This is a genomic window from Rhizobium sp. RCC_161_2, from assembly GCF_041355235.1.
Taxonomy (GTDB): Bacteria; Pseudomonadota; Alphaproteobacteria; order Rhizobiales; family Rhizobiaceae; genus Rhizobium.
In genome coordinates, this window is record NZ_JBFUPL010000004.1 from 55528 (window position 1) to 166764 (window position 111237).

At 61.0% G+C, this 111237-nt stretch carries 115 protein-coding genes (2 of these 115 cut by a window edge); 61 read left to right on the forward strand and 54 right to left on the reverse strand.

Features of this window, described 5'->3' with window-relative positions:
• Both scpA and AB6803_RS11825 read right to left on the reverse strand, forming a co-directional pair.
• Positions 1–1640: the 5' portion of a methylmalonyl-CoA mutase gene (gene scpA, locus AB6803_RS11820; RefSeq protein ID WP_371109067.1), read on the reverse strand. It extends 493 nt beyond the left edge of the window; only the first 1640 of its 2133 coding nucleotides appear in the window; its start codon is at positions 1638–1640; the stop codon falls past the left edge of the window.
• Entirely contained in the window at positions 1637–2980 is a 1344-nt protein-coding gene (locus tag AB6803_RS11825) for a methylmalonyl-CoA mutase family protein (protein ID WP_371109068.1), read from the reverse strand. Before AB6803_RS11825 ends, scpA begins: the two co-directional genes overlap by 4 nt.
• Positions 2981–3138: 158 nt before the next feature.
• Between AB6803_RS11825 and AB6803_RS11830 the strand changes: the two genes are divergently transcribed.
• Both AB6803_RS11830 and AB6803_RS11835 read left to right on the forward strand, forming a co-directional pair.
• Positions 3139–3942, forward strand: coding sequence for a L,D-transpeptidase (locus AB6803_RS11830; RefSeq protein WP_371109516.1), 804 nt, complete (start codon positions 3139–3141; stop codon positions 3940–3942).
• Between the two features lie 162 nt (positions 3943–4104).
• Positions 4105–4845, forward strand: coding sequence for a L,D-transpeptidase (locus tag AB6803_RS11835; protein WP_371109069.1), 741 nt, complete (start codon positions 4105–4107; stop codon positions 4843–4845).
• A 43-nt stretch (positions 4846–4888) separates the two neighbouring features.
• Here AB6803_RS11835 and AB6803_RS11840 read toward each other — a convergent pair whose 3' ends face one another.
• Entirely contained in the window at positions 4889–5350 is a 462-nt protein-coding gene (locus AB6803_RS11840) for a MarR family winged helix-turn-helix transcriptional regulator (protein WP_371109070.1), read from the reverse strand.
• A 132-nt stretch (positions 5351–5482) separates the two neighbouring features.
• On the opposite strand from AB6803_RS11840, the gene AB6803_RS11845 reads away from it, so the two are divergent.
• From AB6803_RS11845 to AB6803_RS11855, 3 genes are all read left to right on the forward strand, one after another.
• On the forward strand, positions 5483–5905 hold the full coding sequence (locus AB6803_RS11845; protein WP_371109071.1) for an organic hydroperoxide resistance protein: 423 nt from the start codon (positions 5483–5485) through the stop codon (positions 5903–5905).
• 132 nt (positions 5906–6037) lie between these two features.
• Positions 6038–6421 carry an antitoxin Xre/MbcA/ParS toxin-binding domain-containing protein gene (locus AB6803_RS11850; RefSeq protein WP_371109072.1) on the forward strand — a complete coding sequence of 128 codons (384 nt, stop codon included), beginning with the start codon at positions 6038–6040 and terminating at the stop codon, positions 6419–6421.
• Positions 6381–7133, forward strand: coding sequence for an RES family NAD+ phosphorylase (locus AB6803_RS11855; protein ID WP_371109073.1), 753 nt, complete (start codon positions 6381–6383; stop codon positions 7131–7133). The genes AB6803_RS11850 and AB6803_RS11855 overlap by 41 nt, the downstream gene beginning before the upstream one ends.
• A gap of 3 nt (positions 7134–7136) precedes the next feature.
• On the opposite strand, the gene AB6803_RS11860 is transcribed toward AB6803_RS11855, so the two are convergent.
• The gene (locus AB6803_RS11860) at positions 7137–7583 is read right to left on the reverse strand and encodes a MarR family transcriptional regulator (RefSeq protein WP_371109074.1); all 447 of its coding nucleotides are present in this window, start codon (positions 7581–7583) and stop codon (positions 7137–7139) included.
• Positions 7584–7653: 70 nt separating this feature from the next.
• Between AB6803_RS11860 and AB6803_RS11865 the strand changes: the two genes are divergently transcribed.
• Positions 7654–8379, forward strand: coding sequence for a DUF899 domain-containing protein (locus AB6803_RS11865; protein ID WP_371109075.1), 726 nt, complete (start codon positions 7654–7656; stop codon positions 8377–8379).
• 154 nt (positions 8380–8533) lie between these two features.
• A complete protein-coding gene (locus AB6803_RS11870; protein ID WP_371109076.1) occupies positions 8534–9313 on the forward strand; it encodes a VOC family protein in 780 nt (259 codons plus the stop codon).
• A 138-nt stretch (positions 9314–9451) separates the two neighbouring features.
• Here the strand turns inward: AB6803_RS11870 and AB6803_RS11875 are convergent, their stop codons facing one another.
• Positions 9452–10975 (reverse strand): helicase HerA-like C-terminal domain-containing protein, encoded by a 1524-nt coding sequence (locus AB6803_RS11875; RefSeq protein WP_371109077.1) that lies wholly within the window; start codon positions 10973–10975, stop codon positions 9452–9454.
• Positions 10976–11201: 226 nt separating this feature from the next.
• On the opposite strand from AB6803_RS11875, the gene AB6803_RS11880 reads away from it, so the two are divergent.
• From AB6803_RS11880 to AB6803_RS11890, 3 genes are all read left to right on the forward strand, one after another.
• On the forward strand, positions 11202–11597 hold the full coding sequence (locus AB6803_RS11880; RefSeq protein WP_371109078.1) for a hypothetical protein: 396 nt from the start codon (positions 11202–11204) through the stop codon (positions 11595–11597).
• A gap of 79 nt (positions 11598–11676) precedes the next feature.
• Positions 11677–13038: a metallophosphoesterase gene (locus AB6803_RS11885; RefSeq protein ID WP_371109079.1), complete on the forward strand. Its 1362-nt coding sequence runs from the start codon at positions 11677–11679 to the stop codon at positions 13036–13038.
• 126 nt (positions 13039–13164) lie between these two features.
• Positions 13165–14028 (forward strand): carbon-nitrogen hydrolase family protein, encoded by an 864-nt coding sequence (locus AB6803_RS11890; RefSeq protein WP_371109080.1) that lies wholly within the window; start codon positions 13165–13167, stop codon positions 14026–14028.
• A 43-nt stretch (positions 14029–14071) separates the two neighbouring features.
• On the opposite strand, the gene zwf is transcribed toward AB6803_RS11890, so the two are convergent.
• The 3 genes from zwf to AB6803_RS11905 form a co-directional block, all read right to left on the reverse strand.
• Positions 14072–15592, reverse strand: coding sequence for a glucose-6-phosphate dehydrogenase (zwf, locus tag AB6803_RS11895; RefSeq protein WP_371109081.1), 1521 nt, complete (start codon positions 15590–15592; stop codon positions 14072–14074).
• Positions 15593–15819: 227 nt separating this feature from the next.
• Complete coding sequence (gene tam, locus AB6803_RS11900) at positions 15820–16590, reverse strand: trans-aconitate 2-methyltransferase (protein WP_371109082.1); 771 nt, start codon at positions 16588–16590, stop codon at positions 15820–15822.
• A 57-nt stretch (positions 16591–16647) separates the two neighbouring features.
• Positions 16648–17688: a zinc-dependent alcohol dehydrogenase family protein gene (locus AB6803_RS11905; protein WP_371109083.1), complete on the reverse strand. Its 1041-nt coding sequence runs from the start codon at positions 17686–17688 to the stop codon at positions 16648–16650.
• Between the two features lie 207 nt (positions 17689–17895).
• Here AB6803_RS11905 and AB6803_RS11910 point away from each other — a divergent pair, with 207 nt between their 5' ends.
• Positions 17896–18783, forward strand: coding sequence for a branched-chain amino acid aminotransferase (locus tag AB6803_RS11910; protein WP_371109084.1), 888 nt, complete (start codon positions 17896–17898; stop codon positions 18781–18783).
• A gap of 25 nt (positions 18784–18808) precedes the next feature.
• On the opposite strand, the gene AB6803_RS11915 is transcribed toward AB6803_RS11910, so the two are convergent.
• Positions 18809–19345 carry a GNAT family N-acetyltransferase gene (locus tag AB6803_RS11915; RefSeq protein ID WP_371109085.1) on the reverse strand — a complete coding sequence of 179 codons (537 nt, stop codon included), beginning with the start codon at positions 19343–19345 and terminating at the stop codon, positions 18809–18811.
• A 158-nt stretch (positions 19346–19503) separates the two neighbouring features.
• Here AB6803_RS11915 and AB6803_RS11920 point away from each other — a divergent pair, with 158 nt between their 5' ends.
• Positions 19504–19626, forward strand: coding sequence for a hypothetical protein (locus tag AB6803_RS11920; protein WP_371109086.1), 123 nt, complete (start codon positions 19504–19506; stop codon positions 19624–19626).
• A 71-nt stretch (positions 19627–19697) separates the two neighbouring features.
• Positions 19698–19949, forward strand: coding sequence for a DUF1488 domain-containing protein (locus AB6803_RS11925; protein ID WP_007699480.1), 252 nt, complete (start codon positions 19698–19700; stop codon positions 19947–19949).
• A 5-nt stretch (positions 19950–19954) separates the two neighbouring features.
• Here the strand turns inward: AB6803_RS11925 and AB6803_RS11930 are convergent, their stop codons facing one another.
• The 8 genes from AB6803_RS11930 to AB6803_RS11965 form a co-directional block, all read right to left on the reverse strand.
• On the reverse strand, positions 19955–21184 hold the full coding sequence (locus AB6803_RS11930; RefSeq protein ID WP_371109087.1) for an MFS transporter: 1230 nt from the start codon (positions 21182–21184) through the stop codon (positions 19955–19957).
• Positions 21181–21873, reverse strand: a complete 693-nt coding sequence (locus AB6803_RS11935; protein ID WP_371109088.1) for a YbhB/YbcL family Raf kinase inhibitor-like protein — start codon at positions 21871–21873, stop codon at positions 21181–21183. The genes AB6803_RS11930 and AB6803_RS11935 overlap by 4 nt, the downstream gene beginning before the upstream one ends.
• Positions 21874–21982: 109 nt before the next feature.
• Positions 21983–22795, reverse strand: coding sequence for a helix-turn-helix domain-containing protein (locus tag AB6803_RS11940; RefSeq protein ID WP_371109089.1), 813 nt, complete (start codon positions 22793–22795; stop codon positions 21983–21985).
• A gap of 104 nt (positions 22796–22899) precedes the next feature.
• Positions 22900–23550, reverse strand: a complete 651-nt coding sequence (locus tag AB6803_RS11945) for an aspartate/glutamate racemase family protein (protein WP_371109090.1) — start codon at positions 23548–23550, stop codon at positions 22900–22902.
• Between the two features lie 48 nt (positions 23551–23598).
• Positions 23599–23850, reverse strand: a complete 252-nt coding sequence (locus tag AB6803_RS11950; protein ID WP_371109091.1) for a BON domain-containing protein — start codon at positions 23848–23850, stop codon at positions 23599–23601.
• Positions 23851–23864: 14 nt separating this feature from the next.
• Positions 23865–24305, reverse strand: coding sequence for a hypothetical protein (locus AB6803_RS11955; protein WP_371109092.1), 441 nt, complete (start codon positions 24303–24305; stop codon positions 23865–23867).
• Between the two features lie 146 nt (positions 24306–24451).
• On the reverse strand, positions 24452–24667 hold the full coding sequence (locus AB6803_RS11960) for a hypothetical protein (RefSeq protein ID WP_371109093.1): 216 nt from the start codon (positions 24665–24667) through the stop codon (positions 24452–24454).
• A gap of 197 nt (positions 24668–24864) precedes the next feature.
• Positions 24865–25071 (reverse strand): cold-shock protein, encoded by a 207-nt coding sequence (locus tag AB6803_RS11965; RefSeq protein ID WP_371109094.1) that lies wholly within the window; start codon positions 25069–25071, stop codon positions 24865–24867.
• A gap of 389 nt (positions 25072–25460) precedes the next feature.
• Here AB6803_RS11965 and AB6803_RS11970 point away from each other — a divergent pair, with 389 nt between their 5' ends.
• The gene (locus tag AB6803_RS11970; protein WP_371109095.1) at positions 25461–26063 is read left to right on the forward strand and encodes a superoxide dismutase; all 603 of its coding nucleotides are present in this window, start codon (positions 25461–25463) and stop codon (positions 26061–26063) included.
• A 101-nt stretch (positions 26064–26164) separates the two neighbouring features.
• Positions 26165–27022 (forward strand): metallophosphoesterase, encoded by an 858-nt coding sequence (locus AB6803_RS11975; protein ID WP_371109096.1) that lies wholly within the window; start codon positions 26165–26167, stop codon positions 27020–27022.
• 69 nt (positions 27023–27091) lie between these two features.
• Here the strand turns inward: AB6803_RS11975 and AB6803_RS11980 are convergent, their stop codons facing one another.
• Positions 27092–27793: a helix-turn-helix transcriptional regulator gene (locus AB6803_RS11980; RefSeq protein WP_371109097.1), complete on the reverse strand. Its 702-nt coding sequence runs from the start codon at positions 27791–27793 to the stop codon at positions 27092–27094.
• 128 nt (positions 27794–27921) lie between these two features.
• On the opposite strand from AB6803_RS11980, the gene AB6803_RS11985 reads away from it, so the two are divergent.
• The 3 genes from AB6803_RS11985 to AB6803_RS11995 all read left to right on the forward strand — a co-directional run bounded on the left by AB6803_RS11985 (position 27922) and on the right by AB6803_RS11995 (position 30179).
• Complete coding sequence (locus AB6803_RS11985; protein WP_371109098.1) at positions 27922–28557, forward strand: LysE family translocator; 636 nt, start codon at positions 27922–27924, stop codon at positions 28555–28557.
• A gap of 155 nt (positions 28558–28712) precedes the next feature.
• Positions 28713–29159 (forward strand): cytochrome c, encoded by a 447-nt coding sequence (locus AB6803_RS11990; protein WP_007701999.1) that lies wholly within the window; start codon positions 28713–28715, stop codon positions 29157–29159.
• Between the two features lie 105 nt (positions 29160–29264).
• Positions 29265–30179, forward strand: coding sequence for a c-type cytochrome (locus AB6803_RS11995; protein WP_371109099.1), 915 nt, complete (start codon positions 29265–29267; stop codon positions 30177–30179).
• A gap of 16 nt (positions 30180–30195) precedes the next feature.
• Here AB6803_RS11995 and AB6803_RS12000 read toward each other — a convergent pair whose 3' ends face one another.
• Positions 30196–30966: a class I SAM-dependent methyltransferase gene (locus AB6803_RS12000; protein ID WP_371109100.1), complete on the reverse strand. Its 771-nt coding sequence runs from the start codon at positions 30964–30966 to the stop codon at positions 30196–30198.
• Positions 30967–31052: 86 nt separating this feature from the next.
• On the opposite strand from AB6803_RS12000, the gene AB6803_RS12005 reads away from it, so the two are divergent.
• Positions 31053–31703: a C39 family peptidase gene (locus AB6803_RS12005; protein WP_371109101.1), complete on the forward strand. Its 651-nt coding sequence runs from the start codon at positions 31053–31055 to the stop codon at positions 31701–31703.
• Between the two features lie 39 nt (positions 31704–31742).
• Here AB6803_RS12005 and AB6803_RS12010 read toward each other — a convergent pair whose 3' ends face one another.
• Positions 31743–32231: a GNAT family N-acetyltransferase gene (locus AB6803_RS12010; RefSeq protein ID WP_007701990.1), complete on the reverse strand. Its 489-nt coding sequence runs from the start codon at positions 32229–32231 to the stop codon at positions 31743–31745.
• 351 nt (positions 32232–32582) lie between these two features.
• Here AB6803_RS12010 and dmeR point away from each other — a divergent pair, with 351 nt between their 5' ends.
• The 3 genes from dmeR (at position 32583) to bla (ending at position 34966) form a co-directional block, all read left to right on the forward strand.
• Positions 32583–32855, forward strand: coding sequence for a Ni(II)/Co(II)-sensing transcriptional repressor DmeR (gene dmeR, locus AB6803_RS12015; protein ID WP_007701985.1), 273 nt, complete (start codon positions 32583–32585; stop codon positions 32853–32855).
• 37 nt (positions 32856–32892) lie between these two features.
• Positions 32893–33861, forward strand: a complete 969-nt coding sequence (gene dmeF / locus AB6803_RS12020; RefSeq protein WP_371109102.1) for a CDF family Co(II)/Ni(II) efflux transporter DmeF — start codon at positions 32893–32895, stop codon at positions 33859–33861.
• Between the two features lie 85 nt (positions 33862–33946).
• Positions 33947–34966, forward strand: a complete 1020-nt coding sequence (bla, locus tag AB6803_RS12025; RefSeq protein ID WP_371109103.1) for a class A beta-lactamase — start codon at positions 33947–33949, stop codon at positions 34964–34966.
• Positions 34967–35106: 140 nt separating this feature from the next.
• On the opposite strand, the gene AB6803_RS12030 is transcribed toward bla, so the two are convergent.
• Positions 35107–36615 (reverse strand): YdiU family protein, encoded by a 1509-nt coding sequence (locus AB6803_RS12030; RefSeq protein WP_371109104.1) that lies wholly within the window; start codon positions 36613–36615, stop codon positions 35107–35109.
• Positions 36616–36709: 94 nt separating this feature from the next.
• Here AB6803_RS12030 and AB6803_RS12035 point away from each other — a divergent pair, with 94 nt between their 5' ends.
• Positions 36710–36970 carry a type II toxin-antitoxin system ParD family antitoxin gene (locus AB6803_RS12035; RefSeq protein WP_371109105.1) on the forward strand — a complete coding sequence of 87 codons (261 nt, stop codon included), beginning with the start codon at positions 36710–36712 and terminating at the stop codon, positions 36968–36970.
• A gap of 3 nt (positions 36971–36973) precedes the next feature.
• Positions 36974–37285 (forward strand): type II toxin-antitoxin system RelE/ParE family toxin, encoded by a 312-nt coding sequence (locus tag AB6803_RS12040; protein ID WP_371109106.1) that lies wholly within the window; start codon positions 36974–36976, stop codon positions 37283–37285.
• Here AB6803_RS12040 and AB6803_RS12045 read toward each other — a convergent pair.
• Together AB6803_RS12045 and AB6803_RS12050 are read right to left on the reverse strand one after the other, a co-directional pair.
• Positions 37282–37803, reverse strand: a complete 522-nt coding sequence (locus AB6803_RS12045; protein ID WP_371109107.1) for a DUF1697 domain-containing protein — start codon at positions 37801–37803, stop codon at positions 37282–37284. The two genes, AB6803_RS12040 and AB6803_RS12045, sit on opposite strands and share 4 nt — an antisense overlap.
• A gap of 21 nt (positions 37804–37824) precedes the next feature.
• On the reverse strand, positions 37825–39918 hold the full coding sequence (locus AB6803_RS12050; protein ID WP_371109108.1) for a S9 family peptidase: 2094 nt from the start codon (positions 39916–39918) through the stop codon (positions 37825–37827).
• Positions 39919–40211: 293 nt separating this feature from the next.
• Here AB6803_RS12050 and AB6803_RS12055 point away from each other — a divergent pair, with 293 nt between their 5' ends.
• Positions 40212–40601 (forward strand): DUF930 domain-containing protein, encoded by a 390-nt coding sequence (locus AB6803_RS12055; protein ID WP_371109109.1) that lies wholly within the window; start codon positions 40212–40214, stop codon positions 40599–40601.
• Positions 40602–40606: 5 nt separating this feature from the next.
• Here the strand turns inward: AB6803_RS12055 and AB6803_RS12060 are convergent, their stop codons facing one another.
• Positions 40607–40939 carry a chaperone modulator CbpM gene (locus AB6803_RS12060; protein ID WP_371109110.1) on the reverse strand — a complete coding sequence of 111 codons (333 nt, stop codon included), beginning with the start codon at positions 40937–40939 and terminating at the stop codon, positions 40607–40609.
• A gap of 3 nt (positions 40940–40942) precedes the next feature.
• Positions 40943–41854, reverse strand: a complete 912-nt coding sequence (locus AB6803_RS12065; protein ID WP_371109111.1) for a DnaJ C-terminal domain-containing protein — start codon at positions 41852–41854, stop codon at positions 40943–40945.
• 269 nt (positions 41855–42123) lie between these two features.
• Here AB6803_RS12065 and AB6803_RS12070 point away from each other — a divergent pair, with 269 nt between their 5' ends.
• Entirely contained in the window at positions 42124–42918 is a 795-nt protein-coding gene (locus AB6803_RS12070; RefSeq protein ID WP_371109112.1) for a polysaccharide deacetylase family protein, read from the forward strand.
• 42 nt (positions 42919–42960) lie between these two features.
• On the opposite strand, the gene AB6803_RS12075 is transcribed toward AB6803_RS12070, so the two are convergent.
• Both AB6803_RS12075 and AB6803_RS12080 read right to left on the reverse strand, forming a co-directional pair.
• Positions 42961–44133 (reverse strand): AI-2E family transporter, encoded by a 1173-nt coding sequence (locus AB6803_RS12075; RefSeq protein ID WP_371109113.1) that lies wholly within the window; start codon positions 44131–44133, stop codon positions 42961–42963.
• A 99-nt stretch (positions 44134–44232) separates the two neighbouring features.
• Positions 44233–45099 carry a VOC family protein gene (locus AB6803_RS12080; RefSeq protein WP_371109114.1) on the reverse strand — a complete coding sequence of 289 codons (867 nt, stop codon included), beginning with the start codon at positions 45097–45099 and terminating at the stop codon, positions 44233–44235.
• Between the two features lie 331 nt (positions 45100–45430).
• On the opposite strand from AB6803_RS12080, the gene AB6803_RS12085 reads away from it, so the two are divergent.
• The gene (locus AB6803_RS12085) at positions 45431–46099 is read left to right on the forward strand and encodes a hemolysin III family protein (RefSeq protein ID WP_371109115.1); all 669 of its coding nucleotides are present in this window, start codon (positions 45431–45433) and stop codon (positions 46097–46099) included.
• Here AB6803_RS12085 and AB6803_RS12090 read toward each other — a convergent pair.
• Positions 46074–46589, reverse strand: a complete 516-nt coding sequence (locus AB6803_RS12090) for a hypothetical protein (RefSeq protein WP_371109116.1) — start codon at positions 46587–46589, stop codon at positions 46074–46076. The two genes, AB6803_RS12085 and AB6803_RS12090, sit on opposite strands and share 26 nt — an antisense overlap.
• A gap of 206 nt (positions 46590–46795) precedes the next feature.
• On the opposite strand from AB6803_RS12090, the gene AB6803_RS12095 reads away from it, so the two are divergent.
• From AB6803_RS12095 to AB6803_RS12135, 9 genes are all read left to right on the forward strand, one after another.
• The gene (locus AB6803_RS12095) at positions 46796–47302 is read left to right on the forward strand and encodes an N-acetyltransferase family protein (protein ID WP_371109117.1); all 507 of its coding nucleotides are present in this window, start codon (positions 46796–46798) and stop codon (positions 47300–47302) included.
• Positions 47303–47450: 148 nt separating this feature from the next.
• Positions 47451–49826: a putative monovalent cation/H+ antiporter subunit A gene (locus AB6803_RS12100; RefSeq protein ID WP_371109118.1), complete on the forward strand. Its 2376-nt coding sequence runs from the start codon at positions 47451–47453 to the stop codon at positions 49824–49826.
• A complete protein-coding gene (locus AB6803_RS12105) occupies positions 49823–50242 on the forward strand; it encodes a Na+/H+ antiporter subunit B (protein ID WP_371109119.1) in 420 nt (139 codons plus the stop codon). The genes AB6803_RS12100 and AB6803_RS12105 overlap by 4 nt, the downstream gene beginning before the upstream one ends.
• Positions 50242–50619 (forward strand): Na+/H+ antiporter subunit C, encoded by a 378-nt coding sequence (locus tag AB6803_RS12110; protein WP_371109120.1) that lies wholly within the window; start codon positions 50242–50244, stop codon positions 50617–50619. The genes AB6803_RS12105 and AB6803_RS12110 overlap by 1 nt, the downstream gene beginning before the upstream one ends.
• 4 nt (positions 50620–50623) lie before the next feature.
• Positions 50624–52189: a Na+/H+ antiporter subunit D gene (locus AB6803_RS12115; RefSeq protein WP_371109121.1), complete on the forward strand. Its 1566-nt coding sequence runs from the start codon at positions 50624–50626 to the stop codon at positions 52187–52189.
• Positions 52186–52659 carry a Na+/H+ antiporter subunit E gene (locus tag AB6803_RS12120; RefSeq protein ID WP_371109122.1) on the forward strand — a complete coding sequence of 158 codons (474 nt, stop codon included), beginning with the start codon at positions 52186–52188 and terminating at the stop codon, positions 52657–52659. Before AB6803_RS12115 ends, AB6803_RS12120 begins: the two co-directional genes overlap by 4 nt.
• On the forward strand, positions 52656–53045 hold the full coding sequence (locus tag AB6803_RS12125) for a cation:proton antiporter (protein WP_371109123.1): 390 nt from the start codon (positions 52656–52658) through the stop codon (positions 53043–53045). The genes AB6803_RS12120 and AB6803_RS12125 overlap by 4 nt, the downstream gene beginning before the upstream one ends.
• Entirely contained in the window at positions 53045–53407 is a 363-nt protein-coding gene (gene mnhG, locus AB6803_RS12130; protein WP_371109124.1) for a monovalent cation/H(+) antiporter subunit G, read from the forward strand. The genes AB6803_RS12125 and mnhG overlap by 1 nt, the downstream gene beginning before the upstream one ends.
• Positions 53408–53946: 539 nt before the next feature.
• Positions 53947–54375: a MucR family transcriptional regulator gene (locus AB6803_RS12135; protein WP_371109125.1), complete on the forward strand. Its 429-nt coding sequence runs from the start codon at positions 53947–53949 to the stop codon at positions 54373–54375.
• 73 nt (positions 54376–54448) lie between these two features.
• Here the strand turns inward: AB6803_RS12135 and AB6803_RS12140 are convergent, their stop codons facing one another.
• Positions 54449–54871 carry a SufE family protein gene (locus tag AB6803_RS12140; protein WP_371109126.1) on the reverse strand — a complete coding sequence of 141 codons (423 nt, stop codon included), beginning with the start codon at positions 54869–54871 and terminating at the stop codon, positions 54449–54451.
• A gap of 120 nt (positions 54872–54991) precedes the next feature.
• Positions 54992–55453 (reverse strand): DUF5330 domain-containing protein, encoded by a 462-nt coding sequence (locus AB6803_RS12145; protein WP_371109127.1) that lies wholly within the window; start codon positions 55451–55453, stop codon positions 54992–54994.
• A 470-nt stretch (positions 55454–55923) separates the two neighbouring features.
• Here AB6803_RS12145 and AB6803_RS12150 point away from each other — a divergent pair, with 470 nt between their 5' ends.
• The 3 genes from AB6803_RS12150 to AB6803_RS12160 are packed head-to-tail and all read left to right on the forward strand — an operon-like array spanning position 55924 to position 58675.
• The gene (locus AB6803_RS12150; protein ID WP_371109517.1) at positions 55924–57456 is read left to right on the forward strand and encodes a sensor histidine kinase; all 1533 of its coding nucleotides are present in this window, start codon (positions 55924–55926) and stop codon (positions 57454–57456) included.
• Entirely contained in the window at positions 57428–58267 is an 840-nt protein-coding gene (locus tag AB6803_RS12155; RefSeq protein ID WP_371109128.1) for a peptidoglycan-binding domain-containing protein, read from the forward strand. The genes AB6803_RS12150 and AB6803_RS12155 overlap by 29 nt, the downstream gene beginning before the upstream one ends.
• Positions 58268–58315: 48 nt before the next feature.
• Entirely contained in the window at positions 58316–58675 is a 360-nt protein-coding gene (locus AB6803_RS12160; protein WP_371109129.1) for a DUF1491 family protein, read from the forward strand.
• Between the two features lie 10 nt (positions 58676–58685).
• Here the strand turns inward: AB6803_RS12160 and AB6803_RS12165 are convergent, their stop codons facing one another.
• Positions 58686–59726 (reverse strand): DUF2336 domain-containing protein, encoded by a 1041-nt coding sequence (locus tag AB6803_RS12165; protein ID WP_371109130.1) that lies wholly within the window; start codon positions 59724–59726, stop codon positions 58686–58688.
• A gap of 400 nt (positions 59727–60126) precedes the next feature.
• Positions 60127–60333, reverse strand: coding sequence for a hypothetical protein (locus AB6803_RS12170; RefSeq protein WP_371109131.1), 207 nt, complete (start codon positions 60331–60333; stop codon positions 60127–60129).
• Between the two features lie 525 nt (positions 60334–60858).
• Between AB6803_RS12170 and AB6803_RS12175 the strand changes: the two genes are divergently transcribed.
• Positions 60859–61026, forward strand: coding sequence for a hypothetical protein (locus tag AB6803_RS12175; protein ID WP_371109132.1), 168 nt, complete (start codon positions 60859–60861; stop codon positions 61024–61026).
• Between the two features lie 111 nt (positions 61027–61137).
• Here the strand turns inward: AB6803_RS12175 and AB6803_RS12180 are convergent, their stop codons facing one another.
• The 3 genes from AB6803_RS12180 to AB6803_RS12190 all read right to left on the reverse strand — a co-directional run bounded on the left by AB6803_RS12180 (position 61138) and on the right by AB6803_RS12190 (position 64602).
• Positions 61138–61686, reverse strand: coding sequence for a DUF1254 domain-containing protein (locus tag AB6803_RS12180; protein WP_371109133.1), 549 nt, complete (start codon positions 61684–61686; stop codon positions 61138–61140).
• Positions 61679–62266 (reverse strand): DUF1214 domain-containing protein, encoded by a 588-nt coding sequence (locus AB6803_RS12185; protein ID WP_371109134.1) that lies wholly within the window; start codon positions 62264–62266, stop codon positions 61679–61681. The genes AB6803_RS12180 and AB6803_RS12185 overlap by 8 nt, the downstream gene beginning before the upstream one ends.
• Before the next feature lie 140 nt (positions 62267–62406).
• The gene (locus tag AB6803_RS12190; RefSeq protein WP_371109135.1) at positions 62407–64602 is read right to left on the reverse strand and encodes a transglycosylase domain-containing protein; all 2196 of its coding nucleotides are present in this window, start codon (positions 64600–64602) and stop codon (positions 62407–62409) included.
• Between the two features lie 165 nt (positions 64603–64767).
• On the opposite strand from AB6803_RS12190, the gene AB6803_RS12195 reads away from it, so the two are divergent.
• Positions 64768–65253, forward strand: a complete 486-nt coding sequence (locus AB6803_RS12195; RefSeq protein ID WP_371109136.1) for a YcgN family cysteine cluster protein — start codon at positions 64768–64770, stop codon at positions 65251–65253.
• Here the strand turns inward: AB6803_RS12195 and AB6803_RS12200 are convergent.
• Positions 65231–65578, reverse strand: coding sequence for an MmcQ/YjbR family DNA-binding protein (locus AB6803_RS12200; protein WP_371109137.1), 348 nt, complete (start codon positions 65576–65578; stop codon positions 65231–65233). The two genes, AB6803_RS12195 and AB6803_RS12200, sit on opposite strands and share 23 nt — an antisense overlap.
• Before the next feature lie 141 nt (positions 65579–65719).
• Between AB6803_RS12200 and AB6803_RS12205 the strand changes: the two genes are divergently transcribed.
• The 13 genes from AB6803_RS12205 (at position 65720) to AB6803_RS12265 (ending at position 80967) form a co-directional block, all read left to right on the forward strand.
• Complete coding sequence (locus AB6803_RS12205) at positions 65720–66028, forward strand: Dabb family protein (RefSeq protein ID WP_371109138.1); 309 nt, start codon at positions 65720–65722, stop codon at positions 66026–66028.
• Positions 66029–66600: 572 nt separating this feature from the next.
• Positions 66601–66852 (forward strand): hypothetical protein, encoded by a 252-nt coding sequence (locus tag AB6803_RS12210; RefSeq protein ID WP_371109139.1) that lies wholly within the window; start codon positions 66601–66603, stop codon positions 66850–66852.
• Between the two features lie 135 nt (positions 66853–66987).
• Positions 66988–67659: a response regulator transcription factor gene (locus AB6803_RS12215; protein ID WP_007693256.1), complete on the forward strand. Its 672-nt coding sequence runs from the start codon at positions 66988–66990 to the stop codon at positions 67657–67659.
• Positions 67649–69046, forward strand: a complete 1398-nt coding sequence (locus AB6803_RS12220; protein ID WP_371109140.1) for a sensor histidine kinase — start codon at positions 67649–67651, stop codon at positions 69044–69046. The genes AB6803_RS12215 and AB6803_RS12220 overlap by 11 nt, the downstream gene beginning before the upstream one ends.
• A 90-nt stretch (positions 69047–69136) precedes the next feature.
• Entirely contained in the window at positions 69137–69568 is a 432-nt protein-coding gene (locus AB6803_RS12225; RefSeq protein WP_007693260.1) for a hypothetical protein, read from the forward strand.
• Positions 69569–69820: 252 nt separating this feature from the next.
• Positions 69821–70978 carry a c-type cytochrome biogenesis protein CcmI gene (gene ccmI, locus AB6803_RS12230; protein WP_371109141.1) on the forward strand — a complete coding sequence of 386 codons (1158 nt, stop codon included), beginning with the start codon at positions 69821–69823 and terminating at the stop codon, positions 70976–70978.
• Positions 70975–71424, forward strand: coding sequence for a cytochrome c maturation protein CcmE (ccmE, locus tag AB6803_RS12235; RefSeq protein ID WP_371109142.1), 450 nt, complete (start codon positions 70975–70977; stop codon positions 71422–71424). Before ccmI ends, ccmE begins: the two co-directional genes overlap by 4 nt.
• Complete coding sequence (locus AB6803_RS12240; protein ID WP_371109143.1) at positions 71421–73412, forward strand: heme lyase CcmF/NrfE family subunit; 1992 nt, start codon at positions 71421–71423, stop codon at positions 73410–73412. Before ccmE ends, AB6803_RS12240 begins: the two co-directional genes overlap by 4 nt.
• Complete coding sequence (locus tag AB6803_RS12245; RefSeq protein WP_371109144.1) at positions 73409–73864, forward strand: cytochrome c-type biogenesis protein CcmH; 456 nt, start codon at positions 73409–73411, stop codon at positions 73862–73864. The genes AB6803_RS12240 and AB6803_RS12245 overlap by 4 nt, the downstream gene beginning before the upstream one ends.
• Before the next feature lie 174 nt (positions 73865–74038).
• Positions 74039–75592, forward strand: coding sequence for a Do family serine endopeptidase (locus AB6803_RS12250; RefSeq protein ID WP_371109145.1), 1554 nt, complete (start codon positions 74039–74041; stop codon positions 75590–75592).
• Positions 75593–75697: 105 nt separating this feature from the next.
• Positions 75698–76456, forward strand: coding sequence for a response regulator transcription factor (locus tag AB6803_RS12255; RefSeq protein WP_153366283.1), 759 nt, complete (start codon positions 75698–75700; stop codon positions 76454–76456).
• The gene (locus AB6803_RS12260; RefSeq protein ID WP_371109146.1) at positions 76453–77868 is read left to right on the forward strand and encodes a sensor histidine kinase; all 1416 of its coding nucleotides are present in this window, start codon (positions 76453–76455) and stop codon (positions 77866–77868) included. Before AB6803_RS12255 ends, AB6803_RS12260 begins: the two co-directional genes overlap by 4 nt.
• A 138-nt stretch (positions 77869–78006) precedes the next feature.
• Complete coding sequence (locus AB6803_RS12265) at positions 78007–80967, forward strand: bifunctional [glutamine synthetase] adenylyltransferase/[glutamine synthetase]-adenylyl-L-tyrosine phosphorylase (RefSeq protein ID WP_371109147.1); 2961 nt, start codon at positions 78007–78009, stop codon at positions 80965–80967.
• A 1-nt stretch (position 80968) separates the two neighbouring features.
• On the opposite strand, the gene AB6803_RS12270 is transcribed toward AB6803_RS12265, so the two are convergent.
• From AB6803_RS12270 to AB6803_RS12285, 4 genes are all read right to left on the reverse strand, one after another.
• Entirely contained in the window at positions 80969–83284 is a 2316-nt protein-coding gene (locus AB6803_RS12270; RefSeq protein ID WP_371109148.1) for a PAS domain-containing sensor histidine kinase, read from the reverse strand.
• Between the two features lie 229 nt (positions 83285–83513).
• Complete coding sequence (gene pepN, locus AB6803_RS12275; protein WP_371109149.1) at positions 83514–86162, reverse strand: aminopeptidase N; 2649 nt, start codon at positions 86160–86162, stop codon at positions 83514–83516.
• A 168-nt stretch (positions 86163–86330) separates the two neighbouring features.
• Positions 86331–87425 carry a methyl-accepting chemotaxis protein gene (locus AB6803_RS12280; protein ID WP_371109150.1) on the reverse strand — a complete coding sequence of 365 codons (1095 nt, stop codon included), beginning with the start codon at positions 87423–87425 and terminating at the stop codon, positions 86331–86333.
• A 188-nt stretch (positions 87426–87613) separates the two neighbouring features.
• Positions 87614–88852, reverse strand: a complete 1239-nt coding sequence (locus AB6803_RS12285) for an MFS transporter (RefSeq protein ID WP_371109151.1) — start codon at positions 88850–88852, stop codon at positions 87614–87616.
• Positions 88853–89174: 322 nt separating this feature from the next.
• Between AB6803_RS12285 and AB6803_RS12290 the strand changes: the two genes are divergently transcribed.
• Complete coding sequence (locus AB6803_RS12290) at positions 89175–90050, forward strand: hypothetical protein (RefSeq protein ID WP_371109152.1); 876 nt, start codon at positions 89175–89177, stop codon at positions 90048–90050.
• Positions 90051–90156: 106 nt separating this feature from the next.
• Here AB6803_RS12290 and AB6803_RS12295 read toward each other — a convergent pair whose 3' ends face one another.
• The 7 genes from AB6803_RS12295 to AB6803_RS12325 form a co-directional block, all read right to left on the reverse strand.
• Positions 90157–90321: a hypothetical protein gene (locus AB6803_RS12295; RefSeq protein WP_371109153.1), complete on the reverse strand. Its 165-nt coding sequence runs from the start codon at positions 90319–90321 to the stop codon at positions 90157–90159.
• Between the two features lie 14 nt (positions 90322–90335).
• Positions 90336–90527, reverse strand: coding sequence for a hypothetical protein (locus AB6803_RS12300; RefSeq protein WP_371109154.1), 192 nt, complete (start codon positions 90525–90527; stop codon positions 90336–90338).
• A gap of 148 nt (positions 90528–90675) precedes the next feature.
• Positions 90676–91566, reverse strand: coding sequence for a uracil-DNA glycosylase family protein (locus tag AB6803_RS12305; RefSeq protein ID WP_371109155.1), 891 nt, complete (start codon positions 91564–91566; stop codon positions 90676–90678).
• Positions 91567–91621: 55 nt separating this feature from the next.
• Positions 91622–92911: an Hsp70 family protein gene (locus tag AB6803_RS12310; protein WP_371109156.1), complete on the reverse strand. Its 1290-nt coding sequence runs from the start codon at positions 92909–92911 to the stop codon at positions 91622–91624.
• Positions 92912–93153: 242 nt separating this feature from the next.
• Positions 93154–96273 carry an efflux RND transporter permease subunit gene (locus AB6803_RS12315; protein WP_371109157.1) on the reverse strand — a complete coding sequence of 1040 codons (3120 nt, stop codon included), beginning with the start codon at positions 96271–96273 and terminating at the stop codon, positions 93154–93156.
• On the reverse strand, positions 96270–97514 hold the full coding sequence (locus tag AB6803_RS12320; RefSeq protein ID WP_371109158.1) for an efflux RND transporter periplasmic adaptor subunit: 1245 nt from the start codon (positions 97512–97514) through the stop codon (positions 96270–96272). Before AB6803_RS12320 ends, AB6803_RS12315 begins: the two co-directional genes overlap by 4 nt.
• Before the next feature lie 425 nt (positions 97515–97939).
• A complete protein-coding gene (locus AB6803_RS12325) occupies positions 97940–98728 on the reverse strand; it encodes an SDR family oxidoreductase (RefSeq protein ID WP_371109159.1) in 789 nt (262 codons plus the stop codon).
• Between the two features lie 298 nt (positions 98729–99026).
• Between AB6803_RS12325 and AB6803_RS12330 the strand changes: the two genes are divergently transcribed.
• Together AB6803_RS12330 and AB6803_RS12335 are read left to right on the forward strand one after the other, a co-directional pair.
• On the forward strand, positions 99027–100691 hold the full coding sequence (locus AB6803_RS12330) for an electron transfer flavoprotein-ubiquinone oxidoreductase (protein WP_371109160.1): 1665 nt from the start codon (positions 99027–99029) through the stop codon (positions 100689–100691).
• Between the two features lie 5 nt (positions 100692–100696).
• Complete coding sequence (locus AB6803_RS12335; protein WP_371109518.1) at positions 100697–101224, forward strand: GNAT family N-acetyltransferase; 528 nt, start codon at positions 100697–100699, stop codon at positions 101222–101224.
• Position 101225: 1 nt separating this feature from the next.
• On the opposite strand, the gene AB6803_RS12340 is transcribed toward AB6803_RS12335, so the two are convergent.
• The 3 genes from AB6803_RS12340 to AB6803_RS12350 form a co-directional block, all read right to left on the reverse strand.
• Positions 101226–101591, reverse strand: a complete 366-nt coding sequence (locus AB6803_RS12340) for a type II toxin-antitoxin system VapC family toxin (RefSeq protein ID WP_371109161.1) — start codon at positions 101589–101591, stop codon at positions 101226–101228.
• Positions 101588–101785 (reverse strand): type II toxin-antitoxin system VapB family antitoxin, encoded by a 198-nt coding sequence (locus tag AB6803_RS12345; protein ID WP_371109162.1) that lies wholly within the window; start codon positions 101783–101785, stop codon positions 101588–101590. Before AB6803_RS12345 ends, AB6803_RS12340 begins: the two co-directional genes overlap by 4 nt.
• A 100-nt stretch (positions 101786–101885) precedes the next feature.
• Complete coding sequence (locus AB6803_RS12350) at positions 101886–102788, reverse strand: DMT family transporter (protein WP_371109163.1); 903 nt, start codon at positions 102786–102788, stop codon at positions 101886–101888.
• Positions 102789–102885: 97 nt separating this feature from the next.
• On the opposite strand from AB6803_RS12350, the gene AB6803_RS12355 reads away from it, so the two are divergent.
• The gene (locus tag AB6803_RS12355) at positions 102886–103407 is read left to right on the forward strand and encodes an Lrp/AsnC family transcriptional regulator (protein WP_371109164.1); all 522 of its coding nucleotides are present in this window, start codon (positions 102886–102888) and stop codon (positions 103405–103407) included.
• A gap of 52 nt (positions 103408–103459) precedes the next feature.
• Here the strand turns inward: AB6803_RS12355 and mgtE are convergent, their stop codons facing one another.
• Positions 103460–104833, reverse strand: coding sequence for a magnesium transporter (gene mgtE / locus AB6803_RS12360; RefSeq protein ID WP_371109165.1), 1374 nt, complete (start codon positions 104831–104833; stop codon positions 103460–103462).
• A gap of 353 nt (positions 104834–105186) precedes the next feature.
• Positions 105187–106200 (reverse strand): zinc-binding alcohol dehydrogenase family protein, encoded by a 1014-nt coding sequence (locus tag AB6803_RS12365; protein ID WP_371109166.1) that lies wholly within the window; start codon positions 106198–106200, stop codon positions 105187–105189.
• A 103-nt stretch (positions 106201–106303) separates the two neighbouring features.
• On the opposite strand from AB6803_RS12365, the gene AB6803_RS12370 reads away from it, so the two are divergent.
• Complete coding sequence (locus AB6803_RS12370; protein ID WP_371109167.1) at positions 106304–106699, forward strand: winged helix-turn-helix transcriptional regulator; 396 nt, start codon at positions 106304–106306, stop codon at positions 106697–106699.
• Here AB6803_RS12370 and AB6803_RS12375 read toward each other — a convergent pair.
• Positions 106673–107890 carry an MFS transporter gene (locus AB6803_RS12375; RefSeq protein WP_371109168.1) on the reverse strand — a complete coding sequence of 406 codons (1218 nt, stop codon included), beginning with the start codon at positions 107888–107890 and terminating at the stop codon, positions 106673–106675. The genes AB6803_RS12370 and AB6803_RS12375 overlap by 27 nt on opposite strands.
• A gap of 347 nt (positions 107891–108237) precedes the next feature.
• On the opposite strand from AB6803_RS12375, the gene AB6803_RS12380 reads away from it, so the two are divergent.
• On the forward strand, positions 108238–109185 hold the full coding sequence (locus tag AB6803_RS12380) for a diacylglycerol kinase family protein (RefSeq protein ID WP_371109169.1): 948 nt from the start codon (positions 108238–108240) through the stop codon (positions 109183–109185).
• Positions 109186–109191: 6 nt separating this feature from the next.
• On the opposite strand, the gene AB6803_RS12385 is transcribed toward AB6803_RS12380, so the two are convergent.
• Entirely contained in the window at positions 109192–110532 is a 1341-nt protein-coding gene (locus AB6803_RS12385; protein ID WP_371109170.1) for a glutamine synthetase family protein, read from the reverse strand.
• An 82-nt stretch (positions 110533–110614) separates the two neighbouring features.
• On the opposite strand from AB6803_RS12385, the gene AB6803_RS12390 reads away from it, so the two are divergent.
• On the forward strand, positions 110615–111237 hold the start of the coding sequence (locus AB6803_RS12390; RefSeq protein ID WP_371109171.1) for an aspartate aminotransferase family protein. 745 nt of this gene lie beyond the right edge of the window; 623 of the gene's 1368 nt are visible here — the first part of the coding sequence; it begins with the start codon at positions 110615–110617; the stop codon falls past the right edge of the window.

Sequence of the window (111237 nt, forward strand, 5' to 3'; positions counted from 1 at the left end):
TCGGCGACATGCCTTCCATAGGCCTTTTCCAGCGCCAGCGAGATCTCGCCGACCGTTGCCCTTGCGCGCGCCGCCTTGACTGCGAAATCGAGCAGGTTGCCGGTGCCGTTACGGGCGGCATCCGTCAGCGTATCCAAAGCGCTCTCCACTGCCGCCGTTTCGCGGGTGCCCTTCAATTGCTGCAGTTTCGAAAGCTGCCGGGCGCGGACTTCGGAATTGTCCACCTTCAGCACGTCGACTTCGATGTCCTGTTCCGGCCGTGAGAAATTGATGCCGACGAGGGTCTGGTGGCCACTGTCGATGCGCGCCTGCGTGCGGGCGGCCGCCTCTTCGATGCGGAGCTTCGGAATGCCCTTTTCGATCGCCTTCGCCATGCCACCGAGCGCCTCGACCTCTTCGATATGGGTGAGGGCACGTGCGGCCAGGTCATGCGTCAACCGCTCGACATAGGCCGAGCCGCCCCAGGGGTCGATGATATCGGTCGTGCCGGATTCTTTTTGCAGCATGATCTGCGTGTTGCGGGCGATGCGGGCCGAGTGGTCGGTCGGCAGTGCCAGCGCCTCGTCGAAGGAGTTGGTGTGCAGGGATTGCGTATGGCCCTGCGTCGCCGCCATGGCCTCGACCATGGTGCGGATGATGTTATTCATCGGGTCCTGCGCCGTTAGCGACCAACCTGAGGTCTGGCTATGGGTGCGCAGCGCCAACGATTTCTGGTCCTTCGGCGCAAAATTCTTCTGCATCAGTGCCGCCCAGATCAGCCGCGCCGCGCGCATCTTGGCCACTTCCATGAAGAAGTTCATGCCGACTGCCCAGAAGAAGGAGAGGCGTGGCGCGAAACTGTCGATATCAAGGCCGGCGGCAACGCCGGCGCGGGCATATTCGATGCCGTCGGCGATCGTATAGGCTAGCTCCAGATCGGCGGTCGCGCCGGCCTCCTGCATATGGTAGCCGGAAATCGAGATCGAATTGAATTTCGGCATACGCTGGCTGGTATAGCTGAAGATGTCGGAGACGATCCGCATCGAGGGCTGCGGCGGATAGATATAGGTGTTGCGAACCATGAACTCCTTGAGGATGTCGTTCTGGATCGTGCCCGACAACTTGTCCTCGGAAACGCCCTGTTCCTCCGCCGCGACGATATAGAGCGCCATGACCGGCAGTACCGCGCCGTTCATGGTCATCGACACACTCATCTCATCAAGCGGGATGGCATCGAAGAGCTGGCGCATATCGAGGATGGAATCGATCGCCACGCCCGCCATGCCGACATCGCCCGCCACGCGCGGATGATCGCTGTCATAGCCGCGATGGGTGGCGAGATCGAAGGCGACGGAGAGGCCTTTCTGGCCGGCCGCGAGATTGCGGCGGTAGAAGGCGTTCGATTCCTCGGCGGTGGAGAAACCGGCATATTGCCGGATGGTCCAGGGCTGCTGGACATACATGGTCGGGTATGGGCCGCGCAGGAAGGGGGCGGCACCGGGATAGGTGTCGAGAAAGTTCAGGCCGGCAAGATCGGCGGTGCCGTAGACGCGCTTGACGGCGATGCCTTCCGGGGTTTGCCACGAGGGGGCGTCGGTTTTCGACGTCTTGGTCTTGGGCTTCGTCCAGGGGATAGTGGTGAAGTCGGGGACGGTGGTCATAGGGGCGCCTCTTCATCCAGCCGCACCGGCCTCAATCCCATGCCGGCCGTAACAGTCCCAAGCGCTCCCAAAACCACAACCGGCCGCTCCGTCTTCATCGCAAACAATGTCGTCCCCACGATCGGCTTTGCCACGCGGCTTGCACGCGCCTCCGTCACCATCGCCGCCAACCGGCCGCTGGCTATATTCTTCGCTAACCCGCCGTCACGTTCGATGCCGACAAAGATCTCCCAGGCTTTTTCCGCCAGTGCCTCCGTCAGCGCTTCGATGCCGCCCGCACCCGCTGCCGGATCGATAACGTGATCGAGGTGGCTTTCGGCGATCAGGACGGTCTGGGTGTTGCGCGCCAGCCGCCGCGCCAGCGGGTCCGGAATGCCGTGGGTGAGCGTATGCGGCAGCACCGAAATCTCATCGACTCCGCCCGTGCCTGCAGCGAAGACGGCGATGGTGTTGCGCAGGATGTTGGTTTCCGGATCGAGCCGGGTCAGCATGCGGTAGCTCGTTTCCATGAAGAGATGAGCCGTCGGCGGATTGGAAACGCCGCAGGCTTCAGCGATCCGCGCAAACAGCATCCGCGCGGCGCGAGCCTTCGCCATGGTGACGAACTGGTTTTGATCGGCCGAAAGACAAAGACTTGTGGCATTCAGGATCGCTTCCGGTGCCAAGCCTGCCTGTTCCAGCAGTCGCAAATGCGCGACGAGAGAGGCGGCAACAACGGCCAGTTCCTGCGCTTCCGTGCCGCCGGCATTGTCGATGGCGCGGCCGTCGGCATTGAGGATCGTGCCGGAGCCTCCGGCATCAGACAGGCGCTTGAAGCTGTCTGTCAGCTCGCTGGTTGCCTGGCTCGGCGTGAACATGTCGAGACCCGCATGAAGGCCTGCAAGCTTGGAGGAACCGGCAAGCGCCTCGGCAAGGGCCGGGGAAAAGCCATCAAGGCGCAGCGAGATATCCTTGCCCGAAAGCGCGGCTGCCAGTTTCGCTGCGAGCCTGTCCGCCTCTGCGTCTATGCCGATACCAAAGGCCGATGGGCTGGTTTTCGACAGGAGGTGGATACCGTCGGCGCCGTTGGCGAGATCCGCGTCGAGTTGCGTGAAAGCGCGATCGATGTCCGGGTCGTCCATGCGCTGGCTGATCGTCCAGGGCGTATCGATCCGGCGGCGCGGCAGTGGAGTGGCGTCGAGGCGGCGGGCGTAGAGCGGTTGGATTGCGATGCCGTCATCGGTGCGCGATAGCAGCGCTTCCTCAAAATCCGCTCCCTTCAGCGCCCGGTTCACCAATTTGAGCCAGGCGTCTCGGCTTGCCGGTGCAAAAAGGTTCGGGTCGAGACTGTCGATATTCATGCCATCCTCCGTCAGGCTCAGGTCTAACCCAAGCTAAGGCTAGGGAAAACAGGAGTTTGATCTCCTGGCGCAATATCTTTGCGTCCGACGCCAGCTTCGCGCCAGCCGGGCCGGTCATCATGGGGCTCACTGATCCGTATTCCAACTGGTTCCCGATGATGGCCGATCTTTTGCCCGTTTCCCGCTTCCTGCCTGCCGTTGCAGCCCTTGCCATGCTGTCCGCCTGCAGCATCGTTCCCGATACGGGTGCGACCGATCCCGACCGGTTCGTGCAGGAAACCTCGCCCGTCTTCTATCGGCCGGAAGGTATCGATCCGCAGAAAGTGAAGCGCCTGCCGGTGCAGCCGGTGCCGCAATCGCGTGATCTCTTCCGCACGCAGTTCCACCAGACCTATGGCCTGCCGACCTTCAATCCCGTGCATCAGGCGATGTATGCGCAGAGGAGCGAGGATGATTTCACGCTGCCGGCCATCCCCTACAAGCGCATAGATCCGCAGTTCTTGCGTCAGGAGGTGGACTATCAGACCAATGAACGCCCCGGAACGATCGTCGTCGATACCCGGAGCCACTATCTCTATTTCGTCGAGCCGGGTGGCCGCGCCATGCGCTATGGCGTCGGTCTGGGTGCCGCCGGCTATGCCTGGCATGGCAGGGGCGTCATCCAGTGGAAGACGAAATGGCCGCGCTGGACGCCGCCGGCTGAAATGGTGGCGCGCGAACCGCAGATCCGGCCGATTTCGGCCGAACGCGGCGGCATGAATCCGGGGCCGACCAATCCGCTCGGCGCGCGGGCGCTCTATATTTTCAAGGATGGCAAGGACACGCTTTATCGTGTCCACGGGACGCCGGATTGGCAGTCGATCGGCAGGGCGGCTTCGTCCGGTTGTGTGCGTATGCTCAACCAGGATGTGATCGATCTCTACAACCGGGTGCCTGATAAGGCGGAAATTGTCGTTTTATAACGGCAATTTATAACAAATTTTCGTGATGTTGCATAAGTGCGATAGCCGGACCGGTTTGCGCTCTTTAGTTTTGCTCCTGTCTCTGCGAATCTCGTGGGAAGCCGAATCAGCTTTGTTGTCATCGGTTCTCGCTTCCCGTCCAACAGGAATGATGCTGTCGACATGAGCCTGCCCTCTTCTTTTTCCCGACGAAATTTTCTCGCTTTCGCTGGTATCGGCGCCGTTTCGACGCTCGCCGGCTGCGCTTCCACGGTCGAAAGCGGCCCTGTCGTCAGCCCGGTTCAGTACACCGGCACGCCAGGCTATCGGCCTTTCCGTAGCTGGTTCTCCAGTTATGACGGCGAGCAGCCGGATCCGGCCGTGATCTACGCGGCCGTGGAGGATGGTGGGTTTCTCATTCCACCCGTGCCCTACCAGCAGATCGATCCGCAATTTTATCGCCAGCGCGTTCAGGACCCGACCGGAGAAGCACCGGGCTCGGTCGTCGTCAATACGCGCGAGCGCCACCTCTACGTTACCGAAGCAGGCGGCACGGCGATGCGCTACGGCATCGGCGTCGGCCGCGAGGGCTTTGCCTGGCAGGGCCGCGGCGTCATCCAGTGGCGCAAGAAGTGGCCGCGCTGGAACCCGCCGGACGAAATGGTCGCCCGCCAGCCGGAACTCGTCAAATATTCGATTGCCAATGGCGGCATGGATCCTGGCCTGAAGAACCCGCTTGGCGCGCGTGCGCTTTACATCTTCGAGGACAATCAGGATTCGCTCTACCGTCTGCACGGCAATCCGGACTGGCGCTCCATCGGCAAGGCCGTTTCCTCCGGCTGCGTCCGTCTGCTGAACCAGGATGTCATCGATCTCTACGATCGCGTGCCGGAACGCGCGCCGATCCTGGTAACGCAGGCCTAGGCTTACATAGTTTTACGATAGGATAGGGCGGGTTTGGCGGCTTTCACTCAGCTGTCAAATTCGCCCTTAGCCGTTGCAGCCGGTCGCGTAGGCTGGCCACTTCATCCATGTCGCAGCCGGTGGCTTCGCCGATGGCGGACATGATGGTGCTGACCTGGCATTGCATGCCGGCGCCCTTTTCCGTCAATGAAACGATCACTTGCCGTTCGTCCTTCGGGTCGCGCGCACGACCGATGAGGCCGGCCTGTTCCAGGCGCTTCAACAGCGGCGACAGAGTGCCGGAATCGAGATCGAGCTGTTCGCCGATGGTTTTGACCGGCAGGCAGCCTTTTTCCCAGAGCACCAGCATCACCAGATATTGTGGATAGGTCAGGCCGACACGGTCGAGGATCGGCTTGTAGGCGCGATTGAAAGCATGCGCAGTGGCGTAGACCGCAAAACAAAGCTGCCGCTCCAGCCGCTTTTCCTCATCCGGGATTATTTGCCCGCTCACCTTGTCCGTCATCGCTGCTCCGCCATTTTCTTGTTGGTCGCATTGTCACAGGTTCACTTTTCAAAATCAAATCGCAAAAATATGTTGTACGCGATTAAATCGTGCTATATATAAAATCCGTCCAACCCGCAAAGGAGATCCGACATGCCTATTCTCTACACCACCAAAGCTTCCGCCACCGGCGGCCGTGCTGGCCACGCCGTTTCTGAAAATGGCGTTCTCGACGTCACGCTGACCGTGCCGAAGGAACTGGGCGGCGATGGCGCCACCGGCACCAATCCTGAACAGCTCTTCGCTGCCGGCTATTCCGCCTGCTTCCTCGGTGCCCTGAAATTTGTCGCGGGCCAGCAGAAGGTCAAGATTCCGGAAGACGCCAAGGTGACCGCAACGGTCGGCGTCGGTCCGCGCGAAGATGGCGGCGGTTTCGGTATCGAAGTGGCCCTGTCGGTACATATTCCCGGCCTGGACAAGGCTGAAGCTGAAAAGCTCGTTGCCGCAGCCCACATCGTTTGCCCTTACAGCCATGCGCTCCGCACCTCGACGGAAGTGCCGGTCACGGTGGCCTGAGAATAGGCTTTACCGTCGCACCGGACTGACCGAGCGGACGGTACATAAAAGGGGCGACACGCTTTTTGGTGTGTTGCCCCTTTTTCTTTTGCAAGAAAATTGCTATATATTTTCTTGAGAAAGGATGTGGCTATGGCAAATGCTCAAGCGATACCTCATGCAATCCCCGGCGAGGCCTTGGTCATCACCAAGGCGGCCGTCAATGCCGCGGAGCGGTTGGGATTGAATGCGCGCATACTCGCTGACGTCATCGGCGTATCGGAAGCGACGGTATCGCGCATGAAGCGGCGGGACCATCTGCTGGAACGTCACAGCAAGCCGTTCGAGCTCGCGGTCCTCTTCGTGCGCCTCTTCCGCTCTCTCGATGCGATCGTCGGCGGCGACGAGGCCGTGGCGCGGCAATGGCTGCGCAATCCCAATCTCGCCTTCAGCGCAACGCCGCTTGAAAAGATCACTTCCATTTCCGGATTGACCGATGTCCTTGCCTATCTGGACGCCCGACGCGCTCTCGTCTGAGGCCCGGCCGATGTCCGGCCGCTATTGGCGGCTGGTGGAAGCACAGCATCAGGTCTCGACCTTGAAGCTGGTCGACACGCTGGAGGAGCAGGCTCTTCTCGAGACACTTCTGGAAGAGAGCAAACCGGCCTTGCCGCCGGAATGCGCCGGCCTGGACTATCTGCTGGCCACGCCCTTTCGCTATGGCGCGATCTATCCCTATGGTTCGCGTTTCCGACGAGCGGGGCGCACGCTGGGCGTTTTCTATGCATCGGAACAGATCGAAACGGCACTGGCGGAAATGAGCTTTTACCGGCTGCTTTTCTTCAGCGATTCTCCGGCAACGCCGCTGCCCGCCAATGCGGCGGAGTACACCGCCTTTGCGGCCACGATTGCGACAAGACAGGCGGTCGATCTGACGCTTCCGCCATTGGAGCGCGATCGCGAAGCCTGGGCAGATCCTGTCCATTATGAAGCTTGCCAGTCGCTCGCCGATGCGGCCCGGGCAGGGGGCGTTGACGCGATCCTCTATCAGTCCGTCCGCGATCCCAAGGGCGGCAAGAATATCGCGCTTCTGACCGCCCGTGCCTTTGCTGCGCGCGAGCCTGTCGAGCGCCAGACCTGGCGCATTCGGTTGTCGCCAACCGGCGTACAGGCATTGTGCGACTTTCCGAAAAGCCGCATCGGCTTCGCGCGCAGCGATTTCGGCGACGATCCGCGTATGCGGGGATAGCCGTCAGGCCAGCGCCAACAGGTCTCGCCGCAATCTATCGCCGTTGCCGCCGGGCAGTCGCTGGTCCACCTCGGCATGCGTCATTTCCCAGATCGGCACCGCGGCGGCTAATACCGCCTTGCCTGACGGTGTCAGGCTGAGCAGTCGCGCCCGGCGATCCCTGGGATTGGGGAGAACGGTCACCCAGCCCCGGCGCTCCAGCGGCTTTAAGGCCGCTGTCAGTGTCGTCTGGTCTATTGCGAGCAGGGTCGCGACCGGCCCCATGGCTGCGGGCTCCGGCCTGTTCAGGGACATCATCAGGGAAAACTGGCCGTTGGTAAGCCCGAGCGGCCTTAGCGCCTCGTCGAAGCGGCGCGCGAGCGCCCGAGCGGCGCGCTGCACATGCAGGCAAAGGCAGGTATCGCGCACCAGAAGCGTTGTTGCGAAGGGAATCTCGATCACATTTGACATGATAAAATAATATTGATATCAATGTATTTGTCAAGATTTGGGATAAACGCACGCCGGAGGAGGGCGGACAATGAACCAGATCGTTTCCCGCGAAGTTTGGCTGGAGGCCCGCCGCAAATTGCTGGCCCGGGAGAAGGAGGCGACGCATCTGCGCGATAGCGTCAATGCCGAGCGCCTGGCTTTGCCCTGGGTTAAGGTCGACAAGACCTATGTCTTCGACACGCCGACGGGCAAGAAAACGCTTGCCGATCTCTTCGATGGCCGCAGCCAATTGATCGTCTATCACTTCATGCTTGGCCCGGATTGGGAAGCGGGGTGTCCCGGCTGTTCTTTCCTTGCGGATCATCTCGATGGAGCCCTGCCGCATCTCAATCATCACGACGTCAGCCTGGTCGCCGTTTCCCGTGCTCCGCTCGAGAAGGTGGAAGCCTATAAGAGGCGCATGGGCTGGAAATTCCCGTGGGTCTCGTCCTTCGCCGACGATTTCAATTTCGACTATCACGTCTCCTTCTCGAAGGAGCAGCTCGCCGGCGAGACGATATTCTACAATTTCACGGCCATAGATCCGTCTGAAGGCCATGATGAGCTGCCGGGCCTCAGCGCTTTCTACAAGGACGAGGCCGGCAATATCTTCCATACCTATTCCAGCTATGCCCGCGGCCCGGAAGAGCTGGTCGGCACGCTGATGATCCTCGACCGCGCCCCCAAGGGTCGCAACGAGGCCGGCACCATGTCTTTCGTTCGCCGTCACGACGAATATGAAGAGAGCCTCAAGGCGCAATCCTGCTGTCACTGAAGCGTGAGAGGCTAGCCGCACTAGGTCGCGGCCAAAAGCCCAAGGGAACAAAGATCCGGAGCGCCGTGTTTACGCGTCATGGATAGGGCCGGCCGGATGAAGCCGGAAGCCCCATGTTCGCCAATCACCGCCGCAAGCAATAGGGAGAGAGACAATGGCTGCTGCGAAGGGATATTTTGTCTGGTACGAACTGATGACCACCGACATGGCGGCGGCCGAAGCCTTCTACCGTAAGGTCGTCGGCTGGGACGCACAGGATGCCGGCATGCCGGAAATCGAAATGGCCTACACCTTGTTCAGCGCCGGCGCGGGTCCAATCGCCGGCCTGATGATCCTGCCGGATGAGGCCAAGGCCATGGGAACACCACCCTGCTGGACTGGCTACATCAGCGTTCCCAATGTCGATGAAGCCGCAAAAACGATCACGACCAAGGGCGGCAAGGTCTATCGCGAACCGGGGGACATCCCCAGTGTCGGCCGTTTCGCTGTGGTCGGTGACCCCGACGGAGCCGCCTTTTGCGTCTTCACGCCATTGCCGGGGCAGGATTGGGAGCCGGCAGCGCCCAACACGCTCGGCTATGTCGGCTGGCATGAACTCTATGCCGGTGACGGCCCGAAGGCCTTCGATTTCTATTGCGACATGTTCGGCTGGGAATGGAGCTCCGATTTCGATATGGGACCGATGGGCCAATACAAGATCTTCAAGATCGACGGTCGCGACTTCGGCGGCATCATGACGAAGCCGGCGGAGATGCCCGTGCCGGCCTGGAATTTCTACTTCAATGTGCCGGCAATCGATGCCGCTATCGGCCGGATCAACGAAGCCGGAGGCAAGATCGTCAACGGCCCGATGGAAGTCCCCGGCGGGAGCTGGATCGTCCAGGCCACTGACCCGCAAGGGGCATTCTTCTCGCTGGTCGCGCCGGGTCGGTAATATAAAACCTCCCCCTTGAAGGGGGAGGTCGCCGCGAAGCGGCGGGTGGGGGTGATATTCGGACCGGCAGAGCTTGCCGCAGATCACCCCAGCCCGGACCTGCGGTCCGACCCTCCCCCTCAAGGGGAGGGTAATGTTTTACCGCTTCAAGCTTCCCAGAATCCCCCGCACCAGAGCCCGGCCGACCTGCGTCGCGACTGTACGCGCCATGCTTTTCATCGTCGCTTCCAGGATCGTCTCGCGCTGATAGCCGGAGCGGCCGCGGCCCGCTGGTTTGCTGTCGCCGCCGAAGCCGGGAAGTGTCCAACCGCCGGTGCTGCCTCCGTCTTCCTTGGCCGCTGCCTGATCGGCTGCCTTGCCGGCGCGGGCGGCAAGGATTTCGTAGGCGGATTCGCGGTCGAGGGTTTCGTCATAGAGGCCGGCAACCGGGCTAGCATTGATGATGGCCTGGCGCTCGGCATCGGTGAGGGGACCGATGCGGCCGGACGGCGGGCGGATCAGGGTGCGCTCGACGATCGAAGGCGCCCCTTTGGCTTCAAGCATGGAGACCAGGGCCTCGCCGGTGCCGAGCGTCGTGATGACATCGGCGGTCTTGAAGTCCGGATTGGGACGGAATGTCTCGGCGGCCGTCTGCACGGCCTTCTGCTCGCGCGGCGAATAGGCCCGCAGCGCGTGCTGCACGCGGTTACCGAGCTGGGCGAGCACGGTTTCCGGTACGTCGAGCGGGTTCTGCGTGACGAAATAGACGCCGACGCCCTTGGAGCGGATCAGGCGCACGACCTGCTCGACGCGCTCGATCAGCACTCTCGGCGCATCGTTGAAGAGCAGGTGCGCCTCGTCGAAGAAGAACACCAGCCTCGGCTTTTCGGGGTCGCCGACCTCAGGCAGTTCCTCGAAGAGTTCGGAGAGCAGCCACAGCAGGAAGGTGGCGTAGAGGCGCGGGTTCATCATCAGCTTGTCGGCGGCAAGCACGGATACCTGCCCATAGCCATTGTTGTTGACGCGCATGATGTCGGAAATTTTCAGCGCCGGCTCCCCGAAGAAATTCGCTGCCCCCTGCTGCTCCAGCACCAGAAGCGACCGCTGCAGCGAGCCGACGGAAGTCTTCGAGATCAGGCCGTATTTGCTGGAAAGCTCGCTGGCGTTTTCGCCCATGTAGTTCAAGAGCGCCTGGAAATCCTTGAGATCGAGCAGTGGCAGGCCATTCTCATCAGCGATCTTGAAGGCAATGTTGAGGACGCCCTCCTGCGCTTCCGAGGCGTCCATCAGCCGGGACAGCAGCAGCGGTCCCATCTCGGCGATAGTGGCGCGCACACGGTGACCCTTTTCGCCGTAAATGTCCCAGAAAATTACCGGGAACTGCTCGAATTCATAGGGTTTCAGGCCGACTTCCTCGGCCCGCTTCAACAGGAAATCCTTCGGCTCGCCCTTGGCGGCGATACCGGAGAGGTCGCCCTTGATGTCGGCGCAGAAGACCGGCACGCCCGCCTTGGAAAAACCTTCCGCCAGCACCTGCAGGGTCACCGTCTTACCCGTGCCGGTCGCGCCGGTGATGAGACCGTGGCGATTGCCGAATTTCAGCGTCAGATATTCGCTCTTGTTGAGACTGTCGTCCGGCTTGCGGCTGGCGCCGACGAAAATCTGTCCATCTTGCTGCGGCATGGGGTGTCGTCTCCCTGTGGGCGGCGGCACGGCAACTCTAAAGGAGCTGCCAGGGCCGGTTCATCGATTTGTCCTGAAGCTGTTATAAGAACAGAGTTGAATGGGGACAACCAGTCGCGTCATGGTTATGCTTCTGGTAAAATAGCCATATCCGGCACGGCTTGTGTCTGTCGGTTCATTCGATTACGTTGACGTTAACGTCGGAATCAACAGGCTGGAGGTTTAAGTGAACGAAGTTATTGATCAAATCGCGGCAAAAGCCGGTATTGCCCCCGATGTCGCGGAGAAGGCCGTTGGTACAATTCTTGGCTTCCTGCAGCGCGAAGCGCCGGATGGCCCGGTCACCAAGATGATCGCGGCAATTCCCGGTGCGACTGATCTGGTCGCGCAATATGGCGGCGAAGAAGCCTCCGGCGGCGGTCTGCTCGGCGGGCTTCTGAGCGCGGTCGGCGGCGGCGGCGGCCTTATGGCGCTCGGCCAGCAGCTGATGAGCAGCGGCCTCAGCATGGGTGAGGTTACCTCGCTCGCCAAGGCAACCATCGAAACCGCCCGCCAGCATGCCGGCAACGACGTGGTCGATCAGGTCGTCGGTTCTGTGCCGGGCTTGAACCAGTTCCTTTGATCTTCTGTCATTCGAGACAAGGACCCCGCGGTAGCCGCGGGGTTTTTCGTTTTGTCATGCTGGAAATTGCAGGCCGCTCATGTCCGCCAATCCTATTCAGTCTCTTCTGCCGCAAGGATCAGGCCACAACTTCGTGCTCTATGGCGATTCCTGTTCCGGCGTTCCCGGAGCGCTGCACGAAAAGACCTTTGCCGCCGTCAATGCCGTCTTGCGCCGGCTCGATCCGCCACCGGAATTCATTCTGTTTCCAGGCGATGAAGTCATCGGCCTGACCGCGGATGCCGAGGAGCTGAGAGCACAATGGCGGCACTGGCTCGATCACGAAATGGGTTGGTTCGACCGTCAAAAGACGCCGTTCTGGCATACGACCGGCAACCACACCACCTATGATCAAATGAGCGAGCAGATATTCCGCGAGATCCTGCAGCTTCCGGACAATGGGCCGGCGGGCCAGGAAGGCTTGTCCTATTGGGTGCGCCACGGCGATCTTCTACTGGTCTTCGTCCACACGCTATGGACCGGCCTTGGTGGGGAGGGCCATGTCGAGACCGAGTGGCTGGAAGCAACACTGAAGGCACATAGCGATGCCCGCCACAGGATCGTCCTAGGCCACCACCCGGTTTTCCCCGTTAACGGATTTTCCGGCGCGTATCAGCGCGAGATCGGTCCCGAATATGCCAAGCGGTTTTGGGATATTCTGGTTGAAGCCGATGTTCTGGCCTATGTTTGCAGCCATATCCTTGTCTTCGACGTCCAGGTTCATCGCGGCGTCCTGCAGCTTTGCACCGCCGGCGCGGGCACGGCGCATCGAATGCCGGAGGGCGTGGAATATCTCCATTGCATCCAGGCGGCGCTCGATGCGGATAGTTTTCGTTATCAGGTATTGGATACGGACGGAGCTGTTCGCGAACGGTTGCAATGGCCGCTCAAGCTGGCCGATCCGGAGGAGTGGCAAAGCCTCTCACCTGGAACGCATGCGGCTAGCTTCAGCGGCTCGACGAGCAATGACCGTGTTGTCGAACTGCGGATACGGGGCCTGATGCCCGAGGCGGCGCATGCGCCTGCCCAAACTCTCTTTTCCGCTTTCAATCCCGATAGCATCGCACCGCTCTGGCTTGGTCTGCGCGGTCCGCGACAGACCTTGACCGTGATCCTGGGTCGCGATCCCGGCCGCAGTCCGCATTACTGGCTGGGTCCCGATCTCGCCGCAGACCAGCCTTTCGATCTTGATATCGTCTTGCATGCCGGTATGGGCCCGGGCGGCGTCCTCTACCGTATGCACGGCGATCATAGATGGACCTCCTTCGATGCGGCCTCCGCCACCGGCCTCGAGCGTCTGGTCTGGCCGTCGCAATGGAGCGTGGGCCATGGTCAGGGTGGAGCGGCGGATCGTTCGTTCATGGGGAGCGGGCTGCAGGTTTCGATTGCTGCGGCGAAGTGATTTGCCGAGATTCTGGGGGGCTCTACATCGGAAAGGCTGCCGGCAGGTAGCATGGTTCGTTCGAGTGCAGATCGCTTTCTGTTAGGCTGATTGCATAGCCGAATTGAGTCTTTGCGGAGAAAGTTCATGGCGAAGTGGGATGGCGCCTATACCTGGCACAAGCGGCCGTCGGCCATCGGAGCGCCGGATCGTCTGAGAGTGGCAACGTGCCAGATCCCCGTGGGGCATGACATCGCGGCGAATACGGCGCAGATTCTGACGTTGATCGAAGCGGCGGCCGAGGCAGGAGCCGATGTCGCCCATTTCCCGGAATGTGCTCTGTCCGGCTATGGCTCGGCCAATTGGCCGGACTGGACCGGCTTCGATTGGTTTGGTCTTCAGGCGGCTGTGGAAGCAGTGCAATCCGCGGCGCGTCGTCACCGGGTCTGGGTCGCGACTGGCTGTGTGCATCGCGACGAAGCCACGCAGAAGAAATTCAATTCTCTCTATGTTTTCAACCGCGACGGTCAACTCGCCGGCCGCTATGACAAGCGCTGTTGCTCAACCAACGATCAGCGGGCTTTCGAATTGGGTCGCCACCAGCTCATCCTGGATATTGAAGGCGTTTCCTGTGGTTTCCTGATCTGCCGCGATTGGAGCTATCCCGAGCTGTGGCGTGCGTATGAAGGCCAGGTCGAACTTGTCTTTCACTCGGCCTGTGCCGACGGTCAGGGGCGCGACAAGAATGAAACCCATACGATCCCGCCATTGATGCAAGCCTATGGCCGGCAATATGTCTATGCCGTGAGCTCTGCCAATTCCTGCCGGTACAGCCAGGACTATCCAAGCCTATGGGTAGAACGCGGCGGATATATGGGCGGGCAGGCGACGCGCCATGAGGCCGGCTTCACGATCAACGCGCTCGCCGACGATCCCGAACAGGATCGCTTCTTCGCCGCCGTTCTGGAATCGCGCCGAGCCGAACGTATCCTGTATCAATTCGCGGATTGAGACGCGGAGCCAGTCCCGTCTCCGGAGCTGGCCCTCTCCAATCTCACCCCTTCTTGCCCTCCGGCTTCTCATCCGGCTGATGCCAGGCGCGGCCGTCGCGCTGGATGAGGTCGTCGGCGCAGGCCGGTCCCATGCTGCCGGGCGCGTAAGGGTCTGGTTTGCCGCCCTTGGTCCAGAGGTCGAGGAAGGGCTGTACCGCCGCCCAGCCGGCTTCGATGCCGTCGGCACGCTGGAACAGGGTCTGGTCGCCGACGAAGAGTTCGTAGAACAGGCTCTCGTAGCCGGTCTGCTTGCCGATGTCGAAACGGTCGGCGTAGCGGAAATCGAGCGAGATCGGCACCGTCTTCAGCACGAGGCCCGGAGCTTTGATCGAGATTTCCATATCCAGTCCCTCGTCGGGTTGTACCTGGATGATCAGCCGGTTCGGCGGCAGCTGCGGGCGCGAGGCCGGGCGCGGGAATTGCGCGAAGGGCACCTGCCGGAAGGTGATGACGATCTCGGTATCACGCGCCTTCAGCGCCTTGCCGGTGCGAAGGTAGAAGGGAACGCCGGCCCAGCGCCAGGTATCGACGAGTAGTTTGAGCGCCACGAAGGTCTCGGTGCTGCTGTCGGGCGCAACATCGGCAGTCTCGGTATAGGCGGGCAGATCCTTGCCGGCGAGGGGGCCGGCCGTATAGGCGCCGCGCACGCCGTTCTTGGCAGCATCTTCCGGCGAATAGATGCGCAAGGCTTTCAGAAGTTTGCCTTTTTCGTTGCGGATCGATTCTGCGTCGAAATTGTTCGGCGGCTCCATCGCCACCATGGCCAGAAGCTGGAAGAGGTGGTTCGGCACCATGTCGCGCAACGCGCCGGTCGAATCGTAGAATTTGCCGCGCGTGCCGACATCGACCACTTCCGCCGCGGTGATCTGGACGTGATCGATATAGTTGTTGTTCCATAGCGCCTCGATCATCATGTTCGCGAAGCGCGTCGTCATGATGTTCTGGACGGTTTCCTTGCCGAGGAAATGGTCGATGCGATAGATCTGGTTTTCGTTGGCGTGGCTGAGCAGCCGGGCGTTCAGCTCGCGGGCCGAGGCGAGGTCGTGGCCGAAAGGCTTTTCGATGGCGATCCGGCGGAAGGCGCCAGCCGTTTCGTTCATAAGGCCGTTGGCAGAGAGCTTTTCGGCGACATCGCCGAAGAAGCGCGGCGGCACGGCGAGATAGAAGGCCGCATTGGCGCTCGGCGCTTGCGACAGATATTTGCTGATCTCATCATAGACGGCGTTCTGGGTGAAATCGCCGGAGATATAGGCGATGCGCTTGCGCAGGCTCTGCCATGCCTCCTGCCGCTCCGGCTCCTGCATGTCGCCCGATGTGGCAAGAAACGAATCCAGCCGCTCCAGCAGCATATCGACGCCGCCGGGCTCGATGCCGATGCCAAGGATATGCAGGTCGTCGCCCACAAGCCCGCTGCGCGACATGTTGATCAGCGTCGGGATCAGCAGCCGCCGCGTCAGATCGCCGGTGGCGCCGAAGATCACGAAGGTCAGCGGCGGCGCCGGTGCAACATCCGGCCCGCTCATGCGTGCACCTCGGCCAAGGGGATGAACATCGGGTTTCTGGACGACATGGGTATCTCCTCGGACCTCTTGCAGTTTTTGCTTTGGCTACGCATGTTCTACTGCATAATTCCTTGGATCGGAATCGATCTAAGGATAAAATTATGCAGCGGATTTGAAGTGCTACAGCGACCTTTGCGCGGCGCTGTAGCGCGGGCCGGCGCCGGTTGTCGATGGATCGCCACCAGCGGCTATTTCTTCACCGCCACCAGAAACAGCCGCGGAAACCGCAGCAGGACCTTGCCGTCCGTGAGCGGCGGATAGGCCTTTTCGATGCGCGCGAGATAGTCGGCCGTGAAGGCGTCGCGATGTTCGGCACCGGCATGGTCGAGATAGGGGCGCAGGCCCGTGGCCTTGACCCATTCGACTATGGCGGCGGCGTTTTCCAGCGCGTGATTGTAGTTGGTGTGCCAGAGGTCGATGCGGGCGGACTTGCCGATCAGCCGGTTATAATAGACCGACGGTGCAGGCAGAGGATTGCGGCGGACGCTCTTCTTTGCGAAGGCCTCGCTCCACGGGCCGCTTTTCGCGGTTTCTTCCATCATCAGGTGGCTGAGCTCGGTCAGATTGTCCGGCATCTGGATGGCGAGCACGCCGCCCGGCTTCAGCCCATCCATCAGCCGGTCGAAAATCTCGAGATGATTGGGCAGCCACTGGAAGACGGCGTTGGCGAACAGCAGGTCGACGGGTTCATCCGGCTCCCATGTCGCAAGATCGGCCTTGACGAATTCCGTGCCGGGCATGCGGGTGCGGGCCGCCTCCAGCATGTTGTCGTCGCTGTCGAGGCCGGAAACGCCGGCCGGACCATAGCGCTCGACGATCAGCTCGGTCGAATTGCCGGGTCCGCAGCCGAGATCGATGGCGCGGTCGATGCGCGCAAGCGGCACCTGCGCCAGCAGGTCACGTGCCGGGCGCGTGCGCTCATCCTCGAACTTCACATATTGGCCGGCAGACCATGCCATGATGCTATCCTCTTCTCAGATCGTCTCTGTCTTCACCGGGCATAGCACCGGGATATATCAGAACCGTGTAATCACGCTGATCCCCGTGCCCTCGGCCTTGTCCAGCGTCATCAGTGCCGGCACGGCTTCCTCCAGGCTGATCCGGCGGCCGATCAGCTTTTGCGGAGCGATCTTGCCGGCGGCGAGCATGTCGAGCATGGCGTCGTAACGCCAGGCCTGCATGCCGTGGCTGCCGTAGATTTCCAGCTCGTGGCCGATCACCTGCGCCATCGGGATCTGCGGCGTCGCATAGTCGCCGAGCATCAGGCCGACCTGCACATGCCGGCCGCGACGACGGAGATTCTTGATCGAGTTGAAGCAGGTGACGGGATGGCCGAGCGCGTCGATCGACACATGTGCGCCGCCCTTGGTGATCTCGCGTACGGCCTCCGCGACATCGGCAACACCGGCGGCATTGATGGTCGCGACCGCGCCGCATTCGCGGGCGAAAGCCAGCTTCTCGTCGGAGATATCAATGGCGATGGCGTTGGCGCCGAGGGCGCTGGCGATCATGATCGCTGACAGGCCGACGCCGCCGCAGCCGTGGATGGCGATCCATTCGCCCGGACGCGTTTTTGCCTGATCGGCGACGGCGCGAAACGAAGTGGCGAAACGGCAGCCGAGGCTTGCCGCCGTGGCATCGTCAACCGTCTCCGGCAGGTGCACGAGATTGGTGTCGGCATAGTCGATTGCCACATATTCGGCAAACGAGCCCCAATGGGTGAAGCCTGGCTGGAACTGGCTGGGGCAGACCTGCTGGTTGCCGGAATGGCATTCGGCGCAATGGCCGCAGCCGGAGACGAAGGGCACGGTGACACGGTCGCCGACCTTGAAGCGGACAACGCCCCGGCCGGTCGCCACCACCTTGCCGGCAAGCTCATGGCCGGGGACATGCGGCAGATTGATATCCGGATCATGTCCCATCCAGCCATGCCAGTCGCTGCGGCAAAGCCCGCTGGCGCCAACGGCAATGACGACGCCGTCTTCGCCAGGTGTGGGATCGGGGAGGGTACGGATCTCGGGTGTGGCCTCGAAGGCCTCGTAATACATAGCTTTCATGGGTATCTCGTATAGCTCGCCGCGTTTGCTTTGGCTCATCATTTTTCCTGATTGACCCATTCGTCAAGCTGTTGTTTCGGCGCATGAAAATTGCGCGCGAAAAGCATCATCCGGCGCTTTGTTGCGAATGGATTTCGCACCGAAAATTCCGCTTGACCCCCAGGTTGCACAGGGATTTCCTTTTGCCGCTTTCACGAGGAAATCATCATGGCTGTCGATACATCCCCCCGCACCACCACCTGGACCCATGTCGATGGAGAATGGCTCCCCGGCAATCCGCCGCTGATCGGGCCGACCTCGCATGCCATGTGGCTGGCATCGACCGTCTTCGATGGCGCGCGCTGGTTCGATGGCATCGCGCCCGATCTCGATCTTCATTGCCAGCGCATCAACCGCTCGGCGCTCGCCATGGGATTAAAGCCCGTGAAGACGCCGGAGGAGATCGAGGCACTCGCCTGGGAAGGCATCAAGAAATTCGACGGCAAGACGCCGCTCTATATCAAGCCGATGTATTGGGGCGAGCATGGTACGGCGGGCAGCGTCGTCGCTGTCGATGGGGAATCGACCCGTTTCGCGCTCTGCCTGTTCGAGGCGCCGCTGGGTGGCCAGGGTGGTATTTCGCTGACCGTTTCGCCCTTCCGCCGTCCGTCGCCGGAAACCGCGATGACCGACGCCAAGGCCGGCTCGCTCTATCCGAACAGCGGCCGGATGATCCTCGAAGCCAAGAAGCGCGGCTTCGACAATGCGCTTGCATGCGACATGAACGGCAATGTCGCGGAGACCGCATCGTCCAACGTCTTCATGGTCAAGGACGGCATCGTCTATACGCCGGTCGCGAACCGCACCTTCCTCGCCGGCATCACCCGTGCCCGCGTCATCGGCCTGTTGCGCCAGGAAGGCTTCGAGGTTCGCGAGGAAACGCTGTCGGTCGAACAGTTCATGGCCGCCGACGAGATCTTCACCAGCGGCAACTTCTCCAAGGTCGTCGGCGTCACTCGCCTCGACGGTCGCGAATTCCAACCGGGTCCGATCGCTCGCAAGGCGCTGGAACTCTATATGGACTGGGCCTACGGCCGGAGTGCCAGCGAAGAATAGGGCATATTGGAGCGCAGCCGCCGGATCATGATGCCTTCGAATTGGCTTCGAAGGCTTGTTTCGTGATCCGGTAGGATGCAAAGGGCTGGCCGAGATATTCCGTTGCATGCGTCGGCGATAGGCCAAGCTTTTCGGCGACGCGGATCGAAGCCGTGTTGCCGGGGGCGATATCGGCGATCACGCAGTCAAACCTGAGCGTTGCGAAGGCATGGGTGAGAACCGGCCTTGCGGCTTCCGTCGCATAGCCCTTGCCCCAGGTGAGCCTGTTCAGCCGCCAGCCGATCTCGATCTCCGGCCCGACCGCATCGGTGGGGATCAGCAAAATCCATCCCAAAAACTGTTCTGGATTTTCCTTGGCAAAGACGGACCAATAGCCGAGGCCCTCGCCAAAGTCCGCCTGAATGCGGTTTGTCAGGAACAGCCTGTGTGCTTTTGGATCGGTCCATGGGCCGGGAATGAATTTCGTCACCTCTGGATCGCGATCCATGGCCATGCATTCCTCGATGTCGGCCATGGTGCGCGGACGCAGGATCAGGCGGCCGGTTTCAAAGGTAGGAAGCACGCTTGTTTCTCCTGATTTATCGATACTCGTAGAGATAAGAATAGACGTCGGGATGCGGAAGAATAATTCGCAGTCTAAGAAAATGTAGCGAATTCTCCCACGGCAATTGCTTTTGTGCTATTATGGAGTTGGTCGGCAAAACCACTAAGGAGGCCGCCATGAAAATCTCTGTTCCTGCTTCTGTCTATCTTTTCGACTATTACAGGCTGTTTTTGCAGCTCTGTGTCATCGCGGCGATCGGGTTCGTCATCTATTCGATGCTGTTCGGATTGACGTGGTGATGTCGGAAGCAATTGAAACCGCCGGCCTTTACGAGGCCGCCGGGTCCATTCTTGTTTAAAGGTAGTCGACGATGAGCTTGAGTTTTCCCAACCGGAGCCGCAGTTACGATGCCTCGGCGCGGCGTATCCGTTTTATCGGGCATGACGGCATGTTCGAGGTCCCGTTTCTGGTCGAAGCCGATGTCTTTCCGGAGGCCAACACCGAGGCGGGCTATCTTGCCGCCTTCGATGCCGGGCGCGATGCGATCCAGCAGGTGGCCATGAAAGCCTATGGCTATGCCCGCCGGCGCATGTACATCCTGACGCCGAATGATTTTCGCTGAGGAGATTATTCCGCTTCTTTCCTCGGGCTGACCCACCAGCAATAGACCGCGCCGATCGCCAGCAGCACGCAGGTGCCGAGGAAGACGGCGCGCATGCCGATATGGCCGCCGACGAAGCCGCCCATGACCGGGCCGACCACCTGACCGACATATTGCGACGAGATCGAAAGACCGAGGATGCTGCCGGCCGCCGCGTCCGGCACATTATGGCGGATGACGGCGGTGATGCAGGGCAGCAGTCCACCGAGCGCTATCCCCATCAGGAAGCGCAGCGCGATCAATTGCCAGGCCGAGGTGACGAAAGCCTGCGGGATCAACAGCAGCGCCGCGACCGCCATAGCCGCCATGATGACAGTCCAATGGCCGATGCGATCGGCGAGCTTGCCGAGCCATGAGGCCGACAGGATGCTGCCGAAAGCCGCCGCAGCCATGACCACGCCCGAAATCATCGTGACATGCGCGTTCTCGACGAACTGGGCGACATAGACGGTGATGATCGGCTCGATCGACATGTTGGCAAGCATCAGCAGCAGGCCGATCGACAACATGGCGATGGCAGGTCGTTTGTCGGGGATGGAAGCCCAGCCGCCGCTCGCCTTTGCCGCCGTCTTCCGCGCCGGCGATTTCTCTTCCTTGATCAGGAAGGTCGTTGCCAGGAAGGTGAAGAAGATCACGCCGCCCGCCAGTAGAAAGGTGCCGCGAATGCCGATGATGGGCGGCAGGGCGCCGCCGATCAGAGGCCCGACCAGATTGCCGGCCATGATCCCGGAGGACAAGACCCCGAGCGCCCAGGCCGAGCGATGCTTCGGCGTCTGCGTCGCCACCAACACCATCGAGCCGGAGGCATAGCCGCCGGCAAGGCCGGTGAACAGGCGCAGCGCCACCAATTGCCAGACGCTGCCCGCCATGCCCATCAGCGAGATCGCCACCGTCATGCCGAGGCTGGCGCGCACCAGCATCAATTTCCGGCCATAGATATCGCCGAGCCGCCCCCAGAGCGGCGCGACGAAGGCGGCGGCAAAGAAGGTGGCGCCATAGGCGATACCGGACCATTGCACGATCGCCGCCTTGTCGCTAACGCCCAGTTCCTCGACATAAAGCGGCAGGAAGGGAAGTAGCAGCGTCATCGCCACGATCGTGGTGAAGGAGCCGACGAGGCAGATGATCAGATTCCGCATCCAATAGGCGGTTTCCGGTTCAGCCGGCGCGGCTGCCTCCCATTGCGTCTCAGTCATTTTCTGGCCTTTGCATTCAGCGTATACAATAATTGCTGGCTGCCCGACGCCAGGATGTGGCCCTTCGCGGCGGCAAGCAGGTCCGCGCGGGTGAAGAGATCGGGAAGATTGAGCCGGTCGACATCAAGCGCATAGACGGTGACGTGATAGCCGTGAATACGCTCGTCGTTCCAGGGCGGGCACGCACCCATATAGCCTCCATGCGGCCCATTCTTCAAGGAGCCGCCGCCTGCACCATTCTGTCCGCGCCGGCCATGGTCCGTGCGCTCGAGCGGCAGCCCGGCCGCCGGCGAATTATCGCCATCGACGCCTTCGGGAAGGCTGGTGAGAGAGGCCGGTATATCGGCGAGCACCCAATGGACGAATTCCATCCGCTTGAAGTTCTTGGGGATGATCGTGTCGTTCTTGTTGAACAACGAGAAATCGCTGGGCACATCGGGGTCGACCATGGTCAGCGCATAGGAGCGCGTGCCCTTCGGCCCTTTCGACCAGGACAGGGCCGGGCTCTTGTTCGGCCCCGGCGCCGATTTGCTGTTGGGGGTTGCGATACACGAGGCGTTTTTCGGCAACAGCATGCGACCATCGCTCTTCTCGAACTTGACCTTGAGATCAGCGGCAAAGGCCGGCGAGCCGGTGGTGACTGCCGCTGCGATAGCGATTGCGCCGAGGAGATGGTGAGTATGTCGCATGGTCTTGCCCTTTCGCGTTTCAGCCCTTTCGAGCTTTCATGGGGCAGGGTCTAACAGATCATTCAGATACGCTTGCGTACGCAAACGCTCAAAGTGTCGCCGGAAACGCTCAAGTGCCGCGCAGTCGTTCGGCGAAGCGGCGGGGCGAGCGATAGCCGGTGGCAAGGGCTGCTTCGCGCAGCGAAAGACCGTCTTCGGACAGCAATGTGGTCGCGAGCGCCACGCGTTCGCTTGCCAGCACGTCGCGCAGCGAGGAACCTTCGCGCGACAGACGCCGGCGCAGCGTCGCATTGCTGGTGCCGAGTTCGACGGCGATGAGGTCGGCGGTCCAGGCGCGGTCCGGCTGCCAGCGCACCAGCGCACGCACGGCCTCCGCCGTCGTTTCAGGCGATGCGGGCAGGGCGCCGCGCATGCCGAGCACCATCAGCACCTCCATCAGGCGATGCTCGATCAATTCCGTCGGCAACTCGCCGGATGCAATACCGTCGCCGGCATGGTGGATGGCTGCGGCCAGCACCGGATCGAGAGGCAGGTCGATCTGCGAAGCCACGCGCCCCGGCGGAAAGGCCCTGACGGCGCGGCGCACGAGCTCGTCGGGAAAGCTGATGAAGATGGCACGATAGATGCCGCTCTGCGGATCGGGATCGTTGACGACATCGCCGCGCCAGCCGGCGGGAAGCACCAGCACCGTACCGGCCGGAAAGCGCTGATGCCGCCCCATGCTCAACACCTCCTTGTAGCCCTCTATGAGAACGACGATCGAGACATGGGAAAAGGCCGAGCCGGCGATACGCTCGCGCTGCCGGGTGACGAAGGTGAAGAGGGTGGAATAGCTTTTTCCATCAGCCGGCATGACGGCAGGCCGATTGTCTTTCCCCGCCAGGCGGCGCAGCTTCTCCAATATCTGATGAGCCTCGGGCATGGCGACGCGTCCTGCTGGTGTCGATGAGAACGATAGTCTGAACCACGCCGCTAGCGATGCCAAGCCCGCAAAACGCCTTGTCGGTTCTCTCGGTTCCAGTTGGTTCAGCTCGCGGCAACTGCCGTCATAGCTGCTTCCAGCGCGACGAGCGGGCCGGTCATCGGCTGAAGAGCGCTTCCGCTCAACAGCCGTAGCGCTCCGGTCATCGACGCCTGTGCGAAGGCGACCGTCTTTGCCCCTTCGCGATGTGCTACGCCGACCGCCTCGGCGATTGACGTCAGATAGGCCTCTTGTTCGCCGGCCCGGAACAGCGCCCAGGCGCCCTCGATCAGCCGCACATCGATGTCGGCACCGGTTTTCTTCGCGGCGTCCTCGAATAGTCGGGTGGTGGGGTCGATGGTCGTTTCGACGGTGCAAAGGACAATGACCTTGCTGCCCGCCTTCACTGCTCTTTCCGCTAGAATATCGTCGGCTCTGATAACGGGAACCGGCGACTTCCCAGCCGCAAGCGATGCCGCCGGGCCAAGGGTGGAGCAGTTGAGCACGACGGCATCGGCCTCCTGTGCGAGGTGGAGCAGGACATGAGCCGTTTCCGTCGTGATATCCGTCGTCAAACCTCCCAGCCGTTCGGCGGTCAGGAGAAGGTCGGCGCGGACATGATGATGGAGGGCGCCAGCCGGAAGGCCAAGCTCCCTGGCGGCGTCCTCATAGATGGGAATGTTGCTTTCGGCAGTATGCAGGCAGGCAATTTTCACGGAGCTGGTCTCGTTGAGGCCGCCCGATCGGGCGGCGGTTCATCGAGCCTAGCCTCTGACGATCTGATTGTCGACGCGTGCAATGCCGCAGATCGTGGCCGCGATCTTGCCGGCGCGGTCGATCTCTTCTTCGGTGGCAAGCCAGCCGCTGAGGACGATCTTGGGACCGTCCGTAGTCACGAAAACATCCGGGCCGTCGATATCTTCGGCGATGGCCAGCGCGTTTTCCACCGCGAATTCGAGGTCTATCGTCTCAGGCGCAGTGGTGCGGGGCATTTTGGCAGAGAATGAGGGTGTCATGGGGTCTGATTTCCTCAGTTAGTGGTTGTCTTTCGCGTTTTGTCCGCGGATATCGCCATCGCGGCGCTTAAGCTGCTGTCAAGCAGCTCGTCTGGAATTTGCGGTCCGTATCGGCCCTTGTGGAGCTTCAAGGCTTGCCTGTAGGCTTCGATGAACAGACTGATCCTGGTCCAGTTTTCTTGTGCCATACGCGTCGGCCAGAACAGAAAGGTGCCAGCCGCGGATGTCGTCAGCTCGCCGAGGCGGCTGGCGGGAATCTTGAAAGTGCCCGCTGGCATCTTCGCCCGGATACCGGAATCGTCGATCAGCCACTCAGCGTTTTCAAAGAGCAGCACCCTACTATCCAGGAGGGATGTGTCCCTGATATGGCGGGACGAACGGCTTTCGAAGAATGGAAGGAGGCCAACCGGGCCGTCATTGCTGCTGGTTTCGCTGGCGGTATCGGCGGGCATCATCAATCCTTCCGGGTGGCTGATGGTCGCGGAGCTCAGCGCGGCGATTGTTGCCTGTCTCCCAGACTGGCGTACGCTTTCGCGGGCGCCATTGTCTAAACAGAGACCTTGAATGCTATTGACGCGCGCGATTGCTGTGACGGTGCAATCTATTCGGCTTCTGCCACAGCGGTGATCGGTTCTATATCGATTTCCTGTGTCACCCGTTCCTGAGCGACTTCGTCATTGCGCATCCGGTATTGCGGGGAATTGTCCCTCGCCGGAAGATAGGCCGTGATCCGGTAAACCTCCGCAGCCTTCGGGGAAAGGCCCTTCCGGCTCTTTAGTCGAACGGTCTGGCCGATGGGGAAACGGTGGATGGCCACGGTGCACTACGTCTTTCTGGCCATGTCTATCGCAATGGCCCTGTTATCACGGCGCTTTCGCGCGAATGTCGTCTATCGGGAAATGCATGTCCGGCAAGACGGCCACGATGCCGCTTACCGAACATTCCGGCTTGATTGTCGAGGGAATGATCGCGGGCTGCCAGTACATCCGTGGTCAGCGCCGCATTCCGTTGCAATCATGCCAATCTGAGTTTTGAGATCGAGCTGCGGCCCATGCCGTCCTGCTCAATTTCAAAGACCAGCTTCTGACCTTTTTTGAGCGTTTCCAGGCCAGATTTCACCACTGTTTTCGCGTGAACGAAAATAGCGACGCTGCCGTCGGTCGGCTGAATGAAGCCGTAGCCCTTTTCCAGGTCGAAATTCTTGACGATGCCATTGAACATGCTGTCTCCTTGGGCTTGGCATGGTCAAATGCCGGCAGTTGTGCCGTCCATATTCAGACCATACGGTTGAGGAGATCGGCGGGTCGAGAACTCTGACGCCGCGAAGAGCCAAGCTGCCCAAGACGATAGAAGTACAACTACAGGGTGATTAAGGCTTAAATAAGACCTTTAGCGAGTGAAGTGCCGAATAGATGGTTCGGTGCCGCATTTAGGCAGCGACACCCAGTCCGTGCCGGCTTGATGGGTACAAGCGGTATCTGGTTGAAAGACGGGTAAATTTTCCTCCAGTCCGCGATTTTTTGGCATGTCGCCGGTTGCCCTTCCCATCGTCCCCTCCTATGTTCCGGGTCACCTGCCGACGCAATCAATTGCCAAGAGGAGATATGACCATGGCTTTCGAATTGCCTGAACTTCCCTACGATTACGACGCTCTTTCCCCCTTCATGTCGCGTGAGACTCTCGAGTATCACCACGACAAGCATCACAAGGCCTATGTCGACAACGGCAACAAGCTGGCGGCCGAGGCGGGTCTTTCCGATCTCTCGCTCGAAGAAATTGTGAAGAAGTCCTTCGGCACCAATGCAGGCCTCTTCAATAATGCTGCCCAGCACTACAACCACGTCCATTTCTGGAAGTGGATGAAGAAGGGCGGCGGCGGCAACAAGCTGCCGGGCAAGCTCGAAGCTGCCTTCGCCTCCGATCTCGGCGGCTATGACAAGTTCAAGGCTGATTTTGCCGCTGCCGGCGCCACCCAGTTCGGCTCCGGCTGGGCTTGGGTTTCCGTCAAGAACGGCAAGCTCGAAATCTCCAAGACCCCGAACGGCGAAAACCCGCTGGTTCACGGCGCCACCCCGATCCTTGGCGTCGACGTATGGGAACATTCCTATTACATCGACTACCGCAACCTGCGTCCGAAATACCTCGAGGCCTTCATCGATAGCCTGATCAACTGGGACTACGTCCTGGAGCAGTACGAAGCCGCCACGAAGTAAGCTTTGCCGTTTCGGCTTGCTTTCACACCCGGCGCTGTCCAAGCGTCGGGTGTTTTCGTATGTATAGTCCGATTATTATCCCGTCAGCCCAAGGAGGCTGCATGTCGTCTCCATCCGCCCCGAGCTTCCGTTTCGGCGTCATCGCCGATCCGCAATATGCCGCCCTCGAGCCCAATCTCGAGCTTGACCGCTATCCGGCAAAAAGCCTCGCCAAGCTCAAAGAGGCAATCGCGGAATTCAACCGGCACGACCTCGCTTTCGTCGTCACTCTCGGGGACATCATCGACCGGAATTGGCAGAGTTTCGACGATATCCTGCCGGTCTACGAGAGCCTGCGGCATGAGCGCTATTTCCTGCTCGGCAATCATGATTTTGCGGTCGCCGCGGAGCATCTGACGAAGGTCGCGAGCCGCGTCGGATTGTCATCGGCCTATTATGATTTCCGCCACGCCGGCTATCGTTTCATCGCCCTTGACGGCAACGAGGTCAGCCTGTTTGCTCCACCGGAGCGCGACCCGCGTCGTGATGAAGCCAAGGCGTTGATGAAAGCGCTGGATGACGCCGGCGCGCCGAATTCGCACCGCTGGAACGGCGCCATCAGCGACACGCAACATGCCTGGCTCGCCGCCAAGCTGAACGAGGCGAAAGCCGCCGGCGAAAAGGTCGTGGTCATGAACCACTATCCGGTTTTCCCGGAGAATTCGCACAACGCGCTCGACAGCGACCGCCTGCTGGCGCTGCTCTCCAAACACGATCATGTCGTTGCCTATCTCAATGGCCACAACCATGCCGGTAATTTCGGCGTTGTCGACGGGACGTATTTCGTCAATTTCAAAGGCATGGTCGATACCGAAGACAACAGCGCCTATGCGATCGTCACGGTCTACGAGGATCGGCTGGAGATTGCCGGCTTCGGGCGGGAGGAGAGTAGGGTGCTGGTGCTCGGCCAGGGCCGCTAGCCCGCTATCCGCTTCTCCGTCACGCCCTGCTTCCCCGCCATAATGCTTCAGGCCGGCCTGACTGTTCCATCAGCCGCCGGCGACTTGGGCATTCACCTGCCACCCGCTCACCCAGATCTGCCGCAACCGATCTCCTTCACCCTTGAACCATAGCCCCGTTGCGTCGCAACCTTCGATCCGGTCGCTGCGGAAATTGCGGATGGCTTGGCGCAGTTCGCACCAGGCGACGATGTTGGCGGTTTCGGCGTAGTAGATGAGGGCGATCGGGCGGATGATACGCTCGGTGGCGCGGCCGAGTTCGTCGCGGTAGGAGAGATCCAGCTTCTCCTCGTCGCGGATGGCGCGGCGCACCAGCGCCAGATCGATGGCGCCGGCCATGGGTGCGGCAAAGCCCCAGGCGTGCAGCGCATTGGCCTCGAATGTCTGGCGCAGCGGTGGCGGCACCGCACCGGCGATCTTGGCGCTGACGCGCTTGGCGGCGAGCTTCAGTTCGTCGTCGCCGGTACGCTCCACGAGCGCCAGAGACAGCACGATTGCCTCCATCTCCTCGATCGAAAACATCAGCGGCGGCAGGTCGAAGCCGGGGCGCATGATGTAGCCGATGCCGCGCCCGCCCTCGATCGGCACGCGCATCGCCTGCAGGGCGACGATGTCGCGATAGACCGAGCGCACCGTCACCTCCAGCCGCTCGGCGATGACGGCCGCCGTCACCGGCTTTTTCGCCAGCCGCAGGATCTGGATGATCTCGAACAGGCGCGACGCCTTGCGCATTTCATCCTCCCGGCTTGAAGGCTCCTGACAATACCCTGTCAGTTGGGCTGAACTATAAGACTGCCTATCGATTTGAAAATCAACAAATTCTTCTGCGGCTCACCCGCACGAGACGATAGGCAACTGACATGGGCTATACCGAAAATCTCTGGCTTTTCTTTCTCCTCCTCTTCGGCATCATCATCGTTCCGGGCATGGACATGCTCTTCGTGCTGGCCAATTCCCTGACCGGCGGGCGCAACAGGGGGCTGGCCGCGACCGGCGGCATCATGCTGGGCGGCGCGGTGCATTCGCTGAACGGCGCGCTCGGCGTCGGCCTGCTGATGCATTTCGTGCCGGTCCTCTTCAATCCGCTGCTCCTTGCCGGCGCCGGCTACATGGCCTTTATCGGTATTACGCTGATGCGTAGCTCGATCACTGTCGGCGATCAGGGGCCGGCCGGTAGCCGCTCCACCTGGAAGGCCTTCCGCCAAGGCGCGGTCACCTGCCTGATCAACCCCAAGGCCTATCTCTTCATCCTCGCCGTCTATCCGCAGTTTCTGAAGCCGGACTACGGTCCGATCTGGATACAGGCGACCATCATGGGATTGATGACTATCGCCACGCAGTTCCTCATCTATGGCGGGCTGGCCGTCACCGCCGGCCGAAGCCGCGATCTGTTGGTTGCCAACCCCGTGGCGACCGCCTTTGCCGGGCGTGCCGCCGGGCTGCTCCTGTTCGCGGTCTCGGTCTTCACCGTCTGGGAGGGCTGGAGGACGGCGTGAGGGTCGGCTCATGTCTCGAATATGACACTGATTTTGCTCAGTTCTCACCACTTTGTGACTTCATCGCCTGCGCGGAAAACGGCAAACATGCTAGCGTGATGACGCGCCGACCGCATCCGCGGTCCTGATCACATCCGCAGAGGTAGGAGAAGCATATGAAATGGAGAGCGATTGTGGTGGCGACGGCTCTGGCCGGCGTTGCCTTTGGTTCGGTCCTGGCGGCCGATGGCGGTACACATGATGCCCGTATTGCGTTGATGAAGAAGATCGGCGGCGCGACCGGCGCTCTCGGCGCCATCGCCAAGGGCGAGAAGCCCTACGATGCCGAAATCGTCAAGGCCTCGCTGACGACGATCGCCGAGACGGCCAAGGCTTTCCCGGATCAGTTCAACCCCGACAGCGACAAGACCGATGCCGAGGTCAATCCGAAGATATGGGACAACCTTGATGACTTCAAGGCCAAGGCCGCCAAGCTGTCCACCGATGCCGAGACAGCGCTCGCACAGCTCCCAGCCGACCAGGCAGGCGTTGGCGCCACGCTGAAGACCCTGGGCGGCAGTTGCGGCGCCTGTCATCAGGCCTATCGCATCAAGAAGGACTAGCGGTAGGCCGGCATCGTCCGGACATCAGGTTAAACATCCACACCGGCTTTGCCGCCGGTGTGGATTGCAGTATTTCATGATGCAGGCTGAACTTTGGGGGTAGGCATGGTTGCGCGATTTGTCCGGTGGCTGCTCTGTCTCGTCGGCCTCGCCATCATCGGCCTCAGTGCCTTCTACGTCGTCACCGCGCCGTCGCCCCTGCCGGCAAGCCATTGGGAAAATCTCGGCGATCCCGATCTCAAGAACGGCGAGATGGTGTTCTGGGCTGGCGGTTGCACGAGCTGTCATGCCGTATCCGGCGCACAGGGCGATGCCAAACTGGTCCTGGCGGGTGGCCTAGCGCTGACAAGCCCCTTCGGCACCTTCCATGTCCCGAATATCTCGCCGGATGAAAAAGCCGGCCTCGGCAGCTGGACGCTGGCCGATTTCGGCAATGCCATGAAACGTGGCGTCGGCAAAAACGGCGAACATCTCTATCCGTCCTTCCCCTACGGCTCATACGCCCGCATGAGCGACAAGGATGTCAACGATCTCTGGGGCTTCCTGAAGACCTTGCCGAAGAGCGACAATGTCGCCCCGCCGCATGAGCTGCCGTTCCCCTTCAATATCAGGCTGACGCTCGGCGGCTGGAAATTTCTCTATTTCAACGATCAGCCCCGTGTCGTTCTCGCCAATGCCGACGACAAGATCAGGCGTGGCCAATATCTGGTCGAAGGCCCCGGCCATTGCGGCGAATGCCACACCCCGCGCGACGCCCTCGGCGGTTTCCTGAAAGACCAGTGGCTAGCCGGTGCACCGAACCCGGAGGGCAAGGGCAACATTCCCGACATCACCTCCGGTTCGAAGGCGATCGGCAGCTGGAGCTCAGCCGACATTGCCACCTACCTCGAAACCGGCTTCACTCCCGACTATGATTCCGCCGGCGGCTCGATGGCCGAAGTACAGCAGAACATCGCGCATCTCCCGACCGCTGACCGCGAAGCGATTGCGGCCTATCTGAAAGCGCTGCCGGCGCGATGAGGGCGCGTGTCAACTCTCAGCGTCGCTTTGCCAGATAGAGATGTGTTTCGTAGCGAAGCTCAAACTCTCCACCATGTGCAGCGATCACCTCCGCAATTGCCCCAAGCAGAGCCTCCCTCTGCTCATCCGCCAGAAGCCGATGGCCTGAGAGCGTGCGGAGCAGGTCGGTATAGCTTGTAGTGCCATGCATCCGGCTCCAGGGATAGCAGCGGTGCGTTACCTGCCCGAAATGCTCGGACTCTTCGAATAGCGCCGCAAAGGGGCCGCCCGACAAATACCAGGCTTCTGCTGGCGGGCCGGACAGGGATGGTGCGTATCGCGAATAGATGCGGGCAAATTCCGGCCCGAGCGGCGATGTCGGCGGCAGCGGCACGTTGCCGAAAACCGCAAGCGTTCCGTCCGGCGTGAGCTGGGCGGCTGCCTTGGCAAAGCGGATCTCCGGCGCAACCCAGTGAAAGGACTGGGCGGCGAGCGCGAGCTTGAAGGTTGCCGTCTCGCCCGGCCAGGCCTCGAAAGTCGACGTCGTAAAGCGGATATTGGGGAATTCCGCGAGGTTTTCCCGCGCGATGCCGATCAGGTCCGAACCGGGATCCAGCGCGAGGACGGAAAAGCCGCGTCGTGCAAATCCTTGTGTCGCCTGTCCCGTGCCGCAGCCAATCTCGAGGACCCGATCCGTATCGTCTAAACCGGCGAAGGCGACGATGTCGTCGAAGAGCGGCTCGGGATAAACAGGGCGGGTGCCGCCATAAAGGGCTGCCACGCCGTCAAAAGTGAACCGCTGCTCCAAGGGTGCGTCCTTTGTTGAGAAATCGCGGATGCGCAGCCATTTTTCTAGCGTATTTGCGTTGAACTTTACAGCCCGGTGAGCTCGGAATGCAGCAACGGGAGAGGGTGACCTTGGACATAGCGGTGAAGCAGAATGTTCCTTATTTCAGCCAATGGGAAACGCCCGACATGACGCTGGCCGTGGTGGCCGAGGGCGCGCAGGCAGCTTTGTTGAAGGACCCGCTCTGGGCATCTTCAGGGGCTCGCAATGTCGAGGAGTACGCCCTTTGGGCCGGTAATCTCTGCGGCATGGCCTGCCTGAAGATGGTTCTCGCCGCCCGTACCGGCCGGACGATGCCGATCATGGATCTGGCCATGGGATGCAAGGATTATGGCGGCTATGTCGAAGAGGCGGACGGCAGGATCAAAGGCTTGATCTATGCGCCCTTCGTTCCCTTCGTCAAAGACCGGTTCGGTCTGCACACCAGGGTCGTTACCGGGATTTCCGCCGGAGATATCGGCGATATCCTTGCGCAATCGGAATTCTTCGTTGCATCCGTGCATCATTCCATCCGCTGGTCCGATACCGAGCCGCCATCGAAGGGCGGACATCTCGTGCTGGTGACTGCGGTCGACGCAGGCTCAGTCCGCTTTCACAATCCCTCCGGGCATGAGGCCGCGACGCGCGAAAATGTGGAGCTGCCGCTGGAGGTATTCGAGCGCTTCTTCGCCGGGCGCGGGATCGCCATCGATCGCTGACGATAGGAAGGTCAACGGCGATCCCGGACGTGGTCTGCGTCATGCCAGGGCTTGGAGATAGCGCATGCCGGTGACCGGGCGTGGCTTGAAATCCATATGTTCGTAGAAGCGATGCGCCTGGACATTGCCGGTTGCCGCGCCGACGGAGAGGAAGCTGCAGCCGGCCTTGCGGGCGACATCGCGGGCGCGGTCGACCAGATGCTGGCCGATGCCGTGGCCGCGATGACCGTCGCGCACGAAGAGGTGATGCAGGTCCATGCCCCGCTGGCCTTCCTGCGCCTTGTAGAGCGGCACGAGAATGGCGTAGCCGATCAATCCGTTCTCGCCTTCGGCCACCAGCGCCGTGATCCATGGCAGCGGGCCGAAGAGATCGCGCTCTAGCTGTTCCGGCGTTGTGCCGGAGGGGTCGCCGTGATGGGCGGCGAGCAGCCGGATCATGTCGTTCAGTTCCGGCATGTCGCGCGGATGCGCGCTGCGGATGGTCAGCACCGGCGGGCGGAGAAGGGAAATTTCGCTATCGTCTAGCATGGCATTTCGCGTCCTTGTTTCGAATGAGCCGTCAGGACGCTGCTGATACAACAAAGCCGCCTGACGGCGGCTTGTTGACAATATGATCTGTCCAGCCGCCCTTTACAGGTACAGCCAAAAATACGAGCAGGTGTGGAGCGCGTGCTTGATCATGGGCGCATCAATGATCCGGAATGGCGGATTTGTCAATGGGGCCTCATCCGCTCGCCCAGCTGGCGACCATGGCGCCACTCTTCAGTATCGAATTGCCGCAAGAGCGCGTCGGTCTATCGCGCCTGAGCCTCATCAGGAGAGGGGTTGCTCTTGATGCCAGATATAGTATACCCCCCTATATTATAACTCGAGGTCGTCATGTCCCATACCGTTCGTGAACAAGCCAAGCTTCTTTCGCGTGTCCGTCGCCTGAAGGGGCAGATGGAAGCGGTGGAGCGGGCGTTGGAGGCCGAGCGGCCTTGCGGGGAGGTCTTGCAGCTTCTCGCCTCGATCCGGGGCGCACTGACGGGGCTGACCGGTGAGATACTGGACGATCACCTGCAGGAGCATGTGCTCCACGCGGAAAGCGAAACGGCACGCCGTCAGGCGGTCGATGAAATATCCGATGTGCTGAAGACCTATCTGCGCTGAGCAGGGGCTTTGGAGCATTTAACAGGAGACGGATGTCATGAGTGGTTCTTCGGATGCGTTGACGCATAGCCATGTATTTCTGGGTGCCGACCACCAGCGCAATGAGCGCCGCGTCTGGCTGGTCATCGCGCTGACGACGGTGATGATGGTGATCGAGATCGCCGCCGGCACGCTCTATGGTTCGATGGCGCTGACCGCCGATGGCTGGCACATGTCGACACATGCGAGCGCCATGCTGATTTCGGCGCTGGCCTATCTCTATGCCCGCCGTCATGCTCATAACGCGCGGTTCACCTTCGGCACCGGAAAGCTTGGCGATCTCGCCGGCTTCGCCAGCGCCATCATCCTCGCCATGATCGCCGTGCTGATGGGCTGGGAAAGTCTGCTGCGATTGATGAACCCGGTCGCGATCAATTTTCACGAGGCGATCGCCATTGCGTCGGTCGGCCTCCTCGTCAACATCGCCAGCGCCTGGTTGCTGCGTGACGATCATGACCACCACCATGGGCATGGCCACGCGCACGGGCATGATCATCATCACGAACATGGCCATGACCACGATCATCACCAGGGCGGCAAAGACAACAATCTGCGCTCGGCCTATGTCCATGTCATCGCCGACGCCATGACATCTGTTCTGGCGATCGTCGCCCTTCTGCTCGGCAGCTATTTCGGCTGGACCTTTCTCGATCCGTTGATGGGCCTCGTCGGCGGCCTGGTGATCCTGCAATGGTCCCTGAGCCTGCTGCGTTCCTCCGGTTCGATCCTGCTCGACTTCATCCCGTCCGGCGAAGAGCTGCCGGACGAAATCCGAGAGGCCATCGAAACCGGCGACGACCGCATCACCGATCTGCATGTCTGGCAGGTCGGCCCCGGTCATCATGCGGCGATCGTTGCCGTGGCGACGCCGGAGCCGCGCGATCCGGCCTTCTACAAGGCCCGACTGGCGGATCTGCATGAATTGTCGCATGTCACCGTTGAAGTCACGGTCGAAAAGGCGGCATAAGGCGGGTTGAAGGAAGGGTGTGCCAGAGGCTTGCCATATTCCTCACTTAGCTCTGAATCCGCCTGATTCCGCTGGAGGTTTCCGCATGCCCACATTGCTTACCCGCCGTCGCCTCTTGGCAGGCTCGGCGCTGCTCCTTCCCGCCCTGACATTTGGCCCGCAGACCCTGTTTGCGCAGGATGCCAACGCCAGCAAGAGCCCGGACGCGACGGCTCCAGCGCCCGGCGCCTCCGATACGCCGGACAGTTCCGCTGCACCTGACGACGACGATGGAATGGACGGCACCCAGGGGGCGGACAATTCCCAGGTGACGGAGGATGCCGACAAGCAACTGGCGGACCTGGAAAAGAAGACCGGCGGTCGTCTCGGTGTTTCGGTACTGGATACGGAAACCAATATTTCGCTCGGCTATCGCGAAGCGGAGCGCTTCGCCCTGTGCAGCAGCTACAAGGCGCTTGCCGCCGGCTTCGTGCTCGCCCGCGTCGATCAGGGCGTCGAGAAGCTCGATCGCCGCGTCACCTACGGCAAGGATGTCGTGGTCACCTATTCACCGGAGACTGAAAAGCATGCCGGCACCGACGGCATGACGATTGCCGAACTCTGCAATGCGGCGGTCACGCTCAGCGACAACACCGCCGGCAATCTGCTGCTCGACAGCTTCGGTGGTCCGGCGGCGTTGACGGCATGGCTGCGCACCACCGGCGACACTGAAACCCGGCTCGACCGCAAGGAACCCGATGTCAACCAGGCGATCAAGGACGACCCACGGGATACGACGACACCCGATTCCATGCTGGATACGATCGGGCTTCTGACGCTCGGCAACACGCTGTCGGAAACCTCCAGGGATCAATTGTCGAACTGGCTGGTCGCCAACACCACCGGCAACGCCCGCCTGCGCGCCGGCCTGCCAAAGGAATGGAAAGTCGGCGACAAGACCGGCACCGGCGAGAACGGCTCCTATGCCGACGTCGCTGTCATCTGGCTCCCGGATCGCGGCCCGATCCTCGTTGCGACCTTTGTCGGCGAGGCGACTGCGCCTGCAAAAGATATCGAAGCCGTCTTCGCCGCGGTCGGCAAGATCGTTGCGGGCATGGTGGGGTGAAATAGTAGCGCTCTGAAATGCAATCGATAAATCAGGGCGGTACGGTCGCGATGTGAATCAGGATCGCATCGCCTTCATCTGGTGCGAGAAGTCCAGGCGATGAATAGCGCGGTATCCTGAGGCTCCGCGCCCGGCTTTCGCTATGTCCCGCAGAAGGTCTGCAGCACCCGTTCCGCCGGTTGCGGCGGCTCGGCGTAGGGCGCAAAGGCTTGCTGGTCCTCATAGGGTTTGGCCAGCACGGCCAGCAGCGCCTCGAACAACGAAAAATCATCCTCCTCGACGGCAGCCGCGATCGCTTGTTCGATGCGATGGTTGCGGGGGATGAAGGCCGGGTTGACGCCGAGCATTGCCTTTGCACGCGCGGCGGGCGATTGCGGATCGCGGCCGAGCCGTTCGCGCCAGCGTGCAAGCCAGGGCGCTACGGATTGCGGATTCTTGAAACTGGCGGCAAAGGTGGCCTCGTTGTCGTCGCTTGCCGCAAGCACACAAAGCCGCCGGAAGGTCAGGGTGAAATCCGCCTCCTGCTCGTGCATCACCGCAAGCAGCGACTGGATCAGATCGAGATCATTGTCTTCTTCCGTTGCGAGGCCGATCTTGGCGCGCATGCCGGCAAGCCAATGGGTCTGGAAGCGCTCGCCATAGGCCTTGATCACCCCATTTGCCAGTTCCACGGCGGTATCGAGCGTCGGATCGATCAGCGGCAGCAGCGTTTCGCCAAGCCGCGCGAGGTTCCATTGGCCGATGGCCGGCTGGTTGGCATAGGCATAGCGGCCCTGTCGGTCGATCGAGGAAAACACGGTCGCCGGATCATAGACGTCCATGAAGGCACACGGACCAAAATCGATCGTCTCGCCGGATATGGTCATGTTGTCTGTGTTCATCACGCCATGGATGAAGCCCACATGCAGCCAGCGCGCGATCAAGGATGCCTGCCGGTCGGCCACCGCTTCCAGCAGCGCGAGATAGTGGTTCTGGCGATCCTTGATCTCGGGATAATGCCGGTCGACGACATGGTCGGCGAGGATGCGCAGGCTGTCTGTGTCGCCGCGAGCGGCGAAATACTGGAACGTGCCGACGCGGATATGGCTTGCAGCGACGCGGGTAAAAACCGCACCGGGCAGCGCTTCTTCGCGGTAGACTGGCTGGCCGGTGGTGACTGCCGCCAGCGCCCGTGTCGTGGGAATGCCGAGCGCATACATGGCTTCGCTGACGATATATTCGCGCAGCACAGGCCCGAGAGCTGCCCGTCCGTCTCCACGTCGCGAAAACGGCGTTGGCCCGGCGCCCTTGAGCTGGATGTCGCGGCGCCTGCCGTTGCGGTCGATAACCTCGCCGAGCAGGATCGCCCGGCCATCCCCAAGCTGCGGCACGAAGCCGCCGAACTGGTGGCCGGCATAGGCCATGGCGAGCGGCTGGGAGCCGGGCAAAAGCGCGTTGCCGGAGAAGATCGCCGCTCCATCACGCTCCAGAACCTCGGCCTCGAGCCCCAAATCCGACGCCAGCGCCGTGTTGAACTTGATCAACCGCGGTGCTGCAACCGGCGTCGGCGCCTGTTCCGCGAAGAACTGCGGCGGCAGGCGCGCGTAGCTGTTGTCGAAAGGTATTGGTGGTGCTTCAAGCACTGCGTTGTCGTGAAGAAAAGAGCTCATGTGACTAAGGTAGGGCCGGTGGCCATGCGGCGCAAGGCGCTTGTCTTCGGTAGGAAATCATCCTACTTTATCCTACCAAAGATAGGGGTTTGCCATGAACGAGAAACTCAGCATCTCGCTGCCCAGCGAAATGGTTGCCGCCATCAAGAGCCGCGTCGATGCCGGGGCCTACGCTTCGACCAGCGAAGTGCTGCGCGCTGCCGTCCGGGTCTGGCTGCGGGAAGAGGAAGAATATCAGGAACGGATCGCGGCGATCCGCCAGAAGGTCAAGGCATCGCTGGATGATCCGAGGCCAAATTTGACTGGTCACGAGGTCAAGCAACGTCTCGAAGCCTTCTTTGATAAGCGTCGTTAATTGATGAAGCGATTTGTCGTCGAATACCGTCCGGAAGCAATGGACAATCTGCTCGATATCGCGGCCTATGTTTTCGAAAAAAGTCAGAATATTAAGACGAGCGAAGCGTATCTTGATCGCATTTACGTTCGCTGCGAAAAGATCGGCGATGCCCCTTTTGGCGGCATTGCCCGGGATGATCTGGGCTCGGGCCTTCGCATGGCTATCTTTGAAAAGAGTATTGTCATCCTTTATACAATCGAGCGTGATACTGTCTGGATCACCAATCTTTTCTCAGGCAGCCGTGACTACGAAGCGCTTCTTTCGCGGCCCTAACTCTCCTCCATCGCCCGCGCCATCTCCGACAGCTTCCTGACCGTATTGAGGTTCCGCGCGGTCCCAAGCTTCAGCGCCGGCAGCTTCAGCTTCGAGCGGCCGGAGCCGTCCGGATAGTGAACGTAGATCTCTTTACCCGCGACATGCACCTCTTCGCCGTCAGGCGCTACCAGCTTGTCCAGAGCATCCGCCGGAGCAGCTTCGGCAAGGAAGGTGACGAGCAGATAGTTCGGCTTGGCATGCGGGAAGGGTGAGCCTTCGGCCACCGCTTCCAGAGCTTGCCGGCTGCGCAGGATCAGGCCCGGCGACTTGCCCATCTTGCGCGTCAGGGCATCTTCTAGGCGCGCCTGCACAGTCGCCTCGTCTTTATCCGAACGGAAGAGGACGTTGCCGCTCTGGATATAGGTCTTCACATCGGTAAAGCCGATATCCTCGCAAAGCGCCTTCAACTCCGCCATAGGCAAAGTGCCAGTGCCGCCAACATTGACGGCACGCAGCAGGGCGATATGGACCGGCATTGGCTCCTCCCGCAATCCCGATTACATCTTGCCGGCGACCTTGATGGCGAAGCCGTATTCGAAGGCGATCTCTTCCAGGCGCTGGAAGCGACCAGAGGCACCGCCGTGACCGGCGTCCATGTTGGTCTTCAGCAGGATCGGAGCGTCGCCGGTGGTCTTCTCACGCAGCTTGGCAACCCATTTCGCCGGTTCCCAATAGGTGACGCGCGGATCGGTCAGGCCGCCGAGCGCCAGGATCGGTGGGTAGGGCTTTTCGCCGACATTGTCATAGGGGCTATAGGCGGCGATCTGCTCGTACTCTTCCTTGCTGTCGATCGGATTGCCCCATTCCGGCCATTCCGGCGGCGTCAGCGGCAGGGTGTCGTCCAGCATGGTGTTGAGCACGTCGACGAAGGGCACGGCGGCGATGACGCCCGCGAATTTCTCCGGCGCCATGTTGGCGACAGCACCCATCAGCATGCCGCCCGCCGAACCGCCCTCGGCGATGATGTTCGCGTAGGAGGTGAACTTCTGTTGATTCAGATAATCCGCAGCTGCGATGAAGTCCTTGAAGGTGTTGGTCTTCTTGTCCATCTTGCCGTCTTCGTACCAGGCAAAGCCTTTGTCCTTGCCGCCGCGGATATGGGCGACGGCATAGACGAAGCCACGGTCGGCGAGCGACAGGCAATTGGTATTGAAGCCGGCCGGAATGGTGACGCCGTAGGCGCCATAGCCGTAAAGCAGGCAGGGTGCTGAGCCGTCGAGCGGCGTATCCTTGCGATAGAGCAGGGTGACCGGCACCGTTTCTCCGTCCCATGCCGGCGCGAAGACGCGGCGGGTGACGTAGTCATCCGGATTGTGGCCGGAGGGAACTTCCTGCGTCTTCAACAGGCTGCGCTCGCGCGTCACCATGTTGTAGTCGTAGAGCTGGCTCGGTGTCGTCATCGAGGAATAGGAGAAGCGGATGACGTCGGTGTCGTATTCGGCAGCACCCTGCAGGCCTAGCGAGTAGGCTTCCTCATCGAAGGCAATCGCATGTTCTTCGCCGGAGACGCGGTCGCGGATGACGATCCGGGGCAGGCCGTCTTTGCGCTCCAGCCAGATGAGATGGCGGGCATAGGCCATATGGCTGAGGATCAGCGTGCCCGGCTTGTGGGCCACGACATCGCGCCAGTTTTCCTTGCCTGGTTTGTCGACCGGCGTCTCCATGATCTTGAAATCCTTGGCGTCGCCGTCGTTGGTGAGAATGTAGAAGACGTCGCCGCCTTCCGTCATCTCATATTCGACCCCGGTTTCGCGCTCGGCCACCAGCTTCGGCTCGGCGGTGAGGTCCGACGTCGGGATCAGGCGGTATTCGCTGGTCTCGTGGTCGTGGATGTCGATGAAGATGTAGTCGTCGAGCAAGGAGCCGCCGACGCCCATGAAGAAGCCAGAATCCTCTTCCTCGTAGACCAGCCGGTCTTCCGATTGCGGCGTGCCGACAATGTGGTGGAAGATCTTCGATGGACGATGGTTCTCGTCCTGTAGGGTATAGAAGAAGCTCTTGCCGTCAGGCGCCCAGACGCCGTCGCCGCCGGTGTTCTCGATCACGTCGGCCAGATCCTCGCCGGTGTCGAGGTTGCGGACCTTCAGCGTGAAATATTCCGAGCCCTTGTCGTCATAGCCCCAGATGCCGTGGCTATGGTCGGTGGAATGGTCGATGCCGGAGAGGCGGAAATAGGACTTGCCCTCATTCTCCTTGTCGCCGTCGAGAAGCAGCTTGCGGTCGCCGCCGTCGCGCGCCTCGCGGAAATAATGCGGCTGCTCGCCGCCGGTGACAAAGAGCGTGCCGTAGGCATAGGGGCCGTCCTTGACAGGCACCGAGCTGTCATCCTCCTTGATGCGGCCTTTCATCTCGGCAAACAGCAGCTTCTGCAGCTCTTTCGTGTCCGCCATTGCGGCGTTCATATAGGTGTTTTCGGCTTCCAGATGCGTGCGGATTTCCGGGTCGAGGATCGAGGTGTCCTTGAACATCGCCTGCCAATTGTCGGCACGCAGCCAGGCGTAGTCGTCGCTGCGGGTGATGCCGTGGCGCGTATCCGTGACCGGCTTTTTCGGTGCGGCGGGCGGGGTAGGGAGGTTCTTGAATGAAGACACTGGAAGGCTTTCTCTGGGATGAAAGTCGGGTATGCGATGAAAGAGAAATAGAGGGCGCTTGGCCGAGGTTCAAGCGGCAATTGCCGGCTCAAGCCTCATGCAAGCGGATGCTCCTAAGCTCGTGTCGGGCTGATGACGACCACTGGCCTCGCGCAGGGCTGCCTTGATGTGACCACATTCTTTAACGAAGTCCGCTTAGCGCTGCGTCGATAGTAAGTGTTTCTTAAAATCGCTTTCCTCTATGGGACGGACACAGCCCAGCCCGGAAAACAACAAATGAGGAACCGGTCTTCATGCTGAAGTTCATTGCCTTTCTCCTGCCTCTGGCTTCCATCGCAACCTCGGCGCTCGCCGTCGATGCGACCATGAAGAAGGAGCTGGAAAAGCTTGATCCTTCCGAACGGATGGAACAGGCCTGCGATGCGGAAGCGATGAAGCGGATCGGCACGGAGAAGACCGGGTTCAAGCCGGACAAGGTGATCGCCTATACCTTCAGCGACCCCAATATGGCTCCGGATTCGATGAATGCTGCCGGCGCCGTCTTCCGCAGCAAGGGCGATTGGTATCATCTCTCCTATAAATGCACGACCGACCCGGAGCATGTCGACGTGCGCAATCTCAGCTTTCAGATCGGCGACAAGGTGCCGCGCGATAGCTGGCAGAAATACTATCTCTACGACTGATGCCCTCAGCGCCGTTCGTGGCGCTCCAGGCGGTCGAGTTCGGAGAGGATGTGCTCTTGCACGGCAGGGCTTTGGCGGGAGACGGCATCCGTCAGTTCGCGGAGCGTCGATCTCAGCCCATGAAGCTGATCCACCAGATCCATGACCAGATCGACGCCCGGCTCATTGACGCCCATGGCGTGGATCAAATCGAGAATCAACTGTCCACGCGCGAGGTCCGCATCGCGGAAATCCCGGCCTTCTTCCGTAGTTTCAGGAATGAGCCAGCCCTGGTCGATCCAGACTTCCAGCACCGTGACGTCAATCTCGAGGCGCAGACGAAACTCGCTCTCGTTCATCGCTCAGCCTCCCATGGTCTTTCTGGGATCATGCGTCTTGCCCGCCTGCCAATCGGAAACGAGGGCGGTAAGCTCGGCGTCCGGCTCGTCCGGCAAGACGATCTTCAGTGAAACATAGGCGTCGCCGGCATCCTTGCCACGGACGGGCACGCCTTTGCCCTTCAGCCGCAAGACCTTGCCAGTGTTGGAGTTCGGCTGGAGCGTGATGGTCACCGGGCCGGAGGGCGTTGGCACGCGAACCTTGCCGCCGAGCACCGCTTCCGTCAGCGAAATCGGCAATTCCAGCCTGATATCGTCGCCGTCGCGGGTGAAGAAGCGGTGTGGGCGTACATGCACCGCGATCAGCGCATCGCCTGGCGCGCCGCTGCCCAAGCCCGGGTCGCCTTTGCCGCGCAGGCGCAGCGTCTGCCCATCCTTGGTTCCCGGCGGTATCTGCACATCGAGTGCCGGTCCGTCCGGCAGGCTGATCTGCTTTTTGGTGCCATTGATGGCGTCGAGAAAGTCGACCTCCATGGAGTAGTGACGATCCTGACCCTGCATTCCGGACTGGCCTCGGCTGCGACGTGAAAAGAAGCTGGAAAGGACATCGTCGGTATCGCCGAAATCGGCGAAGCCACCGGTGTTGCGGTAAGGGCCGCGCTGGCCTTCGTTTGCCGCGTAGTCGCGATAATAGTTGCGTGGCGGCTTCTCAGCGCCGCTGCCGTCGATCTCGCCGCGGTCGAACCGCGCGCGTTTCTCTTCGTCTCCGAGAATGCCGTAGGCCGCGGAAACTTCCTTGAACTTCTCCTCGGCCTGCTTGTCGCCGGGATTGAGATCGGGATGCAGCTTCTTGGCAAGCTTGCGATAGGCGCTTTGGACGTCCTTTTGCGGGGCGTCCCGTTTTACGCCCAATATGTCATAGGGATCGCGGCTCATGAATGGTTCCCTTTGGGAGCGCAGGAAAATATGGAAATAGTAGCAGGCCGGTCTAGTATCAATGATATCATAAATGAGGAGTATCGAAGCCGCGACTGCCGCAGAACGGTTATAGGCGCTTTTGTGATGGGAAATGATCCTCTTGCCGGCAGGCCGCCATATTTCCGTCGCCTTGCCGGACGATGGCGGGCGCAAAGGGAAAGGCCCTATGGCAATCGCGCGCTTTTTCCGCCAAATTTGATTTCGCTTGATCCGATCGGTGGATATTGATGAAACGCTTTCTGCTGACGTCCGCATTCCTGCTCGCAACCGTTCCGGCCGCCTTTGCTGCCACGCAGGAGACACAGCCTGCCGGCTGGCCGCCGCTTCCGCCGAAAGCATCCGCATCCAACGTCAAACTTGTCGAGCCGCATTTGCACGTCAACCGTGCCGGCAAGGGCATGCCACGTATCGCCCTCACCTTCGATGCCTGCATGGGCAAGACCGATCCGCGTATCCTCTCCACCCTCGTCGATCAGCGCATCCCCGCGACGATCTTCGTCACCGCCCGCTGGCTGCGGACCAATCCCGACGCACTCGCCACCTTCCTCGCCCATCCCGACCTCTTCGAGCTGGAGAACCACGGCCAGAATCATATTCCCGCTGTGGATATACCGACCAAGGTCTATGGCATTGCCGCAGCCGGTTCGCCGCAGGCCGTGGCCCAGGAAGTCAAAGGCGGGGCGGATGCCATGCTTGCCGCCGGTATCCCGCAGCCGCGCTGGTTCCGGGGCGCTACGGCGAAATACAGCCTGTCGGCCATCACGGAGATCCGTGGCATGGGCTATCGCATTGCCGGCTATTCCGTGAACGGCGACAGCGGCTCGCTGCTGCCGGCCAAGATGGTGGAAAAGCAATATGCCTCCGCCAAGGACGGCGATGTCATCATATCCCACATCAACCAGCCGACCCATGCGGCAGGCGAGGGGGTCGCAGCCAGCATCCTGGCGCTGAAGGCCAAGGGCATACAGTTCGTCCGCCTGCGGGATATCCCTGAACAGGGCGATGACGACACCACGAACTGAGCGGTAATCGGCGACGGTCGATCACCAGTCGTGCCGGGATCGTTACTCAGGCAATTGCGGCTGCACCTTTTCCTCGATGAACAGCTCGTTGACCACGGTCATCACGACCAGGGATAGCGGCAAGGCGAGCATGGCGCCGACAGCGCCCCACATCCACGTCCAGAAGATGATGGCGAGGAAGACGACAAACGGATTGAGCTCCCATTGCCGACCCATGACCGCCGGAAACACAAGATTTTCCACGGCGAGATGGATAGAGAAAAAGACGACGGCAGGCGCAAGGGCGAAGATGATGTCATCATGGGTGATGATGCCGGCGATCGCCAGCGCAATCGTCATCGTTGCGATGCCAAGGAAGGGAATGAAGCTGGAGAGAAAGGCGAAGACGCCCCAGAGGATCGGCGCACTCAAGCCGCCGGCATAGGCAATGATGGTCATGACGATGCCGAGACCGGCATAGATCAGCGCCGCCGTGGCGAAATAGAAGCCGAGCACCTGCTCCACCGCATTGATGATGCGGATTGCCGTCAATCGCGACGTCCGGCTGACAAAAGTCATGATGAGCGTCTTGCGCAGGCTGGCGCGTCCGGCGAGAAAGAGCATCAGGGCGGCAAAAAAGATCAGGCCCTGGACAATAGCCGGCGTCAGGCTGTTGGTGACAAGATGCAGCACATTACCGGTATTCTCGAGCAGCACATTGATCGACATCGGCCCGCTCTCGAAGGTCTGCGGCGTGATATGCAGCCATTTGATCCGCTCGAGGAATGGCATCAGTCGATCGACTGTGCGCTGGAAGACGTCGGGGCCTTCCTGTGCCAACCGCGCCAAAGGTCCGGCGAGCGCGTTGATGAACAGGAAGATGACCAGCGCCACCGCTGATGATAGCAGAACGGCGTTGAGAATGCGCGGAACGCCCAACTTGCTGAGTTTTTCCGCCGCGAGGCCGAGGATCATACCGACGACGACGGCCAACGTCACCGGGATCAGAATGAGCGACATCATGTAGATGCCTGCCAGCGCCAGAATGAGGAAGATGCCGATGAGAGCCCAGGCGGAGGCGATATCCAGCGCGCTTTTCTCGATGGGCGTTTCAGCCGTCGTTCTGCCTAATTGCTCGGTATCCGCTCGCAACGCGTCCACCCAGGCGCTGGAACGCTCCTCGCGTTTCAATGCCTGTTTGCGCTCCTGCTTGCTTGTGCCCTTGGCGATATCCATTCAAAAAATCCCCGAAGGCCCATCGCCTCGGTATGCAAACGCAAAAGACCCGTTCCGGTTCCGGAACGGGTCTTTTGGATTGTCGATCTGCGGTTGTGATCAGGCGATCAAATTCAGCCCAATGCCCCAGGGATCGCGCAGCGAAACGCCGCCGTCGCGCTTTTCCGTCTTTATCTCGTGCGCATCGAGTGCGGTAACCGCCTTGTCGAGGGCTTGCCTGTCGTTGAAGCGCAGCGTGTAGTCGGACAGGCCGGTCATGTGTTCGGAGCGGACGCCGGCGCCACGGCTGTTCCAGGTGTTGGCGCCAAGATGATGGTGATAGCCGCCCGTTGCCAGGAACGTCGCACCCGGATACCGCCCGGCCATAACCTTCATTCCAAGCACGTCGCGATAGAAAGCATTTGCCTCCTCGACGTCGCCGACCTGCAGGTGGATATGGCCGATCGCCGAGCCATCGGCCATGCCGTCCCAGCGATCCTGCGGTGCGCTTTCGTAAAGCTTCTGAAGGTCGAGCCTCAGCGTCGCCATCTCGACGGTGCCGTCGCCATGGAATGTCCACTGCTCATGCGGCCGGTCGGCATAGATCTCGATGCCGTTGCCTTCCGGATCGGAAAGATAGATCGCCTCGCTGACGATATGGTCGGACGCGCCTTCAAGGGCGACGTTGTTGTGCGCGGCATGCCGCAGCCAACGGGCAAGCTCGACACGGTTGAGCAACAGGAAGGCGGTGTGGAAGAGACCGGCCGCCGTCTGCGGCGCGCGCGTGGCGGCGCGATCCGTCGTCAGCGTCAGCAGCGGCTGCCCGGCAACGCCCAGCACTTCACCGCTCGCGGTCTTTTCGATGACCTTAAGACCCAATATGTCCTGATAGAAGCGCGATACCAGCGCCAGGTCGGTGACGACGAGATGCGACTGGCCGACATAGGCGGGGCGCGTCAGCGCATAGGGAAGGGCGGTTTCGGTCATGAGCTTATTCCAACCTTGATGTTCGAAAGAAAGAGGAACCGGCGAAGGCGGCGAAAACGCCGTCAATGGCAGGCTTGAGAGCTGTCGCCGGTCGATGTGCCTCTTTAGAAATCCTCTGGCCTGCTGTACTTAAGGCAGTATATGGCGGATTTCGATTGTTCACAGAAGGCCAGAAATTACGGATTGAGCGTTCGCAATTCGTTGACGGACCATTTCACCCGCGCGTCTCGCCATTCACGAAGATTTACCGATATGCCCATCGAACGTGGTTGCCTGGATGCTTCCGAGATGCCACGATTGATGCCGATATGGAATTGGAACGTATAGAGAGATGGCCGAGTTCAAAGGCATTCGTTGGGCCTATGATCGATATGAAGTGATCGCCGACGGTATCGTCAACGGCGTCGGCGTGGTCTTTGCCCTGATCGGCGCAACCGCGCTGATCTTCTATGCGACTGCGTGGAGTTCCCACGGCGAAATCGCCGCGGCCTGGATCTACGGCATCGGCCTCGTCCTGACCCTTGCCATGTCCTTCACCTACAATCTCTGGCCGGTATCGCAGACGAAATGGTTCCTGCGGCGTTTCGACCACTCAGCCATCTTCGTACTGATCGCCGCCACCTACACGCCCTTTCTCGAACGTGGCGCCGCCGATCCGCTGCTGTTTGCGACGCTGATTGCCCTGTGGGTTTTCGCGGCCTGCGGCATCGCGCTGAAATGTTTCTTTCCTGGCCGGTATGATCGGCTGGCGATCCTGCTTTACCTCGCCATGGGCTGGAGCGGCGTATTGGTTGCCAAGCCGGTGTCCATGCATATACCGTCCGCCTCGATGTTGCTGATCGTGATCGGCGGCGTCATCTATTCGTTGGGCGTGATCTTCCACGTCTGGGAGAAGCTACGTTTCCAGAACGCCATCTGGCACGGTTTCGTCATCTCGGCCGCCGCCGTGCATTATTCGGCGGTGTTTACCTGCTTCAGCCTGTCACCGGAAAACTTTTGACGACCTGCGTCGTCGGCGCACATTTTTTCGTGGGGTGCAGGCTGCGCACCAGCCGCATGACGACGGCATCGTAACGCTGCATGGCTGCCTTCGGATAGTCCATCTGGAAGAAGGCAGCAGCGCCATTGCAAAGGGCAACGCCGCGCACATAGATGATGTGGCCCTGTTTCGTGCCTGAGAAGCTGATACCGCGCGAGGTCGATTTCGAATAGGAGATCTGCCAGCCTTCATCCTTGGCGCGCGCGACACGGATGTTTGCTTCCGAAGAAAAGTCGCCGTTGAGGGTGTCGGCGCCGAAAATCAGCAGTCGCGCCGACTGATCGGCCGGCGTCAGGGTCAATCCGTTGCCGTCGTCGCTTCGCGCGGATAGGCGAAATTCCGAAGGCAATTCAATAGCATAGCCAAAGCGCGCATTGTCATAGGACCACCAGTCGGCGGCTTGCGCCGGCACGACAGAAAGAAACAGGAGAGCGGTCAATCGCGCGAGCATTGCGGTTTCCGGGAGGCGGGATCTGCAAACCAGCTATGAATAGCGCATTTTTCAGCAGAAATTCCATAGTGATTCTCAGGATGACCGAAAAATAGCGCGAATTCGTTACAACTTGATTGCGAGCCATGCAGGAATGGCGGATTTACTTCGTCAATATCGTGGAGTAATGCCGAATTCAGTCTCATGAACAATCGGATGACGCGATTATGGACCAAGCCGTGCTGCTTCGTGATGCCACCGAGACCGATCTGCCTGCGATTTGCGAGATCTACAACCACGCCGTCGTGCACACGACCGCAATCTGGAACGATACGCTGGTCGACGTCGACAACCGTATCGAGTGGCTCAAGGCACGCAAGGCGCGGGGCTTCCCGGTCGTTGTCGCCGAGAAGGACGGCAAGGTCGCCGGCTATGCCTCTTATGGCGACTGGCGCGCCTTCGACGGCTATCGCCATACGGTCGAGAACTCCATCTATGTCGACAAGGATCATCGTGGCCTCGGCATCGGCGAGGGGCTGTTGCGCGAACTCGTTGCCCGCGCCGCCAAGGGCAATGTCCACGTCATGATTGCCGCCATAGAGACCGGCAATGCCGTCTCCATCCGCCTGCATGAAAAGCTTGGTTTCCGCATCGCCGGGCAATTCTCCGAAGTGGGCACCAAGTTCGGTCGCTGGCTGGATCTGACCTGCATGGAATTGCGCATCCCAACTTGATCCAGCCCCTCATGCCGAAAAAATGATTTCAGTGGGTTAAGTCCGGGTTTTCGCCCGCAGGGCTTGAGACCATCAGGCCTTTGGCCTATCCCAAGGGTAGTGTTTCGGCTTTGCCGGATTCCGCGCAATTGTTCAGCAGGGAGAAGACATGGCCAGTGTCACCGGCCTGACATTCCTGGCTTTGTGTCTGCCCTTTCTTGGCGCGATCATCGCGCCCGCCGCTGTCCGCTATCTCGGCCACAATGCGGCCTGGCCACTGGCGCTGTTTCCCGCGCTCGCCTTTCTGCATTTTGCCGGCTTCCTCCCCTCAATCGCTGCCGGACATAATATCCAGGGCGGTTTCGATTGGGTGCCGAGCCTGGGCTTGCGCTTTTCCTGGCTGCTCGACGGGCTGTCGCTGACCTTCGCCCTGCTGATCACCGGTATCGGCGCGCTGATCGTGCTCTACGCCGGCGGTTATCTGAACGGCCATGCGGATCAGGGGCGCTTCTTCTCCTTCATCTTCCTGTTTATGGGCTCGATGCTCGGCCTCGTGGTGTCGGACAGTTTCCTGACGCTGTTCGTCTTCTGGGAACTGACCTCGATTACCTCCTTCCTGTTGATCGGCTTCGATCATCGGCGCGAGGCAGCGCGCCGGGCGGCGCTACAGGCGCTGGTCGTTACCGGCGGGGGAGGGCTTTTGCTGCTCGCCGGCCTCTTGCTGATCTGGCAGATCACCGGAGCCGCCGACATGTCCGGCCTGCTCATGGCCGGCGGCGCTTTGCGCGAAAGTCCGCTCTATCTTGCAGCACTTATCCTGATCCTCGGCGGTGCCTTCACCAAGTCGGCGCAGTTTCCCTTCCATTTCTGGCTGCCGAACGCCATGGAAGCGCCGACGCCGGTGTCGGCCTATCTGCATTCCGCGACGATGGTGAAGGCCGGCGTCTATCTGCTGATGCGCCTCAATCCCGCGATGGGCGGCACGATGGCCTGGCAAACAATCCTGCCGCTCTTCGGCGCGGCAACGTTATTGGTGGGCACGCTGCTCGCCATTCGCCAGACCGACCTGAAGCTGAAGCTTGCCTATACGACGGTCTCTTCACTGGGCTTGCTGGTGCTGTTGACGGGCTTCGGCTCCGACTATGCGATCGAGGCGGCCGTGCTCTATCTGGTGGCGCATTCGCTGTTCAAGGGCGCGCTGTTCATGGTCGCCGGCATTGTCGATCACGAGACCGGAACCCGCGACATCACCCGCCTCGGTGGCCTGCGCGCCGCTATGCCGCTGACCTTCGCGGCAGCGCTGGTCGCGGCGGTCTCGATGGGTGGTCTTCCGCCGGCCTTCGGCTTCCTCGCCAAGGAGGAGATCTATGCCGCGCTGGCCGGGGCTTCCGTCTGGTCGATTGCCCTGACCGTCATTGCGATCGCCGGTAACGCGCTGATGTTCGCCATCGCTTTCGCGGTGGCGCTGAAGCCTTTTCTTGGGGCTCGTGTCGAGACACCCAGGCATCCGCATGAAGCGCCACCCTTGCTCTGGCTCGGTCCGGTGGTGCTTGCCGCTCTCGGCTTGGTCGCTGCGCTGTTCTCAGGCCCCTGGCATACCTATGTCTCCTCACCGATGGCAAGCGCTGTCGGCGGTAAGGCAATGGAGATATCGATCTCGCTCGTTCCTCATATCGGCGTACCCTTGCTGCTGTCGGCTCTGACCGTGCTGATCGGTGTCTTCGTCTACTGGAAGCTCGACCGCGCCCGCTTCCTGATGTCGATGGTGCTGCGCCACCTCGGGCCGGGGCCGGATCGCGGTTTCGATGGCTTCATCTCCGGGCTGGTGCGGCTATCGCATGCCGCCTCGCGGTGCCTGCAGCCCGGCCGGCTGGAGATCTATATCGCCGTGACCTTCCTCTGCCTTGCCGCCATGCTGCTGGTGCCGCCGGTAATCTATGGTGAGTTGCCGACGATGCCCTCGTGGCCCGACATGCAATGGCATGAAGCGGCCATCTTCCTCATCGCCGTCATCGGTCTCGGCGCCGTCGTCATGGCGCGCGACCGGCTGACGGCGATCGTTTCGCTCGGCATTCAGGGCTTTGCCGTCGCCGTCATCTACCTTCTCTTCGGTGCCCCGGACCTGTCCTTCACCCAGTTCATGGTCGAGACGCTCTCAGTCGTCATCCTGGCGCTGGTGATGACGCGGTTGCGCCTTTCCGCCTCCGATCGCCGCCCTCCGTTGCAAATGCTGTTGCATGCGGTGCTTGCCGCCGCCTGCGGCCTCGGTTTTGGACTGCTGCTGCTGAAGGCGACGCAGGCACCCTTCGACCTGACGCTGACCGCCTTCTTCAATCAATATTCCAAGCTGATCGCCCATGGCACCAATGTGGTCAACGTCATCATCGTCGACTTCCGCGGCACGGATACACTCGGCGAAATCGCCGTCGTTACCATTACCGGCCTTGCCATCCTGGCGCTGATCCGCATCCGCGCCGGCGGCGAACGCAAGCTCGCGGCCAATGATCCGGACCTGGAAGAGAAGATGGAGGCCGAGCGCCGATGAACACGCTGATCTTCCGCACCGCCGCGCCGTTCCTGACCGCCTTGATGCTGCTCTTCTCCGTCTTCGTGCTGCTGCGCGGCCATAACGAGCCCGGTGGCGGCTTTATCGGTGGATTGATCGCTGCATCGGGCTTTGCGATCTATGGCATTGCCTGCGGCGTGACGGCGGTGCGCCGAGCAATCGTGTTCCATCCGCTGGCGATCGCCGGTTTCGGCCTGCTGGCGTCGACGGTTGCCGGGCTCCTGTCGATTTTCTCCGGCGTGCCATTCATGACCGGGCTTTGGATCTATCCGGATATTCTGGGCGTCGAGGTGCCGCTCTCCACTGTCATGCTGTTCGACATCGGCGTCTACCTGGTCGTCGTCGGCGCTATCACCTCGATCGCGCTGGCGCTGGAAGAGCGGGAGGTGGAGTGATGGAGGCTGTCTTTGCCGGCCTCGTCGGCCTGTTCTTCGCCGTTGCGATCTATCTGATGTTGTCCGGATTTTCGATCCGTATCATGCTCGGCATCGCCATTCTCGGGAACGCCGTCAATCTCCTGCTGTTCACAGCGGGACGGGTGACGCGCGAAGTGCCGCCGATCATTCCGGCCGGTGCCGATGCGCTCGGCTTGGACGCCGCCAACCCACTGCCGCAGGCGCTGATCCTGACGGCGATCGTTATTTCCTTCTCCTTCCTCGCCTTCCTGCTGGTTCTGACCTACCGCGCCTACCAGGACCTCAAGACCGACAATACCGGCGAGATGCGGGTGGCGGAACCGGACGAGCGGCCGATGCCGCCTTTGGGGTACTAGCGACATGGCGGCACCCAGTAACACCGCTGTCGATCTTTCCGCCGCGCTGGTAACAGCGCCGACGGAGGTGGCACATTGGCTGGTCATCCTACCGGTGGTGCTGTGCATCGGGCTCGGTGCGATTTTGATGATGTTGCGCGACCGCACGGCGTGGCACGGCTGGATCGCCATTCCCGGCCTGATCCTGCTGGTCCTGATCGATGCGGCCTTGCTCCGCAAGGTCGCCACCGAAGGGCCGCTAACCATGGTCATGGGCCGCTGGCTCCCGCCTTTCGGCATCGCCTTCAGCGTCGATCTCTTCAGTGCGATCATGGCGCTGACGGCGGCAGTCGTCGCGCTTGCTGGGGGGCTCTACGCACTCGGCGAAATCACCACCAGCGGCCGCCGCTACGGCTTCTTCCCATTTCTGATGCTGCTGCTTGCCGGCGTCAGCGGCGCATTTCTCACCGGCGACGTCTTCAATCTCTACGTCTGGTTCGAGGTGCTGCTGATCTCGTCCTTCGGCCTGCTGATCCTCGGATCGGAGCGGGAGCAGATCGACGGCGCCTTGAAGTATGCCGTGCTGAACCTGATCGCCACCACGTTGTTTCTCGTCTCCGTCGGCTACCTCTATGCCATCTTCGGCACGCTCAACATGGCCGATATCGCGATGAAGGCGAGGGCGCCCGGCAACACGGCGCCGCTGATGACGCTTGCCGGTCTCTTCCTTCTTGCCTTTGGCATGAAGGCTGCGGCCTTCCCGGTCAATTTCTGGCTGCCGGCCTCCTATCATACGCCGCGCATCACCGTTTCGGCGCTGTTCGCCGGCCTGCTCACCAAGGTCGGTATCTACGCGCTGATCAGGGTGCTGGTCATGCTGTTGCCGGTCGAGCGCGCCGGGCTCGGCCCGATTACGACGGTGGTTGCCATAGCCACAATGCTGGCCGGGGTGCTGGGCGCTCTCGGTGAAAACGATCTTCGCCGCCTGCTCGGTTATGTCGTCATCTCCGGTATCGGCACGATGCTGGCAGGCGTGGCGCTTGGTAGTGCCGCTGGCCTCAGCGGCGCGGTCTTCTATGCGTTGCACTCCATGGTGCTGATGACGGCGCTCTATCTGTTGGCGGGCCAGGCGGCGCGCCTCGGTGGCGGCTTCTCGCTTTCCGCGCTCGGCGGGCTTTACCGGCAAAGCGGCTGGTTCGCCGGTCTGTCGCTGGTGCTGTTTTTTGCCGCCTGCGGCCTGCCGCCGTTTTCCGGCTTCTGGCCCAAGGTCATCCTGGTGAAGGCAGCGCTCGACACCGGCGCCTGGTGGATTGCCGCGACGATCCTGTTGACCGGCTTTCTCACCACCATCGTCTTTGGCCGCGTCTTCCTGCTCGCCTACTGGCGTCCGAGAGCCGCGCCGGACGCCGTCGCGCCGGAGCCGATCGTCTGGCAGGCAGGCTTGCCGATCCTGGCGTTGACCGCCCTGGTGATCGGCTTCGGCCTGTTTCCCGAACAGCTCCTGCATCTGACGCAACAGGCAGCAAGCGGTCTCGAAGATCCGAATGCCTATCTGCATTCGGTCTTTCCGGGAGGGGTGGGGGCACAATGATCCTATTCGTCGTTAACCTCCTGCTTGCCATTGTCTGGGCCGCGATCACCGGCAGCGCCTCGTTCCTCAATCTGGTCTTCGGTTTCGTCCTTTCAGCACTTGCGTTGGCCATCGTGCGGGAATCCTATGGCGGTGTGCTCTATCTCGGCCGCATCAGGCGCATTCTGGCGCTGCTTCTTCTGTTCCTGCGCGAGCTGGCGAAATCCGCATGGGCCGTCGCGGTTACGGTCATGAGCCCGAAGATGGATGTGAAGCCCGGCATCTTCGCCTTTCCGCTCACCGTCGATCGCGATTTCGAGATTGCGCTGCTCGCCAATCTCATCACGCTGACGCCCGGCACGCTCTCGGTCGATGTCTCCGACGACCGCAAGTTGCTCTATGTGCACGCGCTCGACTGCTTGGACCCGGAGGCGGTGAAGCGCGGTATCGCCGAGGGTTTCGAGCGCCGGATCCTGGAGGCTTTCCGATGATCGCCGCGTCCATCGTCTCCGCCGCCGCCATGATCGCGCTCGGCATTCTCGGTCTGGCCTTTCTGCTCACCGTCTATCGTGTGGTGGCCGGTCCGACCTTGCCGGACCGGGTACTGGCGCTCGATATGCTGGTGGCGGTCGCCATCGGCTTTATCGCCGTCATCGCCATCAAGACCGGCTTCACCCTTTACATCGATATCGCCATTTCGCTTGGCCTTGTCGGCTTCCTTGCCACCGTTGCCTTCGCCCGGTTCATCCTGAGCCATGATGCGTCAAATGGAAACGAGCCGTCGGCCTCGCCGATCCTTACGGCGGAGGGCAGGTCCAAGCCGCCCGCAGGTAAAAAGGCCCGCAAGGATAGCCGGCGCAAGAAGGGGGGACGGTAATGGAATTGTTCGCAGCGCTCGTCGTCGCCTTCCTGCTTGTGGCCGGGGCCTTGTTCGCTCTCGTCGCCGCGATCGGCATTGTCCGCCTGCCGGACCTCTATAGCCGCATGCATGCCGCCTCGAAGGCTGGAACGGTCGGCTCAGGCCTGTTGCTACTTGCGGTCGGTGTCCATTCGCAGGACCTGTCGATATTGGCACGGGCGCTCGCCGGTTTCGTGTTCTTCGTCTTGACCGCGCCGATTTCGGCTCATCTCCTTGCGCGGGCGGCCCACAAGGCCGGCCATCGGCTGACGCCGCCGTCGGTGCGGGACGAGTTGACGAAGGATCAGATGCTACGGCGCCTTTACAAAACGAAAGGCTAACAAACGCAAGGATTGCTAGAAAAGGAATACAATTCTAGCTGTAAGTTACCTATTTTTAATAGATGAGAATTTTGCCAGTAAGTGATACAATTAAAAACTGGACTTTTGGATAAAGAGTGCTAATTCACATTCAAGTAGAGTTCTGATGTTGAGTTAGTCTCGGCCGGATTTAAGTGCCCAATGTTCTGATCTTTCTTTCAAGCAACGGCGGGCAAAACTTGCTTCTGGTTAAGGATTGGCGGACCTATCTCCGCCAGCACTGATTCTATCATCAGACGGTATAGAAATGGGTTTCGACATACGAGGTCTAGGGGTGGATTTCGTTTTGTCGGCACTTTGGCATGTAATAATGCCCTGTTTTTTGCCGATGGCTGCTACGAGTATGGACAATGTGCGCTTGCGCGGATTGTCCAGTGCATAGGCCCCGAAAATCAGAACGGTTTTCGACAGGATTATGCGCGGATCATGAGGAATGCCGTGTCTTGCGCGCTCCATGGGAGGCGTAGCGCGGTGAGCAAGCCGATGAACAGGAGAACATAATGACAGATACGGCCCTTGGCACTGGCCAGGATTTGCTGGTTGAGCTAACCGCCGACATCGTGGCGGCTTATGTTAGCAATCATGTAGTCCCGGTCACCGACCTTCCGAATCTGATTTCCGACGTACATTCCGCTTTGAGCAGCACTTCGGCTCCGGCGCCTGCCGTTACCGTGGTTGAAAAGCAGAAGCCGGCCGTATCCGTTCGTAAATCAGTACAGGACGATCAAATTACCTGCCTGGAATGCGGCGGCAGCTTCAAGTCGTTGAAGCGTCACCTGATGACCCATCATAGCCTTTCTCCGGAAGAATACCGCGAGAAGTGGGATCTGGCGGCGGATTACCCGATGGTCGCGCCCGCCTATGCCGAAGCCCGTTCGCGTCTCGCGAAGGAAATGGGTCTCGGCCAGCGTCGTAAGCGCGGCCGGTAAACTCCCGAACCGACGCTCTAAAAAAACCCGGCTTTCAAGCCGGGTTTTTTATTATTCCTTCCTGCGACGAAACCTAAGCGGCGGCGCGGACTCGTGCCTCCTCGCGGATGCGCCTGATCATCGAGCGCAATCCATTGGCACGCTGGGAGGAAAGATGCTCCACGAGGCCGATCTTGCCGAAGACGTCGAGCGCGTCGAGGGCGGCAATCTCCGAGGCCGGCTTGCCGGAATAGGTGGTGAGCACGATCGCCACCAGCCCGCGCACGATATGGGCATCGGAATCGCCTTCGAAGGTCAGGACCGGATTGTCCGGATTGCCCGAGGCATGGGTCACGAGCCAGACTTGGCTGGCGCAGCCCTGCACCTTGTTTTCCAGGGTTCGTTTCTCTTCCGGCAGGTCCGGCAGCATCTTGCCGAGTTCGATCACATAGCGATAGCGATCCTCCCAGTCGTCCAGGAAGGAGAAATCCTCAATGATCTGCTCAAGCGTCGCCATTATGCCGGTCCAATTGTCTATTTGCTTGCATATAGGTGAAATGGCCGATGATTTGAACCCGTGGCAAAAAAGAACGCCGTGAGCGATAGGCAGGCTCACAGCGTCTTCCATGGAGAGGTATCAAGTCCGGGGCTTCGGCAAGGGCACCGGAATGAAAGAGGGCAGCTTGACCGTGCCGGTAACGACCGCATCCGCGGTCTGGGTGCCGGCCACGCGCTTCGGGGGCATGGGCTGCGCTTCCGTGGCTACCTGCTCATGGCTGGTGACGGACACTGTCGCGGCCTGTTCGCCGGGCTTCTGATCCTTGAAATGTTGGCCGAGCAGGTCATAGGCGACGCGGGCGCCGTCGCGGGCCTGGTAGCCGAGCGCGGTCAGCGTTTCGCCGCCCTTCAGGCAGACATCGGGTTTCTCGCTGCACATGGAGCCGACATATTGCATGACGCCAGAAGCAGCCGACAGTGCGTCGGAAACCTGGACCTGCGGCTCACCCGCCGGCCGGGGGTCGCCCTGCGGCTTGGCGAAGATCGGCAGGAACATGAGAACCAGCGAAAACCAGAACCCTGTTCTAATGAGAAACCACATTGCCTTGCCCATCCTGTACTTCGTTCGGTCTTGCCACCGATTCGAATCCGTTGATCCGACGTTGCTCAAACCCTATTCGGCAGAGGACAACATCGCTTTTCAAAACTTGGATGCATTTTTGGCAAATTTGATTCAAATTTTAGCTTTCGGAATTTGAAGCCTATTTAGCTCGAATTGTAGCGATTGCTGTTAAGTATGTCTCGGCCGATCTGCTTGATCTCCAGGGGATTACGGGCGCTGGTGGCGTTCAAAAAGTTAACGCGCAACGGAAATCTAAATAAAATCCGTTGCTTACCCGCTGTTAACCACAAAACCCAAAGGTCCCGCCATGTGCGCCAAAACGGGACTTTCGGGCCTTTTCGGCCGATCCGCGCGCCTGTCCTTTATTCTTTCCTTAAGCCGCCAGAGCCTATTGTGGGCCTGGATAAATGACCGTTTGTGCGGGTTTTGGTGTGCGCGTATTGAGTGACATGGCTGGCAGGGCTGGAGCCCTCGTGGACCGGACAGGCGAAAGCTGGCTGTCGCGGACAAGCGGGAATGGCGAAGTCCGTGGACAGGAACTGGCGATCCTGCGCCGGCTCGCGCTTGCCTCGTCCGTGGCGCTTGTCGCCGTTCCCGCGGGACTTTCCTTCATCACCACCCCGGCCGTAGCGCTGCCTGTCGGCGTTGCCACGGTCTGCGCCGCTTTCCTGTTTTCCGCTGTCGGCAGCATCGCTTTGTCGCGTCAGCGGCCGGGCTCAGACGCCGTCGAGGCTGTTGTCGTCGAGCATCGCGACCTGATGCTGGAGGCCGCCAGCGGCCTGGTGCTTCTGTTCGATCCGCAGGGCAGCGTCACCGCTGTCGGCGGCCGTGATCGCGCCGAGTTCCTGAGCTGGATGCGCGAGCCCACTGGCCGTGGCTTCATCGAACAGGTGCATGTCTCCGACCGCATCCTCTTCCTGCAGGCCGTCGATACGCTGCGCCAGGGCCGCGACGCCCTCGGCGTCGATCTACGTCTGGAGCGCTCGGCCGTTGTCGAGGGTTCCAACCAGTTCATCCATATCCGCATGGAGATGAGCGCAAGGCGTGACGCCGAGGGCCGGTTGACCGCGATCGTCAGCCAGTCGCGCGATATTTCCTACGATCAGCAGCTTCGCGAGGAGGCCGTCCGCAAGACGGCGGAAGCGGAATCGGCCAATGACGCCAAGTCGCGCTTCCTTGCCGCGGTCAGCCACGAGCTGCGCACGCCGCTCAACGCTATCCTCGGTTTCTCGGATATTCTGAGTGGTGAGTATTTCGGCAAGCTCGAGAACGACCGCCAGCGCGAATATGTCGGTTTGATCCGCCAGTCCGGTGGACATCTGCTCTCCGTGGTCAACACCATGCTCGACATGAGCAAGATCGAGGCTGGGCGTTACGAACTTCTGCTTGAGCCGTTCCCGATCGAAGCCTCCATCGGAGCTTGCGAAGCCATGCTGGCGCTACAGGCGAAGGAGAAAGGGTTGACGCTGACGAGCCGCGTGCAGCGTGGTCTTGGCGATATCGTTGCCGACCAGCGCGCCATCCAGCAGATCCTTATCAACCTCGTCGGCAATGCCATCAAGTTCACCGACGCCGGCGGTGCCATCACCATAGACGCGGCGATGGCCGACGGCATGCTGAAGCTTTCGGTCAGCGACACCGGTATCGGCATCGCGACCGATCGGCTCGCTTCCCTAGGCCAGCCTTTCGTGCAAATTCAGAATGATTATACGCGCCGCTATGCCGGCACTGGCCTTGGCCTATCGCTGGTCAAGGGATTGGTCGGCCTGCACGGCGGCAGTTTTGCCATCGCCAGTGCGCCGGGCGAGGGCACGGCGATTACGATCCTTATTCCGCTCGACGGTTCCGGCGTGGTGGCGCAACAGCCTGTGGATGCGAACCGGACGGTCGATTTTCCGCCACGTCTGAAACATAATCTGGAGATGAATGGAAAGCGAAAAGAGGAAGAGATGAATGGCCCCGCAAAAGCGAAAATCGCCTAAGGGAAGGGGCAAGGGCAGGCGCAAGCAGCCTGGCCTTGCTTCCCGAGGGGCGGTTGCCGTGGGCAGCCTTGGCCTGCGCGGAGCCGGCGCGCTGGGTAGCCTTGGCGTGCGCGGCGGCGGTGCATTGGCCGGGCTGCTGGGCGGCATTGTCGGCCGGCATCCGGCGGCGGCCGGTGGTATTGCGCTCTTCTTCGCGGTCTTCGGCTTCGTCACGGCCAATGCACTCTGGTATCAGGTGGGCACGCATCCGTCGCCGCTTTTGCGCACCCGCGATCCCGGTGCGCCCTATCAGATCCCCGGCCGTAAACCCTTCCTGGCCGGGCAGCAGGCTGACGCAGGCAATGTCACGACGTTCCGTATCGAGCGCCAGGACGACAATACGAAAAGCGTCCCCGCCTCCGGTCAGCAGGCCGCTTCGCCGGCCGCCACAGGTCAAACCCCCAGTCCGGCAACGCGTGTGGCCAGCAAGCCGACGGTCGCTGCCGTCCCGGCCGAGCGGCCGATCAACGTTTCCTCCTCCTCCTCAGTCGATCCTGTCGCCGCCGCTATCCAGAGCGCCGAGAAGGGGCTCGGCAAGAGTGGAGCTGCGCCCAAAAGCGCGCCGAGTGACGCGGTCAACACCGTCAACATGGTGATGCAGATCCAGAAGGGCCTGAGCAACATCGCCTATAGCAACGTCAGTGTCGATGGCGTTGCCGGCGAGCAGACCAAGTCCGCCATTCGCCGTTTCCAGAAGCATTACCGGCTGCCGGAAACCGGCGAGCCCGATATGGCGGTCCTGAAGAAACTGCAGGATATCGGCGCGCTTTAATCCTCGCCGTCAATTGCCTCGTCCTCCGCCGGCGGCTATAGCTCAGCCATGAGATTGCGCAGCGACATCTTCGTTTCCGCCCTGACCCGCCGCCTGTTTTCCCGCGGTGATTTTGCCGCTGTCGAGCACAAGGGCGCGGAGGAGGCTGGAGCGATCTTCATTCGCCAGCGTTTCCGCGACGGGCTGGAAACGCTCTATGCCCCCGCACCGCAGAGCTTTTTCGATGAGGAGGAAAGCGGCGCGCGCCTGTTTGAAATCCGCATGGATCGCAAGGAGCCTGACGAGATCAGGCAGATGCTTGATCGCGAGCTGAAATTCGATCCCGATCTCTGGATCATCGAGCTCGAGACGGATGATATCGCCGATATCGTGCCGCTGACCGACCAGCGCATCAATCCGCTCGACTGACGAAGACGCTCTATCGCCGGCTGACGACACGCAATTCGCGGATCGGGCTTTCCCTGTTGCCGAACAGGGGCGCAGCCGATTGCGGGGCGGTCTTCTGTTCCGGCGGCAGATAGGTGTAGCTGTCGGCGCGGCGCCAGGCTTCGACGCGGGCGTGGCTTTCCTCCGCATCGATGCTGTCCAGCACCAGCCAGGCGCGGCTGACGCTGCCGTGACGTTCGGCAAGGTGCGGATAGAAGCGCTCCAGTGCATAGACGGCGTCGGCAAAGCCCATGCCGAGGCTGACCAGCGTCACCGCCAGTTGCTGGCCGGATGTGTCGATCATGATGCGCTCGGCAAGCCAGTGGCTGGAGGTGAGCGCGTCGGCGAGCGTGGCGGCAAAGTGCTGCGCGTCCCGTTCCCGGGCGAAACGCACCATCAAGGCTTCCTGCGTATCGGAAAGAGTGCGAAGACCGAGGCGGTCATTGTCATCGCGACCAAGATGGCGGGCGATCTGCTTGATCGACTGCCGCAACGATTCCTCGCGGGCAAGTCGCTCCGCCTCGGGGTCGGATGTGCTTGTCTCCGGCTGTGGCTCCAGGGCAGCGTCGACCGCCGGGGCCTCCGATACCGTCATACCGCGCTCCGGTTCCGCCTGATGCAGGCCGACAAGGGCATCGATGACTTTGGGAGACAGCGACGGCCGGCGGACAATGGCTCTCGCATGTGCGGCGCCCTGCGTGCGGGCGATGGTGATCAGCGTGTCGTCATCGATCGCCTGCGAACTCGTCAGAAACGGTGCGGCAATGGCGATCGGCTGACAGCCGATGAAGAGGGAGACGGCGGCCGGCACGGTCGGGCATTGCGAGAGGGCGGCGACTGCCTGGCGTTTTGCCTCGTCGGTCGATGCCTGGAAGAGGGGGCTGAAGAGCTCGGCGAACTGGCGAAGCTCGGATTTGGACGGGTGGTTCATGCCTTCGAAACTGGTAACCGTCGCCATCAGGACCACGTCCTTCTTGCGAACTGTCGCAGGCTCTTCCAGATCTCGAAACCGGTCACGCACGCCAACACCCATACTGATACGCGAAACAAAAAGAACGGGAACCCGATCATCAAACGCATGCGACGCGACATCTTTTCGCCGCCGAGCCGGAGCGCGCGTGGCTTTCGCGCGCGCAATCGGCGATGGCTTTCGAAACGGTCGTATACACGGTCGTCCTGCTCTGGCTTTCGGGAAGAGTAAGGCTGGCAGGGTTAATGGTTGGTGAAAACTTTATTAAAATCCAAATAAAAACTGCGCGTTAAGCTTGCGCGGGCTTTTCCGTGGCATGCACGCCGGATCGGCTGCGTTTGATGGCTCGAGGGCTGCGTGGAAACTGTTCTGGCGTGATGCACAGATTGTCGCGTTCAACTTATGAGAGCTCTGGCGGCTCACCCGTCCAATCGCGTGAAAGCGTGGATTTCGCGGCCCCGGCTCAGAGCCCCTTATGTTCCCGCAAAGCCACCAGCAGCTTTTCGGACGTGTCGTAGCCGGATTGAAACAGGCTCATCGCCGCCGTCGCCGCGTATTGGGCCTCGGTGCTTTTGATGTCGATCCGCTTCTCTAGGCACCACTTATCGAGTGCGCCCCGCAGGACGGTGACGTCCTCGGGAGAGAAGAAGGAGTTGGTCGCAACGGACATTTCCCACCCTCTGTTTCACCCGTCACAATACGTTAATTTGGCATTATCACAAATAATATTTGTGTGACACTTTTCTGCAACGCGTCGTATCGCGGTGCCACCTGCGGGTAGTGGGATTTTTTCGTCTAAGAATCTGATTTTGTGTCGTTTTATGGCCAAAACGATTCTCGAATTTTTTACATCGCATATGAAACCATATCCCGCCTCTCCGCGTTTATTGGTGAGCATGCCGCGCGGAAGCTTATGGCAAGGCGCGATGATGATTAGCATTCTGTTAACTACAGTATGTCTGAATTCGGGTGAAAGCAGCGATTTGCAGAATTTGGTCGCAGGTTCGTTCGCATGGAAGCCACAGTTGGGCGTCCATGTCGCGGTGTTCAGGGAATACCGTGAGAAGGCGTGAATGCCCTTTGTCGGTGCCGCAGGACGCGGCAACGACCGGAGGGTACGCTGGTCCGCTTCGATGGCGGACAGGGTGAAATCAGTCGCAAGTTCATCCGTCTCGGGTTGTCGATGGAGACGAGAATGGCAAAGATCATATCCCTTTCGGACCGACGATCGCGGTTGCCGCGACGTCTTCAAAAGGAGCCGGTTGAGGCGAAGATCCTTCTATTCACCGGCGTGCGCTACGAGCGCCTCGAAGTCAGCTCCCACCGTCCCGGCGCGGGACCGAAGCGGGCAAAGGGCAAGTAGCTCGATCATAGGCCGGCGCATCTCGCCGGCATTCCGCCGCCCAGGCGGCTCTCAGCTTCGCGGTTGAAACCACGACACTCCGCTTGTCAGTCTCGGCTTTTCAGCTCAATCTCATTGTCCGTCAAAAACGTCGCACCCGGCTTCCGACAGGAAATTCCGGGCGGCATCGTCAAAACTTGCCGCCGGCGCCATGGCGCGCAGCACGACATAACCGTCAGCGCGCGGCACTTCGACCAGGATCGATTGCGCAAGCGATGGCGGCAGCGCCTTGCGAATGCCCGTGAGCTGGATCGGCGATGCAAGCAGCAGGTCCAGCGCGCCGCCGACCGAAGTGCGGTCGCTCATGCTGAACACCTCATTGGATGCGGCGTCATAAACGGACAGCGACCAGAACGGCACATTGCCCTTGGCGGTCAGCCGGATCGGCTGAGATTCGATATCGAAAGCGCAGACGGCGGTGCGGATATAGGGATCGCTGTTGGAAAGCCCCGCATCGTCATCCTTGTTGTCCAGCATGTAGAAATGGTTTTCGTCGCCCTCGTCCTCGACGCGGGTATAGGCGTCGCGATCGGAGAAATGCGGCAGGGACAGGATGATGATGAGATGCAGCAACGCTGCGCCGAGCACTCCAGTCAGGATGGCGAAGACGGTCCTAAACATGGCTGCACCCGATTTTCTCGAGCTTCGGCATGGACAGATCGATCAGACCAGAATTGCCGGCCGCCGGCGTATCCAGCAGTGTCCATACCAGCCTGAAGTTGCCGATGGACGGCAGGGCCAGCCAGTTGCCGGTCTGAGCGTCAGACGAAACGGTGACGCTGAAGCTCGAATCGGGATTGCGCAGCACCACCCACGAATTGATCGCGGAGGGACGACCCGGAGGCGCCTCGATCGGCTCGCCGTCATTACCGGCGATGAACAACGTCCAGAGCCGTGCCGGCGGGGTCTGGCCGCTGATACGGTAGCTGCAAGCCGCCGTCAGCCGCCCGCCACCATCGTCATCCGACGCAACGAACGACAGCCCTTCCGCGGTGCCGTAGAGCAACCGTCCGGCCCGCGCACGATGCGATTTCGCATAGGGGTCGGCATCCGCTGTGTGCATCTCCGGAAAAGCCTGCCAGGCGCCAAGTTTGATCGCACCGAAACCGGAGGTCGCATCCAGCGCAAAAAGCGTGAACAGGATTCCGCCGCCAAAGGCGAGCATCAGCGAAAGCGCAACAAGAAGGGGAACCCGGAACACCCTAAGATCGTCCTTATGACCAATCAGGTGGCGATTTATCCCTGATTCTGACGGCAGGGGAAAGGGTTAGTGGGTTGATTGACGGATTTGCGTTCAAAATGCCGGCTTATAACGCATTGTGTTGTGCGGGCCGCTTAACCTTATTCCGCCGCCGCCACCTTCTGCGTCGCGAGCGGGGCTGCCGCCTTCAGCTTCTCGCCGAGATCGCGCAGGATCTTGGTGGAATCCACCGACAGCGTGCGTGGACGAATAAGCGGCGGCAAGGTGTTTTCGGATCCGTCGGCCGGCTTCTTGGCGGCCACGGTCTGCGGCTTCTGCACCGGGAAGGGGTTGTCGATGCCGGGGATGGGCTTCAGCACGATGCCCTGATGCGCATAGTCCATGATCTTCTTGAAGGTCATCGCCGGCAGGGTGCCGCCTGTCATGTTGTTGGTCGATGTATAGTCGTCGTTGCCGAACCAGACGGCGCAGGTGTAGTTGCCGGTGAAGCCGATGAACCAGGCATCGCGATAGGCTTGCGTCGTGCCGGTCTTGCCGCCGACGAGAATGCCGCGATCGAGTGCTGCCCTGCGGCCGGTGCCGATCTGCGGGATCTGAATCAGCATCTGGTTCATGTAGGAATTGGCTTGTTCGGTGAGAACACGCTTTGCCGGCGGCTCGTCATGACTGAAGTCGTAGAGCACCTTGCCGTCATAGCCGACGATCTGCCCGATGCCATGACGGCGAGACTGCATGCCGTCGGCCGGAAAGACGGAATAGGCCGTGGCCTGGTCGAGCACGGTCACTTCGGATGTCCCGATCGGAATGGTCTTGTCGTTGCGGATCGGCGTTTCGACGCCCATGGCCTTGGCCATGTCGCGGATCGGCTGGATGCCGAACTTCTCCTTGGCGAGGCGTACCGGAATGGTGTTGATCGACTGCGCGATCGCGGTCGTCAGTGTCACCTTGCCTGAATAGCGATTTTCGTAGTTATGCGGGCTCCAGTTGCCCCAGGTGATCGGCGCGTCGACGATGGTGGATGTTGGCGTCATCCCCCGCTCCATGGCGACGGAATAGGTGTAGATCTTGAAGGACGAGCCCGGCTGACGCAGTGCCTTGGTCGCGCGGTTGAACTGGCTCTCGCCGTAATCCCGGCCGCCGACCATAGCGCGCACCGCGCCACCGTTTTCGATGACGACCGTGGCTCCCTGTTTGGCATGATAGCGCTCGCCATATTCCATCAGGCTGGATTCGACCGAATCCTCTGCCGCTTTCTGCAGGCCCATGTCGATGGTGGTGCGCACGATCAGCGACCGCTCGGGGAAGCGGGTCGCCAGTCGCTGCACTTCGTCGAAAGCCCAGTCGAGGAAGAAGTCCGGGGATTCGATCTGGGCGCGATCGACGACGGAAGCGGGGTTGCGCCGCGCGGCAATCACCTGTCCCTCGGTCATCAGCCCGCTTTGCACGAGATTGCTCAGCACATCGTTGGCGCGGGCCCGGGCGGCCGGCAGGTTGACATGCGGCGCGTATTTCGCCGGTGCCTTGAACAGGCCGGCAAGCATCGCGGCTTCCGCCAGATTGACGTCGGTGATGCTCTTGCCGAAGTAGAACTGCGCGGCCGCGGCCGCGCCGAACGTGCCGCCGCCCATATAGGTGCGGTCGAGATAGAGGCTCAGAATCTCCTTCTTGGAAAGATTGGCCTCCAGCCAGATCGCCAGAAAGGCTTCCTTGATCTTGCGATCGAGGGAGCGCTCATTGCTGAGGAAGATGTTCTTGGCGAGTTGCTGCGTCAGCGTCGAACCGCCCTGGACGACGCCGCCGGCCTGAGCATTCACCGATAATGCCCGGAACAGGCCGATGACGTCGATGCCGAAATGATCAAAGAATCGCCGGTCCTCGGTTGCCAGCACCGCCTTGACGAAATAGTCCGGCAACTGGTCCACCGGCACGGAATTCTCATGGATGATGCCGCGATGGCCGATGACGTTGCCATAACGGTCGAGGAAGGTGACGGCGAAGTTGCCTCGGTTGCGCCAGTCGCCCTGCGTCGCCTCGAACGCCGGCATGGCGAGCATCATCAGCACAACGGACCCGGCCGTGCCAAGCGTCAATCCTTCGCCAAGCAGTTCGAACAGAATGCGCTTCCAGCCGCGGGCGCGGAAACGGCGAAAGAAAATGGTAATGTCTTCCCAGAGTTCGCCAAGGCGGAAACCGGCATTCCATAGAGAGGAGTCGATCCAAGAATCGATACGCAGGAGAATATGCCGCTTCCGGCGCGGCCGCTTTTCCACCTGGCCTTCCGGTTGCGTGTCGGGCTGGGTCTCTGGCCCGTTCTCTGGGTTGGATGGGTCTTCCACGCTCTACTTCCCGACCACAATGCCGCGTCGCGTATTCTTTTGGGACACGCAATGCCTATCTTCTGATAGACTGGCATACTGAATATTTGGTTGATTTACCGAAAAGAACAAGAGACATGCATGCCGCAGCCCGCATTTCCCTCGCGTGCGGCGAGGATGACGATCATGGACGACACACCTTTCTGGAAAAGCAAGACGCTGACGGAGATGAGCACACCCGAATGGGAAAGCCTCTGCGACGGCTGTGGCCTCTGTTGTCTCAACAAGCTGGAGGACTGGGATAGCGGCGATGTTTATTTCACATCGGTCCGCTGCAAGCTGATGGATGGTGAAAGCTGTCGGTGCACCAGCTATCCGAACCGTTGGGATTTCGTGCCCGACTGTGTGCAGCTGACACCGGAAAAGGTCCCGGATCTACAATGGCTGCCGCCGACCTGCGCCTATCGTCTCGTCGACGAAGGTCGTGATCTCTATTGGTGGCATCCTTTGGTGTCAGGTGATCCGGAAACGGTCCATATAGCCCGCGCTTCGGCACGCGGCCGCACACTCAGCGAGGATGAAGTCTCCGTCGACGATTTTGAGGATTATGTCGTCGACTGGCCGTTGACGGTGGAAGACGACATGGAAGCTAGCCCTCCGGCAAAACCATAGATTTCGGCGCCACGTTGCGCCACGCCTGCCGCACCAACGCGCGTATCGTGCCCTCATCCGTGGTCAAATGGGAAAGCCGCGTCCAGCCTTTCGTTCCCCAGCCGCCCGGCACGGCAACGACAAGATCCGGCGCGGTTGCAAGAGCCATCTGCTGCTGGTCGGGCGTAAGCTTGACGACACAGAAATCCAGGCCCGGAAGCGCCAGGTAAATCTTGCCGCGAACGCGAAAATCCCGATTGCCGAAATGCGAACTTTCCGTCGCTTCCGGCAGGCTGAGCGCAAAGGCAATGAGCTCGTCATCGGTCATGGTGCGGGAGGATAGCACGTAGGAGCCTCACCGGGGAGGCTGCCGTTCTCCGGGCATGCTGCGACGAAACAGCAACCTGCTCAAGCTTGGCCGTCGTTGAATTGACCCTGTACGCATGATATCGCGCTGTGCCTTCGCCAATGCACAGGGAGCCTCCGCGTGATCCGCCATATCGTCTTTTTCACCGTTCCCGACCGCGCCAATCTTGAGGCTGTGCGGTCCGGGCTGTCGATCCTGACGGCTATTCCGCATGCGCGCCTGCTGGAGATCGGCACGAATGTGAAGACCGATCAGCTGGGCACAGAGGTCGATATCGTTGTCTATGGCGAATTCGACGACGAAGCGGCGCTGGCCGCCTACAAGGCGCACCCGAACTATCAGCTTTCGATCGAACGGGTCCGACCGCTGCGCGAAATGCGGATTGCGGCGGACTATGAGACCACGGTGGCGGTGCGTGAGCCCGTCTAACGGGCAGTGAAAGCGCTATAATGCAAGTCAATCCAGATGGTTGGGTATCGTCGCGGAATCGGTTTCGTCGCGACCGGATTCATCACGCGAAGATCCTCATTCAGTTTTTCAGATTCAATTTCTTAGGCTCGTGACTCAACTCACGAAAGAGTGACGGCAAGCGATTCAAAAGACTCAAGGAAAGTGGCGCGTATTACGTGCGTAAAACGCTTGAAGGCCGGTTGCATCGGCCCAAGATGCGCCATCGGTCATGTCGACGCCTATCAGTTGATGATAATCAAGAAAGATTAAAAATGACTGACTTCTCCGGGAATTTCGGATCCGCTTCTGGTGCTCGGAAGAGGCAATCGTCGGTGCTCGGGCCAGGTTAGCGGTTTGGGCTGCTCCAACAGGCGGTTGGCCGTCGTGTCGCAGGCATCGATTCCGATAAGTTAAATTAATGCAAAGGCTTAAAAGAGGAAAAACTCCGGCCGCACGTTTTGCGCGTGGAAAATTACCACCCATTCATTTGCCATTCAGACGGGTTTGGGTACATATTCGGTCAAGTTAACGTCCCCGTGGGAAGTCTGAGTATGGCATCATTCATAAGCATAGCAGCAGCGGCCGCACTCATGGCCGGCTCGACTGTTCTGCCGACGCCGTCGACCCCGACCCTGGTGGCGCGTGCAAACAGCGACTGCAGCGAGGCTGCGGCGGAAGTTGTAGCCAAGACGGGCGGGCAGCTCCTCTCCGCACAGCCGTCGGGCGATAGTTGCGTCGTCACCGTCCTCGTTCAGGGCAACGGCCAGCGGCCGCGCAAAGTGACCATGAAGGTGCCGATGTAGGTGGAAACACTGTCACGCCGCACGCAGGGAACCCTCTAACGCTTTGAATCTCACGCAAAATCTTATGGCCGAGTGGATTCCACTCGAACCTGATTTGCAGTACTGTTTCTCGAACCGGGGAAATTGGGTCGGAATATGCGCATTCTCATTGTCGAAGACGATATCAATCTCAACCGCCAGCTTGCCGACGCCTTGAAAGAGGCAGGTTATGTGGTCGATACCGCCTTCGATGGCGAGGAAGGGCATTTTCTCGGCGATACCGAACCCTATGACGCCATCATCCTTGATATCGGCCTTCCGGAAATGGACGGGATCACCGTGCTCGAGAAATGGCGCGGCGCGGGCCGGGGAACGCCGGTGCTGATCCTGACGGCCCGCGACCGCTGGAGCGATAAGGTCGCCGGCATCGATGCCGGTGCCGACGATTACGTCGCCAAACCCTTCCACGTCGAAGAGGTGCTCGCCCGCATCCGGGCTTTGATCCGCCGTGCTGCCGGTCACTCCTCGTCCGAAATCATCTGCGGCCCGGTGCGCCTCGACACCAAGAGCTCGAAGGCGAGCGTCGACGGCAAACCGTTGAAGCTCACCTCGCACGAATACCGCCTGCTTGCCTACCTCATGCACCACAAGGGCGAGGTCGTCTCGCGCACCGAGCTGGTCGAGCACATGTACGATCAGGATTTCGACCGTGATTCCAATACGATCGAGGTTTTCGTAGGCCGCTTGCGCAAGAAGATGGGCGTCGACCTGATCGAAACCGTTCGCGGTCTTGGCTATCGCATCCAAGCGCCGACCAATGCGAATTAAGTCACTCACCGCTCGCGTCCTGTTGTTGACCACACTCTGGTCCGCCGTGGCGCTGGTGGTGATCGGACTTGTCATCTCGAATATCTACCGCAAAAGCGCCGAGCGCGGCTTTCAGGACCTTCTGAGAGCGCAGCTCTATAACGTCATCAATTCCGTCACGATCGGCGATCAGGGTGCGCTGTCCGGCAGCCCGCAGCTTGGCGATCTGCGTTTCGCCCAACCGAAGACCGGCTGGTACTGGATGGTCGAGCCGCTCGGCACATACACGGCGACGCCATTGGTCTCGCCCTCGCTCGGCGCCTCGACCTTGCCCGTACTTTCGGTGCTGGAAGCGCCGTTCGACAAGAATTACGAGCGCTATTACATCGTCACGGATGCCTTCGGAAACCAGGTGCAGGTGGCCGAGACCGAGGTCGTGCTCGACACCGACGGCCGTGCGGCGCGCTTCCGCGTTACCGGCAACGTCGCTGTGGTGGAGGATGATGTCCGCAATTTCTCCCACAGCCTTTATTTCGCGCTTGTCGGTTTTGGTGTCGGTAGCCTGATCGTCAATGCGCTCGCCATTCTCTACGGTCTGATGCCGCTCGATAAGGCGCGCGCGGCGCTGGAGCGCATTCGCGCCGGCGAGAGTGAACGATTGCAGGGAGAATTCCCGCGCGAAATCCTGCCGCTCGCCAACGAGGTCAACGCGCTGATCGAGAGCAACCGGCGCATCGTCGAGCGGGCGCGCATGCAGGTCGGCAATCTCGCCCATTCGTTGAAGACGCCGATTGCAGTCCTGCTCAACGAATCCCGTGTGCTGGAACGTTCGCATGGCGATCTCGTCAAGAGCCAGGCCGAGGCCATGCAGGGACAGGTACAGTCCTATCTCAACCGCGCCCGCATCGCGGCGCAGCGCGAATCCGTGCTGGCCCGTACCGAGGCGGAGCCGGCACTGGAACGTCTGGTGCGCGTCATGCGGCGGCTGAATGCCGACAAAGAATTCGAGCTTTCCGTGTCACCGAACCTGGCGCTCGCCATGGAGCAGCAGGATCTGGAGGAGACGGTCGGAAACCTCCTTGAGAATGCCGCCCGCTTTGCCGAGCATAAGGTGCGTGTGGCCGCCAATGAGGCGCCGGCCGAGGTCAAGGGCATCGATCCGGCCCGGCGCCATTGGGTGGAACTGATCGTCGAGGACGACGGCCCAGGCTTGGAGCCGGATCAGATCCGCGAGGCGATGAAGCGCGGCCGCAGGCTCGATGAGAGCAAGCCGGGCACCGGCCTCGGGCTTTCGATCGTCAGCGAGATCACCAATGAATATCAGGGGCGGCTTGAGCTGTCCCGCGGTCCCTGGGGCGGTCTTCGCGCCAGTCTAATTCTGCCGGGGGTAACGAAGGATGTTGCTTGATGCGTGGCATGATGCCAAAAAGATGTGCTGCGTCATGAAGATGCCGCACTGCAGTAACTCTGGTTTGCTCGTTGATATTGGTTCGGTTGTATGAAGCTTCGCACCTTTTTTCTGATCGTTCCGTCCGTTCTTGCCGCCATTGGCCTTTCCGCCTGCTCGACACCGAGCGGCAAAATCCCCGGCGTCAGTTTCCTGTCGACTGCCAAGCCGCCGGCTTCGACGCCGTATATAGCTGCTTTGGAGGGCGGTATCGTCGGGCGCACCGGCATTCAGCTCAGCGACAATGATCAGCGGCGGGCGCTGGAAGCGGAATATCGGGCACTGGAAACCGCGCCGCTTGGCATGCCTGTCGTCTGGACGAGCAAGAATATCAGTGGCGAAGTCGTGGCCGCGGCCCCTTATCAGGTCGGCTCGCAGAATTGCCGCCAGTATCGGCACACAGTCACCGTCGACGGCAAGCCGACCCAGGCAAGGGGCGCTGCCTGCCGCAACGACGATGGTACCTGGTCGCCGTTGAACTAAGATGTTCTTACCCTCGCCCCATCGGGGAGAGGGTGGCGCGATAGCGCCGGGTGAGGGGGCGTTGCACCGTGAGGATTGCCTTCGCTGTCGCTCTGGACATTCGTCGCTTCGCCCCTAACCCCCTCATCCGCCCTTTGGGCACCTTCTCCCCGCTGGGGAGAAGGTCTTAATAAGCGCGGCCAAACGCCTCAAATCTTCGTCAATCGGGCTTTGACAGTTGGAATAAGCGCCCGGTTAAAGTATTGGGCGTCTATGCTGTTCTGGATTCTCGTGGCCGTTCTGACGGCCGTTGTCGGCGCCGTCCTGCTCTATCCTCTTTTGCGCGGAGCAAATGTGGCTGACGACGGTCGTGCCGGAGAGGCGGCGGTCTACCGCGATCAGCTTCGCGAGCTCGACCGCGATCTTGCGGGTGGCCTGATCTCCGCCGATGAGGCCGGTTACGCCCGTGCTGAGATCGGTCGCCGCCTGCTTGCCGTTTCGAATGCCGTGCCGAGCACCGCGAAAGCGGCGACGCGCAGCAACTATCGTTTCTCGCAGGCCTTCATCATCGTCATCCTGCCGGCGATCGGCCTCTGTCTTTATCTCATGAAGGGCGATCCGGGCCTGCCGTCGCAGCCGCTGGAAGCGCGCCTCGAACAGCCCGGCAACGATCTCGCCATTTCCATCGTCAAGGTCGAGCAGCATCTGGCGCAGCATCCCGATGATGGCAAGGGATGGGAAGTGCTGGCGCCGATCTACCTGAAAACCAACCGCATCGGCGATGCGGAGCTTGCCTATCGCAATGTCATCCGCCTGCTCGGCCCTAGCGCCGCGCGCTTCGGCAGCCTGGGCGAGGTGCTGATCATGAAGGCTGGTGGCATCGTCACGGCGGAGGCGCGCAGCGCGTTGCAGCAGTCGCTTGCGCTCGATGCCAACAATCCCCGCGCGCTGTTCTATCTCGCGCTGGCGCTGGAGCAGGACGGCAAGACGGCGGAAGCGAGATCAGCCTTTGTGACATTGGCGAAGCAATCAGCGCCCGAGGCGCCCTGGATGGTCGCGGTCAACGATCATATCGCCAAAAACAGCGGCACCCCCGAAGATATGGCGACGGCAAGAGCGGCCGATGCCAAGGCACCGGGGAACCCTACGCCTGAACAGGTGGAGGCTATGAACTCCCTGAACAGCGGCGATCGTCAGCAGATGATCCGTGGCATGGTGGAGAGCCTGGACGCCAAACTCAAGGAAGATCCGAACAATTTCGAAGGCTGGATGCGGCTGATCCGCTCCTATGCCGTGCTGAACGACAGGGAGCGCGCGGCCGATGCGCTGAAGCGCGGTCTTGCGGCGTTTCCCGCCGATGGCGGCGAGGGGCAGCAGCTCGTGGCTCTGGCGAAGGAGCTTGGCCTGCCGACGGAGGTGACGCAGCAATGACCCGCAAGCAGAAACGCCTCGCCGTCATCGCCGGCGGCATGGGCTTCATCGCCACCGCTGTGCTGCTCGTCCTCTTCGCTTTCAGCCAGTCGGTTGCCTATTTCTATATGCCCGGCGATCTCGCCAAGAACCCCGTCGGTGCCGGCACATTGATCCGCCTCGGCGGTCTTGTCGGTGAGGGCAGCATCGTGCGCGGCGAGGGCACGCAGGTCCAGTTTTCCGTCACCGATGGCGCCGATGCGATCAAGGTCAGATATAACGGCATCCTGCCCGATCTCTTTCGCGAGGGGCAGGGGGTCGTGACCGAAGGTAAATTCGAGCCGGGCAGCGACGTCTTTGTTGCCGACAGCGTGCTGGCCAAGCATGATGAGCGTTACATGCCGAAGCAGGTTGCCGATAGGCTGAAGGCCGACGGCGTCTGGAAGGGCGAGGAAGCAAGCCAATGATCATCGAGCTTGGACATTACGCGCTGGTGCTGGCGCTTGCGACCGCGATTATCGTCTCGATCATCCCGGTGATCGGCGCGCGGCGCGGCGAATTGTCGATGATGGATATCGCTCCGGTCGGCGCGGTGCTTCTGTTTGCGCTGGTCGCCTTTTCCTTCGGCGTGCTCACCTATGTCTATGTCGTCTCCGACTTTTCGGTGCTGAATGTCTGGGAGAACTCGCATTCGCTGATGCCACTGATCTTCAAGATCTCCGGGGTCTGGGGCAATCACGAGGGATCGATGATGCTCTGGCTGCTGATCCTGGCGCTGTTCAGCGCGCTGGTTGCGCTGTTCGGGCGCAATCTGCCCGATACGCTGCGCGCCAATGTGCTGGCCGTGCAGTCCTGGATCTCGGCCGCCTTCCTGGTCTTCATCCTTCTGACCTCCAATCCCTTCATCCGCCTCAACCCGGCGCCTGCCGAGGGCAAGGACCTCAATCCGGTGCTGCAGGATATCGGCCTGGCGATCCATCCGCCGTTGCTCTATCTCGGCTATGTCGGCTTCTCGGTCTGTTTCTCCTTTGCGGTCGCTGCCCTTCTCGAAGGCCGTATCGACGCTGCCTGGGCGCGCTGGGTTCGTCCCTGGACGCTTGCCGCTTGGACCTTCCTGACGCTTGGTATCGCCATGGGTTCCTACTGGGCCTATTACGAGCTCGGCTGGGGCGGCTGGTGGTTCTGGGATCCGGTGGAGAATGCCTCCTTCATGCCCTGGCTCGCCGGCACCGCGCTCTTGCACTCCGCGCTCGTCATGGAAAAACGCGATGCGCTAAAGATCTGGACGGTTCTGCTGGCGATCCTCACCTTCTCGCTATCGCTGCTCGGTACCTTCCTGGTGCGCTCCGGCGTGCTGACCTCCGTGCATTCCTTCGCCAGCGATCCGACGCGTGGCATCTTCATTCTCTGTATTCTGCTGATCTTCATCGGTGGCGCGTTGTCGCTCTTTGCCTTTCGCGCCCCACGGCTTGCCGCCGGCGGCCTGTTCGCGCCGATCTCGCGCGAAGGCGCGCTGGTGCTGAACAACCTTATCCTGACGGTCGCCTGCGGCACGGTGCTAACCGGCACGCTCTATCCGCTGGCACTGGAAACCCTGACTGGCGACAAGATCTCCGTCGGGCCGCCCTTTTTCAACATGACCTTCGGCCTGTTGATGACGCCGATCCTGATTGCCGTTCCCTTCGGACCGCTGCTGGCCTGGAAACGCGGCGATCTGCTTGGCGTGCTGCAGCGGCTCTATGTCGCCGCCGGCCTGGCATTGATCGCCGGACTTATCCTTTTCTACGTCCGCCACGGCGGGCCGGTGCTGGCCGTTCTCGGCCTTGCCGCCGGCTTCTTTCTGGTTTTCGGCGCCGTGACCGATCTCTGGTATCGTGCCGGCATCGGCAAGGTTAAGGGCAATGTCGCCTGGCGACGCTTGAGCGGCCTGCCGCGCTCCGCCTTCGGGACGGCGCTTGCCCATGCCGGCCTTGGCGTCACCGTCCTCGGCATCGTCGCCGTCACCACATTCGAGACCGAAAACATCACGACAATGAAGCCGGGCGGCACGGCCGAACTCGGCGGCTATACATTGCGTTTCGATGGCTCAAGACCCGGCGTCGGCCCCAATTTCACCGAGGATCGCGGCCACTTCACCATCAGCCGTGGCGGCGTCGCTGTCGCTGAGGTTTCGTCCTCCAAGCGCGTCTTCACCGCCAGCCGCACGGCGACGACCGAGGCCGGCATTCTGACGCTCGGTTTGAGCCAGCTTTACGTCTCGCTCGGCGATCCCACCAATGATGGCGGCATGGTCGTCCGCATCTGGTGGAAACCCTTCATCCTCTGCATCTGGGGCGGTGCGGTCATCATGGCGCTGGGCGGCTTCATCTCGCTCAGCGACCGCCGCCTGCGCGTCGGCGCGCCGAGCCGCAAGGCGAAACCGGTGTCCCGCCCCGCCATGGAGCCGGCGGAATGATCCGGCAGTTGCTCGTGGCCCTTGCGCTTTTCCTCGCGGCCGCTCCCGCCTTCGCCGTCAACCCGGACGAGGTGTTGCCCGATCCGGCGCTGGAAACGCGAGCGCGCACGATCTCTGCCGAGTTGCGCTGCATGGTCTGCCAGAACCAGTCGATCGACGATTCCAATGCCGATCTCGCTCGTGACCTGCGCCTTCTGGTTCGCAAGCGCCTTGCCGATGGCGACAGCGACAAGCAGGTGTTCGACTATATCGTCTCCCGCTACGGCGAGTTCGTGCTGTTGAAGCCGCGCTTCACCGAAAAGACATTACTGCTCTGGGGTGCGCCGGTGACGCTCTTCCTTTTCGGCGGGCTTGCTCTTGCAGTTTATGCCAGACGCCGCGCCGGAAAGCCGACGGGCACGCGGCTGACGCCGGAGGAAGAGGCGCGCCTCAGCGAGATCCTCGACAAGTGATGTTACACGACAGGTTGTTTTGCGCCTGTCGACAATATTTCGTTACATTACCAAGTTTTCATGGGTCGGACAGTTCGCTGTAAGGTCTGAAGCCCTATATCATTCCCATGAGCCTTCATCACCGGTTCCGCCGGTGGAAGAAAATCGGACGAGAGAAGAAAAGGTAACTCGCATATGTTCAGGAATATCAAGGACACTTTGTCCCGTAGCACCGCTATGAAAGCTTCTGTCGTCGCCGGTCTCGCTGTCGCTGCCCTTGCCACCGGTGTCCCGGCTGAAGTCAGCCGTTCCTACGCAGATGCCGTCAATGTTCAGGCCCCGCAGGTTCCGAGCTTCGCCAATGTCGTCGATGCCGTGTCTCCGGCCGTCGTTTCCGTTCGCGTTGAATCCCGCATCAATCCGGTTGCCGACGAGGACGATTCCTTCGGCCTCGGCCGTGGTTTCGACGAGCTGCCGGATGATCATCCGTTGAAGAAATTCTTCAAGCAGTTCGAACAGCAGCAGGGCCGCAACCAGCAGCAGGGCCAGCAAAAGGGGCAGCCTGACAGCAAGGGCCACCTGCGCCCGGTTGCTCAGGGCTCCGGCTTCTTCGTCTCGGAAGATGGCTATATCGTCACCAACAATCACGTCGTTTCCGATGGCGCGGCCTTCGTGGTCGTGCTGAATGACGGCACCGAGCTTGACGCCAAGCTGGTCGGCAAGGATTCGCGCACCGACCTCGCTGTGCTGAAGGTCGACGGCAAGGGCAAGAAGTTCACCTATGTCAGCTGGGCTGACGACCAGAAGGTTCGCGTTGGCGACTGGGTCGTTGCTGTCGGCAACCCCTTCGGTCTCGGCGGCACAGTAACGGCCGGTATCGTCTCGGCCCGCGGCCGCGACATTCATTCCGGCCCTTATGACGATTACATCCAGATCGATGCGCCCGTGAACAAGGGTAACTCCGGTGGTCCGACCTTCAACCTCAACGGCCAGGTCGTCGGCATCAACACCGCGATCTTCTCGCAGTCGGGCGGCAGCGTCGGCATTGCCTTCGCCATCCCCGCTACCACGGCCAAGGACGTCGTTGCCGACCTGATCAAGAGTGGCACCGTATCGCGCGGCTGGCTCGGCGTTCAGATTCAGCCGGTTACCAAGGATATTGCCGAATCTCTCGGTCTGTCCGAGCCGAGCGGTGCGCTGGTCGTCTCCCCTCAGGACGGTTCTCCCGGCCAGAAAGCCGGTATCAAGAACGGTGACGTCGTAACCGCCGTCAACGGCGAGCCGGTCAAGGATCCGCGCGATCTCGCCCGCCGCATCGGCGCGATGCAGCCGGGCGCCAAGGTCGATGTCTCGCTGTGGCGCGGCGGCAAGTCCCAGTCGGTCACCGTCGAACTCGGTACGCTGCCGGCTGAACAGAACCAGGCATCGAACGACGACAATTCGCAGCAGTCCCAGCCGCAGCAGCCGTCCTCCGAAAAGGCGCTTGCCGATCTCGGCCTCACCGTCGGCCCGTCCGATGACGGCAAGGGTGTCGCGATCACCGGCGTCGACCCGGACTCCGATGCCGCCGACAAGGGCGTGAAGGAAGGCGAGAAGATCACCTCGGTCAACAACCAGGAAATCTCCAGCGCCGGCGACATCGCGAAGGTCATCGACCAGGCGAAGAAGGACGGCCGCACCCGCGCGCTGTTCCAGATCCAGTCCGGCGACGGCAGCCGCTTCGTCGCCCTGCCGATCAACGCAGGCTGATTTTTCGGCCGACTGAATGAATTAGGAGCCGCGCTGGCCACGGCTGGCGCGGCTCCTCTGTTTCCAACGTGCCTTCATCGATCAACGTTTTCAGGCGGGTACAAGATGACAACCTCTGGCCAACATGCTGTGGACTCCTCCGATTCCGGTTGTGCTAAAGCACTGCCGGCGGATAATGTTGCCCACATGAAGATTTTGATTATCGAAGACGATCTGGAAGCCGCCGCCTATCTCACCAAGGCGTTTCGCGAGGCCGGCATTGTGGCCGACCATGCGAGCGACGGCGAGAGCGGTCTCTTCATGGGCACGGAGAATGTCTACGACGTCGCCATCATCGACCGTATGCTGCCGCGCCGAGATGGTCTTTCCGTCATCAGCGAGCTACGCCGCAAGGGTGTGCATACGCCTGTTCTTATCCTGTCCGCCCTCGGCCAGGTTGACGACCGCGTGACCGGCCTTCGCGCCGGCGGTGACGACTACCTGCCGAAGCCCTACGCCTTCAGCGAGTTGCTTGCCCGCGTTGAAGTCCTCGGCCGCCGCAAGGGCACGCCGGATCAGGACGTGCTCTACCGCGTTGCCGATCTGGAGCTTGACCGGTTGTCGCATGAGGTCCGCCGTGGCGGCAAGGAGATACCCTTGCAGCCCCGCGAGTTCCGCCTGCTGGAATATCTGATGAAGAATGCCGGTCAGGTGGTGACGCGCACCATGCTGCTCGAAAATGTCTGGGATTATCACTTCGATCCGCAGACGAACGTTATCGACGTCCACGTCTCGCGCCTGCGCTCGAAGATCGAAAAAGACTTCAGCCAACCGCTGTTGAAGACCATCCGTGGCGCCGGCTACATGATCAAGGACGAGGGATGAGTCGCTTTCGCGTCCTCTTCAAGTCCACCGCAGTCCGCCTCTCCGCCCTTTATATCCTTCTTTTTGCGCTCTGCGCCGCCACGCTCGTCTTCTACGTCACGGCCATGTCCGAGCGGTTGCTGACCGGGCAGATCCGCGATGCCGTGCAGCAGGAGGTCAGCCAGGTCAAGCGTGCATACGATGTCGGCGGGTTGAACCTGCTGCTGCGCACGATGGAACGCCGCGCTCGCCAGCCGGGCGCCAACCTCTATGTCATCGCCAGCCCCACCGGAGATATCCTCGCCGGCAACGTCGCTTCCGTGCAGCCCGGCGTTCTCGGCCAGGCCGGCTGGACGGAGCTGCCGTTCGTCTATGAGCGCTACACGGATTCCGGCGTCGATCCCGAGCGTCGGCATCTGGCGATCGCCAATATCTTCCTCCTCGACAATGGCTTGCGCATCCTGATTGGTCGCGATCTCGGCGAGCCGGAGCGTTTCCGCGTGCTGGTGCGCCAGGCGTTGATGCTGGCGCTGGCGATCATGGGCCTCGGCGCGCTGGTCATCTGGTTCGGCATCGGTCGCAATGCGCTGAAGCGCATCGACCGCATGACCGACGCCAGCCGCAAGATCATGGCCGGCGATCTCTCACAGCGCCTTCCGGTCGGCGGTTCCGGCGATGAATTCGACCGCATGTCGACGTCGCTCAACGCCATGCTGGAGCGCATCGAGAAGCTGAATGAAGGCCTGCGGCAGGTCTCCGACAATATCGCCCATGACCTGAAGACGCCGCTGACGCGGCTGCGTAACAAGGCGGCGGATGCGCTTGACCATGCTGACAGCGACGGCCGTCGCGTGGCGCTGGAAGGCATTATCGGCGAATCCGACCAACTGATCCGCACCTTCAACGCGCTGCTGATGATCTCCCGCGTCGAGGCGGGCTCGGTCGCCGCCGAGATGACCGGCGTCGATCTCTCGTCCATCGTCGCCGATACCGCCGAGCTCTACGAGCCTGTGGCCGAGGAGGCGGGGCTAGCCCTGACCGCCGAAATCGAACCCGATGTCGAAGTACAGGGCAATCGCGAGCTGATCGGCCAGGCAATCTTCAATCTCATCGACAATGCGGTCAAATATGCCTCCGGCTGCCCCGGCAAGCAGGCGGTCACGCTGAAACTGTCGCGGACACCGGATGCCGTGAACCTTGCCGTCGCGGACCATGGGCCAGGCGTTCCCGCCCACCAGCGGACCGAGGTGGTCAAGCGCTTCTTCCGCCTGGACGAGAGCCGCTCCAAGCCCGGCACTGGCCTTGGCCTTTCGCTGGTGGAGGCGGTGATGGAGCTGCATGGTGGCCAGCTCGAGCTTTCCGATACCGACCCGGCCAGCCCCGATGCCCGTGGCCTCACCGTGACCATGATCTTCCCCACACAGAAACAATAGGCTAATCCTGCTTTATCGGATTGCTCGAAACATGATCCCGAACGTCGTTGACGATTTTTTGGATCATGTTTCGATTCAAGGGGTTACCGCGTCTCTGCGTGTCCAGTCGGACGTGCGCCGCGGTAGGGAGGACACTGCATGACGATGATGGAAAGCGATCTGCTGCGCAATGTTCCGCCCGGCCGGCTTCGGCCGCTCAACCAGACGGAGCTGAAAGCGGCGCTTGCCGACCTCAAGGATATTGCCAAATCGGAACCGGCAATCGCCGCTCTTCTTGATGGCGACAGTTCCTTGCGCGATTTTATCGTCGCCGTATTGACGCTCTCGCCGTATCTTCGCGAAACCGCCAATCTCGATCCGGCATTGCTCGTTGCGGCCATCAGCAAACCGCTGTCGCCTCAGATCGAGGCCCTGGTGGCCGAGGCCCGCCGCGCCTGGCTGCCGGGAGAGAGCGACACATCCTCTCCTTCTGAATCCGAAGTGATGAGCCGTTTGCGCATCGCCAAGCGCCGCGCCGCCTTCCTGATCGCGCTTGCCGATCTCGCTCGGATCTTCGATGGCAGGGTGACGACGCGCTGGTTGAGCGCGCTTGCCGAGGCCTCGATTTCGGCGGCGATCGATCATCTGCTGCTGTCGTCGCACGAGGCCGGGAAGATCACGCTTCGCGATCCCTCCGCGCCGAGCCATGGTTCCGGCCTGATCGTGCTCGGCATGGGCAAACTCGGCGCCGGGGAACTGAACTATTCTTCCGATATCGACCTGGTCGTCTTCTTCGACGAGATGGCCGGCATCGTTCCCAATCCCGATGATGCTATCGATATCTTCCCACGCCTGATGCGCCGCCTGGTGCGTATCCTTCAGGAACGCACCGCCAACGGCTATGTCTTCCGCACCGATCTGCGCCTGCGCCCCGATCCCGGTTCGACACCGCTTGCCATCCCCGTCGATGCGGCCATGATCTATTACGAGGGCAGGGGCCAGAATTGGGAGCGCGCCGCCTTCATCAAGGCGCGCGCCGTTGGCGGTGACATTGCGGCCGGGCAAGCCTTCATCCGCGATCTCGTGCCCTTCGTCTTCCGCAAATATCTCGACTATGCAGCGATATCGGATATCCATTCGATCAAGCGCCAGATCCATGTGCACAAGGGCCACGGCGCGATCGCCGTCAAGGGCCATAACGTCAAGCTTGGTCGTGGTGGTATTCGCGAGATCGAGTTTTTTGTGCAGACGCAACAGCTGATCGCCGGCGGCCGCATGCCGGAGCTGCGCTCCCGCGCCACCGAGGAAACGCTGGCGGAGCTGACCAAGGCGAAATGGATCGACGCGGAAACGCGCGACGAGCTGACGGAGGCCTATTGGTTCCTGCGCGATGTCGAACACCGAATCCAGATGGTGCGCGACGAGCAGACGCATCTGCTGCCGGAAACCGATGCCGAGTTGAAGCGTGTCGCCTTCATGATGGGCTTCACCGATATCTCCAGCTTCTCCGAGGCGCTGGTCGCCAGGCTGAAGACGGTAGAACGGCGCTATGCGCGTCTGTTCGAGCAGGAAGCGAAGCTATCGGGCGGGACCGGCAATCTGGTCTTCACCGGTCAGGGCGACGATCCGGACACGCTGGAGACGCTGCGCCGCCTCGGCTTCGAGCGGCCATCCGATATTTCCAATGTCATCCGCACCTGGCACTACGGCCGCTACCGCGCCACGCAGTCGGTCGAGGCGCGCGAGCGGCTGACCGAACTGACGCCCGAGCTGCTGCGGGTCTTCGGCGAAAGCAAGCGGGCGGACGAGGCGCTGCTGCGCTTCGACAGTTTCATTTCCGGCCTGCCCGCCGGTATCCAGCTTTTCTCGCTGCTCAGCACAAACCCGGCGCTGCTCTCCCTCATCGTCAACATCATGTCGTCGGCACCACGTCTCGCCGAGATCATCGCCGCCAAGCCGCATGTCTTCGACGGCATGCTGGATCCCGGCCTGATGGCGGAGCTGCCGACGCGCGACTATCTGGCCGAGCGCATCACCAGCTTTCTGGCCTCGGCGGGCCATTACGAGGAGGTGTTGGACCGGCTGCGCATCTTCGCCTCGGAGCAGCGCTTCCTGATCGGCATCCGCCTGCTGACGGGCACGATCGGCGGTGCCATGGCGGCCCGTGCCTTCACCTATCTTGCCGATCTGATCGTTGAGGCGGCATTGAACGCGGTGATGAAGGAGATCAAGGCGGCGCATGGCGACTATCCCGGCGGCCGCGTCTCGGTCATGGGCATGGGCAAGCTCGGTAGCTTCGAGCTCACCGCCGATTCGGACATCGATATCATCCTGCTCTATGACTACGACGACACGGCCGGTGAATCTTCCGGCCAGAAGCCGCTCGACGCCACCCGCTATTTCACCCGCATCACCCAACGGCTGATCGCGGCCCTGTCGGCGCCGACGGCGGAGGGCGTGCTCTATGAGGTCGACATGCGTCTGCGTCCATCCGGCAACAAGGGACCGGTCGCTACCCGTATCAATTCCTTCGAGAAATACCAGCGCGAGGAGGCCTGGACCTGGGAGCATATGGCGCTATCCCGCGCCCGCCTGATCTGCGGCGATGAGGACCTTATCCTCAGTGCCGAACGGATCATCGGCGAGGTGCTCTCGGCAAAACGAGATATCCCGAAGATTGCCGGGGATGTTGCCGAGATGCGTGGCCTGATCGAGCAGGAAAAGCCGCCGGTCAGCATCTGGGACCTGAAGCTGATCCCCGGCGGGCTGATCGACATCGAATTCATCGCGCAATATCTGAGACTGATTGCACCCGCTCGCGGCGTCGGCATCGATGCCAATGGTCTGAGCACCGGCGAGGCGCTGAAACTGCTTGGCGGCAGCCTGATGGACCGCAACGATCTCGATCTCTGCGTGGAGGCGCTGCATCTCTGCACCGAACTGTCGCAGCTCATCCGGCTTTGCGTCGATGGACCGTTCGATCCCGGCAAGGCTCCCTCCGGGCTGATCGAGCTGGTCTGCCGCGCCGGCGACTGCCCGGATATCCGCACGCTGGAGGCGGAGCTGAAACGACTGTCGAAAGCGGTGCGGAAAGTTTTTCAGTCGGTGGTGAAGGCCTGATTCAGCCCCGATCGGGGATGCGGATGGCGATGACGGTGCCGATGCCTTCGCGCGAGCGGATCCGCATACGGCCGTGATGCAGCAATGTCAGCGACCGCGAGATGGCGAGCCCGAGGCCAGAGCCGCCCTTGCTCTTGGCATATTGGTTCTGCACCTGCTCGAAGGGTTGGCCGATCTTGCTCAATGCCGATTTGGGGATGCCGATGCCGGTATCGGCGATGGTCAATACAACGGCATCCTCGACCTTGCGGGTCCGTACCGCGATCCGGCCGCCATCATTGGTGAACTTCACCGCATTGGAGAGGAGATTGAGCAGGATCTGCTTCATGGCGCGGCGGTCGGCCGTCAACTTGATGCCCGAACAAATGCGTTGCTCGACGAGGATATTCTTGTAGGCGGCCGGGATGGAGGTGAAACGCAGGCATTCCTCGATCAGGGGCGCGAGGTCCATCTTCTCGCAAGACAGCTTGATGTGGCCCGCCTCGATCTTCGACATATCGAGAATGTCGTTGATGACGTTGAGCAGATGCTTGCCGCTGTCGTGAATATCCTTGGCATATTCATTGTACCGCGACGAGCCGAGCGGACCGAACATCTGGTCCTGCAGGATTTCGGAGAAGCCGAGGATGGCGTTGAGCGGCGTGCGCAGCTCATGCGACATGTTGGCGAGGAATTCCGATTTTGCCTTGTTGGCGGCTTCGGCGCGTTCCTTTTCTGCGAGATAGTTGGTGTTGGCGGTCGAAAGCTCGGCCTTCTGCCGCTCGAGGATCTGCCGGGAGGCGGAGAGGTCGTTGATCGTCGCCATAAGCCGCCGCTCGGACTCGCGCAGGCGCTCCTGGTTGCGCTTGAGCTGGGTGATGTCGGTACCGACGGACACCAGGCCACCATCGCGGGTCCGGCGTTCGTTGATCTGCAGCCAACGCTCGTCGGCAAGCTGCACTTCCGTCGTCTGCGAATGGTTGGAACGGCCGGGATCGACGATGCGCCGCTCGATGATCGGGCGTGCCGCAGCGGCGTTGACGACGGCGCGTTCCGTCCCCGGCACCAGCACGCCGTTCGGAAGGCCGTAGGCCTGCTGGAAATGGTCGTTGCACATCACCAACCGGTCGTTCTTGTCCCAGAGCACGAAGGCTTCCGACGTGCATTCGATCGCGTCGGCCAGACGCTGGTCGGCCTCGGCATAGCGCTGCGCCAGCCGATGCTGCTCGGTGACGTCCATGGCGATGCCGATCATATGGACGCGGCCGGAATTGGTGCGGATGACCTGGGCGCGGGCGCGCATCCAGACATAGTGCCCCTTGGCATGACGGATGCGCAGGATCTGGTCGACCTGGCCGGCACTGCCGCGGGTGATCGAGCGAGCCAGCGTATGCAGGCTGTTATCGTCGGGATGCATCAACCGTTCTGCATCGGCAAACGACAGCGGCCGGTCGGCGGCCGGCAGGCCGAGCATGTCGTACATCGACCGCGACCAGAAGAATTCGCGGGTGGTAAAATCGAAATCCCAGAGACCGCAGCGGCCGCGCGACAGCGCGGTTTCGACACGTAGATTGGATTCGAGGAAGATCTCGTCGGCGTCGCGCGTCCGTTTCACCTGGGTGTAATAGGCATAGAGGATGACGAGCAGGATGGAGGAAATGCCGGCAAAGAGCGTGACATTGAGGGTCAGCTCATCGCGCCATAGCTTGTCGATCTGCTCCATCGAGGCGGCGGAGAGAACGAAATCGCCCTTGTCGCCGATCAGCGAGATCGCCGCATAATAGGGCACTCCGTCGATCATCGTCTCGATCACGCCGGCATGATCGCCAAAACTGCGGATAGCCGAGACCTCGGGGAAGAAATCCGAGATCGTCAGGCCGATATAGTTGGAACCGGCAGCGGATGAGCCGAAGACGCGGCCGCTTGCCTGGACCAGGAGTATGAATGCTCCCGCGTCGAGCCGATCCTGCGGCAGGTAGGTCGAAAGCTTCCTTTCGGCTCCATCGCGGTCACCGGCCCGAAACAGGCTGGCATCGTTGGAAAAGGCGGCGGCCGCCGCGGCAATGGAAAGCGATGTCGCCTGGCGGGCCGAGGCTGCCATGCGTCCGTGTTCGGTTATCATGCTGAAGAAATGCGAAGCGGCCACGACCATCAGAAAGGAGACGATAAGCACGGGAATGACCCGCTTCAGGATATGTTCCGTTTGCGGAAAGCGTCGCGAAATGGTCTCCGCGCGGACGCCCGCTCTGTCGTTAACACCGCTATGCCAGGATTTCAGACCGTCGAAATTAACACGCAGCCGTCCTTCGGCCGCGGTTGCCCGCCGCACGTCCACCATCGCTCTAGCCTTGTCCCTCGTGTGATTCGCTGCGCCGCTCGCCCGAATCTACCCTAATGAATCACTCGTGATTCGCCTTGTCCAGAGGGGTCGGTAAAACTTTGTTAACCATAAGTGATTTCAGCGCTTTTTGTACTCGTAAGGGTAGGTCTCCGGCATCCGAGACTCGTTCCGGATGAAAAAGCGGGTGCAAATCACCCGCCTCGATCACCGGGTAGCAAGTGGAAAATCAGTCCTTGAGGATTCGATCCACAATGTCGCGAACGTCGGTCGAAAGGCTGTTGGCGCGTTCGATCTGCATCAAGGCGGAGCGAGCATGGTCGGCGCGGACTGGTTCCAGCGAGCGCCAGGAGCGCATCGAGGTCAGAATGCGCGCGGCAAGCTGCGGGTTACGCTGGTCGATATCGAGGATTTCCTGCGCAAGGAAGCGGTAGCCGGCCCCATCGGCGCGGCCGAAGCCGGTCGGATTGGAGAAGGCGAAAGTGCCGACGAGGGCGCGCATACGGTTCGGATTGGCGCGCTTGAAAAGCGGTGTCTCCATGAGGCTCTGAATGCGATCGAGCGTCGCAGCACCTGGAATGGCCGCCTGGATGGCGAGCCATTTGTCGATGACCAGCGCGTTTTCGGTGAAGCGGTCGTGGAAGTCCTTAAGGGCAGCCTTGGCCTCCGCCGTGTCCGGGAAACGGTGGGCAAGGATTGTCAGCGCGGCGCTGAGATCGGTCATGTTGTTGGCGCCGTCATAGGCCGCCTTGGCGCGGGCGGGGCTATCGTCCGATTGCGAGAGATAGGTAAGGGCCGCATTACGCAAGGCCCTCCGTCCAGCGCTTGCCGCGTCCGGGCTGAAGAGGCCGGGTGTCTGCGTGCTGTCGTAGAGGGATGCGAAAATGTCCTTCCCGGCCTCGGCGATCTGCTTGAGGATCGCCTGGCGCCCGGCATGGATTGCATCAGGATCGTTGTCGCCGCCAAGCTCGCGGCCGATGTCGGCCTCGCTCGGCAAAGCGAGTGCCAGGGCGCGGAAAGCAGGCTCCAGGCTTTCGTCCTTCGCCGCTGCCAGAAGCGCATCGATGAAGACGGCATCGCAGGTGACCGGAATGCTTTCACGAGCATCGCGGGCGGCCTGCAAGAGGTTGGGCAGGCCAAGGTCGATCAGGGCCTGCCAGCGGGCAAAATGATCTGTCTCGTAGCGGGCGATCAGCGCCAGATCCTTGGCGCTCTGGCTGAATTGCAGATTGATCGGCGTCGAGAAGCTGCGGTTGAGCGACAGAACTGGCCGCGACGGGATGCCGTTGAAGACAACCGCCTGTGTCCGTGCCGTCAGATGCAGGACGTCGCCCGTCAGTTCCGCACCGGTCACCGATGACGGCGTCAGCAACGTGCCGTCCTCGGCGATCAGCGCCATGCGCAGCGGAATGTGCAGCGGCGCCTTGCTCGTCTGGCCCGGAGTGGCCGGCTGCATCTGTTCGAGCGATAGCGTGAAGGTCTTCGCGCTGGCGTCGTAGGCGCCAGAGGCGGTGACGAGCGGCGTGCCGGCCTGGTGATACCAGAGCGAGAACTGCGCGAGGTCGCGGCCGCTGACATCCTCGAAGCATTTGACGAAATCCTCGATCGTTACGGCCTGTCCGTCGTGGCGGTCGAAATAGAGGTCCATGCCCGTCTTGAATAGATCGCGGCCGAGCAGGGTGGCGATCATGCTGGTGACTTCGCTGCCCTTCTCATAGACGGTCGTCGTATAGAAGTTGTTGATCTCGCGATAGGTCGTCGGGCGCACCGGATGCGCGAGCGGCCCGCCGTCCTCCGGAAACTGCTCCGACTTCAGATGACGAACTTCGGCGATGCGCGTCACCGGACGCGAGCGCTGGTCGGCGGAAAATTCGTGGTCGCGATAGACCGTCAGACCTTCCTTGAGGCAGAGTTGGAACCAGTCGCGGCAGGTGATGCGGTTGCCGGTCCAGTTGTGGAAATATTCATGCGCGATGATCCGCTCGATATTGGCATAGTCGGCGTCGGTGGCGATATCAGGATCGGCAAGGACGTATTTGTCGTTGAAGACATTGAGGCCCTTGTTCTCCATTGCGCCCATGTTGAAATCGGAGACGGCGACGATCATGAAGATGTCGAGATCGTACTCGCGGCCGAACCGCTCCTCATCCCATGTCATCGAACGCTTCAGCGCGTCCATGGCGTAGGCCGCGCGCGGCTCCTTGCCGTGTTCGACATAGATCTTCAGCGCCACTTCGCGGCCCGACGCGGTGACGAACGTATCCTCGACTACGCCGAGATCGCCGGCGACCAGCGCAAAAAGATAGCTCGGCTTCGGATGCGGGTCGAACCAGGCGGCGAAATGCTTGCCCTCGCCGTAGCCGGCGCCGCCGAGGAAATTGCCGTTCGACAGCAGCAGCGGATTGGCGGCCTTGTCGGCGATGATGTTGACCGTGTAGGGCGCGAGAACATCAGGGCGATCCGGGAAGTAAGTGATGCGGCGAAAGCCTTCGGCCTCGCATTGGGTGCAGTAAACACCGCTGGTGCGGTAGAGCCCCATGAGCTGCGTATTGGCTTCGGGATTGATGACTGTCGTGATCGTCAGTTCGAAGGGCTCACTTTCCGGCAGGTCGCGGATCGTCAGGCTGTCGGGCGTTGCCGTATAGTGTTCGGCAGGCAGTTCGGTCTGGTCGAGCAGCAGCCCCGAAAGGACCAGCTCGTCGCCGTCGAGTACCAGCGGTGCCTTCGGATCGATGCCTTCGCGACGGTGAAAGATCAGCCGAGCCTCGACCTTGGTCTCCGTCGGATGCAGATCGAAGGTAAGGTCCACGCGTTCCAGAACGAAGTCGGTGGGACGATAATCTGCCAGATGAACGATCTGGCCGGTGTCTGTTCGCATGGTCTATCCTGATCGGGCTGATACTGCGGCGGGCATTGATCCGGAGCAAAGCTCTGGGTGAAATCCGCCGCATCATTACATCGAAATCTGAACCAAAGTTAAAGTCATATCATCGTACCGCTGCAATTTGTGTCGACGGGGAAAGTATTTGATCGAGAAGGTTGTGCTTCATTTCAGGTTGAAAGCCGTCCTGATCACATCGTCGGCTTCAGTCTGTTGCACGACGACGCCATACCATCCGAGACCATCATAATCCTCATAGCCGAGCGTCTTGGCGTAGGCGACGATGGCGCCGTTATTGTCGTAATAGCTTCCCCGCGTCATGCCTTCGGGATTGGCAAGCGCGAAATGCGAGAACATCAGTTTCGGGTCGCTGCAGGCGATCACGCGCCTCTTGCCGTCAAGCAGCATCACCACGGTCTTTTCGGCGATCTGCGGCGGCAGGTTGGCTTCCTTGTCGACGATCGCCTGCCCCTGGTTCTGCCAGTCGAAATAGACACCCAGCGTGCCGATCTGCTTGCCGTCCGATCGTCCGCTTTCGCGAATGCCGGTGGCGTAGACGAGCGCGTTTCGCCGCTCGTGAAATTCGCTCGGCCGGACCTCGTCGACGATATAGTCATCGCCCGACCGGCAGTTGGCTGCCGCCCTGAACCAGGGATCCGAGGCAAGATTGGCGCCGGCGAGCTTGCGCTGATAGGTGGGATTGGCCGAGGCGATGACCTGTCCCTTCATGTCGGTCACGACCAGATCGAGATAGACCGTATAGAAGCGGTTGATGACACCGAGCCGTTCGGCGGCAAAGGCGCTACGTTGCGGCTGGGGATCCTGAAGCGCTTCCCAAAGGGCGGTGTCGGTTGCCCACCAGCGGACGTCGGCAGTGCGCTCGAAGAGATTGCGGACGATGAGCTGGACCAGCGTCTGGGCGAGATCGGTCAGGCGAACGCCCTCCATCTCCTCCACCAGCGCTTCGGCCATGCTGCGGCTGAGCACGTTATCCTGAAATTTGCTTGCGATATCGGTCGCGATCTGGGCGAGGCGCTGCACTTCGTTGGCGACGACGGCGAAGCCCTTGCCGGTTTCGCCGGCACGGGCAGCCTCGATCAGCGCATTGATCGCCAGAAGCTTGATCTGCTTGACGACATGGGTGTTATCGGTGCTGAAGCGCTCGAGGTCCTTGCCGATGCCATCGGTCACGACGCGCATCGAGCGTGGCGTTACCGCATGTTGTTGAGAGCTCCGTTTCATCGATGGGGCTGCTGTCATCGGACCTAGACCTCGTAAACAGTAAAAGCTGAAGTAGTTATTAGAAATACATGTTGTGCCGCAGAAACTATTGAGTTGCGGTGAAATGAAGTTGAAATATTATGGTTCTTAAAAGGTTAATACGGCCTGCCATGAAGTAGACATATCGTTTTGACCCAAAAAAAGTCTTGGCCAAGGGGGCTGGCCGGTCAATCGACTGTCGACGGCGCCGGAGGAACGGGTGGCTCACCGCCGCGCACGGGGAGCGGAATGGACTGGAAATCGGTCTTGTCGATACGCCCTTCATTCGGTTTGCGCTTGGCAATACGCCAGCCGGCGTAGCCGGCATAGAGTGCGAAGGCCAGTGCCAGGAACCAGAGAAGGCCGGATGGGCCGACGAATTCCATCATCGCGCCGCCGACCAGTGGCCCGGAGACGGTGCCGAGCCCGTAGAGCAGCATGATGCCGCTGGAAATGGTGACATATTCGTCTGGTGCTGCGCGATCGTTGGCATGGGCGACATTGAGTGCGTAGATCGGATAGAGCACGGTGCCGATGAAGAAGCCGGCGACATAGAGCGTCATCAGCGTATGCGCGTCGAACAAAGTCATGATGATGCAGGCGATAACGCCGATCCCGCCGCAGACGATCATGACATAGCGCCGGTCCACAAGGTCGGAGATGCGGCCGATCGGCATTTGCGACACCGCGCCGCCGGCAAGCACGCAGGCCAGCAGCGTCGCGCCCTCGGCGGTGTTCATGCCGACATTCTGGGTGTAGACGCCGCCAAGGCTGCTCCAGGTGCCGGAGAGGGCGCCTGATAGCAGCGAGCCGATGAAGGCGATGGGCGACAGCCGGTAAAGCTTCGGTAGGTCGAACTTGGCCTCATGGATCGGCGTCGGCGACTTGGCGGTCGAGAGCGCCGTCGGCAGCATGGCGAGCGCGAAGATGATACCGCAGAGGATGAAAAGCGACGTATTGCTGGGATCGCCGAGTGGCACCAGATATTGCCCGCCGATCGAGCCGACCAGGCAGGTGATCATATAGACCGAGAAGATGGTCGCGCGGTTCTCGTTGTTGACCCGCTCGTTCAGCCAGCTCTCGATGATGAGATAGGCGCCGGCAATGCCGAAGCCGCTGATGCAGCGGAAGGCGAGCCAGGCACGCCAATCGACCATCAGTGCGCAAAGCAGGATGCCGATACTGAGCAGCGAGATCAGCGCGCCGAATACGCGTACATGCCCCACCCGCCGCACGAAGCGCGGCGTGATGATGCAGGATATGGTGAAGCCGAATGTATAACCGGTGGCGATCACCGAGATGGTGAAGGTCGACCATCCCTTTGCCACGGAACGGATCGGCACGACGAAATTCATCAGGCCATAGCCGATCATCATCAACAGCGTTGACAACATCAGACTGGCGATCGAGACGAGGCTGGCCAGCATTGGAACGGGATTCCGGTGAATTGGGTTGAAGAACGCGCCGATTGCCACCGCGCATCTTGGTCTAACCCGGCAATGATGCGCGATCAATCGCGACGCTGTGTGACGCGGATGGTTGTTCCCGTCTTCGGCTGCCCACTGCCATGGAAAAGATGGGCGACGGAAATGTCAGGATGGCAATTTTTCTGTTTAACCTCTTGCATAAACAGCATTTATAGCATGCTATGTTGTTCCAATATGTTACATAGTGACGGCAGAGTTGTGTAAGAATTAGAAAAATTGCTTCCCTATTGATATTTAAGAAGGGCGCCATAAGGAGGCCCGCTTGAGTTTTCCCGCCGAGCAACTTGCTCGCCATCCCGAATTCGTATCTTCCTTGCGCTTTTTGGCGGAGGCGCTGCGGAACCGCTATGACAGCGGACCGCGGATCGCGCGTCTGTTGGCCTCGCAACAGCGCTGGCTATTGACCCAGACGGCCTATGCGCTTCATCTGGAATATGATCCCGCTATACCCGGCTCCGGCCTGACCGCCGTCGAGCTCCGCAATCTCATCACGCAATACCGTGTGGCGAGCCGCAATACGGTGCTGACCTATATCGAGGAGTTGCTGACCTATCGTTTCCTGGTTCCCGCCGCCGGCCTCGTCCGGCGTCCGCGGCGTTACGAGCCGGCGGAGGTCAGCCACGCGGCGATGTTCAGTTGGTTTCTCGCCAATCTTGCCGCTCTCGATCTGCTCGACAATGGCAACCGTGCCGTGACGCTTGCCGCCCATCCGGGATTGTTCGATCTGGCGCAGCCACGCATGGCACGCCGCTGTCTGGAAGAGACGGCCTGGCGCGAACCGCCGGAGCGCGTCGGCATGTTTCTATGGACGGAGGCTGGCGGCCTCGTAGTCGACAATCTGATGTCCCGGCTGGAGCCGGGTACGGAGGCTGACGGTCGTATCGATCTCGGCCGTATCGACACGCGTGCGATCGCCGCACAGTTCATGATGTCGCGCACCCATCTGCAGCGCCTTTTGCGCAAAGCCGCCGATCACGGCTGCATCGGCTGGTACGACGAACCGAAGAAGACGCAACTTTGGATGTCGCGTGATTTTCTCGATGAATATTGCGGCTGGCAGGCCGTGAAATTCGCGGCTGTGGACGAGGGTTTCGAATGGGCGCAAGCCGTTATGGCGGGTACCGTGTCGAAGGAATGATCCGAAGAAAAAGCGCCGGGCTGAGCCCGGCGCGCGCTTCATGAAAATTGATAATGAAAATCCGAAACGAAAAAGGGCGGGATCATCGATCCCGCCCTTTTCAAACTTACAGGGGAATGCCGGCCGCCGCTGCTTGTGCGGGGCTTATTTCGCGCTTCGCGACCTTATGCAGGCCGCGGGAGCGCTCGAATTCTTCCGCCGCGCGAACCGCCGAGCCGATATGCCCAACAGTATCGAGGAGGGTGAAGAGGGAACGAAATCCTGCAGACATGATATGATCCTTCTTCAGCACTGACGAAAATCGGCGAATATGGCGGTCGGGCGGGCAACGCGCGCGGAAATCCCGGTGCCGCGAGCAGTCATCTGCTCATTAGCGGCAATACCGACGCTGCGATGGCCGTTGATGGCGCGCACAGGTTCAATGGCGCGGCGCAGGGTATCAAACCCGCAATGGATAGGTCGAAAACGTGCTGTCACGGCCTTGGTTCCTTTTAAACTTCCTCCCAAGACACGCACTATATATTGCAGTGCAACATTGATTTCGCAATGCACGCAATTGGAGTGCTGCTATGCGCAAGATGCATGGCAGCTTTCATATTCCGTTAATGCTGCTGAAAAATTAGCCTTAAGCTTCGTCGTCGATGCGCGTTTTAAAGGCCAACAGGTCGTTCCAGGCCAATCGCTTGTTGATTGGGGCGGTGAGCAATTCCTGGGGGTGGAGGCTGGCGATCGCCGGTATTGCCCGGCCGGATATCGTCACCTCTCGCCACTGTCCGCGCAGGCCATGGATTGTCTCATTGCTTCCGAAGAAGTGGCGAGCCGTGAAATTACCCAGCAACAGCAGAGCTTTCGGCTCAGCGAGCGTAATTTGTCGCTCGATAAAGGGGCGGCAGATTTCTATTTCCGGCGCGGACGGGGCGCGATTGCCCGGCGGCCGCCACGGAATGACATTGGTGAGCAGGATATCGTCGCGCTTGAGGCCGATGGCGGCCAGCATCTTGTCGAGCAACAGTCCCGTCCGCCCGGCAAAGGGCGCACCCTCGCGGTCGTCATCGGCGCTCGGCATCGGGCCGATCACCATAACCCGGCCCTCGGGGGTTCCACTGGCGAAGATGGTCGAGCGGGCGCTGTTTTTCAGATTGCAGCTGTTGAAAGCCTCGAGCGCCGTCTTGAGTTCATTGAGCGACCGCGCGCTTTCGGCAGCGAAGCGGGCCTGCTCGATGGCTTGTTCGTCGGGAATGGCAGGTGCGCTGCGGGGCGCTGCTGCCGGGGCGGCCGCTTGCGGCGCCGCCTGACGCCGCTCCGGCTGCTTTGCCGGCCGCGCGGCGGGTTGTGGTTGTGATACCTCGACACGCGGCTGAACCGCCCGCGCACCCTGTCGAGCGGCTTTCATCGCCTCGAATTCGGCGAAGCGGTCGACGGCCTCCTCTTCCAGCAGCCATTCCACGCCGGCATCCGCATGAAAATGCAGAAGGGCGGCGAGTTCGGCTGGCGTGAGGTCGTTGGCGGAGATCATGGGTGAACTCTAGCCAAAGCCGCAACAGAACGAAAGGGCAGGGGCGTGACTACCCTCACGCCGTCCACTGGCTGATGTCGTCGCGCTCGCCGATCAGGGCGAGACCATGGGCGATCGAGAGCAATTCGCCGCCGGTCTCGATCCGCTCCTGACCGAAGCGCTCGGTGAAGATCCGGCGCACTGCAGGCACGAAGGAGGTGCCGCCGGTAAGGAACACCTTGTCGATGGTGTCGGGCGAAGTGTTGGTCCTGGTCAGTACGTCATCCAGCGCGCCCTCGATACGGGCGAGGTCGTCGCCGATCCAGCGCTCGAAATCGCTACGGCGTACCGTCTTGCGGCCGGCCTTGCCAAGCGGCGGGAAATTGAACTCGGCTTCTTCTTCTGCCGATAGCGCCATCTTGGTCGCCGACACTGCCTGATAGAGCGGATAGCCTTCGTCATGCTCGACGAGATCGATGAAGGTCTCGAGCTTTTCCGGCTCCATGCTGCTGCGCACCAGCTTCTTCAGGTCGGCATATTCGCGCGAGGTCTTGAAGATCGAAAGCTGGTTCCAGCGGCCGAAATTGGCGTAGTAGGAGGTGGGCACTTCCAGCAGCTTGTCGAAGCTCTTGAAGTAGCTGCCCTTGCCGATCTCCGGCGAGACGATGTTGTCGATCATCCGGAAGTCGAAATGGTCGCCGGCGATGCCGACGCCGGAATGGCCGATCGGCGTCGCCGTCAGCCGGCCGGCATGGCTCTCGAAGCGGATCAGCGAATAGTCCGTCGTGCCGCCGCCGAAGTCGGCGACCAGCACGGTCGCATCCGTCTTCAGATGCTGGGCGAAATAAAAGGCCGCCGCCACCGGCTCGTAGACGTAATGGATTTCGGGAAAGCCGAAGCGCGACAGCGCCTCGTTGTAACGTGCGGTGGCAAGCTCCGGATCAGGATTGGCGCCGGCGAAATGCACAGGTCGGCCCGCAACGATGCGGCCGACTTCCGCCGGCCAGCCATCGCCGGCATAGGCGCGCAGACGGCGCACGAAGATCTCCATCAGATCCTCGAACGTATGGCGCTTGGCATAGATCAACGTGCCCTGAAAAAGCGCGCTTGCCGCAAAGGTCTTGATCGACTGCAGAAAGCGGCAGTCGCCGGGATTGTCGATGAACTGCCTGATGGCGGCGTGCCCCGCCTCGACCTTCAGGGCGGCTGCACCCAGTCCTGGATCCTTCATGAAGGACAGTGCTGTGCGCATGCTGTCTGCGGTGCCGGCAGCACTGGTGAAGGCGACCGATTGCGTCGCCGGACCGTCGGCCAGAGCCAGAACCGTATTCGTTGTGCCGAAGTCAAGACCAAGCGCCCGAGCCATGCTCGCACTCCCTTCTGTCGAAATTTTATGGAATGGGACCGATGCCCCTCATGGAACGCGAGACGCGCCCCTGTCTGAAAGAGGGCGCGTCATGGCATGGCTGGATTGCAAGCGCAAGACAGGAAGGAGGATTTATTTCGGCGCACTCTTGTCCGGAAACCGCTTCATACTTTTCACTTCGCGCTCCTTCGGTTCGAGAGCATACCAAAGCAAAACGGGCGCCTCGCGGCGCCCGTCAGATCTTACTCGGCCGCAATGGCCGTTGGTCCCACATCATTGTGCGGAGGTTTCTCCTTACGCTTGCCGAAGCGGCCGACGAAGTCGTTCAGGCGGTTCATCTCCAGGAAGATGACCGGCGTGATGAACAGCGTCAGGATCTGCGAGACGACGAGACCACCGACGACGGCGATACCGAGCGGCTGGCGAAGCTCCGAGCTGGCACCGCCGCCAACGGCGATCGGGAGCGCGCCGAGCAGGGCGCAGAAGGTCGTCATCATGATCGGACGGAAGCGGCGGACGCAGGCTTCATGGATTGCTTCCGCGGGCGATATGCCGCTGGTCGATCGAAGCGTTTCCAGCGCCACGTCGATCATCATGATCGCGTTCTTCTTGACGATACCGATCAGCATCAAGAGGCCGATGAGCGCGATGATCGACAGGTCGAAACCGAAGAGCTTCAGGGCGAGTAGCGCGCCGAGGGCGGCTGCCGGCAGACCGGAAAGGATGGTCAGCGGGTGGATGAAGCTCTCATAGAGGACGCCGAGAACCACATAGATCGTCAGCACGGCGGCAAGGATCAAGTAAGGCGTGCTGCCCTGCGACTGCTGGAAGATCTGGGCGGTGCCGCCATAGGATGTAAACACATCCGCCGGCACATTGAGGTCCTTCTTGATCTGCTCGATCTGAGCGGTGGCGTCGCCGAGTGCCTCGCCCGCCGGCAGGTTGAAGGACACGGTGGTCGAAACAAGCTGTCCGGTCTGGTTGATGGTAACCGGGCCCGTCGTGCGTTGGACATGCGCGAAGTTCGACAGCGGGACGAGCGCGCCGCTTGCTGAGGCGATCTGGATCTCCTGAAGCTTCTGATCATCCCAGGGCTTGCTGGTGTCATATTCGACGATGACGTCGTAACTGTCGCCCGTGGACTGGATCTGGGCCGCGGCGTAACCGCCGAAGGCTTCTTCCAGTGTCGTGCGCAGCTGATTGTTGTTGATGCCGTAGGCCGCCGCCTTTTCGGTATCGACGACGATGTTGGCCTGAAGCGCGTTGTTCTGCTCGTCCGATGTCACGTCGGTAAAGCGCGGATCGCGACGCATGGTGTCTTCGATCTTGTTGGCCCAGAGGTTGGTCTGGTCAGCGCTCAGCGCCTGCACGACGAGCTGATACTGGCTGGCCGTCTGGCGGCCGCCGAAGCGCAGGCTCTGCTGCGGCGTGATGAAGGCCTTGAGACCGGCGATCTTACCGATGCTGGAGCGCAGTTCGCGCAACGTCTGATCCAGAGGCTCGCGCTGGTCCTTTGCCTTCAGCTCGACATACATCGTGCCATTGTTCAATGGCTGTCGAGCATTACCGCCGACGATCGACATGACATGGGCGACGGCGGAGTTTTGCTTGACGAGTGCGGCGGCCTGGTTCTGCAGGTCACGCATGGCCGGATAGGAAATATCCTGGCGGGCCTGGGTCGAGATCGTCAGCCGGCCGATATCCTCCGTTGGGAAGAAGCTCGCCGGCAGCGCCATGAACAGATAGACCGAGAGACCGATCGAGCCGAGGAAGCAGAGAAGAACGATGCCACGGTTGCGCAGGCACCAGGCGACACCCCGGTCATAGCCGCGCTGGGTCCAGTCGAAGCCGATGTTGAAGATACGCACGGGCAGCGGTGGCCGGCTGTGGCCGCCTGACAGGCGAGAGCTGAGCATCGGCGTGACGGTCAGCGAGACGATCGCCGAAGACACGATGGCGATGGCGACCACCATGCCGAATTCGTTGAAGATACGGCCGACGACGCCGCCCATCAAAAGGATCGGGATGAAGACGGCGATCAGCGAGATCGACATGGAGATGATGGTGTAGCTGACTTCCGCCGAGCCCTTGATGGCAGCCTGCAGCACCGGCATGCCTTCCTCGACATGCCGCAATATGTTTTCGAGCATGACGATGGCGTCGTCTACAACAAGGCCGACCGCGAGCGTCAGCCCCAGCAGGGAGATATTGTCGATACTGTATCCAAGCACATACATCATGCCGAAGGTCGAGATCAGCGACAAAGGCACGGCAAGGCCCGGAATGATCGTTGCCGTCAGATGGCCCGTAAAGAGATAGATGACCAGGACGACGAGGCCGATGGTCAGCAGCAGCGTGAACTTCACGTCGGAAATGGCGTCACGGATCGGCTGTGCCGAGTCGTTCATGATCGTCGTTTTCACCGAAGCCGGAATTTCCGCATGCAGTTGCGGCAGCTTGGCATTGATCGCATCGACCACATCGACGGTATTGGCATCCGGCTGGCGCTGGATGGCGAGGATGATCGCCCGCTTGCCGTCATACCAGGAGCCAGTATTGGTGTTCTCCACGCTATCCTGGACGTCGGCGACATCGCTCAGGTGGATCGGCGCGCCATTAGGATTGGCGATCACCAGCGAGCGGAATTCCTGGGCATTGGTGCGCTGGGTGTTCGCATTGACGGTCATGCTCTGCGAATCGTTCTGCAGAGTGCCGACCGGAACCTGACTGTTGGCGTTAACGAGCGCAGTGTTGACCGTGTCGATGCCAATGCCGCGGTTTTGCAGCTTGTTCGGGTCGACTTCAACGCGCACGGCGTAGGTCTGGGCGCCAAACACAGTCACTTCGGCGACGCCCGGAAGGGTCGACAGCGACGGCGAAATGATGTCCTCGGCGATCTCGTCAAGCTTGCTGCGCGGCATCGTATCGCTCTGCACGGCCAGCAGCATGATCGGCGCATCGGCCGGATTGGTCTTGCGGTAGCTCGGCGCGGTCGTCAGATTGTCGGGCAACTGGCGCGTCGCATGCGAGATCGCCGCCTGAACGTCGGCGGCGGCGGCGTCGATATCGCGGTTGAGGTCGAATTGCAGCACGATGCTCGTATTGCCGAGCGAGTTCGTCGACGAGATTTCGCTGATGCCGGGGATGGTTTCAAACTGCTTGATCAGCGGTGTCGAAACCGAGGTCGCCATGGTCTGCGGGGAGGCGCCAGTCAGCTGCGCGGAAACGTTGACAGTCGGAAAGTCGACCTGGGGCAGGGCTGCCACAGGCACGAGCTGGTAGCCAGCCAGGCCGGCCATGACCACACCCAGGGCCAGAAGTGTCGTCGCAACCGGCCGTTGGATACAGAAATTGGGGATCATTGCTGTGCTCCAACCGTGATCGTTTCGGTTTTCTGACCCGACGAACCGTCGGCCGAGGCAACATTCTGAGACTTGCCGTCGTTGAACTGTTCGACAACGCTCTGGCCGTCGTTGAGCTGCACCTGACCTTCGACCACGACGTGATCTCCTTCCGAAAGCCCCTTGGCGACGGCTGTGAAGCTACCGTTCTGGCGGGCGACGGTGACCGGCGTCATATGCACCTTGTTATCCTTGACGACGAAGGCGTAGAAGCCTTCGGCGCCAGGACTGATCGCGACCGTGGGCGCGACGATCACAGGCTGGTTGTTGTTGAAGTGCACGACGATATTGACCGATTGTCCGGGCCAGATGGCGCCATTGGCATTGTCGAACTTCGCCTTGGCGAGGATGGTGCCGGATGCGGCATCGACCTGATTGTCATAAAAGCTCATTGCGCCCTGGCGCGACTTGCCTTGCTCCGACCGCGGCACGGTGCTGACCGGCACGGAGCCGACCTGCATCGCTTCTTCCAGCTCGCGCAGATGGCTCTCCTGCAGGTGGAACTTGACGTAGATCGGATTGTACTGAGCGATCGATACAATCGCGGTGCCGGGGCTGACATAGGCGCCGACGCTGAGGGCGACGTCGCCGAGGCGGCCATTGTAGGGCGCGCGGATTTCGGTGTTCTCAAGCAGGACCTGATCGGATGCGAGCTGCGCCTTGTCACCGTTGACTGTCGCGGCCGCAGTATCGCGCGACGCGACGGCCTGATCCACCGTCTGCTGCGTGCCGGCTGTGTTCAACAGGCTTTTGGCACGCGTGAGGGCGGATTCGGCTTGGGTAAGAGTCGCCTGATCCTTGGCCAGCGTCGCCTGGTCCTTGTCGACTGCGGCCTGGGCCGTGCGTGGATCGAGCTTGGCGATCAGGTCGCCGGCTTTGACCATGGCACCGTCCTGAGCCTCGATCGAGACGATGATGCCGGACTCCTGCGCGGCGATCGTCGTCGTATCCTGCGCATCGGCCCAGCCGGTGGCAGTGACGTCGTTGGCCAACGACGTTTTCGTGACGGCGACGGTTTTGACGACAGTAGCTGCGGCCTGATGTTTGCCATGCCCGCCGGCATCCGCCGTCTTGGCGCTATCCTCGGTCTTGGCGGATGCCTTGTCGACGAAAGCGGACATAAAAGGAATACGGTCGCGGTAATTCCATACTGCAAAGGCGGCAATAACAAGAAGGCCAAGAGAGAGCCAAAATTTCTTCATATTTAAGAACCGGTCGAAGCGAGTTGCGGGAAATGCGATGACTTCGAAGTGGATTTATTGCGGCGCAAACAAAGACGGGTTTCGCTACAACTCCTCACATCGCCGTTACCGCTAACGTTCGGTAATTCTGTCCCTATAACGCGAATTCGTGAACGCTATTCCGCCGCAATTTACCACAGTTCGCGGTGGTGAAAAATTAAAGCTTGGAAAGCTTTGCCGGCGCGGGGCTCTTCGCAGCGCAGCAAATGATCGAAATGACTATTTTTTGATTGCCGCCATGTAATAAAAGCGAGGCGAAGCCGATTTTTGCTGCGTTTATCTTGAAACGGCGAGTCCCGTCGTCATGACGAGACTCGCCGTTACTCACGCAATTGTGTTGTCGTGTTCGGTTTCAGGGCGCGTTTCTAGCTCGTGCAAGTTGTCCTCTAGAGCGACCGTGCCGCGCCGCCGTCGCAACGGATCATCGAGCCGGTCACATAGCTTGCGGGTTCGCTGCAGAGAAAGGCCGCCGTGGCGGCAAATTCCTCGACGCGGCCGTAGCGGCCGGCGGGAATGCGCTGTTGCCGCTCGGCGCTGATATCTTCCAGGCTCTTGCCGCTGCGCTTGGCCGCTGCATTGTCGAGGTCGGCCAGCCGATCGGTGGCGATGCTGCCCGGCAGTAGCATGTTGACGGTGATCCCGTGCGCGGCCACTTCTGTCGCCAGCGTCTTGCTCCACCCGGCAAGGGCGGGGCGCAGCGTGTTGGACAGTGCCAGATTGGAGATCGGCTCGATGACGCCCGAGGAGGCGACGGTGAGGACACGCCCCCATCCTTGCGCCTTCATGCCTGGCAACAGCGTGTTGGTCAGCGTGATGATCCGCGCCACCATCGACAGGAAATAGGTCTCCAGCCGGTCGGCGGTCATGTCCTCCGTCGTCCCCGGCGTCGGCCCGCCACTATTATTGACGAGGATGTCGAGCCCGCCGAGCTTGTCGGTGACCGCCTTGCTGACCACCTCCACAAAGCTTTCATCGTTGAGGTCTGCCCAGATCCAGTCGGCCCGGCCTTTGCCCTCGGCATTGATGGCCTTGCAATTGGCTTCCAGCCGCTCGCCACTGCGACCGCAGAGCAGGACATTTGCTCCCTCGCGCGCCAACGCCACCGCGATGCCGTGACCCAGTCCCTTGGACGAGGCGAGAACCAGCGCCCGCTTTCCCTTGATGCCGAGATCCATCCTGTTCATCCTTCATGCTGTTTGAGTCTTTCAGGCAGAATTTATAGAGCGCTGCAAACCGCTTTTGAAAGTTGAATGCCAACAAACGACAGCGAAATACGGGTTAAAATATTGACGTTAACGTAAGCGTCATTTAACTTGATTGACGCGTTGGGTGAATTGGAGGATTGCCTGTCGCTTCCCGGCTCGACAATCCTCTCCCGTTTTGACAAGAGATAAACGAAATGGGGAAGACGCCCAAAGGGGACAAGGCCGCGCATCCGGTTCAATCGGACGCCTGGTCAATCGGAGAGAGTGAATGACTGACGCCAGTGAGCTGCCTGAACGCGAGAGCATGGAATTCGACGTTGTGATTGTCGGGGCAGGTCCTGCCGGGTTATCGGCGGCGATCCGTTTGAAGCAGGTCAATCCGGACCTGACCGTCGTCGTGCTCGAAAAAGGGGCTGAGGTCGGGGCACATATCCTGTCGGGCGCTGTCGTCGATCCTGTTGGTATCGATCGCCTGCTGCCCGGCTGGCGTGAGGAGGAGGGACATCCCTTCAAGACCGAGGTGACGGCCGATCACTTCCTGCTGCTAGGCCCCGCCGGTTCCGTCCGCTTGCCGAATTTCGCCATGCCGCCGCTGATGAACAATCACGGCAATTATATCGTCTCGCTCGGCAATGTCTGTCGCTGGCTCGCCGAAAAGGCGGAGGCGCTGGGCGTCGATATCTATCCCGGCTTTGCCGCGACTGAAGTGCTCTATAATGACGACGGCGCCGTCATCGGTGTCGCCACCGGCGATATGGGCATCGAGAAGAATGGCGAACCCGGCCCGAACTATACGCGCGGTATGGAGCTGCTCGGCAAATATGTGCTGATCGGCGAAGGCGTGCGCGGCTCGCTCGCCAAGCAGCTGATTGCCAAGTTCGATCTGTCCAGGGATCGCGAGCCCCAGAAGTTCGGCATCGGCATCAAGGAGCTCTGGCAGGTCAAGCCCGAGAACCACAAGCAGGGTCTCGTGCAGCACTCCTTCGGCTGGCCGCTCGGCATGAAGACCGGCGGCGGTTCCTTCCTCTATCATCTGGAAGACAACCTCGTTGCCGTCGGCTTCGTCGTGCACCTCAACTACAAGAACCCCTATCTCTTCCCCTTCGAGGAATTCCAGCGCTTCAAGACGCATCCGGCGATCCGTGGCACCTTCGAGGGCGGCAAGCGCATTTCCTATGGCGCTCGTGCCATCACAGAGGGCGGCTACCAGTCCGTGCCGAAGCTGTCATTCCCCGGCGGCGCGCTGATCGGCTGTTCGGCCGGCTTCGTCAACGTTCCCCGCATCAAGGGCAGCCACAATGCGGTGCTGTCGGGCATGCTGGCTGCCGACAAGATTGCAGACGCAATCGCCGCGGGTCGCGCCAATGACGAAGTCATCGAGATCGAGAACGAATGGCGCGCAAGCGACATCGGCAAGGATCTGAAGCGCGTGCGCAACGTCAAGCCGCTGTGGTCGAAGTTCGGCACGGCGGTCGGCGTGGCCCTTGGTGGCCTCGACATGTGGACGAACCAGCTTTTCGGCTTCTCCTTCTTCGGCACGCTGAAGCACGGCAAGACCGATGCCCAGTCGCTGGAGCCGGCCGCGCAACACAAGAAGATCGACTATCCGAAGCCGGATGGCGTCCTCACTTTCGACCGTCTCTCCTCGGTGTTCCTGTCGAACACCAATCACGAGGAAGACCAGCCGGTTCATCTGAAGGTCAAGGATATGGCTCTCCAGAGGAATTCGGAGCACGATATCTTTGCTGGTCCGTCGACCCGCTACTGTCCGGCAGGTGTCTATGAATGGATGGAGAAGGACGGCGAGGAAACCTACGTCATCAACGCCCAGAACTGCGTCCACTGCAAGACCTGCGACATCAAGGACCCGAACCAGAACATCAACTGGGTCCCGCCGCAGGGCGGCGAGGGACCGGTCTATCCGAATATGTGATGGGGATGGAGGAGGCCGGGCGGGACATCTACGAGATACGCTTGGCCCGCGCGGACGAACTGTACCTGCTGGCCGCCATCGAGATTGACGCTTTCTGGGCACTGCACGATGCCGGCGCGGTCGCCTGTGAACCGACATCCTTGCCGATCGGCGTGCTCCGGCAATCCCTGGAGACGGATCTGTTGTTCGTTGCAGCCGATGCGCTGGACCAGCCGTTCGGCTTCCTTGCCGGTATCGTGATGGCCGATACCGTCCATATTGCCGAGATCGATGTTATCCGGCATTGGCAGAAAAAGGGCGTCGGACGCCGCTTGATGCAAGCCATGATCGAGGCTGCGCGGAGGCGCGGCGCATCGGGTGTCACGCTGACGACGGATCGCCATGTGCCCTTCAACGCGCCATTCTATGTCTCGCTTGGATTCCGCATGTTGGACGACGGCGAGAGGTCGGCGGAGCTATCGCGGATCCTGGAAAGGGAGGTCGAGCACGGCGCCGACCCGGCCCGGCGGGTTGCGATGGCGCTGTGGTTCTGAGCTATAATGGTGCGGCAATTCTGAGGTTTTCGGTAACGCGCTGAAGTCGTTTGTCGCGCGTCCAAAGATAGGTTCCTGGTGTCAGCATCGCGGCTGCGGCGAGATGAGCATCGACATAACCTATCCCCGCACCCTGCAATTTGTTGGTCCGGATGAAATAAAGGACGTCATCATCCGACGCCTTTGCAATCTGGTACAGGCGGCTCAGGCTTCGCATCACAAGATCATATTGCCGCAGATTTCCAAGGCTGATCTCGCCGACGACGAAGGGGTGAATAAGAACTTGTTTCTGCTCCAACAGAGATTGGAGCCGCATGTCCAGCGAATGAAAATGATCGATCCAGATCGATGTATCGACCAGGATCATTCGACGCCAAACTGACGACGGGGCGGAGCCGTAATATCCGGTTCCGTGCCGCCAAGACGTATAAGGGTTCTGGCGGCTTCGCGTTCCACAAGGGCCTTCAATGCTTCACGCAGGATCGCTGAAGTCTCGGCCAAGCCCGTAACCTCGCGTGCATCCGCGAGCAATTTGTCGTCGATGGCTACCGTGGTCCGCATTGATATGCTCCTTTGTCATCAAAATTAGCATCAGATGATGTCGCTTTCAATGCCGAAGGCTGCCAATGGCAGCCTTCCACGCAGTCTCTTTGCAGTGTCCTTACTTCCGTGACAGCAGCCCCGTCGATAGCGCAACACCCAATCCTGTAACCACCGCCGCCGAGATCTCGGCCATGCCAAGCGGCTCGCCCAGCAGCAGCCCGCCGCCGAAGGTGGCAAGCACCGGGGTGATCGCGGTGAAGGCGGCGGCCTGCGTACCGCCGAGGGCCTGGACGGCAAGACCGTAGGCCAGGGTGGCGGCGAGGCCGGAGAGCAGGCCCTGGCTCACGACCTGCAGCCCGATTTCAGGCAGCGGGATGGAGGCGAGCGAGCTGCCGAAGATGAAAGCCAGCACGACATGGATGAGGAAGGACCAGACGGCGATGATGGCGCTCGACTGGAAGGCGTTCAGGCCGGAGCGGCGGAAGGCGTGGGTATAGCCGGCCCAGAGCAGCGCGCCGAGCGGCAGCAGGGTGAAGCTGATCCAGGATACCTCGGCGCCGGAAAGGCTGCGCACCAGTAGGATGACGACGCCGGCGACGATGCCGCCAAGGCCAAGCCAGCGGGTGATATCCGGGCGCTCACGAAACAGCAGCACACCGATCAGCGCCGCTGCGAGCGGCATCGAGCCGCCGAGCAGGATGCCGGCCGAGGCGGCGGGCGTGAAGTGAATGGCGAAGGTGGTCAATTGGAAGAACAGCGCCCCCGAGCCGCAGACCATCAGCGCCAGAAGCTTCAGCGGCACGCCCTTCGGCAGCAGGCCGGTGCGCAGCCAGACGGGGGAGAGTACCAGCGCCGGAATACCGTAACGGATCAGGCCGAGGTCGATCGTGCTCATCTGCGTTTCAGCGGTGTGGCGGGTGGCCAGGATCCAGTTGGCCCATATGAGCACGGTGATGATGGCGCCGGCATAACCGATCGCGGTGGGCATCGTCTTGCGGGAGGAGAAAGCCAAAGTGGTCATCGACATATCCTTTCTAACCGTCCGGATCATCATCCGGTTGAGGAAAAGATAGCGCCGGAGGCCGAGGCATGTCCTTGCTAGTTATAGCTCTAGAAACATGCTATGGGCAATAATCTGCCAATATGGGCAATTGGATTTCGCAAAAATGCCAAAACTGGATAAATTCGATATTGCCATCCTCAACTGCCTGCAGGAGGATGCGCGCGCCACCAATGTCGAGATCGCAGAGAAGGTGAATTTATCGCCGTCGCCGTGCTTGAGGCGCATCCGCAATCTGGAAAAATCCGGTCTGCTGCGCGGCTATCGCGCCGATATCGACCGCAAGGAGGCAGGTCTTGGCCTGACGGTTTTCGTCGAGCTCAAGGTTGGGCATCACTCGAAGGAGAATTCCGAGGCGCAGCAGGCGGCACTGCTCGCTATACCGGAAGTCGTCGCCTGCCATTTGATTTCAGGAACGGCCGACTTTCTGGCCGAGGTCGTGGTGGAAGATCTTGCTGCCTATGAAAAAGTCATGTCGGAAAAGCTTCTGGTGCTTCCGGGCGTCGTCGATCTGCGCTCGAACTTCGCGATCCGCACCCTCAAGACCAACGGCGCTCTGAAACTGCCCCAGCCGGTCTGAAATGAAAAAGGGGCCGTCGTCGGCCCCTTCGATATCAGGATCTCGACTAGCCTCAGAGCATCGTGCCGCTGAGGATCAGCAGCGCGACCGAGAAATAGATCACCAGACCGGTCACATCCACCAACGTTGCGACGGCGGGAGCCGATGCGCTGGCCGGATCAAGCCGCAGCCTCTGCAGCAGGAATGGCAGCATCGAACCGGCAAGCGAGCCGAATGTGACGATACCGATCAGCGCGGCGAAGACGGTCAGACCGACCAATTGCCAGTGCGGACCGTAGTCGAACAGGCCGATCGTCTGCCAAAGCACGACGCGGGCGAAGCCGACGAGGCCGAGGATGGAGCCGAGCACCATGCCGGTCGGCAGTTCACGCAGGGCGACACGCCACCAATCCGAAAGCTTGAGTTCGCCGAGCGCCAGCGCCCGGATGATCAGCGAGGTCGCCTGCGAGCCGGAATTACCGCCCGAGCTCATGATCAGCGGGATGAACAGCGTCAGCACGACGGCTTTTTCCAGCTCGCCTTCGAAATGCTGCATGGCACTTGCCGTCAGCATTTCGCCGAGAAAGAGGGCGGCGAGCCAGCCGGCGCGCTTGCGGATCATGCCGGCAAAGCCGATCTTCATATAGGGCTGGCCAAGGGCTTCCATGCCGCCAAATCTTTGGGCTGCTTCCGTGGTGTCGGCAATCATCGTGTCGATGACGTCATCGACTGTGACGATGCCGAGCATGCGACAGTTTTCGTCGACAACCGGCAGCGCGAGCAGGTCATGGCGACGGATCAGACGGGCGACATCCTCCTGCTTCATCAGTGCGGGCGCGGTGACGGGCGTGCCCTTCTGCGCGACTGTCAGGATGCAGGCGTCAGGTTCGCCGGTGATGAGGCGGCGCAGTGTCACGACATGCAGCAGCGCCTGCGTTTCGTCGTCCAGCACATAGATCGCATAGACGGTTTCGCGGGAGCGCTCGACCTGGCGAACATGGTTGAGCGTCTGGGCAACGGTCCAGCTGGCGGATACGCTGACGAATTCCGTCGTCATGATGCCGCCGGCTGTGCGCGGCGGGTAGCCCATCAGGCCTTGGATCGCAACGCGAACTGGCTCATCGAGGGTGGCAAACAGCCGGGCACGCGCGTCAGCGTCCAGCTCCAGCAGGACGTCGGCCACGCGGTCGTTGGACATGCCGTGCAACAGCCGTGCGGCGTCGGCATTGCTCATGACCTCAAGAATGGCGGAGGCGTTGCGCAGTTCCGGCCGGTCGAGGATACGCACGGCGCGTTCCTCTGGCATTTTGGCGAGGATGCGTGCGGCTTCTTTCGCGTCGATCGCGTTCAGCGACTCGACACGTTCCGCGATGGTGACGGCGCGGTTGTTATTAATGAATGCACGAGCGGCGTTGCCGGCCCGCATGGGAAAGCTGTTGATGTTCATTATAGCTCGCCTTTCCAGTCGATCTGCCGTCGCGGCGGATCGTGGCGAGCCGACAGGAGTCGGTTAATGCACGAAGGCCACTGACGGCAAAGGCAATCGACTACTACTGTCGCTAGGCATCGTAAGATGGCTCCGGTTAATCGGTATGGAAAACCCTGTTCCCCACATGCGGCAGAAGTCGCTCCGAAGTGGCGAAAAGTCAAGTGGCGGAGACGGTTAATGCCATAATGTCGCAGAAAAAATTCGATTGCGCGGCCAACGGCTTTTGCATTGCAGCAATCACTATTTCAGAAGGGCCAAAAATGGCTTGGCCGGGCGTTCTGCACCCGGCCGTTTGAGCGAAGGAATGAGCCTCAGAAACCGGCCAGGACGACCTTGCCCTTCATCTTGCCGGTCTCGACCAACCCATGTGCCTTCTTCAGATTGGCAGCGTTGATCGTGCCCAGCGTTTCGGTGAGTGTCGTGCGGATCTTGCCGGCATCGACCAGTTCGGCAATCTTGGTCAGCAGCCTGTGCTGCTCGATCATGTCCGCCGTATTGAAGAGCGGGCGGGTGAACATCATCTCCCAATGGATCGAGATCGCCTTGCGCTTAAAGGGGACGATATCGAGCACCTTCGGATCGTCGATCAGCCCCAAGCGGCCCTGTGGCGCGATGATCTCCAGGATCGAGGCAATGTGATCGCTGGTGTTGGTGGTCGCGAAGACGAAGGCCGGGGCGCCGATGCCAAGGGCTTCAATCTGTGGGGCCAATGGCTTGGAGTGATCGATGACGTGGTGGGCGCCGAGCTCCTTCACCCAGGCCTGGGTTTCCGGCCGCGAGGCGGTGGCAATCACGGTCAGGCCGGTGAGCGCCCGGGCGATCTGGATGGCGATCGAGCCGACGCCGCCGGCACCGCCGATGATCAGAATGGCATTGTCCGCGCCCGGAACCGGATCCTGAACCTTCAGGCGATCGAACAGGGTTTCATAGGCGGTGATCGAGGTCAGCGGCAGGGCAGCAGCAGCGGCGAAATCAAGGCTCTTCGGCTTGGCGCCGACAATGCGCTCGTCCACCAGATGAAACTCGGCATTCGAGCCGCCGCGATTGATGGCGCCGGCGTAGAAAACCTCGTCGCCGGGTTTGAACATGGTGACATCGGGACCGACTGCCTTGACGACACCGGCGGCATCCCAGCCGAGCACCTTGTATTCGCCCTCGGCGGGGGCGGCGCTGGCACGGACTTTGATATCGACCGGATTGACGGAGACAGCCTTGATTTCGACCAGGAGATCGCGGCCCTTGGCTTCAGGTGTCGGGAGGTCGATGTCGAGAAGCGAGGTCTCGGCGGAAATGGGCTGCGGGATCTTGTAGGCGACGGCACGCATGGCAAAGCTCCTATATTCGTTGCACAGGATCCAGATGCGTCTTATGATCGGAAGATACAAGAATGCACAAATTATGTACGTAGTACCTAAAAGGATACTGTCGATGTCGCTGCCCCGCGCCAAGCTCGTCGAGAATTTCCCCGGTTGCCCGGTCGAGGCGACGCTGAGCCTGCTTGATGGCAAGTGGAAAGGCGTAATCCTGTTCCATCTGATGGAAGGAACGCTGCGCTTCAATGAAATCCGCCGAAAGCTGCCATCGGTGACGCAGCGCATGCTGACGAAGCAGCTACGGGAACTGGAAGTGTCCGGGCTAGTGTCGCGTACCGTTTTCCCGGTCGTGCCGCCGCGCGTCGACTATGCGCTGACGCCGCTTGGCGCCAGCCTGGAGCCGATCATCAAGGCGATGGCCGTCTGGGGTGAGGAAAATGTCCTCTGCCATACCGGCATGCAGCAGGTGCGGCTTTCGCCAGCCTCAGGCGTTCCGGCTATTGCGCTCTAGGGCAACTGATATCCCGAAGACGACGAGGCCGAGGACGGAGAGCACCGCCCCGACATAGCCGGTCGCGGCGGCAGTGAAGCCCCAGGCGATCACCATGCCACCGAGCCAGGCGCCGAGCGCATTGGCGATATTGAAGGCGGAATGATTGGAGGCGGCGGCGAGCGTCTGCGCGTCGGCCGCGACATCCATCAGTCGCGTCTGCACGGCGGGGCAGGCGGCAAAGCCGCAGCCGATCAGGAAGACACAGAGACAGAGCATGACCGGATTGGCGGCGGTGAGCGAAAACAGCGTCATGACGATGACGTTGAAGACCATCATGCCGCCGATCGTGCCCTTGATCGATAGATCGCCGAGGCGCGAGCCGACGACGTTGCCGACATTCATACCGATGCCGAAGAGCGCCAGGACCACGGGCACCATCGCGGTTCCCAGACCGGCAACTTGCGTCGTCGTCGTTGCGACATAGCTGAAGACCGAGAACATGCCGCCGAAGCCGACGGCGGCGATGCCGAGCGTCAGCCAGACCTGAATGCGCTTGAGTGCGCCGAGTTCGCGGGTGATGCTGGCGCCTTCTTCAACCCGGTCCTTGGGCAGGAACAGGGCGATCAGCAGCATGGTCGCAAGGCCGATGCCGCCGACCAGCATGAAGGCCGCGCGCCAATTCAGGATCTGGCCGAGGAAGGTGGCGATCGGCGTGCCGATCAGGGTGGCGATGGTGAGGCCGAGCATGACTTGGCCGACGGCGCGGACGCGGCGATGAACCGGCACCATCGAGGCGGCAACAAGCGCTGCAACACCGAAATAGGCGCCATGCGGCAGGCCAGTGATGAAACGCAGGGCCGCGAAGCTTTCGAAGGTCGGAGCAAACGCGCTGGAAATGTTGCCGGCGGCAAAAATCGCCATCATCAGCAAAAGCAGCGTGCGCCGCGCCATCTTGGCGGCGAGAATGGCGATGATCGGCGCACCAACGACGACACCGAGCGCATAGGCGCTGATGACATGGCCCGCCTGCGGGGTCGTGACGCCAAATGCGTCGGCGACATTCGGCAACAGGCCCATGATAACGAATTCACCGGTGCCGATGCCGAAGCTGCCGACCGCGAGAGCCAGGGTGACGAGCGCGATCGCGGCGCGCGACGGCGCCTCGAGGACAGATTGGGAATCGATGACATCGGCAGTGATATCGCTCACGAAAACTCCAAGGCAGCAATTATGTGCAAGTGCTGCGAGGCAGGCAGCGAAACCCGGCATGCAGGGATCGAGCACAGCATAGAAACTGAAAAGATCGGAAAGGCACGAACATGCCCTAATCGATTATATTAGTCAGGGCTGCACCTCTGTCGCGTGCATTTTTTGCAGTGCAGCATATCGCCTCGTGCATACGTGTTCGCGCAGCCTTGCCCATCTGCCGCCTTCCGTGTTGCTCACAAGCGGCACTGATTGCTTGAAATCGCTCCGCTTGGAACCATCTGTGAAGGAGCAGGCGTGGGGATCAGCTCCTTCCTGGGACCCAATTGGTGGGAAAACCGAGAGCATTGATGAAACTGATCGGCTTTTTCAACCGCGATGGCGGTACGTTCAAAACCACTGATATGGCCGCCTATGAAAAGAAGGCGGAACAGGTTTTCCGCGATGCCGGCCATGATTTCGAGGGTCTGGTGGTCTCGGGCGGTGAAGTGGTGGCGGCGATGGAGCGCGCGGGACGGCGCGACGATATCGACGGTATCGTTGCCGGCGGCGGTGACGGCACGATTTCAGCCGCGGCGTCCGTCGCCTGGAAAAACGGTGTCGCGCTCGGCGTCATTCCGGCCGGAACCATGAATCTCTTTGCGCGCTCGCTGAAACTGCCGCTCGATATTTGGCAGGTGTTGGACGTGCTGGCGACCGGCGAGGTCGAGCAGGTGGATATCGGCAGCGCCAACGGGCGGCCCTTCATCCATCAGTTTTCCGCCGGCCTGCATGCGCGGCTGGTCCGCTATCGCAACGGCTACACCTACCGCTCGCGCATCGGCAAGATGTCGGCCAGCACCCGCGCCGCTTTCGGTGTCGTGTTCAACCCTCCGGAGTTTGCCGTCGATTTCGAGGCGGAGGGCGTTCGCGAGCACCGGCATGTCTCGGCGATTTCGGTCTCCAACAATCCCTTCGGCGCCAACGCGCTGCTCTATGCCGACGATCTGCGCGGCGGCGAGCTCGGCTTCTACACGGCAAGGCCCCTGCGGCCGCTGGGCGTGGCGCGGCTTGCCGTCGATATGCTGCGCGGCCGTTTCCGCGAGAACGCCGATGTCATGGTCATGCATACGCAGGAAGTACATCTGCATTTCCCGAAGCTGCGCAGCCTCGCCAATTGCGTCATGGACGGCGAGCTGCTGCCGCTGCAACGCGATGTCACGCTCAAGCTGCATGCCGGTGAGCTGAAGGTGATGATCAGGCAGGGCACGGCCGCGCGCGCTGCCGAGGAAGAGGCGATCCGCAGTGCGGCCGTCTGAAGTTCTTCAGAGACGCGGCAGATAGGTCCGATAATCGAAATCGGACACGGTGCGCAGGTGGCTGATCGCTTCCTTGTGCTTGGTGTCGCCATAGAGCTTCTGATACCGCTCTCCGAAAATATCGGCGACAAAAGGGGAGGCGCTGAAGCGCTCCACGGCGGTCAGGAAATCATGCGTCAGCCGTGGCGCGTCGGCCGGCCCATGGTTTGGTTTTGTCTCTTCGCCGGGATCGAGATCGTTCTTCAATCCCAGCAGCATGCCGCCAAGGATCGCGGCCAGCATCAGGTAGGGATTGGCATCGGCCCCGGCGACGCGGTGTTCGATGCGCGCAGCCGGCCCATCCTTCTCGGGGATGCGTATGGCGGTCCCGCGATGGCCATAGCCCCAGGTAAGGTCCACGGGCGCGAAGGAGTCCGGCTGAAAGCGGCGATAGGAATTGGCATAGGGCGCAAAGACCAGCTGCGCATCCAATAGCGTCTGCAGCAGGCCGGCAGAGAGCGATTTCAGTTTCACCGGCTCGCCGCCCTTAGCGTCGAGAATATTGCGGCCCTTGCTGTCGATAATGCTGGCATGCACATGCAGGCCCGAACCGGCATGGTCGGTATAGGGTTTCGCCATGTAGGTCGATTTCAGGCCGTGCTTGCGCGCCGCCTGTTCTGCCACCCGCTTCAGCAGGATGCAGTCGTCGGCGGCCGCCAGCGCGTCTGGGCGATGCAGCAGATTGACCTCGAATTGGCCGGGACCGAATTCCGCCGTCGTCGCATCCGCCGGCAGGCCCTGCGCCTTGGCATAGGCGCGCAGGGTTTCCAGATAGTCGCCGAGCAGGTCGACAGCATCCATATCGTAAAGCTGGTAACCGTTCGGCTCGCCGCGATACATCAGCGCCGGCGGCGGCGAGGGGGTGCCGCGCTCGCGCCAGTCGCCGGCAAGCAGATAGAATTCCAGCTCGGTCGCGACCACGGGCGTCAGTCCGAGCGCCTTGTAGCGTTCGAGGACAGAGGCGAGGATCGCGCGCGGGTCCTGAAAGCTCGGGCTGCCGTCCAGCTCATGCATGGTGGCCAGCACCTGCTTCGATCCCGGTGGCGCCCAGGGCATGTCGGCGAGCGTGCGCGGGTCGATGACACAAGTGCCATCGGGGTCGCCGATGGTCATCGACAGGCCGGTGATCTCGTCGTTGTCATAGCCCCAGATATCAAGCGATTGCGTCGAGGTCGGCAGGCGTACCGCGCCGCTCAAGACTTTCTTTTCGGCTTCGATGGGGATCTGCTTGCCGCGAAGGCGGCCATTCATGTCGGCGATCAGCACTTCGATGCGTGCTAGTCCCTTGGTCGCGTTGTCAGCCGCCATGCCCTTGTCATTCCCCGATGCTCACGTCATGGTCGTAAACGATCGAAGCCAGCCTTTCAATCCGATAGGGATTCTGCAAACGATGTCCGACACTTCCAGCCGCTCCAATCTCGCCGCCATCGATGCCGCTCATCATCTCCATCCCTTCGCGGACATGAAGAAGTTGAACGCCGACGGCGCCCGGATCATCCAGCGCGGCCAGGGCGTCTACATCTTCGACAGCAACGGCAATAAATATCTCGATGGCTTTGCCGGGCTCTGGTGCGTCAATATTGGCTACGGGCGAACGGAAATTGCCGATGCCGCCATCCGGCAGATGAACGAGCTGCCTTATTACAACACCTTCTTCGGCACGACGACGACGCCTGCGACGCTGCTATCGCAGAAAGTCTGCGCCCATGCTGGGCCGCATTTCAATCATGTCTTCTTCACCAATTCCGGCTCGGAGGCCAACGATACCTGGTTCCGCATGGCGCGCGTTTACTGGAGCGCTATCGGCCAGCCGGCGAAGAAAACGGTCATCGCCCGCAGGAACGGCTATCACGGCTCGACCGTCGCCGGCGCCAGCATGGGCGGGATGAAATACATGCACGAGCAGGGCGACCTGCCGATCCCCGGCGTCGTCCATATCGGCCAGCCCTATTGGTACGGTGAAGGCGGCGATCTCTCGCCGGAGGAGTTCGGCCTCAAGGTTGCCCGCGAGCT

Coding starts and splice junctions, on each gene's coding strand:
- AB6803_RS11825 (WP_371109068.1), bottom strand. CDS start 2,980: ATGAATATCGACAGTCTCGACCCGAACCTTTTTGCACCGGCAAGCCGA.
- AB6803_RS11830 (WP_371109516.1), top strand. CDS start 3,139: ATGGCCGATCTTTTGCCCGTTTCCCGCTTCCTGCCTGCCGTTGCAGCC.
- AB6803_RS11835 (WP_371109069.1), top strand. CDS start 4,105: ATGAGCCTGCCCTCTTCTTTTTCCCGACGAAATTTTCTCGCTTTCGCT.
- AB6803_RS11840 (WP_371109070.1), bottom strand. CDS start 5,350: ATGACGGACAAGGTGAGCGGGCAAATAATCCCGGATGAGGAAAAGCGG.
- AB6803_RS11845 (WP_371109071.1), top strand. CDS start 5,483: ATGCCTATTCTCTACACCACCAAAGCTTCCGCCACCGGCGGCCGTGCT.
- AB6803_RS11850 (WP_371109072.1), top strand. CDS start 6,038: ATGGCAAATGCTCAAGCGATACCTCATGCAATCCCCGGCGAGGCCTTG.
- AB6803_RS11855 (WP_371109073.1), top strand. CDS start 6,381: ATGTCCTTGCCTATCTGGACGCCCGACGCGCTCTCGTCTGAGGCCCGG.
- AB6803_RS11860 (WP_371109074.1), bottom strand. CDS start 7,583: ATGTCAAATGTGATCGAGATTCCCTTCGCAACAACGCTTCTGGTGCGC.
- AB6803_RS11865 (WP_371109075.1), top strand. CDS start 7,654: ATGAACCAGATCGTTTCCCGCGAAGTTTGGCTGGAGGCCCGCCGCAAA.
- AB6803_RS11870 (WP_371109076.1), top strand. CDS start 8,534: ATGGCTGCTGCGAAGGGATATTTTGTCTGGTACGAACTGATGACCACC.
- AB6803_RS11875 (WP_371109077.1), bottom strand. CDS start 10,975: ATGCCGCAGCAAGATGGACAGATTTTCGTCGGCGCCAGCCGCAAGCCG.
- AB6803_RS11885 (WP_371109079.1), top strand. CDS start 11,677: ATGTCCGCCAATCCTATTCAGTCTCTTCTGCCGCAAGGATCAGGCCAC.
- AB6803_RS11890 (WP_371109080.1), top strand. CDS start 13,165: ATGGCGAAGTGGGATGGCGCCTATACCTGGCACAAGCGGCCGTCGGCC.
- zwf (WP_371109081.1), bottom strand. CDS start 15,592: ATGAGCGGGCCGGATGTTGCACCGGCGCCGCCGCTGACCTTCGTGATC.
- tam (WP_371109082.1), bottom strand. CDS start 16,590: ATGGCATGGTCTGCCGGCCAATATGTGAAGTTCGAGGATGAGCGCACG.
- AB6803_RS11905 (WP_371109083.1), bottom strand. CDS start 17,688: ATGAAAGCTATGTATTACGAGGCCTTCGAGGCCACACCCGAGATCCGT.
- AB6803_RS11910 (WP_371109084.1), top strand. CDS start 17,896: ATGGCTGTCGATACATCCCCCCGCACCACCACCTGGACCCATGTCGAT.
- AB6803_RS11920 (WP_371109086.1), top strand. CDS start 19,504: ATGAAAATCTCTGTTCCTGCTTCTGTCTATCTTTTCGACTATTACAGG.
- AB6803_RS11925 (WP_007699480.1), top strand. CDS start 19,698: ATGAGCTTGAGTTTTCCCAACCGGAGCCGCAGTTACGATGCCTCGGCG.
- AB6803_RS11930 (WP_371109087.1), bottom strand. CDS start 21,184: ATGACTGAGACGCAATGGGAGGCAGCCGCGCCGGCTGAACCGGAAACC.
- AB6803_RS11935 (WP_371109088.1), bottom strand. CDS start 21,873: ATGCGACATACTCACCATCTCCTCGGCGCAATCGCTATCGCAGCGGCA.
- AB6803_RS11940 (WP_371109089.1), bottom strand. CDS start 22,795: ATGCCCGAGGCTCATCAGATATTGGAGAAGCTGCGCCGCCTGGCGGGG.
- AB6803_RS11950 (WP_371109091.1), bottom strand. CDS start 23,850: ATGACACCCTCATTCTCTGCCAAAATGCCCCGCACCACTGCGCCTGAG.
- AB6803_RS11955 (WP_371109092.1), bottom strand. CDS start 24,305: ATGATGCCCGCCGATACCGCCAGCGAAACCAGCAGCAATGACGGCCCG.
- AB6803_RS11965 (WP_371109094.1), bottom strand. CDS start 25,071: ATGTTCAATGGCATCGTCAAGAATTTCGACCTGGAAAAGGGCTACGGC.
- AB6803_RS11970 (WP_371109095.1), top strand. CDS start 25,461: ATGGCTTTCGAATTGCCTGAACTTCCCTACGATTACGACGCTCTTTCC.
- AB6803_RS11975 (WP_371109096.1), top strand. CDS start 26,165: ATGTCGTCTCCATCCGCCCCGAGCTTCCGTTTCGGCGTCATCGCCGAT.
- AB6803_RS11980 (WP_371109097.1), bottom strand. CDS start 27,793: ATGCGCAAGGCGTCGCGCCTGTTCGAGATCATCCAGATCCTGCGGCTG.
- AB6803_RS11985 (WP_371109098.1), top strand. CDS start 27,922: ATGGGCTATACCGAAAATCTCTGGCTTTTCTTTCTCCTCCTCTTCGGC.
- AB6803_RS11990 (WP_007701999.1), top strand. CDS start 28,713: ATGAAATGGAGAGCGATTGTGGTGGCGACGGCTCTGGCCGGCGTTGCC.
- AB6803_RS11995 (WP_371109099.1), top strand. CDS start 29,265: ATGGTTGCGCGATTTGTCCGGTGGCTGCTCTGTCTCGTCGGCCTCGCC.
- AB6803_RS12005 (WP_371109101.1), top strand. CDS start 31,053: ATGCAGCAACGGGAGAGGGTGACCTTGGACATAGCGGTGAAGCAGAAT.
- AB6803_RS12010 (WP_007701990.1), bottom strand. CDS start 32,231: ATGCTAGACGATAGCGAAATTTCCCTTCTCCGCCCGCCGGTGCTGACC.
- dmeR (WP_007701985.1), top strand. CDS start 32,583: ATGTCCCATACCGTTCGTGAACAAGCCAAGCTTCTTTCGCGTGTCCGT.
- dmeF (WP_371109102.1), top strand. CDS start 32,893: ATGAGTGGTTCTTCGGATGCGTTGACGCATAGCCATGTATTTCTGGGT.
- bla (WP_371109103.1), top strand. CDS start 33,947: ATGCCCACATTGCTTACCCGCCGTCGCCTCTTGGCAGGCTCGGCGCTG.
- AB6803_RS12030 (WP_371109104.1), bottom strand. CDS start 36,615: ATGAGCTCTTTTCTTCACGACAACGCAGTGCTTGAAGCACCACCAATA.
- AB6803_RS12035 (WP_371109105.1), top strand. CDS start 36,710: ATGAACGAGAAACTCAGCATCTCGCTGCCCAGCGAAATGGTTGCCGCC.
- AB6803_RS12040 (WP_371109106.1), top strand. CDS start 36,974: ATGAAGCGATTTGTCGTCGAATACCGTCCGGAAGCAATGGACAATCTG.
- AB6803_RS12045 (WP_371109107.1), bottom strand. CDS start 37,803: ATGCCGGTCCATATCGCCCTGCTGCGTGCCGTCAATGTTGGCGGCACT.
- AB6803_RS12055 (WP_371109109.1), top strand. CDS start 40,212: ATGCTGAAGTTCATTGCCTTTCTCCTGCCTCTGGCTTCCATCGCAACC.
- AB6803_RS12060 (WP_371109110.1), bottom strand. CDS start 40,939: ATGAACGAGAGCGAGTTTCGTCTGCGCCTCGAGATTGACGTCACGGTG.
- AB6803_RS12065 (WP_371109111.1), bottom strand. CDS start 41,854: ATGAGCCGCGATCCCTATGACATATTGGGCGTAAAACGGGACGCCCCG.
- AB6803_RS12070 (WP_371109112.1), top strand. CDS start 42,124: ATGAAACGCTTTCTGCTGACGTCCGCATTCCTGCTCGCAACCGTTCCG.
- AB6803_RS12075 (WP_371109113.1), bottom strand. CDS start 44,133: ATGGATATCGCCAAGGGCACAAGCAAGCAGGAGCGCAAACAGGCATTG.
- AB6803_RS12080 (WP_371109114.1), bottom strand. CDS start 45,099: ATGACCGAAACCGCCCTTCCCTATGCGCTGACGCGCCCCGCCTATGTC.
- AB6803_RS12085 (WP_371109115.1), top strand. CDS start 45,431: ATGGCCGAGTTCAAAGGCATTCGTTGGGCCTATGATCGATATGAAGTG.
- AB6803_RS12090 (WP_371109116.1), bottom strand. CDS start 46,589: ATGCTCGCGCGATTGACCGCTCTCCTGTTTCTTTCTGTCGTGCCGGCG.
- AB6803_RS12095 (WP_371109117.1), top strand. CDS start 46,796: ATGGACCAAGCCGTGCTGCTTCGTGATGCCACCGAGACCGATCTGCCT.
- AB6803_RS12100 (WP_371109118.1), top strand. CDS start 47,451: ATGGCCAGTGTCACCGGCCTGACATTCCTGGCTTTGTGTCTGCCCTTT.
- AB6803_RS12105 (WP_371109119.1), top strand. CDS start 49,823: ATGAACACGCTGATCTTCCGCACCGCCGCGCCGTTCCTGACCGCCTTG.
- AB6803_RS12110 (WP_371109120.1), top strand. CDS start 50,242: ATGGAGGCTGTCTTTGCCGGCCTCGTCGGCCTGTTCTTCGCCGTTGCG.
- AB6803_RS12115 (WP_371109121.1), top strand. CDS start 50,624: ATGGCGGCACCCAGTAACACCGCTGTCGATCTTTCCGCCGCGCTGGTA.
- AB6803_RS12120 (WP_371109122.1), top strand. CDS start 52,186: ATGATCCTATTCGTCGTTAACCTCCTGCTTGCCATTGTCTGGGCCGCG.
- AB6803_RS12125 (WP_371109123.1), top strand. CDS start 52,656: ATGATCGCCGCGTCCATCGTCTCCGCCGCCGCCATGATCGCGCTCGGC.
- mnhG (WP_371109124.1), top strand. CDS start 53,045: ATGGAATTGTTCGCAGCGCTCGTCGTCGCCTTCCTGCTTGTGGCCGGG.
- AB6803_RS12135 (WP_371109125.1), top strand. CDS start 53,947: ATGACAGATACGGCCCTTGGCACTGGCCAGGATTTGCTGGTTGAGCTA.
- AB6803_RS12140 (WP_371109126.1), bottom strand. CDS start 54,871: ATGGCGACGCTTGAGCAGATCATTGAGGATTTCTCCTTCCTGGACGAC.
- AB6803_RS12145 (WP_371109127.1), bottom strand. CDS start 55,453: ATGTGGTTTCTCATTAGAACAGGGTTCTGGTTTTCGCTGGTTCTCATG.
- AB6803_RS12150 (WP_371109517.1), top strand. CDS start 55,924: ATGGCTGGCAGGGCTGGAGCCCTCGTGGACCGGACAGGCGAAAGCTGG.
- AB6803_RS12155 (WP_371109128.1), top strand. CDS start 57,428: ATGGCCCCGCAAAAGCGAAAATCGCCTAAGGGAAGGGGCAAGGGCAGG.
- AB6803_RS12160 (WP_371109129.1), top strand. CDS start 58,316: ATGAGATTGCGCAGCGACATCTTCGTTTCCGCCCTGACCCGCCGCCTG.
- AB6803_RS12165 (WP_371109130.1), bottom strand. CDS start 59,726: ATGGGTGTTGGCGTGCGTGACCGGTTTCGAGATCTGGAAGAGCCTGCG.
- AB6803_RS12170 (WP_371109131.1), bottom strand. CDS start 60,333: ATGTCCGTTGCGACCAACTCCTTCTTCTCTCCCGAGGACGTCACCGTC.
- AB6803_RS12175 (WP_371109132.1), top strand. CDS start 60,859: ATGGCAAAGATCATATCCCTTTCGGACCGACGATCGCGGTTGCCGCGA.
- AB6803_RS12180 (WP_371109133.1), bottom strand. CDS start 61,686: ATGTTTAGGACCGTCTTCGCCATCCTGACTGGAGTGCTCGGCGCAGCG.
- AB6803_RS12195 (WP_371109136.1), top strand. CDS start 64,768: ATGGACGACACACCTTTCTGGAAAAGCAAGACGCTGACGGAGATGAGC.
- AB6803_RS12210 (WP_371109139.1), top strand. CDS start 66,601: ATGGCATCATTCATAAGCATAGCAGCAGCGGCCGCACTCATGGCCGGC.
- AB6803_RS12215 (WP_007693256.1), top strand. CDS start 66,988: ATGCGCATTCTCATTGTCGAAGACGATATCAATCTCAACCGCCAGCTT.
- AB6803_RS12220 (WP_371109140.1), top strand. CDS start 67,649: ATGCGAATTAAGTCACTCACCGCTCGCGTCCTGTTGTTGACCACACTC.
- AB6803_RS12225 (WP_007693260.1), top strand. CDS start 69,137: ATGAAGCTTCGCACCTTTTTTCTGATCGTTCCGTCCGTTCTTGCCGCC.
- ccmI (WP_371109141.1), top strand. CDS start 69,821: ATGCTGTTCTGGATTCTCGTGGCCGTTCTGACGGCCGTTGTCGGCGCC.
- ccmE (WP_371109142.1), top strand. CDS start 70,975: ATGACCCGCAAGCAGAAACGCCTCGCCGTCATCGCCGGCGGCATGGGC.
- AB6803_RS12240 (WP_371109143.1), top strand. CDS start 71,421: ATGATCATCGAGCTTGGACATTACGCGCTGGTGCTGGCGCTTGCGACC.
- AB6803_RS12245 (WP_371109144.1), top strand. CDS start 73,409: ATGATCCGGCAGTTGCTCGTGGCCCTTGCGCTTTTCCTCGCGGCCGCT.
- AB6803_RS12250 (WP_371109145.1), top strand. CDS start 74,039: ATGTTCAGGAATATCAAGGACACTTTGTCCCGTAGCACCGCTATGAAA.
- AB6803_RS12255 (WP_153366283.1), top strand. CDS start 75,698: ATGACAACCTCTGGCCAACATGCTGTGGACTCCTCCGATTCCGGTTGT.
- AB6803_RS12260 (WP_371109146.1), top strand. CDS start 76,453: ATGAGTCGCTTTCGCGTCCTCTTCAAGTCCACCGCAGTCCGCCTCTCC.
- AB6803_RS12265 (WP_371109147.1), top strand. CDS start 78,007: ATGACGATGATGGAAAGCGATCTGCTGCGCAATGTTCCGCCCGGCCGG.
- AB6803_RS12270 (WP_371109148.1), bottom strand. CDS start 83,284: ATGGTGGACGTGCGGCGGGCAACCGCGGCCGAAGGACGGCTGCGTGTT.
- pepN (WP_371109149.1), bottom strand. CDS start 86,162: ATGCGAACAGACACCGGCCAGATCGTTCATCTGGCAGATTATCGTCCC.
- AB6803_RS12280 (WP_371109150.1), bottom strand. CDS start 87,425: ATGACAGCAGCCCCATCGATGAAACGGAGCTCTCAACAACATGCGGTA.
- AB6803_RS12285 (WP_371109151.1), bottom strand. CDS start 88,852: ATGCTGGCCAGCCTCGTCTCGATCGCCAGTCTGATGTTGTCAACGCTG.
- AB6803_RS12295 (WP_371109153.1), bottom strand. CDS start 90,321: ATGTCTGCAGGATTTCGTTCCCTCTTCACCCTCCTCGATACTGTTGGG.
- AB6803_RS12305 (WP_371109155.1), bottom strand. CDS start 91,566: ATGATCTCCGCCAACGACCTCACGCCAGCCGAACTCGCCGCCCTTCTG.
- AB6803_RS12310 (WP_371109156.1), bottom strand. CDS start 92,911: ATGGCTCGGGCGCTTGGTCTTGACTTCGGCACAACGAATACGGTTCTG.
- AB6803_RS12315 (WP_371109157.1), bottom strand. CDS start 96,273: ATGATCCCCAATTTCTGTATCCAACGGCCGGTTGCGACGACACTTCTG.
- AB6803_RS12320 (WP_371109158.1), bottom strand. CDS start 97,514: ATGAAGAAATTTTGGCTCTCTCTTGGCCTTCTTGTTATTGCCGCCTTT.
- AB6803_RS12325 (WP_371109159.1), bottom strand. CDS start 98,728: ATGGATCTCGGCATCAAGGGAAAGCGGGCGCTGGTTCTCGCCTCGTCC.
- AB6803_RS12330 (WP_371109160.1), top strand. CDS start 99,027: ATGACTGACGCCAGTGAGCTGCCTGAACGCGAGAGCATGGAATTCGAC.
- AB6803_RS12335 (WP_371109518.1), top strand. CDS start 100,697: ATGGAGGAGGCCGGGCGGGACATCTACGAGATACGCTTGGCCCGCGCG.
- AB6803_RS12340 (WP_371109161.1), bottom strand. CDS start 101,591: ATGATCCTGGTCGATACATCGATCTGGATCGATCATTTTCATTCGCTG.
- AB6803_RS12345 (WP_371109162.1), bottom strand. CDS start 101,785: ATGCGGACCACGGTAGCCATCGACGACAAATTGCTCGCGGATGCACGC.
- AB6803_RS12350 (WP_371109163.1), bottom strand. CDS start 102,788: ATGACCACTTTGGCTTTCTCCTCCCGCAAGACGATGCCCACCGCGATC.
- AB6803_RS12355 (WP_371109164.1), top strand. CDS start 102,886: ATGCTATGGGCAATAATCTGCCAATATGGGCAATTGGATTTCGCAAAA.
- mgtE (WP_371109165.1), bottom strand. CDS start 104,833: ATGAACATCAACAGCTTTCCCATGCGGGCCGGCAACGCCGCTCGTGCA.
- AB6803_RS12365 (WP_371109166.1), bottom strand. CDS start 106,200: ATGCGTGCCGTCGCCTACAAGATCCCGCAGCCCATTTCCGCCGAGACC.
- AB6803_RS12370 (WP_371109167.1), top strand. CDS start 106,304: ATGTCGCTGCCCCGCGCCAAGCTCGTCGAGAATTTCCCCGGTTGCCCG.
- AB6803_RS12380 (WP_371109169.1), top strand. CDS start 108,238: ATGAAACTGATCGGCTTTTTCAACCGCGATGGCGGTACGTTCAAAACC.
- AB6803_RS12385 (WP_371109170.1), bottom strand. CDS start 110,532: ATGGCGGCTGACAACGCGACCAAGGGACTAGCACGCATCGAAGTGCTG.